We start from the raw sequence: 115,343 nt of genomic DNA, 5'->3' as shown, positions 1-115,343 counted from the left end.
TTAATTGACCAAGCCAAAGAAAAACTGCGTGGTGAAAAAGCGATTGGAACAACAGGTCGGGGCATTGGACCTAGCTATGGCAGTAAGATTGAGCGCAGTGGTCATCGTTTAGGAGAGCTTAGAGATACGACAAAATTGGCAACAGCTTTGGTAGAATTTTATGAAGAAAACAGAGCTCTTTTTGGTGCGTTAGGCATTGTGACTCCAGATTTTAAAACCCTTAAAGAAGAACTTGATGGTTATGCAAGTGTGCTTTTACCTTTTCTAAGTGACACCACACACATGGTCTGGGGTTTACTGGATGCACAGAAAAAAGTGCTTTTAGAGGGTGCTCAAGGCACGATGTTAGACATTGATCATGGAACGTATCCTTTTGTCACCAGTTCCAATACGATTAGTGCGGGTGCGTGTGTGGGATTGGGATTGAATCCTAAAGATATTGGTAAAGTTACGGGGATTGTTAAAGCGTACTGTACTCGTGTGGGCAATGGACCTTTCCCGACAGAAGATTTTGGGAACGATGGGGATAATCTTCGTGAAAAAGGCAAAGAGTTTGGTACTTCTACAGGAAGACCTCGCCGTTGTGGATGGTTTGATGCGGTAGCGTGTCGTTATGCCAGTCGTATCAATGGGTGTGATGATTTAGCGATTATGAAACTTGATGTTTTGGATGGATTTGAAACGATTAAAGTATGTGTTGCCTATGAAATAAATGGCGGGCGTGTGGAAACCTTACCTGAAGATTTGGAAAATATTGTTCCCATTTATGAAGAGTTACCAGGGTGGGGAAGTGTCGTAGGGTGTCGTAAGTTTGAAGAACTTCCTGAAACTGCGAAAGCTTATATTCGACGTATTGAGGTTCTAACAGGAACGAAAGTAGGACTGATTTCAACGAGTCCAGATAGGAACGATACGATTATTTTATAATCTTTACATGTAAAGGTATTTTGATGAAAAGTCAGTTCTCGAAAATCGCAAAGATTCGCAAACAAAAACGTGATACGATTGAGCGAGAGCTGATAAAACATCAACATAAAGAACGACTTATTCGCCATAAAATTAGCTCACTCTACGATGAAATTACACAGACTCAACTCCCGAAAGAAGGATTGGTATCGGCTTTTTTGATGGTGAGTGAACAAAAAAGTATTTTAAATCGTGAAAAAAAGAGGCATGAAGAAGAACTGATAGCCCTTTTACAGGTCATCAAAAAGCTCCAAGTAGAGTATCAAAAAGCTCATGTTGAATATGAAAAAATTAAATATTTAGAAGAGCAAGAACTTCAAGTGATGATGGCAAAAATCAAGAGAGAAGAACAGCTCTATTTAGATGAGATATCCACGATGTTATTTGCAGGTGAAATGAGCCAAAAAGGAAGGGTATGAGAGCATTTTGGATACTTCTAGTAGCGACATTTTTATGGGCTGAAGCCATTGATTGTACGAAGGTTTTTGAAGAGCGTAAAAGTGAGCTTTTAAAAGAGATTGAGAAGATTGATGAAGCCAGACAATCTTTTGAAGCCCTTCAAGCAGCGACCAATGTTCTTTTTGAAAAACAAAAAAGTGTTTTGAAGGAAAAAGAGAGCGCTTTAGCGAAAACCAAAGAGGAAATCGAGGTAAAAGAGAAACGTATCGCTTCAATGCTTGCAGAAAATAAAAAGCTTTTGGAGCAAATTGAAGCGAAGAAAAACGATAAACTTGATGAAACCTATATCAAAATGAAAGATGCTGCAGCTGCAGCGATTATTGAAAAACTTCCTGTGCATGAAGGTGCTGCTATTTTGTTTACTTTACCGCCTAAAAAAGTCTCACAGATTATGGCAAAAATGGATCCGCAAATTGCTTCGGAGATTACACAAAGCCTCAAAAAAGGTCCTCCTTTTGTAGAAAACAATCAAACAAAAGAGTGACAAAATCCCTTCAAACTTTCTCTAAACAGATATTTACCTTAGCTTCGATACAATATGTCAAAATTCAGAAGTAAGGTTTATGGATGAAAATCAGATTGCCTCATGCCCCTTATATAGCCAATAAAATAGCGATCGATATTTTAAATTGCGGATTTGTTACCATGTTCAAGGGCTTGGAGCCTGTTGTCAAAGTTGCAGAAGATTTGATTGTCGAAGATATAAAAAAAGAGACAGCATTGGAAGAACGTGTTATCGAAATTTTGGATCAAAATGAAGATGAGATGGAATTTCAGCGGGTTGACCGAAGAAATATGTTTTGGTTGATTAAGAAAAAACTCGCGCGTGAGTTTGGTGTTATTTTATCGTATGAAGATAGATACAATGAAGTGGCACATAAAATTTTAGAAACATGTTGGAAGCAGGGATTAATTGAATACAATGTTTCTGAAAATCGTATTAAGAATGTCGTATATATGGCTATTGAAGCTTATGTGGAACATTTTCAAGAGATTGAAAATGAAGTAGCAGATAAAATAGCGAATTATAAGCGCAAACTTGTCCCTGGTTCTGAAGAGTATGATTTGATTTTTGAGAAATTGTATGAAGAAGAGTTGAGAAGAAGAGGAATGTTGTCATGATGTTAAAACCTGTATGGATTTACCTTGAAAATGGGGTGTTTTTAGAAGCGAAAAGTTTTGGCTTTGAGGGCTCAAGAACGGGTGAAATTGTTTTTAATACCTCAATGAGCGGGTATCAAGAGATTATGAGTGATCCAAGTTACGCAGGACAATTTGTCGTTTTCACCATGCCTGAAATTGGTATTGTTGGGTGTAATGATGACGATATGGAAAGCCAAAGCATTCATGCCAGTGGTATGTTTGTCAGAAGTTTGAATGAGATACCTTCGAATTTTAGAGCGAGAGAAAACTTACCTTCACTTTTGAAAAAACATGACAGTATGGGTATTTGTGAGATTGATACACGCTACCTTACCAAGATGATTCGAGATGGTGGTCCTCAAATGATGATTGCCTCAACCGAAGTGAGTGATAAAGAGACGCTTAAAACAATGCTCAAAAACAGTCCTCGTATTGAAGAGGTCAATTATATTGAGCAGGTTGGAACTAAAAAATCTTATTTACATGTAAAGGGTGTTTGGAATGCTGAAACACAGTCTTACAATGCTGCTCACAATAATTTAGGCAAAAAAATTGTTGCGGTTGATTTTGGTATTAAGCGCAATATTTTAAATGAGTTATGTGCAACAGGACTTGAGGTTGAAGTGATTCCTCATGATTTTAGTGCCGATGAGATTATTGAGCGTTATAAAAGAGGAGAGATTCACGGACTCTTTTTATCCAACGGGCCGGGAGATCCTCTTATTCTTAAAAAAGAGGTTGCGCAAATTAGCAAATTAATTGAAGCAAAAGTACCTATGTTTGGTATTTGTTTAGGACACCAACTGCTTTCTATTGCGCATGGTCATCCAACTTACAAATTGAAATTTGGTCAACACGGTGGTAACCATCCTGTTAAAAACACGAAAACAAATATTGTTGAGATTACCGCACAAAATCACAATTACAATGTTCCAGAATCCGTCTGTTCCATTGCAAAGGTAACGCATATTAACCTTTTTGACAATACCATTGAGGGGTTGGAGTATAACGATGCACCTATTTTTTCAGTGCAACATCATCCAGAAGCCAGTCCTGGTCCTCATGAAAGTAAATACATTTTTCAAGAGTTTGCTAACAGACTTTAATCTTCTTAGGGGAGCAGTGTCATAAACGCAATTGATATTTCAGCAATTCTTAGTGTTGCTTTTTTAGGAAGTTTAGGGCACTGCATTGGTATGTGTGGGGGATTTGTAATGGCGTACACAAGCGCTAAAATTGATCCCTCTTCTGCTGCTTTACATCAGTTTTTTGCCCATTTGATTTATAATTTTGGACGTATGAGTGCCTATGTTGTTTTAGGTCTTCTTTTTGGTGCCTTAGGCTCACTTTTTACATTTTCAGCTTATGTAAGTGGATATTTCTACTTTGTAGCGGGTATCATCATGGTGTTAATGGGACTTTCCATGATGGGAAAAATAAAATTTTTAACGTCGCTAGAGTCCAATCTCGCTTTTCATCCCTTTGTAAAAAAACTCTTTTCTTACTTAATTCATACGAAAAAAATGGTCAGTTTTTATGGACTGGGTGTTTTAAATGGTTTTTTACCCTGTGGTTTGGTGTACTTCTTTTTAGCGAAAGCGGCTACATCAGGCTCTGCGTTTTATGGGGCTTTGACAATGGCACTCTTTGGGTTAGCCACCATGCCTGTGATGTTAGGACTGGGATATGTGGTTGGATTTTTAAAAGGAAACGTCTTTCGAGATTGGATGATTAAAATTGCTTCTTTGATTATTGTCCTTTATGGTATTTATATGTCCTATCTTGGCTACAGTGCGGTTGTGGGATAGGATGAAGCTAGAGCAGTATCAGCATGCTATTGAAAGCAGTAATATCATCTCAAAGACGGATGTCTATGGCATTATTACGTTTGTTAACGATGAATTTTGTAAAATTTCGGGCTATACGAAAGAAGAATTAATAGGTCAAAATCACAATATTGTCAGACATCCTGATGTTCCAGCCTCGACTTTTAAGCAAATGTGGCAAACGATTCTTCAAAAAAAAACCTATAAATCAACCGTTAAAAATCGTGCTAAAGATGGTTCGACATTTTATGTTAATACCACAGTATTTCCCATTTTAAATGAAGAAGATGAGATTGAAGAATTTATAGCAATTCGTTATGATGTCACAGAGAGTGTGCGATTAAGTGAGGCACTTATCGCTAAAGATGAAGAATTAGAAGATTTAAACGCAACGTTAGAAAAGCGTGTTCAAGAGCAGACAAAAGCCTTGATGGAGTTAAACCAAACCCTAGAAGAGCGTGTCAAAGAAGAGGTTGAAAAAAATCGAGAGAAAGATCGTTTTTTGTTTCAGCAATCCCGTTTAGCTTCCATGGGAGAGATGATTGCTAATATTGCGCACCAATGGAGACAGCCTCTTTCAGAACTGACCATTACGCTTTATCAGATGAAAAAAGTTTATACCAAACAAGGCAATGATAAAGATGAAGCGTTTGAAGAGAGTTATATTCACGCTAAACGTATTATCTCAAAAATGTCTGAAACGATTGAGGATTTTCGTAATTTTTTTAGTCCTGAACGTCAAAGTGATTTTTTTATGCTTAGCAGTGTTGCCCAAGAAGCGATTGATATTATGCGAGGGACACTGGAAAAAAATAAAATTTATATTAAACTTGATGTAAAAAAAGATGTCAAAATCAAGGGATTCTTCAATGAATTTTCGCAAGTTTTGATTAATATAATGAATAATGCCATTGATGCATTTAATGGAATTAATCTTAAAAAAAGATTAATTTATATTGAAATTGACACAACAACGCAAGGAGATGCTATAATGCGTTTATGTGACAATGCTGGTGGTATTGAAGAGGGGATTTTAGACAAAATTTTTGAACCTTATTTTACGACCAAACACGCAAGTTCGGGCACAGGGCTTGGGCTTTATATGAGTAAAATGATTGTCAATAATAGCATGAAAGGCTCCATCGTTGCCCATAATGAAAATAAGGGTGCGTGTTTTACACTAACGATACCTGCCGCAAAAGAGTAAAAGGGAAAGAGATGAGTGGATTATCGAAATTAACAGTTTTATGTGTCGAAGATGAGGAGTATCTACGAGAGGCACTGCAAAAAGCGCTTAGCGATGAGTTTGCTAAATTTATTTTGGCACGCGATGGTGAAGATGGGCTGAAAAAATTTAAAAAATATAAGCCAGATATTGTCATCACAGACATTATGATGCCCATTATGGATGGTTTGAGTATGGCAAAAGAGATTAAGCAGTTCTCAAAACAAACTCCCATTGTTATTTTAAGTGCGTTTAGTGAAAGAGAAAAACTTTTAGAAGCGATTGATGTAGGCATTGATAAGTATTTGATTAAGCCGATTGACCCTGATGAACTCTTGTCGACCTTACGACATATTTCACGAGAACTTTTTGAAGAGAGTGATAGTGTCGATTTGGGTTTTAACTATCAATTTGACAAAAGTAGGCGGGTTCTTGTTAAAGAGGGAAAAACGATTTTTTTAACCAAAAAAGAGTTGCTTTTTATCTCCATTTTAGTCAAAAATCTCGGAGTGTTTGTGTTGCATGATGAGATTAAAAAATACGTTTGGACAAACAAAAAAGTAACAGATTCAGCAATTCGCACCTTTATTAAGCGTGTTCGTGAAAAAACGGACAAAGACTTTATCAAAAACATTCCAGGACTTGGCTACAAAATAAATATGCAAGAACGATAATTTCATTGTTCTTGCTTTCTTCTTAGTTAAACATTTTTTCCATATTTTTCATTTAACACAAATTTAATCTTATTAAGCTTTATTGCAGATTCTCTTCACTATAATTTCTCCATTATGTGATATTTTTGTGACATAAAAAGACAAACAGGAGGAATTGATGCAGGCTAATCATGCATTGAACTATGATTATTCCGTAGCGAAATGTTTTACCTACGCAACGATTCTATTTGGAATCATTGGTATGGTAATAGGTGTTGTTATTGCCTATCAGATGGCGTTTCCAGATTTGAATTATTTAGCGGGTGAATATGGCACGTTTGGTCGTTTAAGACCACTTCACACGTCAGGGGTTATTTTTGGCTTTTTGTTGAGTGGAATTTTTGCTACTTGGTACTACGTTGGGCAACGTGTGCTTAAAGTTTCTATGGCAGAATCTCCATTTTTGATGATTGTCGGACGACTTCATTTTTGGATTTATATGATCACAATTCTTGTGGCAGTTGTGACTTTGTTTATGGGTATTGGTACGTCTAAAGAGTACGCAGAGCTAGAATGGCCACTCGATATCGCTGTGGTTGTGGTATGGGTTATGTGGGGTATTAGTATTTTTGGTTTGATTGGTATCAGACGTGAAAAAACACTTTATATCTCTATGTGGTACTACATCGCAACCTTTTTAGGTGTGGCAATGCTCTATCTTTTCAATAACATGGAAGTTCCAACTTATTTTGTTGCGGGTATGGGTAAATGGTATCACTCTGTTTCCATGTATGCAGGAACCAATGATGCGATGGTTCAATGGTGGTATGGACATAACGCTGTGGCGTTTGTTTTCACCGTGCCTATTATTGCGATGATTTATTACTTCTTGCCAAAAGAATCAGGTCAGCCAGTTTTTTCTTATAAATTATCTCTTCTTTCATTTTGGGGTTTGATGTTTGTTTACCTTTGGGCAGGTGGACACCATTTACTCTACTCAACGGTGCCTGATTGGGTTCAAACAATGGGTTCTATTTTCTCTATTATTTTGATTCTTCCATCATGGGGTAGTGCGATTAATATGCTTTTAACCATGAAAGGACAATGGGGTCAACTCAAAGAGAATCCTTTGATTAAATTTATGATTTTTGCTTCAACCTTTTACATGTTAAGTACACTTGAAGGTCCAATTCAAGCGATTAAATCGGTTAATGCGTTAGCACACTTTACGGATTGGATTCCAGGTCACGTTCATGATGGTACGTTGGGCTGGGTTGGCTTTATGACCATGGCAGCCTTGTATCATATGGCGCCACGTATGTATAAGCGTGAACTTTACAGTAAAAAATTGATGGAATCTCAATTTTGGATTCAAACCACAGGTATCGTGATGTACTTCTCTAGCATGTGGATTGCAGGTATTACACAGGGTATGATGTGGAGAGCAACGGATCAATACGGAAATCTTGCATACTCTTTCATTGATACCGTAACCGTACTCATTCCTTACTATGCGCTTCGTGCGACAGGTGGATTGTTGTATTTAATTGGTTTCTTTATGTTTGCGTATAATTTATATAAAACCATGACTGTAAGTAAAGCGATTGAGCGAGAACCTCAAAATGCTTCACCTATGGCAGCGTAAGGGGAGGGTAGAATTATGTTTCATTGGTTAGAAAAAAACCCATTCTTTTTTGCGGTAGGTGTCTTTTTGGTGATTGCTTATGCGGGTGTTGTGACGATTCTTCCAGACTTTATGGAGAGTGCTCGTCCTGTAACAGGTACAAAACCTTATACGGTTTTGGAACTTGCGGGACGTCAAATCTATATTAAAGATAGCTGTAATGCTTGCCATTCACAGTTGGTTCGTCCTTTTAAATCTGAAACAGACCGTTATGGTATGTACTCTTTAAGCGGTGAATATGCGTATGATCGACCATTCCTTTGGGGAAGTAAACGTACGGGTCCTGACTTGATGCGGGTTGGAAATTATCGAACAACCGATTGGCACGAGTACCATATGTTAGCACCTCAAAGTGTTGTTCCTGGCTCTATCATGCCAGCGTATAAGCATATGTTTAAAAATAATACGGATATTGAGACAGCGTATGCTGAAGCATTAACCGTTAAAAAAGTCTTTAATGTTCCTTATGATCAGCCAGATATGCCTAAACTTGGAACCTATGATGAAGCAAAAAAAGCACTCATGGAAGAGGCAGCTTTGATTGTGGCAGATATGAAAGATTCTGAGGTTAAAGAGGCTTTCAAACGAGGCGAGATTAAAGAGATTGTGGCAATGATTGCCTATCTTAACAGCTTAAAATAAGGTGCATACGGTGAATATGGAAACAATTAGAGAGCTTCAAGCGTATGGTTATATCTTTTTTACGATTTTTTTAGCCGTCATTTTGTACAGCTATTTGTATCATTTGTATAAGGCTGAAAAAAAAGGTACAAGAAACTATGAGCAGTATTCTAATATTGCTCTGCATGATAATCTTGACGATGCTCCAGTTGAATCCCGTACACCGTCGAATAAAGAGAAAGAATAAAGAGGAGCAATAGATGAATTGGCTGAATGACAATGTAAACGTATTGGCATTGCTTGGTGCCGCAGCAATTTTAATTCTCACCATCGGTGTGTCTTGGAAGTACATTCAACAGATGAAAACCGACAAAAGCAGTGGAGAGTTAACAAAAGAGAATTGGGATGGAATTGGTGAGTATAAAAATCCTCTCCCTATTGGATGGTCGCTCTCTTTTTTAGGTACTATGATTTGGGCATTATGGTACTTTTTCGTAGGGTATCCTCTCAATTCATATTCACAAATTGGTGAGTATAATGATGAGGTTAAAGGTCATACGACACAGTTTGAGAGTAAATTCTCCAATCCTGATAAAGCAACACTGATGGCAATGGGTGAGGGCATCTTTCTTGTTCAATGTGCTCCTTGTCATGGTGTTACGGGTGATGGTATTAATGGAAAAGCGGCAAATCTTGAGCAATGGGGCAATGAAGCAGCTGTTGTTCACGCCATTGTGAATGGTGCAAAAGGCTCAGAGTATCCTTTGGGTGAAATGCCAGCAGGATTGTTGGATGAGCAAAGTGCAAAAGCAGTGGCGGCATTTATGATGCAAGAAATTTCGAGCGTCAAAAAAACGAAGAATCCAGCCCTTGTTGAAGAGGGTCGTGCACTTTGGGCAACATGCTCGGCGTGTCATGGTGAAGATGGAAAAGGTATGGCAGGAAGCGCTCCTGATTTAAGTACCTATGGCAGTGCGCAATTTGTAGTGAATGTTTTAGGAACAGGCAAAAAAGGCGCTATTGGAAATATGCCTAAATTTAACGATGGTCGCTTAAGCAATGTTCAAAAAACAGCCGTTGGCACCTATGTTAGCTCATTAGCAAAATAAGGATAAAAGATGGAAAATACCAATCGAAACATTTTTGGTCTCAATGGCATCACAGGGATGTTGATTGCAACTGTTTTACTATTGTCTATTTTAGCTGGGTTGACGATATGGGGCATTAGTGCGCAACAAGTTGTTGCGGATAAACCGTATAAATTGACAGATCCTCAAGCGATTAAAATGCGAGATACACAAAATGCGACGCAAAAAGTGATTGAGACGTCAGGAGGGAGTAAATGATGGCAGACAATATGGATAAAATCATTACAGCAGGGCTTATTATTTTAGCGATTGTAACAGCGTGGGCGGTACTTACTCCCAATCATCTGTTCATTGGTTAAGGAAAATGGCTTTACATGTAAAGGTAAAAAGGGCGTTTTTTAGCGCTCTTTTTGCCTTTGTACCGCTTTTTGCCATGGAGTCTCATTTTGTTCAATCGGATGCGATTTTAGAAGAGAGAACAGCGCAAAAGATAGATGAAATGGGAAAAGAGCTCTTTGAAAAAAGCGGTATTAAAGTGATTTTGGTTGCCAAAGAGAGAGGTGGTGAGTCCATCGTCAATTTTGGTGAAACATTTGCGAAAACACAAGAGACACCTTTTGTGCTTTTAACGCTTTTTTTGGAAGAGAAAAAAGTGGATATTTATCACTCTAAAGGGCTTGAATCGCTTTTTGATAAAGAGGCTATTTTATCTCCTTTGCCGTGGCGTGGGACGATTATTCCGCTTTTAACCACGAAGAAAAATGAGGTGGGTGTGAGTGCGGCTTTGCTCAATGGTTATGCAGATATTGTTGATCAAATCGCAGCGTCTAAGAAAATTGTTTTAGCAAGTTCTATTGGAAGTGCCAATAAAACAACCTTAAGTTTTATCAAACTTGGGATTTATGGGTTTGTTGGGATTTTGGTTTTGATGATGTTCTATCGAAGGATGAAAAAACGTGTCTAAAGTAAAAACAGAGCGAAATTATTACCCACATGCGGTAGTAGGGATGATTATTGGGTGTGTGATAGCGTGTGGTTATACCATTAAGATTGCTTTGGATAATCCTGTTGAAATGGATACGTACTACATGGAAAAATACCAAAATGTCGATGAAAACATTAACGAAATCTTAGAGCTTCAAGAAAAATTCAATGCCAATTTTACACTGGCATACTCTTCTGAGAAGTTTCACAAAGGTCAAAATGAGATCACCCTTCGCTTAACGACGAAACGTGGCGAAGTCGTTGAAAATGCGGATATCACCTTGATGCTTTCACGTCCTGAAACCAATAAAGAGAATCAAACCTTACGCCCCTCTCGTGTGGAGAAAGGTCTTTATACCTTTGGTCCTTTTACGATTGAAAAAGAGGGAAGATGGCAGCTTTTAAGTAAAATTCAGGTGGGTGAATTTAAGGGTTATCATAAAGATGAGGCGTATGCGGTGAAATAAAATCATTTCACCCTGACATAAAAATCTCTCTCACATTTTTCCTTTGTTATAATCTCTCTACTTCACATCAAAGAGCAGAGACTATGATACATGTTTTTCCTACGAGCCGTGCAATACGCTCTTTTTACGATACATTTGTTGAAACCAATACCCTTTTACCCAAAGCGATCAGTATCGCTGAGTTTGAACAAAAAGCGCTTCTTATCCCCCATCGTTCCTTGGTCGATGAGGACATGCGTGTTTTGTTAATGCAAGAGGCCTCACGCTTTACCCGTTTTGAGTTGTTGCATATTGATCGTGATTTTTTTACATTTTTAAAAAACTCCTCCTATCTTTTTCGTTTCTTTGAAGAACTTGCGCATGAAAAAGTCTCTATGGATGCTTTGGTCATAGCTGATACTTATGCGCATTACGCAGAGCATTTGGATGTTTTGCAAACCCTTTTAAAACACTACAAAGCCCTTTTAAATCAACAGGCTCTTTATGATCGCATAACGCTCCTAGAACTTTATACAATCAATGAAGCGTATGTTCGTTCCTTAGGTGCGGTGTGTATTCATCTCGAAGGTTTTTTGAGCCATTTTGAATGGGAGTTACTTGAAAAAATAGCAGCGATAATCCCTTTACATGTAAAAGTTTGTCTTAATGCATACAATCAAAAAATCAAAGCACATTTGCAAACACGTGGGATTGTGACACAAGAGAATCATACGTATGAGATTGATTTTTCACGCAAAGAGATTTTACATGTAAGGGTAAATGAGCCCTTGTCTTTAGGGGGTTCATGTTATGGATTTCGTTCACGTATCTCACAAGTAGCGTATGTTTACAGTACGATTGCGCAGTTTGTCGAGGAGGGCATTGCTCCGCATGAAATTGTTATTGTCTTACCTGATGAGGGATTTGCCCAACATTTATCTTGCTTTGATCGCTGGAACAATTTGAACTTTGCGATGGGTATAAGTGTTAAGCAGAGCGCTTTTTTTCAAACACTCAGTGCGCTGGAAAAAGCGATGCGTCAAGGAGAAATTGAAGATACTTTACGTGTCAAACGCTTAAAGATAGACGAAGAGAAACTCGTTACATGTAAAACAGTATGGCATCAAAAACTTGCTCCTCAAAGTGCGATGGATTTTATTAGAAGTTTATTGAGTGAAAAAGAGGCGCAAAAAGGCGTTTTTAAAGAGGCACTTTTTGCATTTGAACACTTTTTAAACCATGCGCCCTCTTTACGTTTTGAACAGGTCATAAAGCTTTTACTCAATCGCTTGAGTGTTTTAAGCGAAGATGATGTAAGAGGCGGGAAAATAACCGTTATGGGTGTTTTAGAAACCAGAGGGGTGGCATATAAAGGGGTGATTGTTGTTGATTTTAACGATGAGTTTGTCCCCAAACGCTCTTCAAAAGACCTTTTTCTCTCTTCTGATGTACGTGCCCATGCAGGACTTCCAACGAAAAGAGACCGTGAGAATTTACAGCGTTATTTTTACCATCAACTCTTTTCTCGTGCTACAAAAGTTGCCATTGCGTATGTTAAAAATGAGACGGCTATGCCTTCTCGTTTTTTGGATGAGATGGGATTTGATACACAACGTATGGCAGATGAGGGAAATTTTGCTCCTCTTTTATGGAAGATAAACGCTCCACGAACTCTTTATACACAAGCGTTTATTGATGCGCCCTATGATTTAAAGGCTGCTCCATTATCGGCTACTAAGTTGAAAACCCTGCTTTCATGTCAACGCCAATTTTATTTTCGTTACATCGCTAAATTCAAAGAGGCAAAGATGCCTAGTAACACAATAGATGAGCAAAGCCTTGGAATTGTCTTACATAAGGTTTTAGAAGAGGCGATTTTGACGCAAAATCTTTTAGAGGAGAAGCACCTCTTTGCTAAGATAGAAGAGCTTCTAAAAAAAGAGTCGCATAATGATGTTTGGGGTTATTTTGCGGATGTGTGGTTGGAAAAATTGCGTCCGTTTATTTGCAATGAAGTGAAGCGTTTTGAAGATGGCTTTTTGGTCTATAAAAAAGAGTTTTCGCATAGCGTGTTGTATCAAGGATTTGTCTTAGAAGGACAGATTGACCGTATTGATAGGAAAGAAGATAGGCTCTATGTAATTGATTATAAAAGCGGTAAAGTACCAACCACTACGGAAAAGAACCTTGAAAATACGGTTGATTTTCAACTGCTGTTTTATAGCTTGATTGCAGGTGCTTTAGGAGAGGTGCATGGGGCGTATTATTATGATTTAAAAGAGGGTGTTTTGATTGAGGAGCCGTTTTTAGAAGAAAAAAAAGTGCTTTTAGAGGAGAAACTTCGCCTTTTTGCAAAGCCAATGAACGGTTATGCTTTGTGTGATGATATTAAGCATTGTAGGATTTGCCCCTATGTGATGTTGTGTGGAAGAGAGGAGAGTCTATGAATTTTTCACCTTATTTAGCCCTAGAGGCAAGTGCGGGAAGTGGAAAAACTTTTGCGCTGAGTGTGCGTTATCTCTCTTTACTGTTTATGGGAGCCAATGCTCAGAAAATTGTGGCATTGACCTTTACCAACAAATCCGCACACGAGATGAAAACACGTATTTTTGAGACCCTCAAAGATTTGGAAAACAAAGAAGAGCTACACGCTATTGCGGAACAGACAGGAAAAAGCGAAGAGGTTCTGTTGCGTGAAAAAGAGCATGTGTTGCGCCATTTGCTTCAAGCGGATATTAAAATTTCCACACTAGACGCTTTTTTTGCCCTAATTTTACGCCATTTTGCGCTTAATGTAGGGTTGCAACCTGATTTTAGTATTGGAGAGGAAACTTTAGATGAAAAGTTGATAGAACAGTTTATTGCACTGTGCAAATCCAAAAATCTTTATCGTTCTTTAATCGCCTTTACACTTCAAGAAGATAAAAAATTAGGAGATGTTTTTTCTCTGTTGCACTTTTTGTACCAAAAAAAATCTGAACTCAGGCTCGATGCCTTTCCTGAGGCTTCTTACCCTTCTTTACAGCCGTGTTTAGAGATTTTGGAGCGTATAAGGGTTTATTTTGAAGCGTGCGGACTCTCTACAAGAGGTTTGGCAACGTTTCAAGCACAGAGTTTAGGGGAACTTTTAGCGAAGAAATATTTGGAGCGAGAGGATTTTGGATATTGGGATTATAAAAAGTATGCCAATGAAACCGTCAATGCGCTTTTGCATGAGCTCAAAGAGGCGTTACGCATACATTGTGATGCGAAAGAGGCGTACTTTTTAGGGGAACTTGGAAAGCTTTTTGGGGTCTACGATGAAAGCCTTAGGCGTCTGATGAGGGCAAATGGAGAATTAGGATTTGATGATGTCACCAATTTGCTTTATACGCTTTTAAGAGAGGAAATTCATAAGGATTTTCTCTATTTTCGTTTGGATGGGACGGTGGAGCATCTTCTCATTGATGAGTTTCAAGATACGAGCGTAGTGCAGTATGAAATATTGCTTCCCTTAATTGAGGAGATTCGCGCAGGACGTGGGGTTAAGGATTTTAAAACACTCTTTTTTGTGGGGGATGTGAAGCAGTCTATTTATCGCTTTCGTGGTGGAGCAAAGGAGTTGTTTGGGTACGCTAAAGAGAGCCTTCATTTAGCGGTGGACTCTTTGGACACCAATTATCGCAGTAGTCCTGAAGTCGTAGCGTTTGTCAATGAAATTTTTACGGGGAAAATGAAAGGTTATGAGACGCAAAAGGCAGCGAAAAAAGAGGGAGAGGGGTACATTTGCGTACGCATAGATGAGTGTGTTGAGTCTTTGGTTTTAGAGGAGATTGGGCGTGTGCTAGAAAAAGGCATTAAGCCAAAAGATATTGCACTTTTAGTGCATACAAACAAAGATGCTAAAGTTTTCAAAGCGTTGATACAAGAGCATTTTCCCTCTTTACATGTTCGATTGGAAGCCACGTTAAAATTGACGGAAGTTCGTTCGATTAAGGCGATGATTTCGTTGTTAAAATATCTCTATTTTGGAGATGAAATTTATAAAGCATCCTTTTGCACTTTATCTGGGATGTCATGGGGTACACCGCTTTCTATGGTCTCATGTACGATGCATCAGCCTCCTTTGGTAGTGGTTCAAATGCTGATTGAGCACTATGGGTTGTACGATGGAAGTCAAGACTGGTTGCGCTTTTTAGAGGTTGCGAGTCGTTATGAGGAGATAGAGAGTTTTCTCTTTGCGCTAGAGCGCTTAAGCGACGAGGCGAAGAGTGAAGACAGTGAAGGGTTGCGGGTTTTAACGGTGCATAAATCAAAAGGTTTGGAGTTTGAACATGTGATTTTGTGCGATAAATTGGGACGAGATACCACTCAAAGCGACACTCTTTTGTTTTCTTACGATGCGGTGAATTTACAAGAAGTTCACCTGACGATGCGAGGCAGAGAGTCTGTGGATAGCGGGTATGAAAAGGCGAAAGAGCGTGAGCAGAGTTTAAATTTTGAAGACAGGCTCAATGCGCTTTATGTTGCTTTTACTCGGGCAAAACGCTCTTTATGTGTGTGTGCAAAATCAGACAATAGTGTTTTTGAGTCTTTAAACCTTACCCCTTTGGAGCGAGGTATTCTAAGCCAGACAGAGGCTAGTGTGGCTCCTTCGTTGAAGCCACTGCCTCTGTTTTTTCCTAAAGCGTATGGGACACAAAACATCAGTGCAGTCGAAGATGAGCTCAACGAGAGTGTAGAGGTTGGTTCTATGACGTTTGGCATCGCACAGCACTATTTGCTTGAAATGTGGGATGGTTTTGAAAAAGAGAGTTTAGAGAGGGCGTATTTGGCGTTGCGTAACCGTTTTGCTTCTGTGCTTGATGAAGGGGCGTTACAACGTCTTTATCAAAGAGCAGAGCATTTGCTTACATGTAAGGATTTTTTGAGTTTAGTTCAAGGCGCAAACATCTTGAAGGAACAACCGCTGATGTATCAAAAAGAGCGCAAACAAATAGACCTTTTACTAGAGCATCCCGATAAAATTGTGGTGATTGATTATAAAAGTTCTAAAAAAGAGAGTGCAAAACATCATGCGCAAGTTGCTCTTTATCAAGAGGCTCTTTCACAAATCTATACGCTTCCTGTGGAGGGGTATATTTGTTATTTGGGGAATGAGGGTGTGGAGCTGGTTAAAAACTTATAAGATACTTAATTTAAGCGATATATAAGTATAGTTTAACTACACTTGCACTTCGTTAAATAAATACGTCAAAGGTTATGACAAATGAAAGCAACACTTGCGATTAAGCCAAGCGAAGTCAAACGCGACTGGATCGTGGTCGATGCTGCTGGTAAGCGTTTTGGTAAAGTGCTTACAGAAGTAGCGACACTTCTTCGAGGCAAACATAAACCTTATTTTACTCCAAATGTTGATTGTGGTGATTTTGTTATCATCATCAATGCGGAAAAAGTAGAGTTTAGTGGAACAAAATTAGACACAAAATTGTACCATAGACACACAGGATATTTCGGTGGTGTTAAAACTGAAAAATTAGGTGATCTTTTGAACAACAACCCAGCGAAATTGTACAGACTTGCAGTAAGAGGCATGTTACCTAAAACAAATCTTGCTAAAGAGATGATCAAAAAGCTAAAAGTATATGCTGGTAATGAGCATCCACATACAGCGCAAGTTAAAGCAGAGGTAAAGTAATATGGCAAAAGTATATGCAACTGGAAAAAGAAAAACAGCTATCGCTAAAGTATGGGTTGCACCTGGTAAAGGTTCAATTACAGTTAACGGTATTGATTTTGAAGCGTGGTTGGGTGGTCATGAGACTATTAAGAAACGTGTTCGTCAACCCCTTGCTCTTACAAAACAAGAAGCAAGCTTTGATATCGTAGCTAACACTTTGGGTGGTGGTTATTCAGCTCAAGCTGACGCTCTTCGTCATGGTATCTCTAAAGCACTTGCTTCTATGGATGCAGATTTTAGAGCAATCCTTAAACCATTTGGTTTATTAACTCGTGACTCAAGAATTGTAGAGCGTAAAAAATACGGTCGCAAAAAAGCACGTCGTAGTCCACAGTTCTCAAAACGTTAATTGTTCTTTTACAAGAGTCTTTCGAGACTTTTGTGCTTTATGCAAGGGATTTTCCCTTGCATTTTCTCTCTTAAAATCTTCATTCTTTATTTTAATACGCCATCTTTTTTTGTAGGTTTAATACGCGCACTGCTAGCACGCTTATTGTTTTCTTTAGTTGATAAAATCCTAAGAACAGCCATCTCTTTATGAAATAAATCGAATTTTTGTGCAAGTTCTTCATCCAGAAAGTATTCCACGCCATTTTCTGCTCCATATTTTATGGTGCTAAGATCAAGTTTATTTGCGATAATGAAACTTTTAACAATGACAGAAAATGTGAGGGGTGATTTATGATCAATTTGGCACTCTTCCCATTCAATAATTTCATTAGTAAGAGCACATTTAACAGGTCTATTTTTAAAACAATGCTTCTTAAAATCTCTTAAACGATTAGCTATCGTAAAGCGACAAGCACGCGAAAAAAATTTTTCATTTGACAAATCATTGTTGATTGCCAATCTGTAGCCAAATAATGCTTTTTTGCCAGATTGGTATAAAAGAAAAAAACATTGAGTGCCTCTAAAGTCAGGGTGCAAATCTACTGTAACTGATTTTAAATAATCACCTGTTTCTTTTTCGTATGCTTCGATTTCTTCATTTTCAAAATCACGATAGACAAGATTTTTAACACTTGCAAAATCTTGTCTATTTAATTCTTCACCCACTTTGTAGGCATTTAAAATAATTTTATAAAAAGTAAGGGCTTGTGTTTTTGACGTAAATTCTTGATTGCCTATTTTAATTGTAAATCGACTCAAATTCTTTCCTTATTCTTGTAAATTCTATGTTAATATCCTGCCAATTCTTTCATCAATACTTGAACATCATCTTTATCAAAAAAGAGGTTAAACTCTAACTCTTTAGAAAATTCTTTGAGTAGTGCAATTTTTTTTGTTTGACGCTCATCAGAATTTTCGATGCGTGAAAGCTCTGTGTGGAGTCTTTGTCGGTACATTTCACGAATCTCTTCTTGTTTTTGCGGACTTGGTTTTGGCTTGGTGCGCGGTTTGAGCCAGAAATAGCCAAAGACAAAAATGGAGCTTAGCAGGAGAATGTGGGGAAGAAATTCCATGAATTACCTTTACATGTAAAATCGGATTTTGATAAACAGTATATCCAACTCTCCGCGATAAAATTTAGAATACCTTTCATTTCTTAAACCTCTTTTGTGTAAAATCTCTTAAACTAACACAAAGAGGACATCATGCACTTTACAACTCCCCTTAAAAGTAACAGTACGAAAATCATGCTCATTGGCAGTGGTGAGCTGGGCAAAGAAGTCGTTATCGAAGCAACACGTTTGGGCATTGAAACCGTAGCGGTGGATTCGTATCCGCAAGCACCTGCACATTTGGTTGCCAATAAAAGCTATGTCATCAACATGAAAAATAAAGAAGCTCTTTTAGAGGTGATTCGTCTCGAAAAACCGATGTATATCTTGCCTGAAGTGGAAGCACTCAGTATCGAAGCACTTATTGAAGCGGAGAAAGAGGGTTTTTGTGTCATTCCTAATGCGGACGCGGTTAAAAAGACGATGAATCGTAAAAATATTCGTGAGTTTGCCGCTGAAAAATTGGGGCTTAAAACGAGTGGTTATGTTTTTGTTAAGACGCTTGAAGAGCTTCAAGAAGCGACTAAAAAGCTGGGCATTCCTTGCGTGGTTAAGCCTGTGATGAGTTCTTCAGGGCATGGGCAAAGTGTGATTAGAAGCGAAGCGGACATTCAAAAATCGTGGGAGATTGCTAAAGAAGCCAGAGGCGATGCGAGTGAACTCATCGTTGAGGAGTTTGTGCCATTTGATTATGAGATTACGCTTCTTACGGTTCGCAATGGCAAAGAGACTGTTTTTTGTGAGCCAATAGGTCATATACAAGAAAATGGGGATTATGTTTTGAGTTGGCAGCCTGTTCCTATGAAGCCTGAAGTTTTAGCTAAAGCGCAAGTGATGGCAAAAACGGTGACGGATGGTTTAGGGGGTCGTGGTCTATTTGGCGTGGAATTTTTTGTGAAAAATGATGAGGTCTATTTTTCTGAGCTGAGTCCTCGTCCGCATGACACAGGCATGGTCACGATGATAACCCAAAGTCAGAGCGAATTTGCCTTACATGTAAGAGCCGTTCTTGGCTTACCGCTTGATTTTACCTTTTACGGAGCGGGTGCGAGTGGGGCGTTTAAAAGTCTGAAAGAGGAGCATTTGCCAACCCTTGAAATTCCTGAGAGTGCCTTTTCTAAAAACTCCTTTGTGCGTGTTTTTGGGAAACCTGTGAGTCATGTGGGGCGAAGAATGGCGGTGGCATTAGTGCTTGATGAAGTAGAAGCGGCAAAGAAAAAAGCTAAAGAGATTGTCTCTGCCATCATCGGATAATGAAACCAAAAATTTTAATCAGTGCTTGTTTAATGGGCGAAAATGTGAAGTATGATGGTGGTAACAATGCTTTACATGTAAAAAGAGTGGCGCAGTGGCAAGAGGAGGGTGTTCTCGTTGCTTTGTGCCCTGAAGTTTTAGGTGGTTTAAGTATTCCTCGTTTGCCCTCAGAAGTGGTGTATGGCTCTTTTCGTGTGGTTAATTCTGCGGGAGAAGAGGTAACTGACGCATTTGAAAAAGGAGCTTTGGAAGCCTTACGCATTGCGAAAGAAGAGGGGGCTGTTATGGCAATTTTAAAAGCTAGAAGCCCTTCGTGTGGAAAAGGCGTTATCTACGATGGAACGTTTTCGCATACGAAAGTTAATGATTCTGGGGTGGCGTGTAAAGCGTTGCAGAGTGCTGGTATTGCGGTTTTTAGTGAAGAGGAGCTAGAAGAAGCGGAAGCGTTTTGGAAGCGAAAAGTTTTTTAAGTACTGGAAATAAATGCTTTCATTTTCAACGAGAGTCCTTTAAAGACAAGCTCATAAGAATCATCTATCCATCCAAAGATTAAAGAAGACTCAATGCTATCATTGCAGATAATTGTATTCCAATGTTTTTTGTTCATATGATACCCTGCTAAAACGCAGGGGTATATTTCACGTAGTTCTTTGGCATAGTAAGGGTCACATTTGACATTGATACGAGGGGGATGACTCTCTTCGTCAAGGAGAGCAAATATTTTGTTTCCTACTTTAAAAACAGCCGTTGTTTCATCAAAAGGGTACTCTTTTGTTGCGCCTGTGAAATCAAGACAATAATCAGTTAGGGTTGCTAATGTCATGGTTATTCCTAAATAGAAGACTTTTATAGGAGCAGTTTAACCTCAAATTTTAAAAAAGAAGATAAAAAAAGAGAAAATAACTCTTATTAACTTTTTATTTACCAATGATTTAGAGAGCGTTTAAACAACTTCTCTATACTTTCACTACCAAGACAATTACCTCCTTTTTGTGAATAACTTAACTTCTTTATAAAGCTTCCAGATTTTGCCCGATCTGGAAGCTTTTTTTTTGCCCAAAAATCTAATATAATCCCTTTATGAAAACACTTTTATGGATGCTTATTTTTTGTCTATCGTCTGTGAGCGCAAGTACGCTTCATTTGTCCATTGCTGCCAATCCTAGTCGTCTAAATCCTATTCTTTCAACGGATGCGACAAGTTCAGAAGTTTCAAGATGGATTTTTAATGCCCTGCTTCGCTATGACAAAGAGGGAAGGGTTGTTCCTGAATTGGCGAAAAACTACTCTTTTATAGACGATACAACGCTGGTCTTTGAATTAAGAGAGGATGTGACATGGAGTGATGGAACGCCTTTTAGTGCGAAGGATATCCTTTTTACTTATGAGACCATTCTCTCGCCTTCTATCTTTACGCCTTACTCTTCAGGATTTACGCATGTTTTACATGTAAAGATTTTAGACCCGTATAAAATTGAAGTCAAGTATAAATATCCCTATTTTAAAGCCTTAGAAATCTGGATGATGGAAGTGTTGCCTGAGCATATTTTGCGTGATGAAAAAGCGTTGATGACAAGCTCTTTTAACCAATCTCCCATTGGGACAGGCTCTTATACTTTAGAATCATTTGCGATTTCTAAAAACATTGTGCTTCACGCTAATGCGAATTATTTTATCCATAAACCCTATATTGATGAGATTATTTTTCACTATTTACCTGATCGTGCGGCGGAATTTATGATGCTTAAATCGAAAAAACTTGATATAGGCACCTTAACACCTTTGCAATTAGAGCGTCAAATTGATGAGGATTTTCGTCAGTATTATACGATTTATGAAGAGAGCGCTCATTCTTATTCGTATATAGGATTTAATTTAAAAGAGGCGAAGTTTAAAGACCCACGTGTGCGAGAAGCGCTCTCTTTGGCGATTGATAGAGAAGCGTTGGTTGATATTTTGCATTTTGGGCATGGCAAAGTCTGCACAGGTCCTTTTATGTCTGGCACAGGAGCGTTTAATGCACAGATTGAAGCGCCTAAAAGAGATATTGCTAAAGCTAAAGCGCTTTTAAAAGAGGCGGGCTATGATGCAGAAAATCCATTGATATTTGAGCTCTCCACGAGTGCGAGTGGCAGTGGGAGTTATTCGGCACAGGTTTTACAGCATCAACTTAAAGAAGCAGGGGTTGTGATGAAGCTGCGTGTGATGGAGTGGCAAGCTTTTTTAAATACAGTGGTATTGCCCCGTAAGTTTGAGGCGGTTTTAATGGGATGGTCTTTAGGTCTAAAGCCTGATGCGTATAGTATATGGCACAGTGAGTCGCAGCGCAAAGGAGGCTTTAATTTTGTGGGTTATCACAATGAAAAAGTCGATGCGCTGATTAAAGAAGCAGAAAAAACGGTGAATCAAGAAAAATTTGACGCACTGTATCGGGAGATTTTTGCGCATATTGTTGCAGATAATCCTTATCTTTTCTTAGTGATTCCAAATAGCATTACCGCCGTCAATAAGGAGATACATCCCGTCTCCACGTCGCTGATTGGTATTATGCATAATGCTGTTGATTGGATTAAACCAGAACTTTAAACCTCTTTTTGTATGGAGTGTGTTACAATTCGTTTTTAACTTTAAAAAAAGAAAATTTTCCCAAAAGGATGAAATATGAAAAAATCGCTATTTTCATTAGCAGCGTTGGCAACGCTTGCATTGGCTGCTCCAACAGCATACAACTATGAGGTGACACCAACCATTGGTGGTGTTTATCCAGAAGGCAATCTTGACATTCACAGTCAATTGACGTATGGTCTACGATTTGGTATCAATCTTGATAGCAACATTGTAAGTCAAATCGAGTTAGGTTATGACAGAAGTGATGATGTTGATTATGAAAAAAGTACGAAAGATACAAACATTAATCGCTACTATGCAAACGTTGTTAAAGAGTACAAATTAACTCCTGAAACAGCGCTTTATGCTTTGGTAGGTTTGGGTCATGAAGATTTGAGCAACTCTGCAAATGACAATGACGATAGCATGTTTGCACAATACGGTGGTGGTGTCAAATATTGGGTAAGCGATAACTTTGCACTTAAAGCAGAAGTACGTCATGCGGTTAAATTTGACCATGGCGATAATAACCTATTTTATAGCCTAGGTTTTGCTATTCCATTTAGTCCAAAAGCAGCACCTGTGGTAGCAAAAGCTGAGCCAAAACCAGCTCCTGTTGCAGCACCTATTGCACCAAAAGATAGCGATATGGATGGCGTATATGATGACAAAGATAAATGTCCAAATACACCAAAAGGTACCGTTGTTGATGTTGATGGTTGTACCAAAATTATTCGTTTACATGTAAAGTTTGACTTTGACAAATCTGTCGTAAAACCAGCGTTTATGCCTGAAATTCAAAAAGTAGCAGATTTTATGAAACAAAATCCAGGATATAGCGTTGTTTTAGAGGGACACACTGACTCTAAAGGTAGCGATGCGTATAACCAAAAACTTTCTGATAGCCGTGCAAAAGCGGTGGCTAAAGCACTTTCAAATTTAGGTGTTGCGGCTGCGAAAGTAACAACTGAAGCGTATGGTGAGAGCAAACCTGTTGCAACCAACGATACAGAAGCGGGTCGTGCTGAAAACAGAAGAGTAGACGCACTCTTTAAAAAATAAACCTTTTATTCCATCTAGCGTTAGGCTAGATGGAATACCTCTTGTTACTTTCCAAAGACTTGTTGAATAATCGAACTACCACTTGCCAAAGGATTGCTACGCAAGGCTTTTTCTTTCTCCCCAATCATATAAAAAAGTCCATCGAGGGTTTTACGCCCAATATAACTCTCAATATCTTCATCCCCACTCGGAAGTGCATCTCCCATGCCTAAGCCTTTGGCTAAAGAAGAGGCTTGTCCAACCAGAGCATTATTGCCAATGGCTTGGGTTGCGCTACTGCCACCTGCAAAGCCTTTAAGGGCTTGATAAGAGCTCATCACTTGACTTTCACTGATACTCTCTTTGATAATCGGCATAATCGCACTTAAGAGCTTGCTACCTGCTTTGGTTTTAAAATAATCCGTTGCGGCAGTATTGCCACCACTGACAATGGCCTGTGCATCCTCAACGCTCATCGAAGAGATCGTATCACTAAGAATTGAGGCTGTTTTAGGAACGGATTTGGTAGCGGCGGTATTCATCGTTTTAACAAAATCATCGACGTAGCTTTTGCCTCCTAGTTTTTCAGCGGCTGTGGCAATAGGTTTCATGGAAGAGGGCAGAGGAATTTTAACGGCACTGTTATTCAGATAGCCGTTCTCTTTACCCAACAAAGAGACGGCTTGTTTGGCTCCTAAACTGAGTGCTTCCTTGACACCTGATGTCGCCGTACTTTGCGAAGTGGTGGTCGTTTTGGTCGTTGTTTGTGTACTCGATGCGGCATTAACTGCAGTATTTAAAGTATCTTGCCAATTTGCCGCACAGAGCATTAGTGGGGTTAATAGAATAAGTGTTTGTTTAAGCATAATATCTCCTTTTTAATCGTGTTAAAGTTATAATATATCTTTACATGTAAAAGCTCTATTAAGGTAAATGATGAAAACGATTTTATTTGATTTAGATGGAACACTGATTGATTCCACTGACGCCATTGTGGAGAGTTTTGGCGTGGCGTATGAGACATTTGGACGCATAGTTCCTGAAGAAGAGGCAATTAAAAAGCTGATTGGGCATCCTTTGGATGTCATGTTTATGCGTTTGGGTATTGCTAGTATGGAAGCGAATGATTATGTAGCGGCGTATAAAGAGCATTATCGCTTAATTTCACGTCAAAAAACCACTTTGCTTCCTTTGGCTCGTGAGGCGATTGAACAGGCCTCTCGCATCGCAACCCTTGGTATTGTGACCACAAAGACCGCACGTTATTCTGAAGAACTTTTGGAACATATGGGGGTCATGCACTATTTTCAAGTTTTGATTGGTAGAGAATCAGTGACGTATCCAAAACCCCATCCTGAGCCTATTCAAAAGGCATTACAAACGCTTGGTAAAGAGGCTTCTTTGGCGTGGATGATTGGGGATACTCCTATGGATTTAATTGCAGCCAAAGAGGCGGGTGTTGAGGGAATTGGTGTGTTATGTGGGTACAGTACCCATGCTGAGTTGTTGGCGCATACCCGCTATGTGGTACGTGATGCTTTGGATGCCGTGAAATTGGTGGCAAAAATAGGTTGAAATTGTTAAAATTTTATTAAACGATTGAGGCTTAAGTTTCATTTATGAGTTATTAAGAAAATGCTATGTAGAATCAGAATGTCATCAGTTTACACGTAGAAAACAAAATAAATTAAACTAATAAAAAGGGGATTTTAATGGCTAAAGTCATGAAAACAATGGATGGTAACGAAGCTGCTGCGTATGCATCGTATGCTTTTACAGAAGTGGCAGGTATCTATCCAATTACACCTTCTTCACCTATGGCGGATTTTACGGATATTTGGGCTTCACAAGGTAAAAAAAATCTTTTTGGTATGCCTGTTAAAGTGGTTGAAATGCAAAGTGAGGGTGGTGCTGCTGGAACGGTGCATGGATCATTGCAAGCAGGAGCACTCACAACAACGTATACTGCTTCACAGGGCTTGCTACTTAAAATCCCGAATATGTACAAAATGGCAGGTGGCTTACTTCCAAGTGTTATCCATGTCGCTGCTCGTACTCTTGCAACCCATGCGCTTTCTATTTTTGGAGACCATCAAGATGTTTATGCCGCACGTCAAACAGGCTATGCCATGCTCTCAAGCGGTTCTGTACAGCAAGTCATGGATTTAGCAGGTGTGGCACACTTAGCGGCCATTAAAGGGCGTGTTCCTTTTATGCACTTTTTTGATGGTTTTAGAACATCACATGAAATTCAAAAAATTGAAGTGATGGATTATGCGGTTTTTGAGAGATTATTGGACAAAGAAGCAGTTCAGCGTTTTCGTGATGAAGCGTTAAATCCTGAATCACCTAAAACACGTGGTACCGCTCAAAATGACGATATCTACTTCCAAGGTAGAGAAGCACAAAACAAATTTTACGATGCCTTACCTGATATTGTAGCCCACTATATGGCTGAAATCTCTAAAGAGACAGGACGTGAATATAAACCTTTTACTTATTATGGTGCACAAGATGCGGATAGAATCATTGTGGCAATGGGTTCTGTTACGGAGTGTTTAAAAGAGACCATTGATTATTTAATGAGTCAGGGTGAAAAAGTAGGTTTGATTACACCACATCTTTACCGCCCATTTAGTATTAAGTATCTTATGGATGTTATGCCAGAATCGGTTAAAAAAATTGCTGTTTTAGATAGAACCAAAGAGGCAGGCTCTATTGGTGAACCATTGTATCTTGATATGAGAGCAGCATTCTACGGTCACAAAAATGCGCCTATTATTGTGGGTGGACGTTATGGTCTCTCTTCAAAAGACGTTGATCCAGCGCAAATGTTGGCTGTGTTTGAAAACCTCAAATTGGCTGAACCTAAAAATGATTTTACTGTAGGTATCGTGGATGATGTCACCTTTAAATCTCTTGATGTTAAAGAGAAGATGAGTTTGGGTGAACCTGAGACAAAAGAGTGTTTATTTTATGGATTGGGTGCTGATGGTACGGTTGGTGCCAATAAAAGTTCGATTAAAATCATTGGTGATGAGACAGATATGTATGCGCAAGCTTATTTTGCGTATGACTCCAAAAAATCAGGTGGTTTTACCCGTTCACATCTTCGTTTTGGAAAACATCCGATTCGTTCAACCTACCTTGTATCTAACCCACATTTTGTCGCCTGTTCAGTAGCTGCATATCTTGAATTGTATGACGTCATTGATGGTATCAGAGAAAATGGTACCTTCTTGCTTAATTCAATTTGGGATGCGGATGAGACGATTAAGCGAATTCCAAACAAAGTCAAACGTATTTTAGCTATGAAAAAAGTCAAATTTTACATTATTAATGCGACAAAATTAGCACGTGATATTGGTTTAGGAAATCGAAGCAATACCATTATGCAATCTGCTTTTTTCAAGCTTGCCGAAATTATTGATTTTGAAAAAGCGCAAGAGTTTATGAAAAAGCAAGCGTATAAAACGTATCACAAAAAAGGTGAACACATTGTTGAGCTTAACTACAAAGCGATTGATGTGGGAGCCAATGGTTTAGTAAAAGTCGATGTGGATCCATCTTGGGCTCATTTGGTTGATGAGGTCAAAGTTCAGCAAGAAGTCAAATACAAAGGTACCCCATTTGTTGAAGCCATCGCAAAACCAGTCAATGCTGCACGTGGAGATAGCTTACCTGTTTCTGTTTTCAAAGGCTACGAAGATGGTACATTTGAACATGGCACCACAGAGTATGAAAAACGTGGTGTTGGTGTTATGGTTCCAAAATGGATTGAAGAGAATTGTATTCAATGTAATCAATGTGCGTTTGTGTGCCCACACGCTGTTATTCGTCCATTTCTTATTAATGATGCAGAGTTTGCAGCAGCACCTGAGGGTGTTAAAACGCATGCGCTTGATGCAAAAGGTAAAGAGCTAAAAGGCTTAAAGTATAAAATCCAAGTCTCTTCATTAGATTGTACAGGATGTGATCTTTGTGCAGAGGCATGCCCTACGAAAGAGAAATCTTTGGTGATGGTTCCATTGCAAGAGAGTATTGATGCTGGAGAGCAAATTAACGCAGATTACCTCTTCAAAAAAGTGACCTATAAAGATGATATTCTCTCTAAAAATACCGTCAAGGGTGCTTTATTTGCACAACCACTTTTTGAGTTCCACGCAGCATGTCCAGGATGTGGTGAAACACCTTATATCACACTTGCTACACGTCTTTTTGGCGATAGCATGATGATTGCCAATGCAACAGGTTGTTCTTCTATTTATGGTGGTTCAGCGCCTTCAACACCGTACCGTAAAAACGACAAAGGATTTGGTCCTGCATGGGCGAACTCACTGTTTGAAGACAATGCAGAGTTTGGTTTGGGTATGCATGTCGCCAATGAGACAATTCGTCATCGTATTCACACTGTCATGGAAGCTTCTTTAGACAAAGCACCTAATGCCATTGCTGCACTCTATAAAGATTGGATTGAGTTTAGAGATGACAGAGTAAAATCTGCTGAAATTCGTGATCTTTTAGTTCCTCTTTTACAAGCGAATCCAAGTGCTGCAGGTGCGGACATTATTTTAAGCCTCAAACAGTACATTGCGAAAAAATCACAATGGATTTTTGGTGGAGATGGTTGGGCGTATGACATTGGTTATGGCGGATTAGATCATGTTATTGCCAGCGGTGAGGATGTTAACATTTTGGTACTCGATACAGAGGTTTACTCGAACACAGGTGGTCAGAGTTCTAAATCATCTCGTGCAGGTTCTATCGCTCAATTTACAGCAGCGGGTAAACCGAGTCAGAAAAAAGATTTGGGGTATATTGCGATGACGTATGGTAACGTTTTTGTTGCACAGATTAACTCAAATGCCTCTGCAGCGCAAACCATTAAAGCCTTTGAAGCAGCCGAAGCGTATCCTGGAGTCTCACTGATTATTGCTTACTCACCATGTATTGCCCATGGTATTAAAGGGGGATTAAGCAAATCAGGAAATCAAGGAGAACTTGCAACCAAGTGTGGTTACTGGCCAATTTATACCTATGACCCACGTTTGGCAGAAAAAGGTGAAAATCCAGTTAAGATTACAGGAAAAGAGCCTGATTGGTCATTGTATGATGACTTCTTGATGAATGAGGTACGTTACGCATCGCTTAAAAAGTCAAATCCAGAACATGCACAAGAACTGTTTGACCACAATAAAAAAGATGCACAACGCAGATGGAGACAGTTAAATCGTCTTGCAAGTTCAGATTTTTCAAATGAAGTAGAAGAGGCGTAAAAACCTCTTAATTTATCTAAGGAGCAAAAGCCTTTTTTGCTCCTTTCTCTTCTTTTTTCTGACGTTTTTTATTTCATTTTTTACCCTTTTTTTCTCAGCGTATTTTAATTCTTTTCCCTATAAAATCTATTCAGAGTTGTGACATTTTTGTGATAAAATCAACTTTATAAAATCTTCTAGGAGGCGTTATATGTTTCAAAAATCTCTTCTACGTAAGCGTTGGATGGCACTGGTTTTTTCATGGCTTTTTGTTCCTGCATTGATGGCAGCAGATGCGTTTAGCTTAGCGCCTTTACCCTATGGATATGATGCCTTAGAGCCCGTGATTGATAAAGAGACCATGCAGATCCATCATGGTAAACATCATCAAGCGTATGTTTCAAATCTTAATGCGCAAGTCGCAACGTATCCTGAATTGAAAGGGATGAGTGTGGAGCAAATAATGGCATCAATTTCCAAATACAATGCAGCGGTGAGAAATAACGGTGGTGGACACTATAACCATGCACTTTTTTGGAAACTCATGGCGCCTGTGGGAAAAGGCGGTACGCCATCAGCTTCACTTTCTAAAGCGATTGAGCGTGATTTTGGAAGTTTAGAGAAGATGAAAGAGGCGTTTGAAAAAGCAGGAGCGACTCGTTTTGGCTCAGGTTGGGCGTGGGTTATCGTTACCGCAGATAAAAAATTAGCAGTGACATCAACACCCAATCAGGACAATCCTCTCATGGACGTCACAGAAGCGAAGGGAATGCCAATCTTAGCGGCAGATGTCTGGGAACATGCGTATTATCTTAAGTATCAAAATAAACGAGCAGATTATTTGAAAAATTGGTGGAGTGTGGTGAATTGGAATGAGGTCAATGCACGTTTTGATGCGGCAATGAAGTAGTTAAAACGCTTTACATGTAAGGAGTTAATCCTTACATGTAAAAGAGTTATTTTTGAAATTCAGCGGCAACTTGTGCGTTGGATTTGACAACGTCACCACTTCCATGAATAATGTGTGGAATACAGCTCGTACACGTATGAATCTCTTCGCCACCTTTCATCGCTTTGATAAAAACAGCATTACTGTTCTCTTCACTTGTGCGCATACAGACGTTGCAGATTTGAATGTTATTGATTTCCATGAGAACTCCTTGTTAAATTTGGCGTATTATAATGAAAAAAAGCGCCAAAAAGATTGAGTTATATCAAGGATTAGAATTTGTAAAGCCAATCCCCTTTTTGAGAATCAGAAAAAGGAAACTGCCCTTGAAACTCCTCTTGACTAAAGCGAAAGCGAAACTCTTCTGTATAGGTCATCAAAAGGCGATAGGCTTCATGAATCTCTTGAAATTTCTCTCCTGCTTCACCCGAGGCGTCGGGATGGTGCTGTTTACAGAGTTCAAGGTAGCATTCTCGAATCTCTTTTTTACCCATCCCCGAAATAATGCCTAAGGTTTCTAAGGCTTTTTGAAAGGTTTCGTAGTGCATGGTTAGAAGGTTAAGATTTTTTCTGCTTCAATGCTCCACTCGGTGAGCATTCCCATCGTACCTTTGATGTTTTCATCAAAATAGGGTTGGTTTTTATGAATGCCACAGCGTGTCATACAGGTTCCACACACGCCCAAAGCAATCCCATCCATAAAGAGTTCTTTGAGCATAGCAACCAAATCATAATCGTAAAAATCAGGCTTTTGGGTTGCTTCACGTGCCATATCCACGGCATCGCTCATCAAAAAGATTTTTACTTTTTCACCTTTTACATGTAAAGATTTTGCAAGGCGCAGAGCATTGTAGGTTTTATCGCCTCCATCGTAAGGTTGGTTGTTGAAAATAAAAAGTATCATAGAATTCCTTTATGCAAATTATTTTTGAAAATTATAATCTTTATTTTGTAATTCTCGATTAAAACATAAGATTACTTAGAGAAAGAAGACAAGGCTTATCATCGCATCAATCCCAATATCCACAGGCTCTTTGCCAATTTGTTTGGCACTACTTTTTACTTCATCAATCATTTGGGTTAAGAGCACTTCAAAGTTAAAATTTGAGGCATCCAAAAGGCTTTCTCGTTTGGTTCTCAGTGAGGGAAGATTTTGAACTAAATCCCATGAAAGAGGCTCCCCTTTAAGAAGTTTTTGGTGCAATTCGATTTGCCAATTATTTTGCCATGTGGTAAAAAGGTAGTTGCCATTGGTGTCTTTAGCGGTTTTTATTTTCCAACGAATCACTTCAAGATAGTAGTAGAGTTTTTTAAATTCCTCTTCTTTGTAACTCAGCGTCGTGACTTGATGTCCTTCGCCGATTTTGTAACTCTCCCAAAGCAATTTATGCAATCCCAAAATAAGAAAATCATTGCGTTCAGGGATTGTAGGATTTTTATCAAAAGCCAGACGCAAATAATCATCATAAGTTTTGAGCAAAACACCATTGTAATGCATCCGAATCGTGTTTTTAGCGTATTTGATTTCATGAAAAATATAGGGTTGTGAGGCTTTGTTAAAGGCTTTTGGATTGCGAATATCGAGTTTTTCTTTGTAAGTATAGAGGTAGTGGGTGATTTTTTTATAATCATGTGTCAGGTTGGTCGCACCGCGGGATTGGAGTAGTTCACTGACTTTTTCCTGAGGTGGGGTTCCACAACCAACAACAAAAAAGAGAAGGAAGAGCATCAAGCTTTTAATCATGGTGTAAAAAATCCTTTCCCTTTTTAAGCTGTTCTTTAATGATACTCAAGCTCTCCTTAAGCGCTTCGCGTTTGCTGGCATCTCCTTCGTGTTTGAGGGCTTCTTTCAAGGAGAGATAGTGTTGTTCTAGTTTCCCCATCAAGTGTCTAATCTCTTCGTTGGTCTGTTTTTGTTCTTCAGATGCAGGGCTAATACCTAAGAGTTTTTTAAGGGTATAAATAAATTTTTTTTGGCTCACAAACTGCTCCTTTGGTCGTTTTCATGTGCTAACGTCATGGCTTCGTTTTCGTTTAAAATCAGTGCCTCTCGTCTTGCTTTTAACCCTTTTTCTTCATGGACAAAGAGCAGTTGCGCTGCTTTTGTCAGCTCCGTTGCGATGGTATACGCATAGGTGGTATCGTTCATTAAAGAGGTTGCCATGGTGGAGGTAATTTTTTGGGTACGTATGAGTGTATCAAGCGATTTATTGGAGGCTATGTCATATTTTTGTATATCTACCTGCAATTTACTCAATAGTAAAATCGCCACATCCTCTTCCGTCGTGGTAAAGAGTGTTTGTATAGTACGCAAATGGTTGATAAGATTTTTTCGAATGGTGTTGTATTCGTTTTTAATGTCCAGATTGCTCGATTCTAGGTATTTGAGCATATTTTTTTGCATATGTTTAGCGGCTTTAAAGGCTTCTACCATACGCAATGAAGCATTTTTAATCACAATAAAATCCGTTTTATACTCCTCAGAAAATGTGCCTTGTGCGGTGATGGCAAAGGTGATAATTTTGCCATAAAGGGTTTTAATAGTGTGTTCATAGTACGCATCCAAATCAACAGGAATCGCTTTGCTACGCAGGGCAATAATCTCGTCATTATCCATGCCTGAGTTTATATCGTTTTTAGTGATACTCAGTGATTGGGTGATACTTTCTAGAATATTTTGATAGAGGTGTTTACTCTCTTTCATTAAAACGGTGTGTGCACTCAGTGGAAAATCAAGTGCACTTTCATCCAAATAGAGCACATCGTCTTGGGCGGGTGTCGTGCTTTTAGAGGGTTTTAAAAGGGTGTTGAGTAGGAGGACTAAGGGTGAAATCCATGGAAAAAGAAGCACAATTCCTAAGCAGTTAAAGAATGTATGAAATAACGCCAATTTCAAGGCATAATCATCCGCTAAAATCCCTAAAATCGCTGCGGTTTTATCGACGATTGCCATAAAAGGGTGCATCAAAGAAAGGGTTACAAGTGCGGTAAAAAGGTTAAAAAACAGATGGGCAAGGGCAAACTTTTTCCCCTCGATATTTGCCGTAAGTGCGCCTAAAAGAGCGGTAATCGTTGTTCCAACATTTGAGCCAATCGCAAGGGCTAGAGCATTTTCATAACTAATTTGTGCGGCGGAGAGTGCTGTGAGCAGAAGCACTAAAGTTGCATGGGAAGATTGCATAATGACTGTTACAATCACGCCCATAAGGGTAAAGAGCAAAAGTCCACGCCATCCCTCTAGGGTAAAACGTGTCAGATCAATCTCTCCTCTAAACGCTTCAAATCCCTCTTTCATATAGGCAATGCCTAAAAAAAGAAAGCCAATGCCCACAAGGAGATAGCCTAGATATTTGGTCTGCTTTTCGTTGTAAAACATAAGCATCGTACCAAAAACAAGCAAAGGCATCGCATAGATGGCGATATCGACTTTAACGCCTAATCCCGCAATGAGCCATGCCCCTGTGGTTGTTCCTAAATTCGCACCAAAGATAATTCCAATGCCATCTGCTAAAGAGATAAGTCCCGCACTGATGAAGGAGATGGAAAGGATGGAAACCAAAGAGCTTGATTGCATAATACTCGTTGTGAGGATGCCAAAAAAAAGAGCTTTTAAGCGGGTGTTGGTCAGTGTGTGTAAAATGCGCTCTAAAAAGCCTCCCGCAAAATTGCGAAAGCTCTCTTCAAGGCAAAACATTCCAAATAAAAAAAGAGCAATGCCTGAGCTAATAAGGAGCAGTATATCACTTTTGGTAAAGGCATACGCAAGAATAGCCATCATCACAATAAGACCAATGTGCTTCACGCAACTCCTTTACATGTAAGGATGAAGAGGCAAAATATTGTACACTTTTTTTGCTATAATCCGTGAAAAAAAAGGATTGAAAATGCCACTATTAGATAGTTTCTGTGTCGATCACGTCAAAATGCCTGCCCCTGCTGTGCGTCTTGCTAAAACGATGAAAACACCTAAAGGGGATGACATCAGCGTCTTTGATTTGCGTTTTTGCAAACCCAACCAAGAGATTCTTCCTGAAAAAGGAATTCATACCCTAGAGCATCTTTTTGCAGGCTTTATGCGTTCTCATCTCAATGGCGATGGGGTTGAGATTATTGATATTTCACCGATGGGATGTCGTACAGGATTTTATATGAGTCTCATTGGCACACCCGCTCCTCAAAGAGTCGTTGAGGCATGGAGAGCGTCGATGGAAGATATTTTACATGTAAAGAGTGAATCAGATATTCCTGAGCTTAATATTTATCAATGTGGCACGTATCAGATGCACTCGTTAAAAGAAGCCCACGAAATTGCTTCAAATATCTTAGCCAAAGGGATTGGGGTGATGGATAATGAGGCGTTAAAACTAGACCTTAATCGTCTTCACGTTTAGTTTAAGAGGCTCTAAGAACTTTTTAACTACAATCTAATTTTTAAGATTCAATTTGAATAAAGGTGTGAAGAATGGAGCGTTTAGTTTCACGGTATAAGGAGAGCAATTTAATTGTTCTTATTTTGATGGGAATGGTGCTAGGCGTAGTTATAGCGCTTATTTCTCCGAGTGCTGCGATGGCAGTGTCTATTTTGGGTAAATTGTTTGTTGGTGCGCTTAAAGCGGTCGCACCCGTGCTGGTTTTGGTATTGGTTTCAACGGCGATTGCTACGAAAGAGGTGGGTGCGCAAACCAATATTAAACCCATTATCGCTTTGTATGCGATAGGAACGTTTTTGGCAGCGTTAAGCGCTGTTGTAGTGAGTTTTTCCTTTCCTGTCAGTTTGGTCTTGGTCAATCCAGAAGCAGGATTAACGCCACCACAAAGCATTGTAGGCGTTATTAAAGGGTTTGTGGTCAGCATGGTTGATAATCCAATTAATGCATTGCTTAAGGGTAATTATATTGGTGTTTTGACGTGGGCAGTGGCGGGAGGTATTGCGCTGCATCATTCGAGCAAAGAGACGAAAAAAGTTTTAAAAGATGTCAGCGATGCGATGACTAAAATTGTTCAAGGTGTCATTGCTTTAGCCCCTTTTGGTATTTTAGGTTTAGTGGCTGAAACCTTTGCAGAAACGGGTTTTAACGCTTTGTTAGGGTATGGAAAACTCTTAGTGCTTTTAGTGGGCACCATGTTGTTTGTGGCGTTGGTTATCAATCCTTTATTGGTCTTCTTTAAAACCAAGAGCAATCCGTATCCTTTAATTTTTACCTGTTTAAAAGAGAGCGGTGTCACAGCATTTTTTACCAGAAGTTCTGCGGCAAATATTCCTGTTAATATGGCATTGTGTAAGAAATTGGGACTCCATGAAGATACGTACTCTATCTCGATTCCTTTAGGGGCAACTGCCAATATGGCAGGTGCGGCGGTTACCATTACCATTTTAACCCTAGCAACGGTCAATACCTTAGGTATTTCAGTGGATTTACCCACAGCACTTCTTTTAAGTCTGCTTGCGAGTGTTTCTGCTGCTGGTGTTTCAGGCGTTGCGGGTGGCTCACTTCTTTTGATTCCTTTGGCGTGTGGTTTGTTTGGCATTAGCGATGAGGTTGCGATGCAAGTGGTTGCGGTTGGTTTCTTAATTGGTGTCATTCAAGATTCCACCGAAACAGCGCTGAACAGCTCAACAGATGTGGTTTTTACCGCTGCATGTTCCAATGAGCCGATTAAACTCTAAGCGTTACATGTAAATGAGTTTGGCGAGACATTGGGGGCAAAAAACTCCAATTTCTTGCCAAATCCTAAAGTATTGTCCGTAAATTTTAAATACGTTATGTGAATGCTCCAAAGCGTTGGATTGAGCGCTAGGGCATAAGGAAAGCGTTTAAGATAAACTCTTTTTTCTTCCGCAGTGGCTTCTTTAAAAATCCCCGTAAATTGAACTCCTTGAATTTTCCCTATGATGTTTGTTTCTAAAGCGATAACTCCTGCCACGGTTTCGTTTGCTAGGGCTTCTTTGCCATGACGTGTCTTTTGCGTATCGGTGGCAATAATTAATATAGGCTCATTTTCTATAAACGCGTAAAAACACGAAGCGCAATAGGGTTGATTGTTGGCGGATGTGGCTAGGCTTAAGAGATGGTGTTTTTTGATAAAAGTACGGATACGAGAATCGAGCAAGATAGTCCTTTTTACATGTAAAGGTAAAGAGTTAATGTAGGGTTGTAAACTCATTTTCATCCAGCGTAATGCTTTTGCGCCACGCTTCGATTTTGAGGTCATTTTCTAAAATATGCTCCACCAACCACTTTTGAGAGATAAATTTCATCTTCTCTTGCAGGCCTTCCATACTTTTTTCCTCTTTGAGGATGGTATTCATCCCTTCAATAATACTTTGATGCATCTTTTGATGTTTAGGGAAGAGTGGATAATGAAGGCTTTGCATATACGCCTCTTCTTCTTTAAAATGGCTTGCCATATAGTCATAAAATGCTTTAAAAAGTTTAGAGAGTTCTGCTTTGGTGGAGGTTGCAGGGTCAAGTGCATGTACTGCATTGGCGAGTTTGAAAAGCTCTTGATGTTGGGTATCAAGCGTCTCATGGCGTAAAGAGAAACGTTCACTCCACTCTAAAATCATTGGGTATCCCCTTGAAACTATTTTGTGTCTATTTTAGCATGGTTTTCTTGTTTTCCAGCAAGGTTTTGTTAACGAAAATGCAGTAGAATGTCACACATATTTATGAAGGAATGACCATGACTCTACTGCGATTAACACCTCTTTTGTTTCTCCTCCCCTTTTTGTTTGTGGGATGTACACAACAAACAAAACCAACTAAAAAGGCGACTCAGGTGAGTGTGGGTACCTATACCGTAGCAACACAAAGTCTCACACTGGAGCAAGAACTCTCAGGGCGAACCAAAGCCTCTAAAAGTGCGGAAATTCGACCACAAATCAGTGGTATTATTAAAGAGAGACTCTTCAAAGAGGGTGATTTTGTGAAACAAGGTGCGGTGTTGTACGCCATTGATGATGCGAGTTATTATGCTACTTATGAAGAGGCAAAAGCCACACTTGCAAACGCTGAGGCGAGTGTGCAAAGCAGTCGTTTAAAATATGAGCGTTACCAAGAGTTGGTCAAAATAGAAGGTGTCTCCAAACAAGATATGGAAGATGCAAAAACGTCTTACCTTCAAGCAGTTGCAAATGTAGAAGCGAAAAAAGCGGCTTTACAAAGCGCTCGTATTAATTTAGACTATACCAAAATCAAAGCACCCATTAGTGGACGTATTGGTATTTCAAGCGTGACGGAGGGTGCTTTGGTGACGGCAAATCAAACCACGGCACTCGCAACGATTCGAGCACTTGATCCTGTGTTTGTCGATATCACCCAATCCAGCACGCAACTCTTAAAACTGCGTGCTTTATTGGCACAACACGGTGTGAGCAAAGGTAACACGAAGCTCTCTTTAAAACTCGAAGATGGCACGCTCTATGCGCACAAAGGGGTGTTACAGTTTCAAGAAGTATCTGTCGATGAAGGCACAGGCTCTGTGACCCTTCGTGCGATTTTCCCTAATCCTGATGGCATCTTATTGCCAGGGATGTATGTGCGAAGCATCGTGGAAGAGGCGGTGTTAGAAAAGGCTATCTTAGTACCACAACAAGGAATTTCTCGTGATCCTAAAGGCAATGCGACCGCAATGGTTGTAAACGCTGAGAATAAAATCGAAACACGAAAAGTGCAAACGCAAAGAGCGATTGGCGATAAGTGGTTGATTCAATCAGGTTTAAATGTTGGGGATCGTTTGGTTGTCGAGGGAGTCAATAAGGTGCGAACGGGGGCAAGTGTTACCGTGGTAGATGTCACCCAAAGCTTAGGTAAAGCACAATGATCGCTCACTTTTTTATCCATAGACCCATTTTTGCGTGGGTTATTTCCATTGTTATTATGCTCACAGGCGTAGGGTCTATCTTAACGTTGCCTGTGGAACAATACCCTGATATTGCACCTCCTTCTATTCGTATTGATACAACCTATACAGGTGCTTCAGCGCAAACGGTTGAGAATAGCGTGGTGCAGATTATTGAACAGCAACTCACGGGATTGGATGGGCTTTTATACTTCTCTTCTAGCAGTAGTTCTGCGGGTACGGCACGCATTGATGTGACGTTTGAAAAAGGAACGGATGCCGATACAGCGCAAGTTCAAGTGCAAAATAAAGTCGCACAAATCACCACCCGTTTACCCAAAGCGGTTCAAGATGAGGGTGTGCGTGTCACCAAAGCACAGAGTGACTTTTTGATGATTTTTGCTTTATACGATAAGAGTAACACCCGTACATCGGTGGATGTTGCCGATTATCTTTTAAGTACTATGCAAGATCCCATTGCTAGGCTTGAGGGCGTAGGAACAGTACAAGTCTTTGGTGCGCAGTATGCGATGCGTATCTGGTTAGACCCGTATAAATTGGCTTCGTATGGTTTGATGCCTTCTGATATTAGCAGTGCGATTAGCAATCAAAATGTGCAAGTTTCCGCAGGAAGCATTGGGGCACTGCCTAGTGCATCTGATCAGCAACTTAATGCAACTGTGACAGCAAAATCACAGTATCAAACGCCAGAACAGTTTGAAAATATCATTGTTAAAAGTGATAGCAATGGTGCGATTGTGCGATTGCGTGATGTGGCACGGGTTGAATTGGGGAGTGAGAGTTATAAAAATGTGACCCGACTCAATGGCTATCCAGCCGCAGGTCTTGCCGTGATGTTAGCCCCAAGTGCCAATGCACTTTCAACGGCGGATCGTGTCAAATCAACGATTGCTAAAATGAAACCCAATATGCCTGAGGGATACGAAGTTGCCTATCCTCGTGATAGTACACAATTTATTCGTATTTCCATTGAAGAGGTCGTTAAAACCCTTTTTGAGGCGATTCTTTTAGTCGTTGTGGTCATGTTTGTTTTCTTGCAAAACTGGAGAGCAACACTCATTCCTGCGATTGCAGTACCTGTTGTTCTTTTGGGAACGTTTGGGGTGTTAGAGATTTTTGGTTACTCCATTAATACGCTGACCATGTTTGGTATCGTGCTTTCTATTGGACTTTTGGTAGATGATGCGATTGTTGTCGTGGAAAATGTAGAGCGTATTATGCGTGAAGAGAAATGCTCTGCGATGGAAGCCACCGAAAAATCTATGAAAGAGATAACCAGTGCACTGATCGGTATTGCCACGGTTCTCTCAGCCGTTTTTCTTCCAATGGCATTTTTTAGCGGTTCTACGGGAGTTATTTACCGTCAATTTTCGATTACGATTGTCTCTTCGATGGTGCTTTCTGTCATTGTGGCATTGACCTTGACACCAGCGCTGTGTGCCTCGTTACTCAAACCGCATGAAGCAGTACCGCACAAAGGTTTTTTTGGCTGGTTTAACCGTATGTTTGACACTTCTATTGAGCGTTATAAAATGAGCGTGGGAGGAGTTATCGCAAAGCCTATTCGTTGGATGATGGTTTATGGTGTCATTACGGCGGCAATGGCATTTTTAATCTTACGCCTTCCTTCTGGATTTTTACCCGATGAAGATCAAGGGAATATTATGGTTCAGATGAACTTACCTGAGGGTGCTTCCTTTAAACGTACGGATGCTGTCGCGAAAGAAATAGAGCGTTATTTTCTAGGGCAAGAGAGCAATAATACCGAAGCCATTTTTACCATTTCAGGATTTAACTTCAGTGGTAGCGGTCAAAATGCGGGTATGGCATTTGTTGCCTTAAGCGATTGGGATGAAAGAAAAGGCATTGCCAATCGTTCCGATATGATTGCGTCTCGTGCAACCCAAAATTTCTCCAAGATACGTGATGCTCAGGTCTATTCACTCAATCCTCCTTCCATTCGGGGGTTAGGACAGAGTAATGGATTTACCTTTCAGCTTCAAGGCTTAGCAGGGACGGATAGAGAGACTCTTAAAACGCTTAAAGATAGTTTTGTCAATTCGGTACGGGAGGAGAGCCTTTTTACCTCGGTGCGTTTAGGTAGTTTGGGTGAGACACCACAATTACATGTAAAGATTGATGAAGATAAAGCAGTGGCATTAGGGCTTTCCCTCTCTGAGATTGATAATACACTCAGTTTTGCGTGGGCAGGAAAGTATGTCAATGACTTTGTCGATCGGGGTCGGGTGAAGAAAGTGTACGTGCAAGGTGATGCGCCGTTTCGCTCAAAGCCTGAGGATTTGGATCTGTGGTATGTGCAAAATAAAGACAATGTCATGACGCCTTTTTCTGCTTTTGCAACGACGTATTGGAGTTATGGAGCACAAAGTCTTACACGTTATAACGGCTTAGCCTCCTATGAAATTCAAGGTGCCGCAGCGCATGGCATTAGTTCAGGCGTGGCGATGGATAGGATGGAGGAACTTCAAGAAGCCTTACCTTTAGGAACCAGTTTTGCGTGGAGTGGGCTTTCGTATCAAGAGCGATTATCCAGTGGTCAAACGATGAAGCTTTATGCCCTTTCGATATTGGTGGTCTTTTTATGTTTGGCGGCATTGTATGAGAGTTGGTCAGTTCCTTTTTCAGTCCTTTTGGTCATTCCTTTGGGTATTTTTGGTTCTGTTTTAGCAGCGTATGTGCGAGAGTTGAACAACGATGTCTATTTTCAAGTTGCTCTTCTTACAACCATAGGACTCTCTTCTAAAAATGCCATTTTGATTGTGGAGTTTGCGGAGATGGCGTATACCCAAGGTAAAGGATTGGTGGAAGCGGCGATTGAAGGAGCGAAGCTTAGACTTCGACCTATTTTGATGACTTCTTTGGCATTTATCGCAGGGGTCCTGCCTTTGGCACTTTCCAGTGGTGCGGGGGCAAACAGTCGTATTTCCATTGGTACGGGAATTATTGGAGGAACACTTAGTGCGACCTTTTTAGCGATTTTTCTCGTACCTCTTTTCTTTGTGTTGGTACGGGGACTTTTTCCTAAACGTAGCCATCATGCAACCATGATGGGGGAGGTGTGAGATGCAAAAATACAGTATGGTTTTAATCCCACTCCTTTTTGCGGGATGTATGAGTATGGCACCAGAATATATACGTCCCAATGCGCCTATCCCTTCAAGCTTTGATGTGAATACGTCAGTGCAAAAAAGCACGCTTCAGGATTTGGCATGGGAAGCGTTTGTGCGTGAGCCTTCTTTACAAGCGGTGGTTGCACAGGCGTTAGAAAATAGCCGAAATCTCAAAAAAGCAGTCGCCAATATAGAGATGGCACGAGCGACGTACCGTGTCAGTAAAAGTGCGCAGTTTCCAAGCATTGACGCTTCTGCCACAGGTTCAAAAGCTCGTACTATTTCAGGAGAGAGTACAGCGATTTCGGAGAGTTCCTCCGCAACCGTGGGGTTAAGCAGTTATGAGTTGGATTTTTTTGGCAAAGTGAAAAGCCAAAGTGAAGCCTCCTTACAAACCTACAAAGGGGTAGAAGAGGCCGAAAAAACGGTACGCATAGCCCTTATTGCCGAGACGATGAATGCGTGGCTGAATTACGCTGCTGATAAAACGCTCTTAACTTTGGCAGAGCAAACCAAAGAGAGTGCTAAGCGCTCGTTAGACGTGGTGCAAAAACGGGTGGATTTGGGCGTGGATACTAAAGTCTCCCTTTTTAATGCCCAAAGTGTTTACGAACAAGCCAGAGCGGATGTGGCAAACTACACGACTCAGGTGGCACAAGATAGAAGTGCCTTAGAGCTTTTAGTGGGCGCAAAAGTAGCGGATGTTCATTTGCCAAAAGGCTTAGAAGAGGGCGCTCACGCATGGCTTTTGGATGTTCCCGTGGGACTCTCTTCAGGGGTATTGTTGAACCGTCCTGATGTTAAAGAAGCAGAGTATAACCTCAAATCTGCCAATGCCAACATCGGTGTGGCACGAGCGGCGTATTTTCCTTCCATTACATTAACCACCAAAGGGGGTGTGGGAACCAACACTTTAACAGGGCTTTTTGATGGAGGAACGTCTAAAATTTGGTCGTTTGCTCCTACCGTGACGCTTCCGATTTTTGATATGGGAGAGCGGGATGCGAATCTGGAGTATGCCAAAGCCAAAAGAGAGCTTTATCTAGCGAGTTATGAAGCCACCATACAAACGGCGTTTAGTGAGGTGCAAAGCGCACTTTCACGTCGCTCAACCATTTTTGAGCAGTATGAGGCTCAGAAAGCTTTGGTGGAAGCCAATGCAAAGAGTTACGCCATTTATGACGCACGCTATCAACAAGGGGTCGATACGTATCTAAATACGCTTCTTTCTCAGCGTTCGTTTTATAGTTCACAAAAAACGCTTATTAATGTCAGGCTTGAAGAACTTGCCAATCGTGTGACCCTGTATCGTGTTTTAGGCGGTGGAATCGAGCAAAAAAGCGAATAATTCTTTTTACATGTAAAGTCATTGGGCTTTACATGTAAACCTTCTGCACACAAAATCTACATCCTTTTTGTTACGAAGTTGTTATAATGTTTTCATACAATCCTCGTATGAAAAGGAAGCGAGATGTCAGTCAATAAAGTTTATGTGCTCGATACCAACATAATCTTGCACAACACCAATTTTATCAAAGAGCTGTGCGATGGTGGCAACAACATCATTGTTATTCCAGAGACGGTGCTTATCGAGCTGGAGGATTTTAAAAAGAACTTTAGTGAGCTAGGCTATCAAGCCCGAAGTTTTGCGAGAATGCTTGCCTCATGTGCCGTAGAAGAGGTCGATAGCGGGGAGCTTTTCCGTGTGGTCAAGATGCGTTATGATGATGACATCGCCATTCACCTCTTCTCTAAAACCCTCTACACCTCCGACATTGACTCTCAGTTTATCAACGAATCCAACGATAAACGCATTTTAGAGGTTGCTTCAGGAGCACAAACCTACTACCCAGATTACAAAGTCATTTTTCTCTCTTTGGATGTGTATGCCCGTATGTTTGGGCTTTTTTACAATGTCACGGTGGAGTCCTTAAGAGAAGATAGAAGCGATGTGCCTGAGTTTGAGTTTGTCAAACAACTCCCCATGGACTCAGCTCTCTTTAACACCCTGGATAAAAAACTTATCAGCGAATTTGACCCTGAGCATAAGAGTGGTAACTACTGTTATGAGTTTGTCAGTCCTGATGGCAACAGCGCTCATGCGATTATCTCGCCTGCTGGGATTATTTATATGCTGAATGAAGAGCTGGATTTTAGAGGTTTGGAGGTTAAACCTATCAACCTTAAGCAGAAGTTTTTTATGAAGGCACTGCTTTCAAACATGTATGATATTCATGTCATTGACGCAAGGGCTGGAAGTGGAAAAACCTTGATGGCATTTGTGGCGGCGATGCGCTTAGTCAGCAAAGGCAGTTACGAAAAAATTGTCTATGTACGCAACTCCATTGAAAGTGTCGATAAGGGTGCGGATGTAGGGTATCTCTCAGGCAACGATGAGAAGTTTCGTATTTATAACATGGCACTTTATGACACCTTAGAGTTTATTGCCAAAAAGAAGATGAAAAAAAGGGAAAATACCCAAGAACCGCAAGTGGCGATTGAGAAGAAAGTGCAAGAGCTTATGAGCAAATACAACATTGAAAAGCTCTGGCCAGGCGAGGCAAGGGGTCGAACGCTTTCTAATGCCATTGTGATTTTAGATGAGTGGCAAAACAGCTCTAACAACACTACCCAGCTCATTTTATCAAGGCTGGATAACAACTGTAAAGCCATCGTCATTGGCTCAAACCGTCAAATTGACAACATGTACCTAAATCGTTTTAACAATGGTTTGACTTCGCTTTTGAAACAGACGAAAAAAGAGCAGACGCACATTTCTCTCTTTGCGATTGAACTGGACAAATCGGTGCGGGGTAAGTTTTCACACTTTGCCGATGATATTTTTGGGGAGAGTTTGAAAAACGCATGAGTGAGGTAAGCCACGAAGCAGAGGTGCTCTCGTTTCGATCTATTTTTATCTCCGATGTACATTTGGGTACACGCTTTTGCCAAGCCGAAGCGTTGTTGGAGTTTTTAAGACGCAATGAGTGTGAGCACCTCTTTTTAGTGGGGGATATTATTGATGGGTGGGCGATTAAGCGTAAGATGAAATGGGCGCAATCGCACTCCGATGTGATTCAAAAAGTGCTAAGAAAAGCTCGAAAAGGCACCAAAGTCACGTACATTACGGGCAATCACGATGATTTTTTACGCTCCTTTTTGCCTTTAGCACTGGGTGATTCCATTGAAATTAAAGATGAGTGTGCGTATGTGAGTCTTAAGAATGAGCGGTATTACATCACGCATGGGGATTTTTTTGACAGTGTGACCATGACCAAACGCTGGTTAGCCCTTTTGGGAGATGTTGGGTATGACATGCTTTTACATGTAAACCAAGTTTTAACGTGGTGTCGCAAAAAGCTTCGTTACCAAAGTCATTGGTCGCTCTCCAAGTATGTCAAAGACCATGTGAAAAGCTCGGTGTCGTTCATCACCGATTTTGAGTCGATTTTGAGTGAACATGCCAGACGCAACCACTACGATGGGGTGATTTGTGGGCATATTCATAAAGCGGAGATGCGAGAGATTGAGGGAATCAAGTACCTCAACTGTGGCGATTGGGTGGAGTCGTGCAGTGCGATTGTCGAGACCTATGAAGGGGAGTTTAAAATTATTTCATGTCTGGAACACTAAAGATTTCCCTCGCTCTCTCAGGCGGTGCAGCAAGGGGAGCGTTTCATTTAGGGGTCATTGCGGCGTGTGAGCGTCATGGCATTGAGATAGGCGCTATTTCAGGAACGAGCATTGGCGCAGTCATTGCCACAGGTGTGGGCTCAGGCGTGAGTGCGTTTGATATGATACGTCTCTTTAAGAGTGAGGCGTTTCGCAAGGTCATAGGGTTTAACTATTTTCAAAAAGGGCTTTTTCGCATTGACGAAAAAGCTTCTATTTTAAAAGAGATTTGCCCTATCTCTTCTTTGGAGGAGATGCGCATTCCCACGTTCATCAACTGCGTGGATTTGCACACGGGAGAGATTATGCGTTTTCATAAGGGTGATGCCATAAAACTTGCCATTGCCAGTTCTGCGCTCATTCCTCTTTTTCGCCCCATCGCCTATCACAAACACTTGCTGATTGATGGGGGATTTATGGATAATTTACCCATTTCACCGTTGTTAGACTACGCTTATCCCATCGTCAGTGTCAATCTTCACCCTTTACATGTAAAGGAGAAACACACCCTTATATCTATGATCAAACGCTCACTCTTTTTGCTCTTTATGGCATCTTCTTCGCTTCAAATTTCCAAGAGTGACCTTTACATTACTGATCCTAAACTCTCTTCGTTTGGATTGTTTACTTTTAGTGAACTCATGCGCTGTTTTGAGCTAGGATACGCAAGAGGGAGTGAATCTCTTTTGACTTTTATGGCGCAAAAAAGTATAATCTAGGGTTTTTATGAACGAAGGAAAGAGATGACTAGTAGAGATTATTTAACGCAAATGTTTGCGTTGCAACAAAAACTCAACGACGAGACCAATGGAATCGGTTGGGAAAATGGCTATACCAAAAATAACCGCATGATTAACTGGAAGCGATGTATTTACATGGAGTGCGCGGAGCTCATTGATAGTTTTAGTTGGAAACATTGGAAGAGCATTAACAAAGCGACAGACTGGGACAATGTAACGGTTGAGATTGTCGATATTTGGCATTTTGTGATGAGTTTGTTATTGGAAGATTATAAAACCAATGGCAAGGGTGATTTGGAAAAATTGGTGCATGATATTTTAGATGTACAAGGCTTTGAAGCCTTCACCAAAGAGCCACTTTCTCCCGCATCAGCTGATCCGATGGAGCTTATTAATGACATTGAGAGCATTATTCACGATATGACAGGCTTTGAAGTGGACTTTTTTGATGGGCTTTTAAGAGAGTATTTTGCGCTTTCTCGCAAATGTGGCATTAACCTCAAAATTTTGTATAAATTTTACGTGGCGAAAAATGTCCTGAATCAATTTAGACAAGACCACGGTTACAAAGAGGGTTACTATAAAAAAGTGTGGAATGGCAAAGAGGATAATGAAGTAATGCTTTCACTCCTTTCAGGCGAAAATGCACCGAGCATTGAGACACTCTATAAAAAACTTGAGGGTGCTTACGCTAAGGCATAAATAAAAAAGTAGGGGAAAACCCTACTTTTGATTGTAGACGATACTTCTGCTTTTGGGAGTTTCTAAAAACTCCACATGCGATACTTTGACTCCCAAACGACTCATTTTTTTCTGGATGATTTCCAAAAGCCATGTCGAGATATTTTCACTCGTAGGGACAAAATCGACGATAATATACCCTTCATACATTTCGATGAGATGCATCGCTTCATGCGCCACTTTGCTTAAATCAGGCGTTTGATAGCCTGCTTCGTGGCTTAGGAGATTTTGTTTATCCGCAAAGTGCGGTAAAAGCGTTTCAAAGAGTGGGTCATGGATGTCAATGATAAATTTGTGATCGAGCGTTGCGTCTAAAAATTGTTTGAACCAATTAAGATGGTGAAAGTCTGTGACCATACCGTTTTTAAGTTCATTACTCTGTAAATAAACGACAATTTTACCTTGATGTCCGTGCAGATGACGGCACGCTAAACAGCCTGTGAGGGAAAATTCGGAGTCGAGTTGTTGCGACCAGACACGATGTCCGTAACAAAAATCGAACTCTTTACTGATTTGCCATAACATAGATATACCTTAATATGTGATGCTTAAATGATACCTAAAAAGAGATATAAAGAAGATTTTTGACGTGCTTTTTAGTCTAAAAAGACTATGATAATAGGATAAAAAAATAAGAAGAGTGTTATGTTAAAAGTTGTCGAGATGTTTTATTCCATTCAAGGTGAGGGAACGCAAGTGGGGGTTCCTTCTATTTTTATTCGTCTTTATGGGTGCAATTTGAGCTGTTCCTTTTGTGATGAGGAGCTTCATAAGGGTGCGTATGAGGAGCTTTCATTTGATGCGGTGTTAGAGCGCATTAAGGCGTATCCTTCGATGAATGTGATTATCACAGGGGGTGAGCCTAGCATTTATGATCTCAATGGTTTTATTGACTTTTTACAAGCGCATATGTACGCGGTATCGGTGGAAACCAATGGTTATAATTTTTCAAATATCGCCAGTGCCAACTGGATAACGTATAGCCCTAAAGATTGGAATCACATTGCAAAACATGGATATGATGAGGTGAAGTTTATCGTCTCTAAAGATTCAGATGTTTCTAAATTGCTTGATTTTAAAAGTTACAAGCCTCTGTTTATTCAGCCACAAAACAATGCGCACACGCCCAATCAAGAAAATTTAGCCTTTTGCATTGCGTTTGTTAAAGCCAACCCTCGTTTTATTTTGAGTGTGCAACTGCACAAGTTTTTAGGAGTAGAGTAATGAGTAAGGCATTGGTTGTTTTTAGCGGTGGACAAGATAGCACGACCTGTCTGGGATGGGCGAAGAATCGTTTTGAGTATGTGGAGAGCATTACGTTTGATTATGGGCAAAAACATAAAGTAGAAATTGCTCAAGCACAAAAGATTGCTTCGCTTTTACATGTAAAAAACACGCTGTTAAGTTTAGATGCGTTTTCACAGCTTAATGATTCTGCCTTGATTGATAGCACACAAGATATTGGTGCACACCACAGAGTACACACCAATCTTCCAGCTTCTTTCGTGCCCAATCGCAATGCCATTTTTTTTACCCTCGCTCATGCGTTTGCACAAAAGCAGGGGATTGAGCATATTATTATTGGGGTGAATCAGACTGATTACTCAGGTTATCCTGATTGTAGGGAACCGTTTGTGAAAGCCTTAGAACTTGCGCTAAATTTAGGAAGTGAAGCGAACATTACGTTTCATTATCCGCTTATGCACTTAACCAAAGCGGAAACATTTTTACTTTCAAAAGAAGAGGGCGTTTTGGATTTGGTGCTTAATGAGTCGCATACGTGTTATAATGGTGAACATAGTGAGAAACACACGTGGGGATATGGATGTGGCGAGTGCCCCGCATGCGTGTTGCGTAAACAAGGCTGGGAAGCTTACGAAAAGGGCATCTGACTCTCTTACATGTAAAGAAAGGAAGAGCCTTTGGTGCATCCATAAAGGAGTTCTCTTATGAGTGTCAAGTCCTCTTTTTTTATTTTGGCAATGATGACCTTTTTGGTCGCTATTGGCATACAATCTTTCTTATGGGTTCAAGAGCGTGAACATGTCAAAGTGATGGCAGAAGGGTATGCGAAAGAGCTGAGCGAAGGGTTTAAGCAGATTCTAGCGCTCAAGTCTGAACCGATGAAAAAACAGTCTTTAGATTATGCCGTTTGGAATGATTTGGCGTCATTTGCTGAGGAGCCTGATGAAGAGTGGGCGAGGGATAATCTTGAAGGCAGTACGATTCAATTTACGATTGATGGGTTTTATGTCTTAAATGCATCCAAAAAGGTACTCTTTAGTGAGACGAAAAAACCCTTTTTAGATAATCTTCCTACATGGTTAAATCTCCAATTTTTAGATGCCAGTCAAGAGCATGTTTTACACTTTTTTCTCAACCATGAGCATAAAGTTCTTGAGTTTTATATTGCCCCAATTCGAAGACTCGATCAGCGCATCACCTCTTTTGATAGAGCCAAAGGGTTTGTGGTGATTGTCAAGCATTGGGATGAGGCTTTTTTAAAGGATTTAGGCTCGTATGGAATTGCTAAGGTACAGCTGAACCGTTTAGCGCCGTTGCATAATGATTATATGATTGCTGATGAGATTGTGCTACGAGATTATAGAGGCTCAATCGTTGCTACGCTCTATTTGCATATGCATAATCGTATGAGTGAGGTGTTAGATGATTATGGGATGAAAGATATGCAGCTTAATCTTGCGCATACGCTGATTCTGATGCTTGTTTTTATCGCTCTTATCGCTAAATACATTACGTTTCCTCTGCGTGATATCTCCCTCTCTTTAAAACAAAAAAGCAAGGAACCTTTACAAAAGTATGTGCTTCAAAAAAATGAGTATGGAGAGATTGCTCAAGCGTTATGTGATGCGTTTGAAACCAAAGTCGCCATAGAAGAGATGAATCTTCATTTAGAAAAGAGCATTCAAGAGGAAGTTGAAAAAAACCGTTTGAAAGACAGGATGCTCTTTCAACAGTCCAAACTAGCAGCCCTAGGTGAAATGATTAATAATATTGCTCATCAATGGAGGCAACCGCTTAATACCATTAGTGTGATTATTAACCGCATCTTTTTAGAGAGCCAAACCAGAAAATTAACTCCTTTGATTTTGGAAGAGGAGATTAAAAAATTGCGGGGGATTATTGTGCATATGTCCTCAACGATTGATGATTTTAAGGATTTTTTTAAACCCGATAAAGGCAAGATACTCTTTTATTTGCACGCATGTATTGAGGAGAGTTTGAAGATAACAGATGGTGGCATTGCGAACCATGATATCACTTTTGAGATTGAGTGTTCCCCTGATTTGGCACTCTATGGGTTTAAAAAAGAGCTCTCTCATGTCTTTTTAGTTTTGATTAATAATGCCAAAGATGCTATTTCGGAGCGTCGTATTGAAAAAGGGCACATTTGGATACGTGTGTATGAGCAAGAGCATTATGTGATTATTGAGGTATTAGATAATGGGGGTGGTGTGGATAAAGATAAACTTCCTCATCTTTTTGATCCTTTCTTTACGACTAAAGAGGGCACAAAAGGGAGTGGGACAGGTTTGTATATGGCAAAACAGATTATTGAGCAGAGTATGCAAGGTTCTATCGCTGTCAGTAACGAAGCGGGTGGCTTGATGGTGAGCATTGTTTTGCCAAAGGATGATATTGATTAACGGCGTTACATGTAAAGAAGAGAGGCTTTAAAAGCCTCTCTTCTTCTTGGTTATTTTTTGCTCTCAATGCCTAAAGCAAGAAGTTCTTGATGGGTGTAGGGAATGGGTATTTTAGTGCCTTCTTTATCGACATGTACATAGGTGAGTACCGCACTGGTGACATGCAAACAGCGGCGTTCACCAAAGTAGGAGCGCTCCGCATTAACCTCGACTTGAACGGTTAAGGAGGTTGTCCCCACACGCATAATTTTCCCATAGCAACTTATCACATCTCCCACATGAAGCGGTTCTTTAAACTCCATGGAGTGGACGGCTACGGTGACAACACGTCCCACATTTAAATCCCGTGTAGCAAGGGCACCTGCAATATCAATTTGCGACATAATCCACCCGCCAAAGATATTTCCAGCGGGATTTGTATCTTTGGGCATGGCTACCATTTTGATACGGGGTTCTCCCATTGTGTTCATGTAACGCCTTTTTTATGAAAATGCGCACATCATAGTACAGAATGGTTTGAAGGTAATTTAAATGAAAAATCAGAGCCAACGCCTAAGGTACTTTGAATCTCTAGGCTGGTGTTGTGAAGTTTGAGGATGTAATTGACCAGTGCTAAACCAAGTCCCATAGAGTTATCCCATGAGTGTGAGTTAGAACGGTAGAATTTTTTGGTTACTTTGTCGATTTCATCTTCTTTAATGCCCACGCCACTATCTTTTACATGTAAAGCATTTTCTTCTAGGCAAATCGTAATGGTATCGTCTGAATATTTAAGGGCATTGTCAATTAAGTTGGTGATAACCAGCTCCATCATCGTACGATCTGCGTTGATGAGGTAGTGCGGAGGAAGATGGCATTCTATGGTACGTGTTGGGTTTTTTTCTCGAAAACTTTGTGCAATGTCGTGGGTTATTTTGACGATATCAAAACTGCTACTTTGCGTCGTAAAATCCCCATTTTCAAATTTGGTGGTCAGGGCTAAACGATCTATCATCGTAGAAATTTTTTGACCGTTTTGAACAATCTTTCCTAAAAAGCGCTCTTTGATTTGCACACTGGCATTGGGGTCATCCAACAGGGTTTGCGCATATCCCATAATGGAGGCAATGGAATTTTTAAACTCATGGCTAATAGCGGAGATAACATCGCTTCGCTGTTGGGAAATCAGTTTGATTTTTGCGGTGTATTTGCGTTTTTGACGGGCACGTTTTTCTAGTTTTGTCGCAAGTTTTTTAAGGTAATTGGAAATTTCTAAGAACTCTAAACAAAAGTGAGAGGAGAGGGTGATTTTATAATCTTTATCGGCGATTTGTTGCAGATTTGCAATGATTTTATCAATCTCATGACGAATCTTTTTACTGAGATGATAGGCGCCATAAAGACCAAGAAGAAGGCTGAGCGTAAAGATAAGCGCTATCTTGACCCAGAGCTCGTAAAAATTGTGCATGATGGAGCCTATGTTCATTGCCAGACGTAAAAAGAGTATTTGGTTATTATATTCAAAGCGGTGTGCAACGTAGAGAAAATTACTTTTTATCGAATCAGAAAAGCGAATGGCATGTGCAAATTCGATTTTTTGAGCTTTAACTATCTCCTCACGATGGGCGTGGTTGTCCATCGTTTCACTGTCTTTATCGCTATCGACCAAAACGACACCCTCTTCGTTGATTAGGGTAAAACGAATCCCTGAATCTTCTTTAATGAGCGTAGCAAACGATTCAAGTGTGTCAGGAGTGCTGGGAAGTTGGTGTTTGATGATTTTGATATAAGCGATTAATTGACGTTGATAGGTTTCGATATTGTCTGTTTTAATGGTAAAGTAACTCACGATACTTGAGAGAAAAAGCGTGCCCAAAAAGAGTGTCAAAAGCGCACGGGTGATGTGCTGGTGAAGCATTAGCATAAGCTGTATCCTACGCCCCAGACGGATTTGATGTACTCTTTTTCTTTGCTGGGGTCTATTTTTCCTTTGAGACGGTTGATGGCAACATTGACCGTTTTATCTTGAAAAAAGTCATCACTTTTCCAGACATGTTCGAGTAGAAATTCACGGCTTAAAACAGAGCTTTTGTTTTCAATGAGGGTGCGTAAAAGGTCAAATTCGAGTTTGGTCAGTTCAACTTCTTTGGTGTTTACATGTAACGTATGCGCTTCCAAATCAAGGATTAAATCACGATAGGAGAGCGTTTTTTGCTGATAAGGTGCGGTGCGTGCTAAAATGGCTTTAATGCGAAGCAGTAGCTCTCTCATATTGTACGGTTTGGTGAGATAATCATCCCCACCTCGTAAAAATCCCTCTTCGATGTGCGCATCGCTGTCTTTAGCGGTGACAAAAATCACCGCTTGAGAGAAACCCTTTTCCCGAAGGGTTTTCACAAATTCACTGCCTTCCATCCCTGGAAGATTTCTATCGACAATTAAAAGGTCAATGGGCTCTTCTTGCAAACACTTTTCTACGTTTTTGGTGTTTAAAAAGCCTAAGGTTTCATATCCCTCTTTTTGCAAGTTATACTCTAAAAGTTCGAGTAAATCCTCTTCATCTTCGATAATTAAAATGGTCTGCTTCATTTTCCCTCAATAGTGTAAAAAATCATTGGATTTAATAGGTCTTCATCTCTCCACCCACACGGGCGAAAATCATGAGTTGAACGATATTGACACTTCTATCTGCCATGCGCTCAAGTTTTCGCATCGTACTTAAAATCTGAATAAAATCGGCACCTTGGTCAATCAGTTTGGCAATATCGCTTAAAATATTTTTTTCCAAAATGGAGTACAAATCATCGCTCTTGCTCTCTTCCACTTTTACTTTTCGATAGATATCTTCAAGCATCTCTTTATCCACAATATCGATTGTTGAGATAGAAAGGGTGACGGCTTGAATAGATGTTTTACACAAGTGCGCTGAGTATTCGTGTAGGGACGCAAAAGAGATACCGCTTTGTAAATGGAGCGCCATACGTTTACTGAAACTGCGAATATTTTCGGCGATTTTGACCAATTCGTTGGTGATTTTAAGATAAGCAACCATCTTACGCAAATCTTTGGCTTCAGGACCAAAAAGTGCGAGGGTTACCACAATTTCATTATCAATAGCATTGGCTTGGTTTTCTACATTTTTCAAAAGCGTTTTGGCTGAGTCAAAACGACTGATATCTAAACTCTCCATGCCACTGAGTGTTTTTTCACTTGCCATCGTAATCTCAGCGCCGAGGTCTAAAAGCATTTTTTTGATTTCAATGAGTCTCTCTTCATATTTTTGAAGCATCCATCTTCCTTGTAATAGTTTCTCATCATTGTAGTTCGAAATCGTTACAATATGGTAACATAAAAAGCCCCTTAGCGTTACCACATCGTAATGCTCTCCTTTTATAATCTCCCCAAAATCTTTACATGTAAAAGGAGCCAACGATGGTCGATGTTGAAAAAGCTTTGAGCGTCAAATATCCTGCCATGCTTTCGTATCCTTCCATTGTGCGTCACAGTTTTGTCTATGTGTTGAAAAAATTGCTCCATCAAGAGGAGATTAACACGTTTTTAACACATACGGAGGCGTATAGGGGCTTTGATTTTGTGGAAGCAGTATTGGAATATTTTAATTTTGGTTATACCATTTCCAACAAAGATAAAGCCAATATCCCCGCTTCTGGTCGTGTGATTATGATCGCCAATCACCCTTTGGGAGCGTTAGATGCATTGGCGCTCATTGCCTTGGTGAAAGAGATTCGAAGCGATGTTAAAATTCTTGCCAATGATATTTTGATGCAAATTGAGCCATTAAGTGAGCTTTTGATTCCGATTGATAATCTCAATGGCGTGATGGCAAAAGAGTCTATCAAAAAAGTGTATGAGGCATTGCAAAACGATGAAGCACTCATCGTTTTCCCTTCAGGTGAGGTCTCAAGAGCGCATCCTACGGGCATCAAAGACACTAAATGGAAAAAAGGGTTTTTAAAGTTTGCCCAAAAAAGCAATGCCCCTTTGTTACCTGTGTTTATTGATGCAAAAAATTCACCGCTTTTTTACACGCTTTCGATGATTAATAAACAACTCTCTACTTTTTTATTGGCCAGAGAGATGTTTAAAAAACGCTCTAAAATCATTGGTTTTAAAGTGGGAGAGATGATTCCTTTTAAGAGTTTGCAAAAAAGCGAGATGAGTGAGACAACGCTTGTTGGATTGCTGAAAAAGCATCTTTATCGCATTAGTAAAGGTAAAAAAGGTATTTTTGCGACCCAAAAGGCGATTGCCCATCCTGAAGAGCGCAAATCCATTCGTAGTGAGCTGAAAAATTCGACTCTTTTGGGGCAAACCAGTGATGGTAAAAAGATTTATCTTTACGCTTCAGAGGAGAACTCGGCACTGCTTAAAGAGATAGGTAGACTTCGGGAGGTGACTTTTCGTAAAGTGGAAGAGGGTACAGGTGAAAAACGGGATGTTGATTTTTTTGATAAACACTATAAACACATTATTTTATGGGATGAGGAAGAGCTTGAAGTGGTGGGGGCGTATCGTATTGGGGAGGCGAATTTTATCAGTGATTATTTGGGAGCTGAGGGATTTTATTCACACACGCTTTTTGAGTTCATGCCCTCGTTTGAGCCTTATTTGCACAATGCCATTGAGCTAGGGCGCTCCTTCGTTCAGCCTCGTTATTGGGGGAGCAGAGCGCTGGATTATTTGTGGCAAGGCATTGGGGCGTATTTGTTTGCCAATCCGCATATTCGTTACATGTACGGACCAGTGAGTTTAAGTGATGTCTATCCTAAGATGGCAAAGAATCTTATTATTACCTTTTATACGCTCTATTTTAGCCCTTCTTCTGCGTTAGTTAAGGCTCGAAATGGTTACTTTATGAGTCATGCGGAGATGAAAGAGGCGGAGGCATTTTTTACGGGCGATGATTATAAAGCCGATTTTTTAACGCTCAAAGAGCAACTCTCTTTAATGAACTTGTGTGTTCCAACGTTATATAAACAGTACACCGAACTGTGTGATGAGGGAGGCATATGCTTTTTAGATTTCAATATAGATAAAGCCTTTGGAAATTGTGTCGATAGCTTTATTTTGGTGGATATTAGCAAAATTAAAGAGGCGAAAAAAGCACGTTACATTAAAGGAGATTAAGCACCAGCAATGGTGCTTTTTTACGCCTCAAGCATGGTATCTAGCGCTTTGATTTTTTCTAAGGCTTGGTAGGAAGCGTTGTGCGCATTTTGGCTGAGCCCTTCACTAAAATGTAACACATTTTCCAATAAAACCGCAATACCTAAAAAAATAGTTTTGACACAGATGTTGCGTAGATAACTTATCAAAATGGGCGTTGGTAGGTTGTGTGTGGAGTAAACATAGGTTCGCTCATCGCTAAGGTCTAAAAACTCTATCTCTCCTTCTTTGAAACCACTCATGGCATCGACCACGACAATGACATCGGGGGAAAATTCACGCAAAGCGGCAAACTCATTTTCAGGGGTGTCATGTCCAAAAAAGACCTTCCACTCAGGTAATTGTTCCTCAACCAGTCGCCCTACGGCAATGGCGACGCCATCATCGCCTCTTAACTCATTTCCGACACACAAGAGTGCTTTTCTCACGCAAAATCCTTCCGTAAAACCAAATAGCCCTCGTTAAGATGAGATAGAATCTCTTTTAAGGGAGACTCTATCATTTCAGGTAAGAGCTTTTGAGCATGTTCAGGGAAAATTTCAATTTCAAAATATTTACTCAAATTTCCCAGCTTAAATTTCAGGTATTTCCCGCCTCCTGCGAGGATATTTTCATAGGCCTCATTTTCTATCTCTAAGACTTTTTCACTAAAGTCAATCGTTCCAATGCCATGCCCAATGCAGGTTGAAAAGATTTTAATCTGCTCAAGCTTCGCATCACCCGATTTAGCACCATCGAGGTGTCGTTTTCTCAGCTGATAGACTTCTATCATTTCGCACCCCAATGCACACGATGCAGACTGATTTTATCGTCCTCTTCACACGGGATATATTGGGTATAAATGTCATTGTGTAAGATACCCATACACTCCGCATAACGAGGGTCTTCTTCGTTTTGGATAGCGTTGGTTATAGAGATTTTGGTGGCTTTTGGATTTTTAATATCACCACTTTTTACTAAAGCGTCTAAGTATTTATCGTAGAGTTTTCGACCAAAAACATAACTCATCAATCGCTTCGCTTGTACCAATAAATCTCGCTCAAATAAGCTGTTTCCCATAATAGAATCTTCCACCAAAGAGGGCATTTCACCTTCTTCTTCAAAACTGACTTTTTGAAGTCTTTGCTCCATGACACCCAAAGCGGTTGTCAGCCCATAAATAATACTCGCAGGATGGGGAGGACACCCTGGGATATAAACATCCACAGGAATAATTTTATCAATGCCACTTAAGACACTGTACGCATCATAAAAAATGCCACCCGTTGCACCACAGGCTCCAAGGGCTACGACGATTTTTGGATCAGGTGTTGCTTCATAGGCACGAAGCAGTGGATAGTACATTTGACGTGTCACAGGACCTGTACAGAGCAAAATATCCGCATGGCGAGGATTGGCAACGAGTTTAAAGCCAAAGCGCTCAGGATCCCACAAAGGAGTAATGGCGGCAAAAATTTCTATCTCACACCCGTTACAACTGCCACAGTCGATGCGAAATACGCTAAAACTGCGACCAATATGTTTTAAAAGCTCCAGCTTCTCTTCTAAGCTATTTGCCAGTGCAATATCACTGGGTACTTCATAGGTTTTCATTCTATCACCATCTCTTTGCCACTGGTAAAGTTTTTGACCGTAGCTTCTTTTTTACATGTAGGGCACATACTCAAATATGCTTTTGCCTCTTCAAGCCTTTTTTCACTGACATTGGCTTTGCTTAAACACTCAAAGCTATACTTAATGAGCCTTTTCGCACTAAAGGGTTTGTGGCAAGTCGTACAGCACTGCACATCCAGTTCGCCTCGTTGAATCAGTGCGGATTTGTCAAATTTAACAGCAAGTTCAAACTCTTCACTGAGGCGAATCGCACCTGTGGGGCACACTTCATCACATCTGCCACAAAAAATACATCGTCCGCAATCAAACTCCCAGACCAATTTGCTCTTATCTTCATTAAATTGTACGGTAATGGCATTGGATGGGCAGGCAATGCCACATGCCGCACACCCAATACACAAGTCAAAGGTATAAGCAGGTTTTCCCCGAAAATTTTGGGCGACTTTGTAAGGCTCAAAAGGGTATTTGTGGGTGATTTCCCCATATTTTTTACTGATATCAAGAAGTTTCATCATCGTAGATCCTTTAGGGGACTATTGGTTTGCGTTCTGGAAAATTCTTTTAAATCTTTATGGGTTAAGATTTTACTCTTTTTGCTCTTCATATCGACTACGGTGACACGTTCCGTACACGAATAACACGGATCAAGGCTGCACACAATCAGCGCTGCATCGGCGATGGTATTGCCACGGAATTGAAAACGAAGGCTTGGCCAGTTGTTATAGGTCGCTGCGCGGCATCTCCAACGAAATACTTTTTGCGCACTGCCTTGCATAATCCAATGCACATTCTCGCCCCTTGGCGCTTCTACATAGGCTAGGGCGTAATTCTCAGGTTTGACATGAAACTTTGGATCGACAATAATCGCTGTTTGTGGCATGAGTTCAAAACATTGGCGGATGATGGAAACGGAGCTTTTAAGCTCCATATAGCGCACCATCTCTCTTGCATATACGTCACCCCCTTCAACGACCGCTACATCAAATTCAATCTGTTTAAAAAAGTCATAGGGATGGTCGTAGCGGGTATCTCGCTTAATACCACTGCCTCTAATATTGGGTCCCACAGCGGAGAAATCCCGTGCCACTTGTTTATCCAAAATGCCCACGCCCTTCCAACGTTTCATTTGGCGTTGGTCATCCATGATGGCATCCCAGACTTCATCCACTTGAGTTTCAATAATTTTGAGGATTTTAAGGCTCTCTTTAATCTCCACGCCAGTCATATCCCGTCTTAGTCCACCCATGACCACATTGCCATAGGTTTTACGTCCACCCGTAACCAGTTCTGCGAGTTTCATAGAGTATTCACGAATTCTAAAGATATGCATAAAGGCATTGTAGTTACCTGTAACTTCACAGGCAAGTCCAATGTTCAAAAGATGGCTATGTAACCTTTCAATCTCTGAACAAATCACTCGAATCGCTTGGGCACGAGCAGGAATTTCTAAATTAATCGCTTTTTCTGCCGCTTCAATACACGCAATCGAGTGTGCATACCCACAAATACCACAGACCCTCTCCGCCAAATAGCCCATTTGGTCATAGTTCATGCGGTTTTCAGCCAGTTTTTCCATACCTCGGTGTTGGTAAAAAAGACGGTAATCCGCATCAATAATCGTATCACCATCACAAAAAAGTCGAAAGTGTCCAGGCTCATCTGCTGTGATGTGCAAAGGTCCTAGAGGTACATCAATAATGCCTGAACCTTCTGGGCGTAAAAACTCATACTCAGGCTCCATATAATGATCTTTCATGTCAGGACGGTAGCGATAATCCATGGCATCTTTACGAAGCGGAAAAAGTCCCTCTGGCCAGTCATCACTCAGCGCTAAACGTCGTTTATCAGGCAAACCTTCTGCTACCAGTCCAAACATATCGTAAGCTTCTCTTTCATACCAGACACAAGCAGGTACCAAAGGTGTGACGGAAGGATACGTGAGACTCTCAGGAGAGACCAATGCTTTGATAGTCACAAAACATTTTTCATCTTGAGCGATTTCATCCCCTTCAAACATTTTGCCACCTTCCATAGAGAGGGCATAATAAAGAGCGTAATGCTTATTGATGCTTCGCTCATCATTAGGAATCATCGTGGAGAGATAGCCACCCATATCGTAATACAAAAAGCGAACGGCTTCAGGCAAGTCGTTTAACTCGACCAATGCCGTGACTTGATCATCACACTCTCTGGTGACGTCTAAAATGTTAATTTTGCTACGAAGAGCTTCTATAAATTTATCACATTTCATGGGAAATCCTATTGTTTTAAGATGCTTTTAACGCTCTCATTTAAAAGAAACGTTAAGGATTCAAATTGCCATACGCCAAAGGCGACAATTAAAACAGCCAGTGCGATAAGTGGGAGATTTTCGCTGAGTTTCATCTCTCCATGATGTTCCACTTTTCCCTCTACTTTACCAAAAGCAGCCAGAAAGAAGTGTGAAAAATCGGCGATAAAAATAATGGCTAAGGCGAGTGCAAAAATTCCCATTAAAACATACTTCCCATCGATGGCAGCAGCCTTAAAGATTAAAAATTCACTCACAAAAATAGCAAAGCCAGGCACACCCACCAGTGAACAGATAGCAATGCCAAAAAGCACGGCAGTTAAAGGAGCGATGCGTATCATACCTCCCATTTTGGTCATATCTTTGGTGCCATAAATTCTGGCGATATTGCCTGTGGAACAGAAGGCTAAAGCTTTGGTAAAGGAGTGTGCCACACAGTGAAACAAAGCTGCAAAAAGTCCAATCGCACCACCCACACCTAAACCAAACGCAATGACACCCATATGTGCTACGGAGTGATAAGCAAACATCCGTTTGACATTGTGTTGGCGAATAAGGAAAAAGGCTGAGATAAAAAGCGTAAGAGTCGCACTCACTATCATCACAGATTCTACAAAATCAAATCCAACACCATTTGCTACAATGGCATAGTAACGCACAAGCCCCAAAAGCGCACATTTTAAAAGAATACCTGAGAGCAATGCTGAGGTAGGTGCTGGTCCTTCTGCGTGAACATCGGGTAACCATGTATGGGTAGGTGCAAATCCAGCTTTTGTACCAAATCCAATGAGCGCAAGGACAAAGATGAGTTTGAGGGCTTCTTTATCTATTAAATCAGCGTGAGCAAGAAGGTTGGTGTAGAGCATAGCATCCCCTTCTACATTTCCATTGGCAGCAGAAAAGAGTAAAATGGTCGCATAAAGCGCAAACGCAAGTCCAATACTGCATAAAACGATGTATTTGTATCCGCTCTCTGTTGATTTTTTATCGTTTTTGACCGCAACAAGAAAGACGGAAGCAAGGGTAGTCGCTTCAATCGCTGCCCACATAAAAGCGATGTTATTACACAGGACACTTAAACTCATTGTCCATGTAAAAATAAAACTGAGCGCAAAGTAGTTTTTCACTTCTCTGACATTCATATGACCCTCTTCAAGTTCCCACTTCATATAAGTGGTCGCATAAACATTGACCAGAAGTCCTGTAATCGCAATGAGTGATAAAAAGATAGCGCCCATGGCATCAAGAAATAAAAAGTGTTCAAACGCAAAGAGTTCATTGCCTTTTACAACATCACTGATTGCCATCAAAAGGAAAAAAGAGACGATAAAACTTAGAACAATATGAACGCTCTGCAACACTTTAAAACGCTGTGGCATACAAAACATAATGATGCTACATACCATTGGTACGATAAGTATTAATATTAAACTATTCATGTTATCCCTTTAAATTAACCGCTTTAGAGGTATCAAGACTCTCATAGGTTGCATAAAATCGTTTGGCTAAAATACCCATAATGAGGACAGCAAAAATCGCATCGGTTAAGATACCTACTTCTACCAGTTCGTGGGCGTTGTATGCCATGAGTGCTAGGCTTAGGTGTATGCCATTTTCAAAGAGGCAGTAGGCGAGGATTTGCTTGATAAACGAGTTTCTCAAAATAAATCCAAAGATGCCCATCATAAAGATAAAAGGTGCCGCAAACAAAGGCAGGGTATCTTGAATCAGGGAGAAATGGATAAAGACTTTGTAAAACATCATCGCAACGGCGAGTGAAAAACTAAGGGCGATAACAGGTGAGATAAAAAAACCACCTACAGGTTCATCTTCGACCACCACACCTAATTTTTTAACCACTCGTAGTAAAAAGAGTGGTACAAGGATCACTTTCATGACAAAAGCAGTTCCTGCCCAAATAAGCAATTCATGCGCATCATACTTTACATGTAAGAGTAAAAAGACAAGAACTAAAAGCAGTGTTTGCAGGGCATAGGCTTGAATGCTATGACGGTATTGTCGTAAGCTAAAAACCGCAAAACTGGTTCCCATCATCAAAACGGTGAGACTATTGATTAGTGTTTCCATGGTTAAATTCCCATAATATAAAGTGCCAATGAAGTACATGAAACCGCTAGTGCGTAGAGCATAGTGCGTTTCACTCCTTTATTGATGGTAAAGCGTGGTCCAAAGTTATCGATAAAAACACCCATAATATACAAAAATCCTACTTGCGCTAGAAAGATGAGCAAGGATAAAATAGGATGATTGACAAGTCCCCACGGCATAAAAATGACGATAAAAAATCCTAAGACACTCATTTGCTTGAGTAAGATAGCCATGTCAATAATGGCAAAATCTTTACCACAAAATTCTCCCAAAACGCCCTCTTGCAACTCTTGCTCTGCTTCGGCTAAGTCGTATGGTTTACGTCCTGTCTCAACATACATCACCCATAAAAAGGCTGTCGCTGCGATGGAGAACGAGGGAATGTTATAGCCATAAACACCTGATTGAATCATATTGACAATAGAGGCTAAATTGGTACTGCCTGCGCCCATCATCACTACGATTAAACAAATGACCGCAACCTCTTCGGTATAAAAACCCATGGTTCCCTCCCTGCTGGCACTTACGCCTGAGAAAGGATTGGCGCTGTCAATACCTGCTACGATAAACGTAAAGCGAAAAAGAGCCGCCAAATAGAGTAAGATGAAAATATCGCTAAAAGGCATAAGGCTACTCGTAGCGTCTCTTCCATAGGTAATAGGAAGCACACAAAACATGGCTGCCGCACTGATAAACATCATATAAGGTGCGATACGAGAGATATAGCTTACGCTGTGTGATTGGGTTCTGCCACGTTTGAGCAATTTGTAAATATCGTAATAGGTCTGAAAAATATTCGGTCCTATACGGGATTGAAATTTGGCTCTTAGCTTTCGTGACATTCCATCAAACAAAGGAGCGACAATAATGGCTAAAAGCAGTTGCATCAATAGGTAAAAAAAGTCCATAGTCTTCTCTCCTTATAAATAGTAATACCCAAAGATGAGTATTAGACAAAGATAAATCAAAATATACCCTGCATAAAGGTTGGTTCTTCCATTTTGAAAGACACCTATCTTATCCGCCACAACCATAATAAAATCAATAACAGGCGCATAAAGCTTTTCCCAAAAAAGGTCATGTGTTTTATGGGTGTAGGTCGCTTTTGAAAAATAGCCATCTATCTTAATCTCACGTTCGTATCGCAAGAGAAAGCTGAGGGCTTTTTTAATATCACCGGTAAATGCGTTTGAGCCAATTTGCATCGTAGGGTTGTACTTAAAGCCACATGCCCAAGGCTCAGTTTGGCGTGCTACTTTGTGGTTGGCTTTTAAGAGATAGAGAAAGAAAAACGGCAAGAGGGCACATAAGAGCATCACCATGACAAGTAATGGCATAGAGATAAGTCCATGCACACTTTGTGAGGTTTGCGGTATCAGTGTGAAGACCATGCGTGAGAGCATCCCAATGACATCGTTCATAAAAAGACCCAATCCCACACATAAACTTGCCAATAATCCTAAAGGAAGGAGCCTGATAAAAGAGACCTCTTTAATCTCCTCCATTTTTTGAGGCTCACGAGGGAGTCCTAAAAAGATGGAACCATAGACTTTCGCAAATGCCATCAGTGCCATCGCTCCTGTGATAGAGAGTGCAATAATCGCTGTTGCAAAGAAGAAGCGTGAAGCGATTCCTGCATCTACACCTCCCATCACCATCGTTTTATAGATAACCCATTCACTTGCAAATCCATTCAGTGGAGGCAGTGCACACATGGCAACGACTGCCACACAGAAAATAAGCGAAGTGAGTGGCATTTTTTTATGCAAACCCCCTAGGGTGTCCATATTGCGTGTGAGTGTTGCGGTGTAGACATTACCACTGAGCATAAAAAGAAGCGATTTGAAAACGGAGTGGTTTAAAATATGAAAAAACGCCGCAATGAATCCTAAAAGTGCAAGGGTAGGGGAGTTGGCACCCAGTCCGTAAAAAGCACCACCGAGTCCTAAAAAGATAATTCCCACATTCTCACAGGAACTGTACGCAATCGAAGCTTTATAGTCATTGGAAACGAGGGCGTACATAATGCCAAAAACACAGCTTAAAGCACCCATGAAGAGTAAAATGTAGCCAAAATGAACCCATTGAGGAAGCAGCAGTGAAAACTTGATAAAGGCAAAGAGCGCTACTTTGATCATCACTCCACTCATCAACGCTGAGGCGTTGGAGGGACATTCACAGTAAGCCACAGGTAGCCAGACATGAAAAGGAAACATACCCGCCTTAGAACCAAGTCCAACTAGGAGGAGTACAAAAAGGGTGAGACTCGCTCCAAAGCCAATGTTCATCTCATTGAAATGACTAAATTCAAAACTGTCTGCAAAACTTGCCATAATTAAGAGTGCGACCATCAGACAAAACGCACCAATTTGTGCGATGCCCAAATAAATCATTATGTTTTTACTGCTCTCTTTACCATCGTTGATAAGAATAAGAAGCGCAGAGAGAAGGGTCATCACTTCCCATAACAGCATAAATGAAAAGACATTATCACTGGCAACCACAAGTAACATTGAGAGAATAAAAGCATTAAACAAGGAGGCAAAAACAGCAAGATTGGCTTTTTTCTCATAAAATTTAGCGTAATCAAAACTAAAGAGTGAAACTGCAAACGCAATCATGCTGACAAGAAAGCTAAAAAACATCCCTAACGGCTCTAACCTAAAAAGAGGCGCGCTGATAAAACTTCCAGGCAATTTCCATATCAGGGTATCGCTAAGATGGGAAAAGAAAAAAATCGCCGCATAGAGTGAAAGAATACTCGCCAAGCCAAATCCCACTTTTTGTGCCAGAAGAGGCTTCTTATAAAGCAGAAGGGAAAGTAAAGATGCGAGTAAAAAGAGTGTGTAAATGGTTTGCATTAGGACTCCTCTGTGGTGGTTTGGGGTGAAGATGGTGTCTCTTTAGGCTTTTTGAGTACAGGCTCTGGAATGTTGCTAAATGTGACATCAGGTAGAATAGCTTTTAAGAAAGGGGCTAAATCGCCTTTGACTTTTTTACCAAATTTACATTCTGCTGTGATGGGGTCTACAAAGACCAAAGCCCCCGTTGGACACACACTCACGCATGCAGGACCACTTTCAAGACCTTTACACATGTCACATTTAATGGCAATGCTTTTTAGTCCACTGATACAGCCTGCTTCTAAGTGTGTTTCGACTTCGGATTGAATGGATGGAGGAAACTCAGCATCAATGACAATCGCCCCATAAGGACAGGCAATCGTGCAGAGCTTACAGCCAATACAGATCTCCTCACAAAGCTCCACACAGGAGTTTGCGATACGAAGCGCACCTGTTGGGCATACATTGGCACAAGGAGCATCATCGCATTGGCGACATTGGTTGGGCATTTTACCGCTCTCAAGGGAGAGCACATCCAATCTTTTTTTGGAGAGTTTCCCCCGTACGTATGCATTTTTAATGCAGGCTTTTACACATGCATTACAGGCGATACACATTTGCGGATTGGTAATAACGAATTGATGAATTTTTGACATAGACTACCCTTTACGGTATGGTATGGCTCAAAAAGAATACACTTTTTATAAAGACAATGAAATCATACCCTATATTGGTAGCGTGAAAATAGCAAGTTATTAAAATGAGAAATTAATTTCTAAAGTTAAAAGAAATGTTGTAGTGGAATGGGAGGTTCTAAGGCTTTTTACCGAGAGCAAAAAGACCTTAGAGTGTTTTACATGTAAAGAATTAAGCGGTTTTAAAAACTGAAAGTGCGTTGCTAAGATTGGAAGAGAGTTTAGAGAGATGCTCAGCCGCTGCTGCTATTTCTTCAACACTGCGTGCATTGGTAGAGGTGAGTTTGTGGATGGTGTCTACACGTTCTAACATGGCGTTAGCTTCATGGCTTCCTTTTTTGGCTTCTTGTGCCGCTCCTTGAGCAATCATCGCTGTTTCACTCATATTGTGGACAGTTTGAAGCATAAGTCCTTGTGTTTTCTCCGCTCTACTGCCTAAGGCTTGAATGTGTTGGGCATTTTTCTTCATTAAATCGGATGAGGTATTGACCGATTGGGTGATAACAGCAACGGTAGAATTGCTCTCTACCAGACTTTTTTGGGTGCGCTCAGCCAACTTTCGTACTTCATCTGCAACGACGGCAAAGCCTCTTCCATGCTCACCCGCACGGGCAGCTTCAATGGCGGCATTGAGGGCAAGAAGGTTGGTTTGCTCGGCAATATCTGAGATGACAGAGAGGACTTGTTGCACTTGCGCAACCTCTTTATCGAGTTGTTCTAGTCGTGCGGAGAGGTCGGTTTCATTGACAACAACGGTTTGAAGCTCAGAAGAGACGGCTAAAACCTCTTTGGAGGCAACATCAAGTTCTTCGGAGACACTTTGCATAATGTTTCCCGCATTTTGAGCGTTCTCTTCACTGACATGTAAAATCGTCGCAACGTTGCGTGTGGTATGCAGCGTGTGTTCGACCTCTTTGTCACTCTCTTCGGTACGTCTACCAATCTCAAGTGAGGTAGAGGAGAGTTCTTCTGCTACGGCAGCATTTTCCATGGCGGTACGTTTGGCATCATCAATGGCATGGCGCAGTTGTGAGAGAAGGGTATTAACCGTTTGCATCATGATTGATATCTCATCTTCGCCGTTGGTCTGAATGGTATGGGTTAAGTCTTTTGTTTCACCGATGTATTGACACTCTTTGGTGGCATTGGCTAATGATTTTTTGATGTTTGAAGCGACAAACCAAAAGGAGATATTGGTGATAAGAATCACAAAGAGAGCAACAACGATACCTAAAATACGAGCTTTTGATAAAGAGGCTTTCTCTTCTGCTTCAATCGCTTTGGAGAGTTCATCTCCTTTTTTAGAGATAATAATAAATCCATCGCGTCCTTTGTTGGTCAGTTCGGTAAATCTTTTGCCATCAGCTGTGGCTAAAAAATCTTTAGATTCGGTCTCTTTTTTGTATTTGGTTAGGAGGTCAAAACGAGGAAGTGTGGACTCTGCAAAGGCATCCACCCCTGTTTTGATTTCATTAAAGAGTTCAATATCTCTTTTAGAGGTTAGTAAGGGTTGGAGTTCTAAAAGGTGTTTGGCAAGGGTACGTTCTGCTTCGATGGATTTTTCCATGAACATAGGTACAAAGGTGATTTGATAGCCACGAGAGTGCATCAAAAGTTCTGCGGTGTCTCGGGTGATTTTTTCAATAATTTGAACTTTGTGTACAGCAATCTCAGCACGGGTGGTGTTGGAAATAAGCAGATAGCTTAAGCCTCCAATTCCCATTAAAATAATTAGAAAAAGTACAATAAGCTTGGATTGGATGGTTTTTAACATAAAATCTCCCTTAATTTTTAATTTTATATTTAAACATTTTCATCCGCCATTCTAACATAATAGAAAAAGATTTCTCGTGAGATTTAATGTGAGATTTGGCGCTTGTGTGGTGTAATCATCTTGTAACCAATTTTTTTTACAATGACACTGTTACAAAATCTTAAATGGAGTGTATCATGACAATAAAAATGAGCGCTATTGCGCTTTTAAGCGTTGCTGCGTTAAGTGTTGGTGCGAATGCAAGAGATCAGATTAAAATTGTTGGATCTTCTACGGTGTATCCTTTTACAAGCTATGTGGCAGAAGAGTTTAAAGCGACAACTGGCAACCCAACTCCTGTTGTTGAATCAACTGGAACAGGTGGGGGAATGAAGATTTTTTGTTCAGGTAATGGACTTGATACTCCTGATTTTACCAATGCATCACGTCCTATGAAAGCTTCTGAATTTAAAATCTGTGCTGAAAATGGCGTTACGGATATTACAGGGATGATGGTTGGTTTTGATGGTATTGCTGTTGCACAATCTAAAACTAATGGTGCTATCTCTTTAACCAAAGAGCATCTTTTCTTAGCCCTTGCAGAAGAAGTTCCAAGCAAAGATGGCAAAAGTTTGATTAAAAACCCATATAAAACATGGAATGAAATCGACGCAAAACTTCCAAATCGCAAAATTACCGTTTATGGACCACCTGCTACTTCAGGTACGAGAGACTCTTTTGATGAGATGGTCATGGAAGCTGCTTCTAAAAAGCTTGATGCATACGGTGATAAAAAAGGTAAATACAAAGCGATTCGTCAAGATGGCGTATTTGTTCCAGCAGGTGAAAACGACAACTTAATCGTTCAAAAGCTCACTAAAGACACAAGTGCATTTGGTATCTTTGGATACAGCTTCCTAGAAGAGAACGGCGATAAAATTAACGGCGCAGATGTCGATGGTGTCGCTCCGACTTCAGAGAATATCTCCAGTGGCAAATACCCGATTTCAAGAAGCCTTTATATCTATGCTAAAAACTCTCATAGAGGGCAAGTTAAAGGGATGGATGAGTTCTTAAAACTCTATGTTGATGCGAAGATGATTGGTCAAAAAGGTGTGTTAAAAACCATTGGTTTAGTTCCTATGACAGAAGATGAACTTAAAAAAGTTCAAGCGGCTGTTTTAGCAAAAACTAAACTTACTGAAGCAATGGTTAACAAACATACAATCCTTCCATAATCTTTACATGTAAAGCAACAAGGGGGCATTTTGCCCCTTTTTTTTTGAGACTTTTTTTAAAGGAATCTGGTGAGTACACAAACACTCTATCTTATCTTTTTTGGTGGGCTTTTCCCATTGATGTTTTTAGGATATATTTTAGGCAGACAAAAGGCGATTGCGATGCGCTCGCAAGGTATTAAAATGCATTCTCAACCTGACCAGTATGGTTGGTTTAGTGCGCTTTACACGGGGCTTCCTATCATCATGGTTGGAGTTTGTGGAGTATTTTTATACCTTTTTGGCTTTCATGCCATTCCTTTTCCTATGCTCATTGCAGCGTCTTTGGGTGTGGGTGCGCTGAGTTTAGTTTTCTTAATCAAAAATGTCAAAGCAACAACAAAAGCCAGAGATTTGGTGGAAGATTTGATTAAAGGGTTGCTGATTACGGCTTCGTTAGTTTCCGTCTTGACGACCTTTGGTATTTTGCTCTCCATTATTTTTGAAGCCTTGCAATTTTTTAAGATGCAGAGCTTTTTTAACTTCTTGTTTGGTTTAGAATGGGCGCCAGATACGGCGTTTTTAGAGGGAGCTGGAAGGGCAGACGCAGGTGCTGCGGAGGCAAAATTTGGCGCTGTGCCTATTTTTGCTGGAACCTTTTACATTACTGTGATTGCGATGATGGTGGCGATTCCTATTGGGTTAATGTCGGCTATTTTTATGTCAGAGTATGCCAGCTCAAAAGTTAGAGCGCAGGTGAAACCTTTTTTAGAGATTTTAGCGGGAATTCCTACCGTTGTGTACGGCTTTTTTGCGGCACTGACGGTTGCGCCTTTTGTCGTGAAAGTGTGTAATTTGGTTGGACTTGAAGCGCAGTATCAAAATGCCCTCTCAAGTGGTATTGTAATGGGAATTATGATTATTCCTTTTATCTCTTCTCTCTCGGATGATGTGATTAGCTCGGTACCTCAAAGTATGCGCAATGGTGCGTATGCGCTAGGAATGAATCAAGCAGAGACGATTCGTTTTGTCGTGCTTCCTTCTGCGATGCCTGGCATTATTGCTTCGATGTTACTTGCTGTTTCACGAGCACTCGGAGAGACGATGATTGTGGTTATGGCAGCAGGTCTTCGCCCAAATCTTACTCTTAATCCTTTGGAAGATATGACTACCGTGACGGTAAAAATTGTGGAAGCACTCACAGGCGATCAAGAGTTTAACAACCCACTGACGCTCTCTGCCTTTGCTTTAGGTTTGGTGCTTTTTGTGGTGACGCTGGTGATTAATATTATTTCGGTGAGTACCATCCGTAGTTTTCATAGAAAATACAAAGTTTCAACACTCTAAAGGGACGTCATGCCAAACGATAAAAACTATTTTTATATTCCTCAGATTAAAAAGCGTAACCAAAAAGCAGCGCTTTTTAAAAGCTTAACGATTTTAGCGATTGTCTTTTCTATCTCTTTTTTAGTCTTCTTTTTGACAGATATCGTACGTGCTGGGTATCCAGCTTTTACGCAGACGTATATTCAGATGGAAGTGGAGATTAATGAAGAAGTGGCTCAAAATCCTTATGGGGCGCTCAAGGGTAAAAACCTTAAAATTGCTAGTCGTGCGTGGCTTAGGGATTTGCCAAATCTCATTAAAGAAAATCCTTCATGGATGAATACGACGCAAATACTATGGGTACTGGCAAATTCAGAGGTTGACCAGTACGTGAAGGGTAAAGAGTCAAGAACAAAAGAGAGCGAACGTGCTTATGTGGATGAACTACGTGCTGAGGGAAAAGTAGAGCGAAAGTTTAACACCATTTTTATGACCACAGGGGATTCGAAGATTCCTGAAAACTCAGGGATTTACGCTTCGATTGTGGGAACGGTTCTAACGGTCATTGTCACGATGGCGATTGCGTTTCCTATTGGCGTGATGACGGCGATTTATCTTGAAGAGTTTGCTCCTGATAACCGTTTTACACAGATTATTGAGGTGAATATTAACAACCTAGCGGCGATTCCTTCGATTTTATTTGGACTTTTAGGTTTGGCGATTTTTATTAACTTTTTTGGGGTGCCTAGAAGTTCTCCATTGGTCGGTGGTATGACTTTGGCGTTGATGTGTTTGCCTGTGATTATTGTGAGTTCCAAAGCGGCTCTTAAGTCTGTTCCTAGCTCTATTCGTCAAGCAGGCTTTGGACTTGGACTGACCAAATGGCAAATTGTGCGTGACCATGTGCTACCTCTTGCGATGCCTGGCATTATGACAGGCTCAATTATCTCCATTGCCCATGCTTTGGGTGAAACCGCACCGTTGATTATTGTGGGCATGATAGCGTTTGTTCCTGATGCCGCAACCAGCATCACCGATGCCTCCACCGTGCTTCCTGCACAGATTTTTACATGGGCTGGAATGCCTGAGAAAGCCTATTTGGAGCGAACGGCGGCTGGTATTATTGTGCTTTTAGTGGTTCTTTTATCGCTCAATGCGGTAGCGGTTTATTTACGAAGAAAATTTGAAAGGAAATGGTAATGACAATGGAAAATGGATTTATTCAGCATGCCCTTCATGCACAAGAGCAAGATAGTACGCAAGAGAGTATTAAGGTGCAAGTGAAAAATCTCAATCTTTTTTATGGCGAAAAACAAGCGCTCAATTCTATTAATATGGATATTTATACCAAAAAAATCACGGCTTTGATTGGACCGAGTGGGTGTGGAAAATCGACCTTTTTACGCTGTATCAACCGTATGAACGACTTAGTGCAGAGTTGTCGGGTTGAGGGGTATATTGGGGTGGATGGACATGATATTTACGATAAAGAGATTGATGTGGTTGCGGTTCGAAAACGTGTAGGCATGGTTTTTCAACAACCCAATCCTTTTCCAAAAAGCATTTATGAAAATATCGCTTATGCACCCATTATGCATGATATTGTCAAAAAAGGCAAAGAGTGTGATGAGTTGGTGGAGCGGGCTTTAAGAGGGGCTAACCTTTGGGATGAAGTCAAAGACAAGCTTAAAGATCCAGGAACGGCACTCTCAGGCGGACAACAACAGCGTTTGTGTATCGCTCGTGCCATTGCGGTTGAGCCTGATGTCATTTTGATGGATGAGCCAACCAGCGCACTTGATCCCATCTCTACGGAGAAAATTGAGAACTTGATGTTGGACTTGAAGAAAAACTATACCATCATTATCGTGACACACAATATGCAACAAGCCGCGCGTATTGCGGATTATACAGCGTTTTTTCACATGGGTAATCTCATCGAATACTCTGATGCAAAAACACTCTTTGTTAATCCAAAAGAGAAGAAGACGGAAGATTATATTACGGGTCGATTTGGATAATGACATCTTTACATGTAAAAGAGGATAAGAATCTTTTGATTATGGTACGTCAAGGCTTTTTGTCACTCTTTTTAATCGTCCTTTTTGCCACGTTCTCTTCCTTGAAGGCGCAAACGGCTTTGGACGTTGGGGCTAGGGATGTGGAACTTGGCATCGCTAAGGTGCGTTTGAACTTAAAAGAGTATGTTTTAGGACACGATGAAAGTTATGCATTGACGCTTGATAAGGAAATTACTCAGCTCTCTTTAGTGCTGAACACTTTGGGTGAGGAACGTGACATAGAGGCTTTACATGCGATTGAAGCCTTAAAAAAAGACCTTAAACATTACGAAGAACTCTCTAAAGAAGTGATGGATTTGGAGCGTCAAAATAACGGTATCGAAGGTGCTATCTTTGCCAAATACACAGCCTTACTTGAAGAAATTCCCCATAAAGTTCTCTTTCAATCCTTTAACGACAATGACCCCATGAGTGGCAATAGCGCAGCCTCTTTGCTCGATAATATTTTAAAATATAAAATTTCTGTCGCTTCGTATGCCCTTCACAATGACTCTTTTTCGCTGATTCGTGCACGAGAACTCAAAGGTGAAGTCGATAAACATGCCAGTAAAATCGAAGTAGTTGTGGACAATAAAGAGAGTTTAAAACGCATTAAGCAGTTTAAAGAAGCCTTTGTTTTGTATGCAGAAGGATTTGAGACGGTGGCGAAAAATAGTGAAGCTCAAAAGAAGGCATTGGCAGTCTGTTTTGATGAGATTGTGCCTCGTATGATGCATAACGCCGCAGAACTCAGTCAACTGACACAAACCCATCTGGATAAAACCACTCGTAACAGTGGAATTTCGTACTTACTTTTGAGCCTTTTTGTAGGACTAAGCTTTTTCATTGGCTTTGGTATCGCTTTTTTTCTGCGTAAAAAATAGGCTTGGTTTTTACATGTAAGAGCACCATCCTTTGATGGTGCTCTTGTAAAAATTAAGATTAGGCGGTTTTAAAGTGTGAGAGCGTGGTATTAAGATTGCCTGATAAACGGGCTAGATGTTCTGCGGCTGAGGCAATTTCTTCTACACTTCTTGCATTGGAGCTTGAGAGGCTGTTGATCGTTTCAATCTTTTTAATGATGACATTTTGAATACGCTCAACATTTTGTTTGGATTTGATGGAGACTCTCTCTGTGGCATTGACGCTTTCGCTTAGAAGGGAGACGGCATCGCTGGTTTGTGTGTTGACGTTGTTTGAAAACGTACTGAGCGTTTCGATACGGTGGGCATTTTGGTTCATTTCACCGCTAATGTCGCCGATGGATTGAACGATAACATTAATCGTTGCATTGGTTTCAACGAGGCTTTTTTGGGTGCGCTCTGCTAGTTTTCGTACTTCATCCGCTACAACAGCAAATCCTCTTCCGTGTTCACCGGCTCGTGCAGCTTCGATGGCGGCATTGAGGGCGAGAAGGTTGGTTTGATCGGCAATGTCACCGATGACATCAAGGACACTTTTAACTTGTTCTGCGTCGTTTGAGAGGTGGTTGAGTTTATCATTGATTTGTGCTTCTATACGAACGGTTTCATCCAAATGCATCAATGTTTCTTGAAGAATGGATTGCGCTTTGAGTAAGCTATTTTGCGCTGAGGTTGTCACCTCTTTAACGGTTTGCACATCGTTGTTGGTTTGGATAATTTCATGAGCAATACCTTGCGCTTCATGCGATGTCTCTTGAACAATACTTGCCTCTTCTTCTGCACGTTTTCCGATTTGTAAGCTGGTGCTTGAAAGTTCTTCCGCAACAGAGGCATTTTCGTGAGCGTTATTTTTGGCTTCTATCATCGCATTTTTAATATCTTCTAAAAGAAGATTTTGCATCTGGGCAATGTCATTCATCTCGTCTTTACTTCCTGTTTCTATCTTTACATGTAAAGCTTTTTCGTGACGAATGGTTTGGATACCCGCTTTTGTTTTTGCGATGGAGGAGTTGATGGAGCGAATAATAAGACCACAGAGTCCAAGTGCAAACAAAGAGGCCAGTACCAAAATAACTTCACCCCAAAATTTGTTGGTATCTAATCGTTCAAAGTTTTTTTCTCTCACCCCTTCTTCTAAGCTCTGAGCATCTTTTAGCATTGTATCAAACAACAGCGCAGACTCTTTGGTTAAACGCATTAATGTCTCATAATCTGCTTTGTGTTCTTGCGCAAAAAGAGGGTCACTGACTTTGATGCCATATTTTTTGAGTAGAGTGGTGCGAGGGCTGTTTAATGCATACCACTGTTGCACATCTGTAGAAAGCTTAGAAAGTGTTTCTTGATTGCTTTGAGAGTTAAGAATGGGTTTTAAAGCCTCTAACGCATCGAGCGTTGTTTTGTAGTGTCTATCAAATCCTTCTAATCTTTGGGGATTAGCCAGAAGTTGAAACCCTCGTAGCTCCATCATACAGCTCGTCAAATGTGTTTCAGCTTTTCCGATGAGTGAGAGCCTTATGGCTGCCATTTTTCCGTCATTGTTTGCTTTGATGATTTGATACCCCAAAATCCCAAAACAGACGATAAGAACCGTAATCAGTAGTAAAAGTTTACTTTTAATGGTTGCGAGCATAGAATTCTCCTCTAGTAGATGTATCGTTTAAAATACCTTACTTTACAATAAAATATAAAAATATTAGCTTTAGTAGTTTTTAAAGAGATAAATTTTTTTAAGTGGCATTTAAAAGGGATGAAATAGCCTTTTAAAAAGATAAAAAAAGCGTAGAGATGTTTAAAACGGAACTAAAAATGCTTATACCCCTTACATGTAAAAGGGGTTTGGATGCGAAGCATTGGAAGTTATGTGAATATAAAGTCTGAAAATTTTTATTTTAACGGGTGTTCAAGTTGTGAGGGGGCGTGTTGCAATGGCGCCAAAGGTTTTGTGGCATCACCACTGATTTTAGAGGATTTTGCGCAGGTTTATACCCATTTTCCCATTTTATTTGGCATTGACAATGAACGCTTGATGGCGTATGTGCTTTTAAACGATGGAAAGGGGCATTGTAGGTATTATGAAAATAATCAATGCAGTATTTATGAGCATCGCACCCCTGCGTGTAAGCTTTACCCCATCACTCCTTATTTTGAGCATATTTTGGTGGATACGGATTGTCCTGCTATTAGCACACACACAGGCAAAAGTGTGTGTTACAACGGGGTTTTACAGAGCGATTTTTACACGAAGCGTTTGGAAAATTTTGCGCAAAAACGAGAAGAGAGTCTTGCGTTTTACGGGGAGCTCTACAAACCTGAACATTTTCAATTTGTGGGGGATGTCTCAGGCTTGAAGCTTTTTATCTACGGCAAACAAAGTGACTCACCGTACATTGAAATGCATTTAGAATCTCTCAAATACTTCTGGGATTATTTTGGTATTAAACCGATTAGAGAAATTCGAGCGGTTTCGTAAATTAGGTATATTTTTGCAAAAGAGCGTTTAGAGCATCCGCAAACGCTCTTTTTTCTTTCTCGCCAATGGCACTAGGTCCTCCAGTGATTTCGCCACCATCACGAAGCTCCTGCATCAGGTTTCGCATGGCAAGTAAGCCTTTGATATTTTCCATCGTGTAAATCGTCCCACGTGGGTCTAGCCCAATCGCTCCTTTGGCAACAATTCTATCGGCTAGGGGAATATCTGCGGTAATGACAATGTCTTTTTCTTTACATGTAAAAGCGATTAAGTGGTCGGCTTCATCCACGCCTTGTGGGGCAATTTCCATGGAAATAAACGCAACATCAGGGATAGTAATCTTTTTATTGGCGATAAAACGTGTGCAAATGCCTCGCTTTAAGACAAAGCGAAGCAGAATCTCTTTGAGCACATTAGGAAAAGCATCGGCATCGACAAAGATGGTCATCGCTTTTTTTCTCTTCTTTTTTCAACGTATTCACGAGGTGCATGCTCTCTTCGTTTTGGTTGCCCCTGAGGTTTAGCGCCTCTTCCTTGTTGGATGGGTTCTGCTTTAATCGTTGGGTCTGGCTCAAAGCCTTCCACGACTTCACGCTCTAGTGTTTTTTTAATTAGTTTTTCAATGCCCTTTAAGTAGTCAAATTCATCCACGCAGACTAAGGAAATCGCTTCACCCTCATTTCCAGCCCGTCCTGTTCGTCCAATGCGGTGCACGTAATCTTCGGCAATGTTAGGCAACTCTAGGTTAATGACATGCGGCAGTTGGTCAATGTCCAGTCCCCGTGCGGCAATGTCCGTGGCAACCAACACTTTAATGCTACCACTTTTAAAATCAGCCAAGGCTTTCGTACGAGCGCTTTGGCTTTTGTTCCCATGAATCGCTGATGCGCTAATGCCTATTTTACTGAGATATTCAGAGACTTTATTGGCATGGTGTTTGGTGCGGGTAAAGACGAGAACTTGCTTCCATTTGTGCTCCGAAATGAGTTTGCCCAAAAGAGCCGTTTTACGTTTACAATCAACGATAATCACACGCTGATTGACCAGTTCACTTGAGGTGTTACGGCGAGCGACTTCTACCACCGCAGGATTTTTTAAGATAGAAGCACAGAGTGTTTTTATCTCATCGGAATAGGTGGCGGAGAAGAGAAGATTTTGACGTTTGGAAGGAAGCAGGGCAATGACTTTGCGAATGTCTTTGATAAATCCCATATCCAGCATTCTATCGGCTTCATCGAGTACAAAGGTATCAATCTCTTTGAGATTAATCGTTCCTTGTGAGACGTGGTCGAGCAAACGCCCAGGGGTTGCCACTAAAATATCAATGCCATTTTTCAGCGTTTGAATTTGAGGATGTATGCCCACCCCTCCAAAAATAACCGCACTTTTAAAGGGTAAATATTTGCCATAGGTTCTCACACTCTCTCCCACTTGTGCGGCGAGTTCTCGTGTAGGGGTTAAGATAAGCACACGAAGAGAAGGTTTGGCTTTGTTGCGTGGTTTTTTTAAGAGGAGTTCTAAAAGAGGAAGTGTAAAACCAGCGGTTTTGCCTGTACCCGTTTGTGCGCCCGCTAGCATGTCACGTCCTTCTAAAATAAAAGGAATGGCTTTTTCTTGTACAGGCGTAGGATGGGTATAGCCTTCTTCTTGAACGGCTTTTAAAATAGAGGCATTAAGGTTTAAATCTGAAAATAACATAAAATAAGGGTTTCCTTTAAGGGTAGTGTGTCACAGAAAAAGTACAAAAGTGTTTTACATGTAAAAACAGTTTGAGTTAAAACTGGAGGGTAAAAATAAGGCTTAGCTCTAGGCTAAGCCTTAAAAACTAGAGTAACATACCTCGAATCATAAAGTAGAAAATGGCAGAAAGCAAAGCCGAAGCAGGAACGGTAATAAGCCATGCTGCTAAAATCATCTTTAAAGCGGAGCGTTTAACCAGTTCATGTTTACGCACCGCTTTAATCGCTTTTTTCTCAATTTTACTGAGTTCCAAATCCCCTTCGTAGATATTTTTAATGATAGCTTTTTCCTCATTAATTTTACTCATCAAGGTTTTAACCAAAATAGGGTCAACCTTTTTGAGTTTTCCAAGAGATTCTAGGGAGTGTTTGTACTCTTCTAGTCTTGACATCTCTTCATCGAGTTTTCGCTGTTTAAAATCCTCTTCGGTCTCTTTAACACGGTTACGCATCAGGTATTCACGCAAGAAGCCTACGCCAAAGACCGCACCGACTGCAATATGGGTGGAACTAACAGGCAGACCCATTTGTGACGCAATGATAACCGTAAGTGCTGCTGACATCGCAACACAAAAGGCACGAATCTGGTCAAGCTCGGTAATTTCACTGCCCACGGTTTTAATCAGTTTAGGGCCATACAAACCAAGTCCTACGACAATACCAACCGCACCTAGAAGCATCACCCAAAGAGGGATACCCGCTTTAGCGGAGATACCGCCTGTGGTCAGAGCATCGTAAATACCCGCCAAGGGTCCAACGGCATTGGCAACATCATTGGCTCCGTGTGCAAAGCTCAGAAGAGCGGCTGAGAAGATTAGTGGAATGTTGAAAAATTTATTGACTGAGTCACGGGTACAGTCGGTTGTATCTGTTTTATTGATAGATGCTTTAACCGCAAAGTAGGTGATGAGCGCTAGAACAAAACTAATCGCCGAAGCCGTCATAAAATCGACTTTAATCAGTTGTTTTGCCCCTTTTAAGATAATGTACGTACCAAAAGACCACGTCATAATAGCAATCATCCATGGAACAACTTTTTTAGCGGCAGCTTGCATGTCGTCTTGATAAATAACACTTTGCTTAATAAAATACAAACAACCCGCCGCAACAAGACCGCCTAAAAAGGGTGAAAGTACCCAGCTAAAGACAATCTCAGCCATTGTATCCCAACTGACCACATCAAAACCTGCAGCGGCAATACCCGCTCCTGCAACACCGCCCACGATAGCATGAGTGGTGGAAACAGGTGCGCCAAAAGCGGTGGCAAGGTTGAGCCAAATAGCACCTGCGAGCAAGGCTGCCATCATCAGCCAAATGAAGGTATTGGTGTCTTGAATCATGTTCGGGTCAATAATGCCGTTTTTAATCGTACCCACAACATCGCCACCCGCAATTAAAGAACCCGCTGCCTCAAAAATAGCGGCAATAATAATGGCACCAAAAATGTTCAGTGCTTGAGAGCCCACCGCAGGACCGACATTGTTGGCGACATCGTTTGCCCCGATGTTAATCGCCATATAACCACCAAAAATGGCTGCAACAATTAAGATATTTTTATTGGGGAGTTCATTTGAGAGGGTTGACACATACCAAATCACAAGGAGGATAAACACTATCGCTCCAACCAGTTTCATGAGGTCTTGTATTCCAAAGCCCTCAGCATTTTTAACGTCTTTGATGGATTGCAGCTCCATACAGTTCCTTTGATGTAATAATCATGTAATCTTTTTATTGTAGGGAGAAAATGTAGTATAAGTTCACTTTAAATCTACTAAATGAGATGTTTTAGCTCTTGTTTTAGTTGAAGTAAAAGTGTGTTCTGTTGCAAGGCGATGTAATGCCTTAGTTTAGATTTCATAAAAACATTGGGTTGTAAAGAGAGCACAATGGACTCATTGACGATGTTAAAAATAGTCACTTTGGCGCTAATAGGTGTTAAAAATCCTTTGGTAGTTGGCAACTGAAAGGCAATCTCAAAAGCGTGTTCACTCCATCCTTTTTGAACTATTTTCTCAATGTCATTTATCTTTACATGTAAGACCAGTGAACTCTCTGAGAGATTGCTGATGATTCCATCGCAACACTTGATTTTTTGATGAGAAAGTGTGGCATGAATGGTTTTAGTCGGTGCAATACGAATATCCAAACGATCTAAAGCGGAGTGCTCTAGGAGTTCAATATGGTTTAAGACGAGCAAAGATTTGATAGGGTCAACTTTGATGATTTTTGCTTTGAGGATATGCGGAATTTTATCGTGTTGTAAAAATGTAAAGGATTCATTGATATAAAAAGAAATTTTAGGCGACGCCACTTTGAGCTGTATCACGCCTTCTTCAAATTTTGCCACCACGGCTTCTTCTTGAATGGGAATACCGTTGTAAAGATTGTTCAGGGTGATTTTATTCTCTCTTTTAAAGATGGCACCTAAGAGAAGATTTGGGTTGATGGTTTCGTACAAATCAAAATCAGCCGTGCCAAAAAAGATTTTTTTGCGTCTGCTTAGTTTTGAAAGCACGTAGTATTTTTCCAGACGCTCAAAAAGGGTTTTGTAGCTCTCTTGTGGGTCAAAAAGGGTGAGTCCTATACTTTTAATTTCTCGTTTAAACTCTATTTTTATGATATGTTCAAGGTTTTTAAGGCGTTTTTTTGCATCGTGGAGCTTGACATTGCGGAAAAGAATGAGAAAAGTGTCGTTACCATGATGGATAATGGGAAGAAATTCCAGATGCGTTTGCATGAAAAAAATAAGATTTTTAAAGAAAAAACCATCTTCCAAATCGACCTCAAAACCAAATTTTGCGATACAAAACGGGAGTTGCTTCTCTTTGGCATCCGCAAGATAGGCTTCGATAGTGCCTTTGTTTAGATAAGTGTTAATGGCTTCATAACGACTATTTTGCATGGTATGACTCTTTAAAAAAAAATGGTTGACGTTTAAGGCTTAGTCTAGGGACTAAAGGCATGCTTGATATAAAAGCAGATAAAATTATACTTAAAAAACGAATGGAATGAATCATGAAGAAAGCCTTTGAAGATGATTTAAAACGACTCTACTCTCTTTTAGAAGAGCGCCAAAAAGCGTTGGGGGAGTACTTTAGCATTGTGGAATCAAAAAGTTATGATACAAAAATTGAAGCGTTTATTGATGCGTTTTTGGAGGAAATTGAGCTTTCGTTGATCAAAGAAAACCGTGTGGCGATTTTGACACGACTGATTAGTCTACGAGATGAGCAGATGGTACAAGCCTTAGAAAAAGAGGGCAAAGATGCGCTGTTTATCACTGAAGCAAAAGAGAAAGCCTACCTTTGGGTAAGTGAGTTTTACCTCAAAGAGCATGAGCGTTTGTTGTCGCAAATCGAAGCAGAGCAACTGCTAAGTCCCTTTTATCGCCGAATACTAGGAGGCGTACATGAGGTGGGTGTGGCGTTAAGTGTTTGGCAGAGTGCATGGACGGAGCATATCATCAACACTATTAACCCGCTTTTGGAGTTAGAGTACGACCACGATGAATCCAAAATCATGGCGATGTTGCAGGACAAAGGGCTTTTAGATGTAGAGCCCTCCGGCAAAGTGGGGGATCGCTCGTACTCGGTTTTAGAGAAGGTACAAGGTGGTTACGAAGCCAAAGCCTATGCCTTAGCTTTCCCCTCACACGTTTTACATGTAAAGAATGCGCTAGAGGCGTTGGTGGCGGATTTGAGTTATTTAGAAGATGAGAATTTTGGGCAAAAAGAGGCGTACATTGCCTACTTTAATGCGATTAAAGAAGCGTTTGTGGAAGAAGATAGGGCTAAACTCATTGGCAAATGGGCGCAGGTCGATAGAACATGGATGGCAATTACCTCACCTATTCAAGTGGGACATCCTTTAGAATATTACGAAGACCACTACAAAAAAGCAGTTGCCTTAGAGTGGGATGTACGCTTAAGTAATCCTTTGATGAAAAGTGCTGAGCAAACTTTAGAGCGCATTGAAAAGATGTTTAAGGCAGTCTTTGAAAAGAGTGCTCACACATCTTTACATGTAAAAGAGAATGTGCTCTTAAATCTTAAGCGTGTTCAGCTCTACATCGGGCGTCCTGCACTCTTTTACGCGGCTGAGTTTAACGGGCTTTTCTCCGCACAAGTCGTTCCCAACGATGAAACGGTGACGAAAGAGTGTGGCAAGAAAATTTTTGCCTTTGCCGATAACATTTTAGACTCCTTGCGTGCCAAACCCTTTTTAAAAATTCACCACGATGTTTTTGGCAAAGCCTTTATGGACGCAGAGCGAGAAGTGGTGTTTCACCAGCCCTCTTTGTGGCATCAGGTCTATGAGGTGAGTACCATTGGGCATGAGTTTGGGCACATTTTATGGATGGATAGTGACACGGAGAGCGTGATGAATCAAAGCGGCGTTTTTAAAAACATTGAGGAGTTTAAAGCGACCACAGGTGGTTTGGTTGCCTTTTTTATGGAGGAAGAAGAAGCACTGAAAGAGCCATTGTTGCGAGATACCATCAAGCGTGCGGTGGGCTTAATTGGGTGGATGAAAACGGGTGAAGTGGAGCCTTATTATTGCGAAGGCTTAATCCATCTCAGTGGGCTTTTTGAAAGTGGTGTGTTGCGTTTTGATGGCAAAAAACTTGAGATTCACTTAGAAGCCTATGAGGCGCTAAAAGCGTGGTACCTTCAAACCTACAGTGCTTTGGCGGAGCATTATTTGGCTAAAAAAGATGCCAAACTCTTCTTGGAGCGCTTTACATGTAAAAAAGAGGGCGTTTATGTTCCCCACGATGCAACAGTCGCTTCGTTTGTGAATTATTATTGGGCGTTGCATCAGCGTATGGGACGAGAAATTGATGAGAGTGTGAAAAGAGAGGATTGGATGTCAGGTGCGTAATCAACTTTTTGTATAAGCAGAGGTAATTTTATCTTTTAGTGTTATAATTTGTGCCTATTTTTTGAGGTGGAGAGACACATATGCAGGTAAAGAAGATTACCAAAGTTCTGATTGCAAATCGTGGTGAGATTGCACTGAGAATTATTCGTTCTTGTAAAGAGTTGGACATCAAAAGTGTCTCTATTTTTTCGACTATTGACGCGAGGGGCGTTTGGGTACGAAAAGCTGATGAGAGTGTTTTATTAGAGGGTGATCCGATTCGGGTTTATCTTGACTATAAAAACATTGTTGAAATTGCCAAAAAAGTAGGTGCGGATGCTATTCATCCTGGGTATGGATTTTTATCGGAAAATCCAGATTTCGCACAACACTGTATTGACAATGGCATTATTTTCATTGGACCAAAACCTGAGCATATTGCTCTTTTTGGGGACAAAATGGCATCTAAAGTTGCTATGAAAGCTGTTGGTGTTCCTGTAATTGAAGGAACAGATACCCCTATTACCGATATCAATGAAGCGATAAAAATCGCAAAAGAGATAGGCTTTCCTGTGATTATCAAAGCAGCCTTTGGCGGTGGCGGTAAGGGAATGCGTATCGTTAAAAAAGAAGAAGAGTTTGTGGCGATGTTTGAAGCGGCTACAAAAGAAGCAGAACGCTTTTTTGGAAGAGGAGATGCGTTTATTGAAAAATACCTCTCCAACCCTCGTCACATTGAAGTGCAAATTGTTGCGGATAAGTATGGCAACGTCATTCACTTAGGTGAGCGTGATTGTTCGATTCAGAGAAAACATCAAAAAGTTGTTGAAATTGCGCCGAGTCCTCGTTTAAATGATACGGTTCGAAAAGAGTTACTTCGAACGTCTAAAAAAGCGATGATTAAGCTAGGGTATGAGAGCGTGGGAACGGTTGAGTATTTGGTCGATGAAGAAGATAATTTTTACTTTATTGAGATGAATACCCGTGTTCAAGTCGAGCATACGATTACAGAAGCGATTTCGGGCGTTGATATTATTTACCGTATGATTCGTATCGCAGAAGGCAATAAATTGCCGTTTATGCAAGAAGATATTAAATTTAGAGGCTATGCGATAGAGTTTCGTATCAATGCAGAAGACCCAAAAAATGGATTTATTCCTTCATCAGGGCGCATTACAACCTATCTTTCACCCGGTGGGCCAGGGGTGAGAATGGACTCTATTGGGTTTAAAGATTATGTGGTGCCAACCAATTATGACTCAATGATTGGAAAAATGATTGTTTCAGGGTTGGATTGGGATAGCGTGGTTCGAAAATCACGACGGGCATTGGATGAATTTATTGTAGCAGGGATCCCTACCAATATTCCTTTACATCGTGAAATTGTTCGTGATGAGGATTTTAAAGAGGGAATTTTCAATACAACCTATTTGGATAAAAAACTACCTACCTTTACAATGGAGGCGATTTCTCATCTTGAAGAAGATGAAGAAAAATATGCCAAAGTTGCCGCCATCGCCGCTGCTATTAAAATGAATCAAAAATAGATATAAACGTATGAGAGGGTGTCTTGAGGATACTCTCTCAAAATGTTCATAAGGAACATCTTATGCAAACCATTGCACTTATCAATCTTCTTTATATGCTACTTCCTCTAAGCGTTGTTGCTTTTTTTTACTATCGGTGGGTGGGGAAGAAGAGCGAAATTTTACTAGCAACAGTGCGGATGAGTGTTCAACTCATTGCTATAGGGTATGTACTTACTTCTCTTTTTACCACCCAATCCACTTTTTTTTTAGTGTTGGTTGTAGTGGTCATGGTGGTCAGTGCTTCGTTGATTGCAAGACGCAATATTCGCCATAAAGACATTAAAACGTATCTGGTTATTTTAGCGTGTATTACATTTTCTGGAACACTCAACTTAGGATGGGTTTTGGTGATGGTGTTAGAGCGTGAAACGCTTTTGGAAGCTCGTTTTGTTATTCCTCTAGCAGGGATGATTTATGCTAATGCGATGAATGCCATCTCTTTGTGCGCTGAGCGTTATGAAAAAGAGCGTGAACAGTGCGAAATGGAAAAAGCACGTGGCATTGCTTTTAAAGCTTCGATGATGCCTCAAATCAACACTTTTTTAGCCGTGGGTTTTGTCTCTTTGCCGGGGATGATGACAGGGCAAATTCTCTCAGGTATTGATCCGCTTATTGCGGTGCGTTACCAAATTGTTGTTATGGCGATGATGCTAAGCAGTGGCGCTATGTGTAATCTTTTGTATTTGTATTTTGTGACCAAAAGAGGGGATAAGTAAGCTTTTTTGCATCTCCTACCTTTTTTGAGTTTTGCATAAGTCTGGTTGTGTTATAGTTGATAAAGTCAATTAACTTTTGTTTTTAAGTTTTCGTTACCATAAGCCTTTTTAGAGAAAACCAAAAAAGAGTGTGTAAGGACGTAAAATGCATTTAAGAGTTTTAATGGCGTTATGTTTATGTTTTGGACTCTACAGTACAAGTTTCGCAGCTCCTACCATCGCTGTTTACGCAAGTCCCAATCCCCCTTTTAATCTACGAGAAAAAGGCTTGGTTCAAGGTCTGGCTTTTGACCTTTTAGAAGCGAGTTTAGCAACGATTCGACCACGTTTTTCACAAGAGGAGATACACCTCGCCCCGTGGAAAGAGGTGTACGATGAAGCGTTGAAACATCCTACATCATTTTTGATTAGTGCTTCACGACTTAAAGAGAGGGAATCTTTTTTTCAATGGGTTGGACCTATTGCCACAGTTCGTTTGGGTGTGATTACCAAACGAGGGATGGAGATACCTAAGGGAAAGAATAGTTTGGAGATTCTACAAAATCTAAAAATAGCGACGATTAAAGAGACATCCGCAGAGAAAGTTCTTTTTAAAGAGATTGGAGAGAACAATTCTTTAAATATTACCCGTGTTTCAACACCGCTTCAAGGGTACAAGATGCTTGAATATGGACGGGTGGATGCTTTGGTTTATACTGATCTTCCCTTTGTCTATCATTTGGTCAATGAAAATCAAGATGTCACTCAATACAAAATGGCACATGTGCTCTTAAATACTGATTATTATATTGCTGCAGGAAAAGAGATTCCTAAAGAGCAAATTACCATTATGCAAAGTCAACTCAACCGTTTAAAAGAGCCAGATGCACAAGGTTCTAGTATGTATGAACGTATTATGGCTCGCTACTTTAAAGGCGCAGTCCTTAATCCTTAGGATGTATAAGTACATTTTTTTAAATTAAAAAATTTATGAGGATATAAAATGCATTTAAGAGTATTGATAGGATTTTTTGTGTTATTGGAGTTAGCAACGACTCTTGTGGCACAGACATTTGTTTATACAGAACCTAATCCTCCTTTTAACTTTCGTGAGAAAGGGGTTGTTAAAGGAATTAGTTTAGATGTTTTAGAAGCGAGTTTAGCAACGATTCGACCACGTTTTTCACAAGAGGAGATACACCTCGCCCCGTGGAAAGAGGTGTACGATGAAGCGTTGAAACATCCTACATCATTTTTGATTAGTGCTTCACGACTTAAAGAGAGGGAATCTTTTTTTCAATGGGTTGGACCTATTGCCACAGTTCGTTTGGGTGTGATTACCAAACGAGGGATGGAGATACCTAAGGGAAAGAATAGTTTGGAGATTCTACAAAATCTAAAAATAGCGACGATTAAAGAGACATCCGCAGAGAAAGTTCTTTTTAAAGAGATTGGAGAGAACAATTCTTTAAATATTACCCGTGTTTCAACACCGCTTCAAGGGTACAAGATGCTTGAATATGGACGGGTGGATGCTTTGGTTTATACTGATCTTCCCTTTGTCTATCATTTGGTCAATGAAAATCAAGATGTCACTCAATACAAAATGGCACATGTGCTCTTAAATACTGATTATTATATTGCTGCAGGAAAAGAGATTCCTAAAGAGCAAATTACCATTATGCAAAGTCAACTCAACCGTTTAAAAGAGCCAGATGCACAAGGTTCTAGTATGTATGAACGTATTATGGCTCGCTACTTTAAAGGCGCAGTCCTTAATCCTTAGGACGTGATTCCACGAGAACTTCACGATTTTAAGTTATACTTTTTTAAATATGCGTAAGTGAGGATATATGCTACGAATTTTAGGGATAGGATTGGTGCTCTTTTTTGTGGGATGTGGACCTCGTTATGTGATTCAAAATGAGTATATCGCTAGTTCTCAACCCTCTTTCAAATCGTGTGTGGAAAGATGCAAAAGCGAACAAGATATCTGTCAAAGTGCGTGTGATAGAAGCTATCAGGCATGTTTGGATAGTGCTTATGCCAAAGCAAAAGCCATTGAGATTGAAGAGCAAAGAGCGTATGAGCGAGAATATGGGTATTACAGTAGAGATTTTGCTGATTTTCAGCATGAGATGTACCAGTGGCGCAGAGAATATGATGCGTTAAGCTACGATTTAAACTATTTTCAACGTCGTTGCGATAAAGAAAAAGAGGCGTATGCGTGTCGTAAAAGAGAAGAGATACGCCATTATTTGCACCGATTGGCACGGGAGCGACCTCGTGAACCACGTATGCCCACACCGCCTCGTTTTGAGTCCATTTTAGTCAATCAGCAGAGTTTTTGTAGCACACAATGTGGCTGTGAACAAGGGTATGATAGCTGTTTTGTAGGGTGCGGTGGACGGGTGATTCCTCATAAAATTTGTGTGGAAAATTGTGATTGATTGTTTTACATGTAATGATTTGGTAATGGCTTAGCGATATCATTTCTTCACATAAATGTGAAGGAATGATACAAACAATGTTTAATGAACGATGGCAAACTTTGGTTGATGTTGTGGATTTTGCTTTTCAACCCATTGTCAATATTTACACAGGTAAATTGTATGCAGTAGAGGCGTTAATCCGCAATTATGAGAGTGCTGGTTTTGTAACGATAGATGCTATTTTTGATACGGCTTTTAGTGAAAAGATTCTTTATACCCTTGATGTTAAACTGCGAGAAAAAGCCATTCATAAATTTTCTCTTTTCCCCTTCTCGAAGCATATTAAACTTTTTTATAACCTCGATAATCGCATTACGATGATGCCTGATTTTAAATCGGGTTATACGTGTGAGCTTTTAAGCAGTTACGAGATGGACACGTCTAATATCTGTTTTGAGCTCTCCGAAAAACATCAGGTAGGCATGTATGCGGGGGTCGATAAACTGGTATTGAACCTCTATAAACAGCAAGGCTACAAAATGGCGATTGATGATTTTGGTGTGGGATTTTCAGGGCTACAAATGCTTTTCAATGCCGATCCAAATTTTATCAAGATTGACCGTTTTTTTATCAGTGAAATTCATCTGAGTAAGAAAAAGAGGCTTTTTGTAAGCTCCATTGTTCAGATTGCTCAGGTCATGGGTATTTTTACGATTGCGGAGGGGGTTGAGTGCGAAGAGGAGTATTTGGAGTGTAAAAAGCTAGGATGTGACATGGTGCAAGGCTTTTTTGTTCAAAAACCAACACGTAATGTCTGTGAAATCGTTTCTTCGTATGAACATTTGAAGTTTGTTGCTCAAAATGAAAAACGCAAAAGTACGCAAAGCTCAGATATTGCACGCTACCTTCAAAAAAACCATCCTGTGTTTATTGATTCGAGTATCAATGATGTGTATGAGATGTTAAGAGCCGATAAATCTGTGCATTTTGTGCCTGTGTTAGAGCGTGATTTTACGCCTATTGGGGTGATTAAAGATACGGATATTAAGACTTATATTTATTCTAATTATGGCAAAGCGTTGTTGTACAACATTACGCAAGGAAGTCTCAAAAAGATTGTCTCTTCATGCGGAAGAGCCGATATTAATGACCCGATTGAGAAAATTTTAAAGATTTATGGTTTTGATGATGAAAATGACGCTATTTTGATTACGGAAAATGAAAAATACGTGGGTTATTTAAGTTCTAAAGTGCTTTTGGAGATGATTAATGAGAAAAATATCGTCGATGCAAAAGACCAAAATCCCCTAACAGGACTCTCTGGCAATCGTATCATCAATGAATTTGTCTCAACGGCGATGGAATCACACGAAAAAGTGATGATGGCGTATTTTGATTTTGACAATTTTAAGCCTTTCAACGACTATTATGGTTTTCGCAAGGGGGATCGTGCTATTACCTTGTTTGCGGATATTTTAAGAAGTGCTGTGGGGATAGAAGAGTGCTTGATAGGCCATGTGGGAGGGGATGATTTTTTTTTGGGATGGAACTTGAAAGAGGAGCATACCTTTGAAAAAATTTATGACATTGTGCATGAAATTGTCGTGAAATTTGCGGAAGATATTCAAAGTTTTTACTGTGAAGAGGGGCGTAGTTCAGGATATATTTTGGCAAAAAATCGTGATGGAATGCTCCAATCATTTCCTTTGATGACCGTGAGTGCAGCGGTAATTTGTCATGGCTTTGGGCATCAGCATGATTTAGACGATAACGAACTCAATGAAATTTTTGGACGTTTAAAAAAGAGTGCAAAATTTTCACCGGCACATATCGCTTGTGTGGATTTAGGGGTGATTAAACCAGCGTAATATTATTTCTATGATAGAATAGAACTCTTGCAAAATTCATTTTGCAAAAGAAGAAAAGCACCAAGGGTGCGTGGGCACTCTGCCGAAGAGAACCCTGTGTTAACGTAGTCGTGGGAGCTTTGCTTCAAAGACGTGTTAAACGTTCTTGTAGTTTTACAAGAACATTCATAGTCTTTTCGCAGAAAGGAGTGCCTGATGCAAGAAGAAAAAAACTATCATATTTTGAGTCTAAAACTTGAAGAAAGCCTCAAATCTTCCCTCTTTGACCAAGATTTTGCCATAGAAATGGTTGCTAAGCATTTGGTTGAAATGCCTTTTTTTCACTCAAAAATCAGAGCGTTGTTTACCTTTATGGGTGTGCCAAATTGCGGTAAGCGTTATATGGCAGAGTTACTTTTGAAGGCAGATGCTAGACTGGAGTCTTTCCAAGCGTTTCAGATGGATCAGTACAATGATGTCTTAAGTTCTGAAGAGCCTTTGTCATTGAGTCTTGAAAACGATGTCGTAGCGTTTGTAGAGGCTCATCCTAAAGCGCTGCTCTTTTTTGAGGATATTGACAAAGCGGATATTCAGGCACAATTAGCACTTTATATGCTTTTTTCAGACGTGAAGAAAGCTCCTGTGGATTTTTCAGAGGTCGTTGTGGTTATGAGCACCACCCGTTTAAGTGGTTTGCTTAAACGAGCCGATTTACAGACGCTCTTTCGTCATGACCCCTTACAAGCGCATACTTTTTTAATGGAGCGTTTCGCCCAAGAAGAGATAATCCTTAATGGCAATAAAGAACGGGTTTTTAACGCTAAGCTTCTCTCTTTACTCAACGAAGGTACTTTAATTCCTTTTAATCCTTTGAGTTTAACCGCTTTGATTAAAATTGGCGCACACAGTTTGCATACACTCTCCTATCAGTTTAACCAACAAAGTGGCGTGCAAATGGAGTATAAAAATATTGATACCTTTATCTCCTTGCTCACCCTCTCTTTAGCACCTTATTTAAATGCACGTTATATTCAAACGAAGCTTCCCGAGACGCTTTTTAACGGGGTTTATGCACTTTTAAAACAACACCCAAAGGTGACGCACATAACGTATAATGTCTCGTTAAAGGCTAAAGCATTTGTGCGGGATGCCCTACGCAATCAGCCCCTTTTACTTAAAAAAATTGGTAAACAGCAGTGGCGCATTAGCCTTGAGTGGTCTTTACATGTAAAAGGAGACAAAGCAAACTATACGCTTAAACATGCCTTTTACACCAAGGAGCAGTTACATGTAAACACGCAAGACGCTTTATGTATCTCAGAGGTGACGTTTCAAGACATTGCGGGGCAAGAGCGGGTCAAAGAGGCGTTGCGTGAGGTGCTCACCCTTTTTAAAGAGCCAGAACGCTTAAAACACTTCTCGATGCTTCCACCCAAAGGGATGATTTTATACGGACCTGCTGGAATGGGTAAAAAACTCTTAGCCCGTGCCTTTGCGCATGAGGCTGATATGCCTTACATCGTCCTTCGGGATGCGGATTTGTTTGATGGCGCTAAAATTCGAAAAGCGTATGCCCAAGCGTACAGTTCTGCTCCTGCCATTGTGATTTTAGAGGATATTGATGTGCAAGGAATTACTAGCGGGGTGATTTCGACGATGAATGTTGCCCCTGTGATTGAAGAAATCGATGCTATCACGCAAAGTTTTGAGACGCCGTTATTTACCATTGTGACCATCGCTCAAAAAGATGATATTCCTGATGCCTTAATTAAAACAGGGCGTTTAGATATTTGCATTGAAGTGCCAAAACTCGATATGCAAGCCAGACGCTTTTTCATTGAGGAGATTTTAAAAATGCCACACGATGCGACGATTGACGTTGATAGAGTGGTGCGCTACATTTCAGGCATGGGTGGCGATGCACTTAAACGCATTGGACAAGAGGCTGCGCTTTTTGCGGCACGTAAAGGTTTTAAAGAGATTAGCGAAGAGATGCTCTTAGAGCAGATCAATGTCATTAAATATGGCGCAAAATTGGAGAATAAACAGATTCGTGATATTGAGATGTCTATGACAAAAACAGCCTACCATGAAGCAGGGCATGCCGTCCTTTCCTATGTTCTTACGCCCATGATTAAAATTGAGCAAGTCACGGTTGCGCCTCGCAGTGATGCTTTAGGGTTTGTCTCCTTTCACCACGATGATTATATTGATGCGATTTCTAAAAAAGAGCTCTTTTCCAATATCTGTATTTTGCTCGCTGGACGTATTGCCAAAATGGAGCGCTTTGGGCAAGGAGGGATGGAAAGTGGAGCAATGAATGACCTTGAAGTAGCAACCATGCAAGCATATGCTGCTATCGCACTCTTTGGCATGGATGATGAGTTGGGATACATTAATGTCAGTGGCATTGAATCCGAGTACGATAAAGAGTTGCTTTCAAAAAAGATTGAAGAGCGCCTTTTGGTCTGGATGAAAAACGCACAAACGCAAACCGAAAAAGAGGTCAAACGTTTATGGCCCGCCATTGAAGCGGTGGCTTTGGCTTTACTGCAAAAAGAGATGATTGATGGAATGGAGCTTAAAAATATTATTGAGGCAAAACTCACAGATGAAATGAAAAAGAGGGAAAAATAAATAAGAAGTTTGGTGGTGGCTGGAGACGGAATCGAACCGCCGACACGGAGATTTTCAGTCTCCTGCTCTACCGACTGAGCTATCCAGCCACGCTTTGAAGAGTTGAAATTATAGCTTAAAAACTTTAAGAGTAGCTTAGGCTCAAGAAAGAGCCAAAGCCTTAAATAAATCACCTCGGTGAGCATACGATTTGAATTGATCCAAACTCGCAGCAGCAGGAGAGAGAAGGGCAACGCTTTTGGTGGTGTGGAGGGCATGAATCTGCTTCATGGCTTCTTCAAGTACAAAGCATTTAGAAAGCCACAGCCCCTCTTTTTGCGCAAAGGTAGCCAGTCGTTCGGTGTTCGAGCCAATGGCAAATATCTTTACATGTAAAGGTTTCATAAAGTCAAAAAGCTCTTGCAAATCGACCCCTTTATCATCACCGCCTAAAACGAGTAAAATTTCTTCATCTTTATAGCGTTTAAGCGCTTCAATGGTCGCATCCACATTGGTTCCCTTGGAGTCATCGACCCAGAGACGTCCTTGTTTATCGTGGAACTCTTCAATTTTATAATGGTCGATTTTAAAGGTATTAATGCGCTCGTAATCAATGGTATCAAAAAGAACTTTTTGTGCACTCATCGCAAGCACAGCGTCGAGTAAAAAGGGTGTTTTAAAGTTTATTTTTGAAAGTTCTATGCCTAATTGTTGGGCTAAATCTTCCTCATTCTCATACGCAATCACATGGGCTAGGGTTTTCACGTTGGCGTGTGCTTTTGGCAAGATAGCCACACTCCCTTCTTTCATGCGTGCCAAAGGAGAGAGTTTTGCGTCTATGTAAGCTTCCATACTTCCATGCCATGTCAGATGGTCAGGCTTAATGGGTAAAAGCAGATACATATCGGGTGCGGTGACTTTGGTGTAGTGAAAGGTAAACGAGCTGGTTTCTAAGACCCAAATCGGCGCTTTTTCATCCAATTCTGCTAGAGGTGTCCCAATATTTCCACCTGCAACGGCACCTTGTTTTTCTAAGAGAAATTGGCACATTTGGGTGGTAGTGGTTTTGCCATTGGTGCCACTAATCCAGATGCTAAAAGGCATCGCCTCTTTAAAAAAGTCATATTCGCTGGTGACATGTAAGGCTTTTTGAATCAGTAGATGCTCTGTTGGAAAGCCTGGACTTGGAATCTCTACACTGCTTTTTTCTGGCTCAAAAAAAGAGGGTGGAAGTAGGAGGTTTCCGTATTCATCTTCACCTTTACATGTAAAGGCATCATCAAAAATTTGGCAGTTTCCTGCATAGCGTTTTGCAATTGCTTTGGTTGTTTTTCCGTGTCCAAAAAGTGTTATCATCGTATTTTCAATGCCGTAAGTGCTAAAAGATTTGACATGAGCGCAATAATCCAAAATCTCACGATAATCTTGTTTTCTGGCCAACCTTTCACCTCAAAATGGTGATGAATTGGCGCCATAAGGAAGATACGTTTTTTACGTGTTTTGTAACTTCCTACCTGTAAAATAACCGAAACTGTCTCTAAAACAAATACAAATCCAATCACAATGAGCAAAATTTCATTTTTTGAAATAATCGCCATATACCCAATAAACGCACCCACACTAAGACTCCCACTATCGCCCATAAAAACTTCTGCGGGGTAGCAGTTAAACCATAAAAATCCGACCAATGAGCCCATAACCGCTGTGGCGACAATGACCACTTCACCACTACCTCCGACTTTTGGAAGGAGTAAGTAACTGCTTAAAAAGGCATTGCCACCGACATAAACAAAGACGGCAAGGGAGAGAATAGAGAGAATGGAAGGGACGGTTGCTAATCCATCAAGTCCATCGGTGAGATTGACCGCATTACTGGCTGAAACCATAACCAATACCCAAAAACCTAAGGCTAAGAGGTGCATATCAAACAGAGGGTATTTGTAAAAAGGGATAAAAAAGGTGGTGTCTAAATCAATACTGTAATACAAAATAAATGAAACAATGGACGCAGCAATAACTTGAAAAAGCAATTTTGCTCTTGGCGTGAGTCCTGCGGTATTGCTTTTGCCTAAAATTTTGGAAAGGTCATCTTTCATACCAATCAGTCCAAAGAGCAGAAGACAAGTTAGTGAAGAGATAACAAAAAGGTTGTTCATTCGTGCGCACATAAGTACCGCTAGTGTTGCCGCACATAAAAAGACAATGCCTCCCATCGTAGGTGTTTTGCCTTTTTTTTGGTGTGTTTGAGGAGCAAGAGAATAAATTGGCTGATTGGCGTTGCGAGCTTTTGCCCATTGAATGAACTTTGGCATCAAATAAACGGTCAAAATAAACGCCAAAAAGAAGGCAATACCTGCACGAACCGTAATGTACTGAAAAAGGTTAATCGATGTGAGTTTGTAAAGAGCATATAGCATAAAGGGGACTTCCATATATTTTTATAAAAGCAACATTTTAGTAATATATTGCTTATAAGCTGATAACAAAGGGTACGATTTGAAACCAGAAATTCAAAAAACCTTACTGATTATTACCGATGGTATTGGTCACAATGAAAGTGAGGTGGCAAATGCGTTTGCAAAAGCCCATAAACCAACGTACGATAGATTATTTAAGAGTGTTCCTTATACCTTTATTCAAACCTCTGGTTTGAGTGTTGGACTTCCAGAGGGACAAATGGGCAATAGCGAAGTCGGGCATATGTGCATCGGCAGTGGGCGTATTTTGTACCAAAATTTGGTCAAAATTTCACTCGCAGCCAAGGATGGCTCTTTAGCGAACAATAAAGCACTTCAAGAACTCTTACATGTAAAAGGGTCTATTCATATTATTGGGTTAGTGAGTGATGGGGGTGTGCATTCGCATATTGAGCATATCATGGCATTAGCACGTATCGCAGAAGCGAGTGGAAAAAACGTTTTTTTACATATTATTACTGATGGAAGAGATGTCTCTCCTACGTCTGGTATGGGATTTGTCGAGCAGTTAGAGGGGCTGTGCAATGAGAACATTCACATTGCTTCTATTTCAGGACGCTTCTTTAGTATGGATAGGGATAATCGCTGGGAGAGGGTTGAGCAAGGGTACCGTGTGATGGTCGATGCAGAGCCTGAAACATCTTTACATGTAAAGGCGTATATGCAAAGTATGTATGATAAAGGTGTGAGCGATGAGTTTATTGAACCTGTCGCATTTGAAGCGTATGGTGGGATGAAAAGTGACGACGGGGTGATTTTCGCCAATTTTAGAAATGATCGTATGCGTGAACTCTCTCGTGCCATTGGTTTTGAAGCGTTTAGCGAATTTCCTCGCACCCTCAATGGCGTTGCTTGCATTACCATGACAGAATACGATAGTAGTTATCCTTTTCCTATTATGTTTGAATCTGACACTCCTCAACATACACTCAGCGATGTGATTGCTGATGCGGGGCTTTCACAGTTTCATACGGCTGAGACGGAAAAATATGCGCATGTGACTTTCTTTTTTAATGGCGGAATTGAAGAGCCAAAAGTAGGCGAGACAAGGCTTTTAGTGCCTAGTCCAAAAGTCAAAACCTATGATTTACAGCCTGAAATGAGTGCCCACGCCGTAGGCGATGCCGTTTTAAAAGCAATGGATGAGGCGTATGATTTTATTGTCGTGAATTTTGCCAATGGCGATATGGTTGGACACACGGGAAGTTTAGAAGCGGGTATTAAAGCCGTAGAAGCGGTGGATGCTGAGCTTGGACGCTTGTTAGAGAAGGCTCAAAAGGCAAATTACTCTGTTGTGTTGACAAGCGATCATGGAAATTGCGAACAGATGTTTGATGAAGAAAATCATACGCTTACCAACCATACAACCTTTGATGTGTATGGTTTTGTGATAGATAAACGAGTTAACCGTGTCAAAAAAGGTGGGCTTAACAATATAGCTCCAACGGTTTTAAAGCTCATGGGGTTACCCATCCCTCAAGAGATGGATGCGCCATTAGTCGAATTTTAAAAGAATCAATTTATACGTAGAAGGAAAACAATGAAATTTAGTGGAAAAAATGTTTTAGTCACAGGTGCGGCAAGCGGTATTGGTAAAGAGATAGCATTGACATTAGCCAGTTATGGGCTTAAAGTGTGGGTGAATTATCGTTCTCGTCCAGAACAAGCCGATGCGATTAAGGCAGAAATTGAAGCCAATGGTGGTGTAGCTGCGGTGATTGGGTTTGATGTTGCCGATGAAGAAGCGTTCGTTGAGGGCATTAAAACGATTGTGGATAGCGATGGTGAGCTCTCCTATTTGGTCAATAATGCAGGTATTACCAATGATAAATTAGCGATTCGTATGAAAAAAGAGGATTTTACTTCGGTGATTGATATCAATTTAACCTCCGCATTTGTGGGATGCCGTGAAGCGTTAAAAGTGATGAGTAAAAAACGTTTTGGCAGTGTAGTAAATATCGCCTCTATCGTAGGTGAAACAGGTAATGCAGGTCAGGTCAATTACAGCGCAAGTAAAGGTGGTTTAATTGCTATGACCAAAAGTTTTGCACTTGAGGGGAGTGCAAGAGATGTTCGTTTTAACAGTGTTACACCAGGTTTCATTGCAACAGAAATGACCGATAAACTCAGTGCAGAAATTAAAGAGAGCTATACCTCTAAGATTCCACTGAAGCGTTTTGGAACTCCTAAAGATATCGCAGAAGCGGTGGCTTTTTTACTCAGTGATAGCTCAATGTATATCACAGGAGAAGTGCTTAAGGTGAACGGTGGAATGTACATGTAAAGGGAGTTTTGGCGTACAAAATTCAAATTAAAGGTTTTTTTGATAAAATGGTGAAAATTTTTTAAAGGAGCTATTAAATGGCACTATTTGATGATGTAAAAGCAGTTGTTGTTGAACAATTGAATGTTAATCCTGACGAGGTAAAAGAGGAGTCAAAATTTGTAGAAGATTTGGGCGCTGACTCACTTGACGTTGTTGAACTCGTTATGGCTCTTGAAGAGAAATTTGACATTGAGATTCCAGATACTGACGCTGAAAAAATCGTCACTGTTAAAGACGCAATGTCTTACATTGAAGCACACAAATAATTTTATATCGCATAATACAACCCGCTTTGGCGGGTTCTCCCTATTCCCACTAAGATTACAAAAGAGGATGAAAATTTGAAAAGAGTTGTTGTTACTGGCATAGGAATGATTAATTCATTAGGTTTGGATAAAGAGAGTTCTTTTAAAGCTATCGTTGAGGGTCAATGTGGCATTAAAAGCATTAGTTCGTTTGACACAACCGAGCATTCTGTCAAAATTGCTGGTGAAATTACCGATTTTGATCCTAATACAATTATGAATCCCAAAGAAGTTAAAAAAGCCGATCGTTTTATTCAGTTAGGATTGGCTGCTGCAAAAGAAGCAATGGCAGATGCTAAATTTGGAGCTTTTGAGGCTGAGAGTTTTGGTGTTAGCTCTGCTTCTGGTATTGGTGGTTTGGTCGTTATTGAGAAAAACTCTGTGATTGTCAATAGTGTAGGACCTCGTAAAATTTCTCCCTTTTTCATTCCATCGGCTTTGATTAATATGCTAGGTGGTATGGTTTCTATTGAATATGGACTCAAAGGGCCTAATCTCTCTTCCGTCACTGCATGTGCCGCGGGAACACACGCCATTAGTGATGCAACAAAAACCATTTTAACAGGTGGCGCTACAAAAATGCTAGTGGTCGGTGCAGAAGCAGCGATTTGTGCAGCAGGTGTCGGTGGCTTTGCTGCGATGAAAGCTCTTTCTACACGCAATGATGAACCCAAACGTGCATCTCGTCCGTTTGATGTAGAACGTGATGGATTTATTATGGGTGAAGGTGCGGGCGCACTTGTTTTAGAAGTGTATGAAGATGCGTTAGCTCGTGGTGCTCATATTTACGGTGAAATTGTTGGTTTTGGTGAGAGTGGAGATGCCAGTCATATTACTTCTCCTAGTTTGGATGGTCCATTTCGTGCGATGCGAGCAGCCTATAAAATGGCAGGTTATCCAAAGATTGATTATATTAATGCACATGGAACGAGTACACCAGCAAACGATAAAAATGAGACAGCAGCGATTAAAGAGTTGTTTGGAGAAAATGTTCCTCAGATTAGCTCAACCAAGGGTCAAATAGGTCACTGTTTAGGTGCTGCTGGGGCTATTGAAGCGGTTATTTCTTTGATGGCACTACGTGATGAAATTTTACCACCTACGATTAATTATGAAAATGCAGATCCTGATTGTGATTTGGATTATATCCCCAATGTGGCTCGAAAATACAAAGCAGAGTATATTATGAGTAACTCTTTTGGTTTTGGCGGAACCAATGGTTCTGTTATTTTTAAACGGGTATAAGGAAAGATAAGTGGCAACTTATTTGGATTTTGAAAACGGTATTAAACAAATTGATGAAGATATTTCGACTGCCAAAATCAAAGGCGATAGTCATGCCGTTGAAATTTTAGAGAAAAATCTTGAAAAAGAGATTTCTAAAACCTATAAAAACTTAACAGAGTATCAAAAACTACAATTAGCAAGGCATCCTGACCGTCCGTATGCGCTTGATTATATTCGTACACTTTTACGAGATAGCTATGAAATTCATGGCGATAGAAATTTTGCGGATGATGCAGCGATTGTTTGTTATGTGGGGTATCTTGGCGCTCGTAAAGTTGTTGTGATTGGTGAGCAAAAAGGAAGAGGAACCAAAAATAAAATCAAACGTAATTTTGGTATGCCTCATCCAGAAGGGTATCGTAAAGCACTTCGTATTGCTAAGATGGCAGAAAAATTTGATTTGCCTATTTTGTTTTTGATTGACACTCCAGGTGCGTATCCAGGAATTGCAGCTGAAGAGAGAGGGCAAAGTGAAGCGATTGCTAAAAATCTTTTTGAACTCAGCCGTTTAAATACGAAAAGTGTGGCTGTGGTTATTGGAGAAGGTGGAAGTGGAGGCGCACTTGCTATTGGTGTGAGTGATAGAGTGGCCATGATGCGTTACTCTGTTTTTTCTGTTATCTCTCCAGAAGGGTGTGCGGCTATTTTATGGAATGACCCAAGTAAGCAAGAAAATGCAACCAAAGCGATGAAAATTACCGCAGAAGACCTCTATCAACTTAAACTAATTGATGCGATTATTGATGAGCCTTTAGTAGGAGCGCATCGTGATAAGGAGAGTGCGGCTAAAGCTTTAGGAGATTATTTTTTAAAATCTTTAGAAGAACTCGATGCATTAACAGCGCAAGAACGTATGGATAAACGTTATGAGCGTATTACTTCTATCGGAGCGTATGAAGAGCGCTAAATGAACTTTAGCGTTTTTTACCTCTTTTCTTCCCTTCTTTTTTTCTAACAAATCAATTCTTATTCATCTTTACATGTAAATGTTTTTATTTGTCTTGAATCAAAAGTTTTGTAGAAAAAATGTAAGAGATAAGAGTAGATGAGAGAAGAAGCCATTTTACTTCCATAAGAGAAGTAAAATGGCTTTACATGTAAAGAAGTTCCTAGTGAACTTCTCTCCAGATTTTAACTTTCCATAGATACGCTAAGAGTGTAAAGATAATCATAAAGCCAATTAAGCTATAGCCTAAGTCTTCACGTTCTGCTTTTTTACGATCTCCTACTTTTTCCATGTAAGCAATCACTTGTGCTTCAGCCTTTTGGGTCAGTCCTACACGAGGCATAGACGTACCTGGAAGTTGTTTTTGTGGATCGTTAATAAAGGTATGAAGATACTCTTTACTTTTGGCACGAATCATAATAGACAAATCAGGAGGTAAGGTTCCCATATAAGCGCTCAGTGCTGTTTTATCACTTGGGCTTAGGAGTTTGTCATATTTCATATCGTGACATCTCTGACACGCATCAACATAGACTTGTTTATCGTTAATCTCTTTAGGCGCAATACTTTGAAGATACGCCACAATGTCTGCGACTTCTTGATCCAAATCTCCACCTGTACCATAAAACGCAATCATTGGATGAGGACGTGTTTCATCAAATTTATGCTCTACTTTAAGTGCGTTCGTTGGATTTTTAATCAATTCCGCTAAATAGTTTTTATCATAAATAGCACCCGCTGTACTTAAATCAGGTGGTACCACTCCAAAGGAAGCAGAAGCTGAGGCATCATCCATGGGTGCTGGCATACCTGCAACATTGAGTGAGTGACATCCCGTACAGCCTGCACTTAAAAACGTCTCTGCACCTTTGGTCGCATCGCCTATTTTACCTGAAGCGCCTAACTCTTTAAAAGTATAATCCGCGGGGGCAACATGAGGATGCATTTGTGAGTGAGCAAAGGGCTCAACACCCCAATAAACAACAGCGGTAAAGAATACGACAACCGCTAAGATTTTTAATTCTCTCATTTACAACCTCCCTGACATTTTGCTTCCATTTTGGTAATAATTGGTAGGGCAACAAAGAGTAAAATAAAGCTTAATGCCGCAAAGAAACCTACCCATGCATTAGCTCCTGTTGGAGGTAATTTTCCATAAACGGTAAGCACAATCATATCAATGAGTAACAACCAGAACCAAACAAAAAACATGGGACGTTTGTGTGCAGGTGCAACATGGTCTGTATTTCTATCAAGGAATGGAAGAAGCATAAAAATAACATTCGCAAATCCAAATGCTGCTAAACCAATATCCATAGCCGCAATACCACCAATATCAAAGAAGAAGCCACGTAACACTTCATAACTCCACAAGAAGTACCACTCAGGATAGATATGTGCAGGTGTTTTCATGGTATTGGCTGGTTCAAAGTTAATGGGATCCATCGCAAAATCAAAGTGGTAACAGACTAAATAGAAGAAAATAGTAAGGGCAACACCCACAACAAAGAAATCTTTGGAGAGGAATACTGGCCAAAAAGGAACCACTTTAGATTCAGCTTTTTTACCGTCTAAGTATTTTTTAGCTTCCACATCAAAATTAAGCTCTTCTGATTCTTGATTGTTAACGTGAGGAAAACGTAAAGAGTAGAAGTGAATCGCAATGACTAAAATAATGGCTAATGGCAATAAAAGCACGTGCAACATAAAGAAACGTGTCAAGGTCGCATCAGCAACTAAAAAGTCACCTCTAATCCAAATAACCAGTGCTTCACCAATGACTGGAATACCACCAAACAGATTGGTAATAACCTGTGCTGCCCAGTAACTCATCTGTCCCCATGGAAGCATATACCCACTAAAGGCTTCTGCGGAGAAGAGACCAAAAAGTGCCATACCAGTCAGCCAAATCATCTCACGCCCTTTTTTATAAGAGCCATAATAGATACCTGTAAACATATGAATATAAATGACAAGGAAAATAGCAGAGGCTGCTACACCGTGCATATGTCTCCAAAGCCAACCATACTCAACTTCTTGCATAATCGTGTAGTTGACACTATCAAATGCTAGGTTAATGTCAGGTTTGTAGTACATTAAAAGAAAAATACCTGTGACGATAAGAATGGAAAAGAGAACAACCAAAACAACACCCATCGCCCAGAGGAAGTTGATATTTTTGGGAATCCAATACTCTGTCATCATTACACGCATAAACGCTTTAACCGCCAAACGCTGATCGAGCCAATCAACAAACCCATCTGCTTTTCTAATCTCTGCCATGATTGCCTCCTTTATGCTTTTTTAGCGGTTAGTTTTTTATATTCTGGTCCTTCTTCACCGAGAACGAGTTTCTCGCCATCGATTTTAAAAGGAGGAATATCCATAGGACGTGGTGGTGGTCCAAATGTGTTAACACCACTGGCATCAAAGACGCCGCCGTGACAGGCACAGAGAAACTCTTTTTTTGCAGGAACCCATGTTGGAATACATCCTAAGTGCGTACAAAGACCTATAATGACCGTATAGTTTTTATTCCCAGCCACTACATCACGATTTTCATTTTTTTTCATCTCTGCGGTCTTCTTCAAAACGAAGATGGGTTTCCCTCTCCATTGAAGTGTTTTTAACTCTCCCTCTTGCATCGGTGAGAGGTCCACTGTAATAAATCCAGCAGATTGTACGCTGGGAAGTGGATCCCATGTCTTCTTCATGGCTCCTAGCGCCATGACCCCGCCGACAGCCGTGACACCGCCCAATGCCATGCCAATAAAATCGCGTCTGTTTTGTTCAACAGCCATCCCTTATTCCTTTCGTTTAGATTAATTTGTGACAATTTTATCGCATAAATTATTAAGAATCTATGACGTATGTCAATTGTATGAAATTTGCGTCAATTTTGCGTCAAAAGTTATTTTTTTTATTAAAAAATTTGATATATACATGTAAAATATCTAATGCCGCAGGGGTAATACCACTGATTTCGCTGGCGGCAAAAAGGGTTGGTGGGTTAAAGCGTTGCAGCTTTTCCACCACTTCGTTGCTTAGTCCTGAGATGGAGCTAAAATCCATCATGGGGGGAATTTTTACATCCATCATCTCTTTCATAATATCAATTTGTTCTTTTTGTTTTTCAATGTAATTTTTGTATTTGGCTTCGATTAGGATTTGTTCTTTCGCTTCTTCTGTAAAATTTTGGACACACGGTGCTATTTTTTCGAGCTTTTCGATACTAAACTCTGAACGAGCGACAATTTTTTGTAGGGTCACTTTATCGGTAATTTTATCTTCTCCAATGCTCGCTAAAAAGGCATTATTTTCATTGGAAGGGGTTAAGGTTGTGGCTTCCAGATATGCGACGCCTTCGTTAAGCTCTTTGCGTTTTTTGACCATTTTTTGGTGAGTTTGTTCGTCGATGAGACCTAGTTTGTATCCGTATGGCATCAATCTTAAATCCGCATTGTCCTCACGCAACAGCAAACGGTATTCTGCTCGAGAGGTGAACATACGGTAAGGTTCTTTAGTTCCTTTGGTGACCAAATCATCAATCAAAACGCCAATGTACGCTTCGTCTCGTCTAAAGATTAGGGGTTCTTCATCTCTAAGCGCCAAAGAGGCGTTAATGCCTGCCATTAAGCCTTGTGCGGCAGCTTCTTCATAGCCTGTGGTACCATTGATCTGTCCTGCGCAGTAGAGTCCTTCGATTTTTTTCGTTTCCAATGAGTGTTTAAGCTCCGTTGGGTCTACATAATCGTACTCAATCGCATAACCGTATCGAACAATGCGCGCATTTTCCATCCCTTCTACGGAGTGAATCATATTTAACTGGGTATCAGTAGGAAGGGAAGTTGCAAAACCATTGATGTAGTATTCGGTTGCTTCCCTCGTTTGAGGTTCAATGAAAAGATGGTGACGTTCTTTATCTCGAAAGCGGTTAATTTTATCTTCGATACTGGGACAATAACGAGGTCCTATGCCGCTGATTTGTCCTGTAAAAAGGGGTGCTCTGTGAAAGTTACTTTCAATGAGCGTATGCGTATCTTCGTTGGTATAGGTGATGTAACACGGTAGTTGAAAAGGCTTAAACGTTTCACGTGTGGTTCTAAAACTAAAAGGCAGAGGATTTTCATCGCCTGGTTGGAGTTCCATTTTTGAGAAATCAATACTTTTTGCGTCAATTCTTGCACACGTTCCTGTTTTTAAGCGCCCCATCGTAATGCCTAAGGATTTGATGGACTCAGAGAGGGTGCGTGAGGGAAACTCACCTACACGTCCGGCTTCTTGCTGGAATTCACCAATGTGAATCAATCCATTTAAGAAGGTTCCTGTGGTTAAAATAACTTTAGGTGCGTGATAGTGGTTGCCAAATTGGGTGATAACGCCTGTGACTTTACCCTCTTGTGCGACAAGTGTTTCTGCCATCTCTTGTGCGACATAAAGATTTTCAGTGTTTAAAATAATGGTGCGCATATAAATGCGGTATCTGTCCATGTCGATTTGTGCACGGCTTCCACGTACCGCTGGACCTTTGGAAAGATTGAGGGTTCGAAATTGAATACCTGCGTTGTCCGTGGCAAGCGCCATTTGACCACCGAGTGCGTCAATTTCTTTGACCAAATGTCCTTTAGCCAGTCCACCAATGGCAGGATTACAGCTGGCTGCTCCAATTTGCTCTGCTAAAATAGAGATCAGCAAGGTTTTGTTTCCCAGTCTTGCCGCAGCTAAAGAGGCTTCGATGCCTGCGTGTCCACCCCCAATTACAATCACGTCATACTTCATAATTATTATTACCTTCGTTATTAACATAAATTTAGCTCATTATACAATGATTAACGTTTTTAAATCTTTACATGTAAAGAGTAATGGTGAAGTATTAAGCCTAGAGAGCGTTTTGTTTTGTGGTAAGATTCTTTATTCAAACGCATAACTATTGAAGGAAGGATAGCACGATGATTTTATTAAATTGTGACGCTGGAGAGAGTTTTGGTTCATGGAAAATGGGACTGGATGAAGCCATAATGCCTTATGTTGATATGGCAAATTTTGCGTGTGGTTTTCATGCGGGAGACCCTGTGATTATGGAAAAATCCATTCAACTTGCTCTCAAACACGGTGTGATCATTGGCGCACACCCTGCCTATCCTGATTTGGTGGGATTTGGAAGACGCAGTATGGCATGTTCTTTAGAAGAGGTGGAGGCAATGGTGATTTATCAGCTTGGCGCACTGCAAGGTTTTATTACCGCCAATCAAGCGACACTCTCCTATGTGAAACCTCACGGGGGTCTTTACAATGATATGATGAAAGATATACGCATTTTTGAAGCGGTGGCTAAAGCGGTAGCTCGGTTTAATTCGAATTTAAAACTGATGATTCTCTCCAAAAGGGATACCCATAAAGAAGAAGCCATTGCTAAGAGTTTTGGACTTGAACTTTTGTATGAAGTTTTTGCGGATAGGGCATACGATGATGAGGGATTTTTGGTGCCTCGCAGCCAAAAAGGAGCGGTCATCCACGATGTTCAAGCGGTCATTGCACGGTTGAAACTACTGCAAAAAGAGGGTGTTTTAGAGACGATTTCAGGCAAAAAAATTGCGCTTAGAGCAGATACGATGTGTGTGCATGGTGACAATGAAGAAGCGGTAGCTTTGGTAGAAACACTGAGGAAAAGCATGTGAAACCAACGTATCATGTTGCTTCTGAGTCAGCGCTGATACTCTCTTTTGGTTCGACTATTGACCCTAGCGTCTCTTCGTGGGTTCAGCGTGCTTATGGTGCGCTCAAAGAGGCAAGAATTGAGGGCTTTGATGAAATTATCCCTTCGTATGCCTCTTTGATGGTCTGCTATGATGTTTTACGCTTTGATTTTAAAGGGGCGTCTGAGACGATAGAAAGAATCCTTTTGGGAGCTTTGGATAGAGCTGTACAGGCATCTAAAACCATTACGATTCCTGTTTATTATGGGGAAGAGGTTGGGTTGGATTTGGCGCTTTTGGCGGAGGAAAAAGGGTTGAGTGTGGAGGAGATTATTGCGTTACATGTAAAAGAGACGTACCGTGTGTATGCCATTGGTTTTGCGCCTGGATTTGCTTATTTGGGAGAATTGGACGTACGTTTGGCAACTTCACGCTTAGCGAGTCCACGCAAAGTAGTTCCAAAAGGCAGTGTTGCCATTGCGGATAGGCAGTGTGCCGTTTATCCGTCGCAAAGCCCTGGTGGATGGAAGATTTTGGGTCGCACACCCATGGCGATGTTCGATGCTTCTTATGAAGGTTTATCGCTTTTACATGTAGGCGATCGTGTACGTTATGAGCGTATCAGCAAAGAGGAATTTTTACGTTTGGGTGGTGTGCTGTGAAGGGTTTGTTGGTTGAAAATGGAGGCGTTCAAAGCTCGATTCAAGATGCGGGACGTAAAGGCTTTGGGGACATTGGACTCACGCAAAGCGGTGCGATGGATGAACTCGCTTTTGCCTATGCCAATATGCTTGTGGGCAATCCCTTCAACACACCAGCCATTGAAATAGCTCTAGGCGGTTTGGTTGTGAAGGCTCAAGCGACGATGCGTATCGCCATTTGTGGGGCTTCGATGGAACCTATGTGCGGAGGAAAACGATTGGCGTTATGGCAGACACATCTGCTTCAAAAAGGGGATGTGCTACGTTTTGATTTTGCAAGCGATGGGCAATTTGCCTACCTCGCTGTGGAGGGTGGTTTTCAAACGCCTTTTGCGTATGGCAGTTTTTCAACCAGTCTTAAAGAGGGATTAGGGGGCATCGAGGGACGCAAACTAAAAGCAGGAGATTTTTTACATGTAAAAGAGATGTTGTCTCGTAAAGAGGTGCGACGATTGCAATCAGCGTTTATTCCTACCTATCCAGAAGAGATTTGTGTGCGTGTCCTTAAAGGGTATCAAGAGGCGCAGTTTAATGAAGATGCGCAAAAAACTTTTTTCGCTACACCGTATACCTTTAAAGGAGAGGGAGATCGCATGGGATATCGCTTCCGTGGTGAGAAGGTGGTAGCGGATGTGAATGGGATTCTCTCGGAGCCTATCTGTTATGGTGCGGTGCAAGTGCCGAGTCATGGTGAACCGATCGTTTTGTTAAAAGAGCGTCAAACGATTGGGGGGTATCCTAAAATTGGCTCAGTTATTGCGGTGGATTGTTTTAAATTAGCGCAATTAAAAGCAGGAGGAAGGGTGCGTTTTTGTGAAATTTCACTCGAAGAAGCCCATAAAATAACAGCATCATTTTATCGCTTTACGTTACATGTAGGCGAAGTGTAATGCCTACATGTAACGCTTTTTCAGGTTCGAAATGTTCCTAGAACATTGTTGAGTTTTTCAGTGAGGTCATTGAGATGATCCGTCGCTCCACTGACCTCTTCCATGCTGCGTGTATTACTTAGGGTAATGGTGTTGATATCTTCGATTTTGTGAACGATGGTATCGACATTTTTGCCTGTTTTTATATAATCTTGTACCGTATGTTCGCTTGATAAGGTTGCGTTGTCCATAATGAGTGTGGTTTCATTAATGTTTTTTTCCACATCAGAGGCGATGAGTGTGAGGCTCTCCATGCTCTTAGAGTTTTCATTCATATGCTCGCTCGCATCGTTGATGGACTGAATAATGACATTGATGGTCGCATTAATCTCAACCAGACTTTTTTGCGTACGTTCAGCGAGTTTTCTCACTTCATCCGCAACCACGGCAAAGCCACGTCCATGTTCTCCAGCACGTGCGGCTTCAATCGCTGCGTTGAGGGCTAGAAGATTGGTTTGGTCGGCAATATCTGAAATAACAGTCAGAACGCTTTTCACTTGGTCGGCGTCTTGGCTAAGTTGTGAAATCTGGTGTGCGAGTTCAATTTCGGTATGGGCAGCGGATTGAACTTGTTCTGCCATTTTTAAAATATGCGTTTTGGCATTGAGCAATTTTTCATGTGCCATAGCGATTTCACTTTCAGATTCTCGTGCTTTTTGTAAGGAGACGTTGAGTTCTTCTTTCATATTTTGTGACATTTGATGGGTTTCATTGACGATTGATGAGGTCTCTTCTGCTCGTTTCCCTACTTCAAGGGCGGTTGAGCTCAGTTCATTGGCTACCGAAGCATTTTCACTGCTGGAAATTTTTGCAAGGCTCACGGTGGCACGTACTTTGTCTATAAAACGATTAAAAGATTCAGAGGCTTGTCCAATCTCATCACCACTTTTAATTTCCATTTTTTTCGTCAAATCACCATCTCCACTGGAGAGATTTTCCGCACGGGTTTTAAGCTCTTTCACAGGCGTAATAACGGTTTTTTTCAGCGCTACAATGAGCATTGCCATGATAAGTCCTGTGATAATACCCATGATAATAAGCTGTTTTACAAGAACGTACTGTGCTTCTTTCACCATCGCTTGAACGGCTTTTAAATCTTTGGCAATCAGCACTTCTCCAATGCGCTCTCCATTAAAGGCAAGTAGCTCTTTACGGACAACAAAATAAGAATCTGTGATAAAGGGCGAAGAGAGAGTGGTAAGGGAGAGAGATTTGATGTCATCAAAGAGGGTAAGGTTGGTGATCTCTTTTTGTTGTGAGAGTGCTGTATCTTTGGCAAGGAGTGCATCTTTAGCGGTAGCACTGAGGTTTAGGTGCTTTTTATCGGTTAAGAAAATGACACTCGCTCCTAAGTCTTTTTTTGCGTTTTCAACGACGGTATCAAAAGCGTTGATAAACTCAACCGAACCTAGATATTCTCCATCCTTAAGCACAGGTGCCAATCCTCTTAAAGACATACCCGCCACACCCATTTCAATCGCTTTAAGGGGTTGTTTTGTCTCTTTAACTTTAAGGATGGTATGTCTAAAACCAGAGAGGTCATCGCCAAATTTTTTAGGCATCCATTCTCTTAAAAAACTTTTTACATCGTGGGTGTGAATGTGGATTTGTGCTTCTTTATAGTCCGTTTTGGACTGGTAGGTTTGCATCAGCTCTTTAAGCCCTTTGGCGGCGATGGTGCGGTCTTGATGGCTTAGGGCTTCCAACACATAGTAGTTCGATGCAATGTTAATCGCACTGGTGAGGGCAATGTCGTATTGGCTTTCGAGTTGATTGTCAAGGTAAATACTCAGAGACTCTTTTTCATTTTCATACACATCTTTTTCAATCGAGCGAATACTTAGATAAGAAAAGAGAAGAACCAAAATAAAACCGATAAAAATACTGCCAAAAAGTGGGATGTAGATTTTTTGGGAGATAGACCACTGTTGCATGATGGACTCCTTGTTTGGAATATGCAAAAATTATACACTAATAAGGTTAAGTAAAGCTTTTTAAATCGCCTTTTTTAGGCTATTTTCTCTCTTAGGAATTCTCAATTTGAAACACGATATAATGCCTTCTAAATTATAAAGGTTACTTATGTTTACAGGACTGATTCGAGAATTTGCAGACGTGCTCAGTTATACCAATAATATTTTAACCCTTCGTGCAACGTACAAACCAGCCATTGGCGATAGCATTGCGATTAATGGGGCGTGTTTAACGGTGATTGAACTCTTTGAGGGTGGCTTTAGCGTGGAGCTCTCTTTGGAGAGTCGCTCACTTTTGGCATTGGAAAACCTCAAAGGCAAAGTGCATATGGAACCAGCGTTGGCGTTAGGTGATAGACTGGATGGGCATATGGTGCAAGGGCATGTGGATTGTGTGGGAGTGATAGAAAAGCTTAATCAAAGAGAAAATGGTTTGGATATAGAAGTTTCTATTCCCAAAGCTTCGCTTCTTTTTGTGATTCCTAAAGGAAGTGTGAGCATTGATGGGGTGAGCTTAACCGTCAATGAGGTGATGAAAGAGGGCTTTCGTTTGACCATTATTCCGCATACGCTTGAAAAAACATTGATTGCTTCCTATAAAGTAGGACGTAGGGTCAATGTGGAAACCGATATGTTCGCACGCTACCTCTACCATATGTTTCACAAAAAAGAGGCGTTGGATTGGAATGGGGTGGATCGCATTATGGCGACGTATTGATGCGTTATCTTTTTACCAATCGTTTTGGCGGAGTGAGTGAAGGGGCGTTTTTTAGCCTTAATTTAGCGTTACACGTTAATGATAATTCTTTACATGTAAACGCCAATCGAGAGATTTTGCGTGAGAAAATGGACGTGGATGCGGTTGTTTTTATGGAGCAGGTGCATGGCGATAAGATTGTGCGTATTGAAGAAGCGGGGCAAACGCCTACGTGCGATGCGATGATCACGAACCAAAAAGAAATTGCACTCTCTGTCATGGTGGCAGATTGTATCCCCATTTTGTTTTACGATGCGAGGCATGAAGCCATTGGTGTGGCACATGCGGGGCGAGAGGGAAGCAGGCTGGGCATTGGGGTGAAGTGTTTGGACGCGATGGAAGAAGCGTTTGGAACACGTGCTTCTGAAGTGCAGATTTTTATGGGACCTAGTATTGGGGCGTGTTGTTACGAGATAGGAAAAGAGGTGAGTGAAGGCTTTGATGGCTTTTTACATGTAAAGAATAAACGTCTTTTTTTAGACCTTCAAACCTACAATTACAAAGCCTTTTTAGAAAGAGGTGTTTTAGTGGAACATATAGATGCCTCTTCGATTTGTACCTGTTGTGATTCAGACTATTTTTCGTATCGAAGAGAGAAAATAACAGGGCGTTTTGCAGGAGTGATTTGTTTATGAAACCTAAAGGACTCGCCCTTTATCAAGCGGAGCAAAAACGACTTGCGCAGAGTGAAGAAGAACGCTTGCTAGAGATGATTGAGGCGAATGCCAAACGGCATGGGGTTGATTATTGGCAGAATGCAACGTTGCTTCAAGGCATGATGCAAACGTGTGAAGGGTTGATAGAAGCAAAAGATGTACAACGTATACGAGAGACTCTCTTATGGCTTATAAAGACACAAGAGAGTGTGGAGTTGAGTTAGGTTATTTACTGCTACACCCACAGCGTTTTTTGCTCGTTGCTTCTTCAAGGGCGCAAAGTGCTGCTTCGTAGTTTGGCTCTTCGGTGATTTCAGGGCAAATCTCTTTATAAACCACTTTTCCGCTTTTATTGACGATAAAAATTGCACGAGCGCTTAAGCCTTTAAGCGGACCATCTTTAATTAAAACGCCATAAGCTTGTGCAAACGCTTTTTCTCTAAAGTCACTGCCAACGCTTAGATTATCAATGCCCTCCGTGGTGCAAAAACGACCCATAGCAAAAGGCAAGTCCATAGAAACCACGACCACACTTGCATCGGTTATGGAAGCAGCTTTTTTATTGAAGGTGTGTGTTTCTTGCGCACATACGGCTGTATCGAGGGAAGGAACGACCACAATGAGTTGTGCTTTGTCACTTTTACCACCGACTTTGATTTCACTCAAATCTTTTGCGACGACTTTAATGGTGGGAGCGCTGTCTCCTACTTTAATCTCTTCGCCTGTGAGTTTAACAGGTGTTCCTTGGAGCTTGGTTGTTGCCATTGTGTGTCCTTTTAAGAAAAATATAGGTTTAAAGCATTATAACTTAGTTGAATAAACAAACTCTTAACTGTACAAACTAAACAATTTGTACTTGGTTTCGACCATGATGTTTTGCTTTGTAAAGGGCTTCATCGGAGCGTTTGAGCGTATCGAAAATCTCTTCATCTTCAGGATGAAGTGAGCTAAGACCAATACTCACCGTAATAGCAGGAAGCGCTTGATTGTTGATGGATTCACGACTGGCTTCAACCTTATGACGAATCTTCTCTGCTAAAATTTTTGCTCCTTGTAGGGGTGTATTTTGGATGCATACACAAAACTCTTCTCCACCAATGCGTCCAAAGAGATCACTTTGACGAAGGCTGCTTTGTACGTGTTTGCAAAAGGCTTTGAGCACTTCATCTCCCATCGCATGTCCGTAGGTATCATTGACTTTTTTAAGCCAATCAATATCGATGGAGAGGATATGAAGAGGAGTGTTATTGCGTTTGGCTGCATGAAAGTATTGTGTAGCAAGTAGGAAAAAGTAACGTCTATTGGCGATTTTTGTGAGTTCATCTATATTGGCTAAGTCTTTGAGTTTTGCATTTAAAAGGGAGAGCTCGTGGGTGCGTTCATTGACCTCTTGTTCAAGGGTTTCATTAAAGCGTTGGACTTCATGGCTGTAGTGTTGTAATTTGCGATTGAGGAGTTGAATATAGAGGCTAAAAAGAAGGCTTAAGATAAAAGCAATGCCAAGACCTAAGAGTAAAAATTTGTACTTCGCATACACATCCTCAAAGGTAATCGCCTCTTGCTCATAGGGAAAAAGATGAAACTCTTTGAGAATATGATGTATCTTTGAATAATCCAATGTGGTATTGACACGGTACAAAGGTTTAGACGAAGAGGACGCAGATGGTGGTTTTAACAGTGTGCTTAAGAGCTCATTGGAAAGGGTCTCTGGCGTGTTGGGCATTTTAGCTAACATCCATCCAGGGTAGAGGTCTGTACTACTGATGAAAGGAAAGTTGGGATGTGTTTTAGCGCCTAAGACTTTTAAGTCACTTTGCTTGATAAATCCTTCGTGAACCATTTGTTCGATGATATCTGTACGAACGATACCCACATCGACACTTCCATTTAAAACCGCTTTAATCACATTAAAATGGGTTTGAAAAAAAGTAATATTTTTATTGGATGCAATGCCTAACTCTTTGATACCAAGGAGATAACCGCCAAAGGAGTGCTCTGAAACGGCTCCAATTTTTTTACTACGGGCATCTTCATAGCTTTGAATCTGCTTTGCATCCGCACGGGTAAAGATAACCGTACCTAATTCGCTGTAATAGTTTCCTTTGTAAGGGGAACTTAAAGTTGCGATACGCCCTAGACCATAGCGATGTTCAAGTTGAAGCCCTTGCAGAGGATTGGTGATGACAAATTCAATGGTATGGTTTTTAACCCGCTCTTCAAGTGTTTTAAAATCAAGGGGAATTACCACAAAATGGTGCAGAGGGAAGAGTGAAGAGAGGTACTGTGCGTTTTCATCCCATGATTTTGAGAGAGAATTACTCTCATCACGACTGTTTAACACACCGATACGTACCTCTGTTTTTGCGAAAAATAAGGGATCAATAAACCCTTTTAACGAGAGACCATTTTTCATAATCCCTCCCACCCTATAAATATTGCCAATTTCTTCGAATTTGCTAGGTTTGAGTGTACCAAAGAGCCCTTCTTCATCAAAGGCTAACTCCTTGAGAGTTTTTCCTTCATACGTTAAGGCTTCAAGGCTTTTCTTTTGGGTATTGTAGTTTTCATAGATGAGTTGTGCTGTTTCATCAATATGTTCAAATGCCCATTCCCATCCTTTTTTGGTCGCATCGTAAAAGGCTTTGGCTCGTTTGGGATGGAGTAAAAGCTCTTTTTCAGAGGTAAAAAGTACATCTCCATAGAAGTTAAATCCATGGTCTCTTGGACTTAAAACGGTATACGAGATATTTTTTTCTTTGAGGATAAAAGGCTCATTGGAGATATAACATGCCATCGCATCAACTTGTTGGTTGATAAGGGTTTCAAGATTCAAAGAGTGGTTTTTTAAAAAGAGTTCTTCTCGTTTAATGCCATGGCTTAAAAACATCGCCAAAATACCTACGGATCGGAAATCTTCATCGGACATTAAGAGGTATTTGTATTTTAAATCTTTAGGACTTTTGATGGCAGGGTTGGTGCTAACAAGGACGGAAGGGTCGCTTTGAAAAAGTGCCATTAGCGCTACTACGGGTTTTTGAGCGTTTCTATCTAGCAGTAAGGAAGAGCCATTGACGACACCATAAGTGCTACGTCCTTCTAAAACTTCTTGGGTTGGATGGATATTTGAAGCGTATTCTTTAAGGGTGACATCAAGGTTGGCTTCTTCATAAAAGCCTTTCTCTTTTGCGACATAAAACCCAGCAAACTGAAACTGATGAAGCCATGAAAGTTGAAGGGAAATAGTCTCCTTAGACGTGTTGGCAAAAAGTGCTATGGTAAGAATACTTATCCAAAGAAGCACACGCATGGAGAGTCTCCTTCCTATGTCACAGGCATGTACACATTGTAGCACAATCTCTTATAAAAAACGAAAAAACTTCTTTACATGTAAAAAGGTAAAAAGAGCTTGTTAAAGCGCCATATAGACGCTAGGTTTTCCAATATAATACCCTTGCGCATAGTCAACACCTAGCTCCTTCACACAGGCTAAAATATCCGCAGAGTGGACGTATTCTGCAATGGTTTTAATGCCTAAATCTTGTGCAAAACGAACAATGTTTTTGACAATCACTTTGGTGTCATCGTTACGGTCAAGGTTCTTAATAAGACTGCCATCAATTTTAATATAATCCACCCGTAGCTCATTGAGGCGCTCAAAATTGGAGTAGCCTGAGCCAAAGTCATCAATGGCAATTTGCGCTCCATAGGCTTTGACCTCTTCAACAAAGGTTGCGATTGCTTCATAGTTTTCGATGCCATCACTCTCTAAAATTTCAAAGATGACCCACGGTCCGACATTGAACTCTTTGAGTTTTTCTAGGATAAACGTTTTGGTGACAATGTTCGTCATATCCAGATAAGAAAGGTTGATAGAAAAGCTGTTAGAGGAGATTTGAAAGGTCTCAAACGCTTTTTGAATCAGCGCCATAGAGAGTTTTGAGTAGATTTTAGAGTGCTTGGCTATCTCTAGGAAATCGGAGGGAAGGTAGTACTCTTTCTCTTCTTTGTGAATGCGCATTAAGGTTTCAAACTTTTCAATTTCACCGTTATGCAGATTGACAATGGGTTGGAAAAAAGGAACCACACGGTCTTTGGCGAGTGCTTCTTTGAGGGTGTGGTTCATTGTGATATTGTAATGGTACTCTTTTTCTTTGTGAGAATTTTTGTCGTAGATGAGATAGGGAAGACGTTTGTTTTTTGCTTCTTTACAGGCGATGGATGCTAGTTTGAGCAGGTTTTTTGTGCCTTGCGTTGCGCCGATGCTTAATGTGGTATCTATCTCTATTCCTCGACAGATAATGCGCTCTTTGGTGATATGCAATGAGAGTTTTTTGAGATATTTTTGGAGGTTATAGGTGCTAAAAGGAGCGGGGATAAAAATCGCATAAATATCCGCTTCGAATTTATAGAGTGTTGCTTCAATGGGTGGAAGGTTGTTTTTGAGCCAATGCGCAATTGTTTTTAAAAAGGCATCGCCAAAGGCATGACCATAAAAGGTGTTGGTGGTTTGAAAAGAGTCTATGTTAATAAGAATCAAGGTAGATTCATGGCTTTGAGAGAGCTTTTTTGCCTCTTTTAAAAAATGAAGACGGTTGGGCAGTTTGGTATTAAAATCGGTGTAAAGATTGTATTTGAGTCTGCTTTTGAGTTTTTTATGGCTGTAACGCAAGGTGGTCACATAGACAAGACCTGATGAGCCTACAAGCGTAAGCCATAATGTGGAAAAGATCCAGTGTTGATACCATAGGGAAAGATATAACGGAGAAAACACGAGCAAAAAAAGTGTTCCTGTTTTGGCATAGTATTTTCGAATTGGCTCCACCCTCTGCCTTTGGTTCAAAATGCCCACAATTACATGTAGGGGTGGCACTTTAACACAAACGCTTTGAAAAAAAAATTAAGCCATAGAACTCATCAGCTTTATCACAAAAAAGTCACGATATAATCAGCCTTAATGTGTAAAATTTATACGAAAGATACGGAATGAACACAAAACGCTGTGACCATTGTCATTTAGAGTACGATACCTCTTTACTGCTGTGTGACACCCACTTTAATCCACCAAAATTTTTCTGTTGCAAAGGGTGTCAAGGAGTTTATCATCTTTTACACGAAGAGGGGTTAGATACATTTTATGAAAAAATGGGTGAAACAACTCTTGAGCCACCTAGGGAGCATTTAGAGGAGAGTTCAAGATTTGATTTGGAAGGATTTGTTTCAAAATATGTCAAAAAGACCAGCGAGGGACTCAGTGAGATTTCTTTGATTATTGAGGGGATTCATTGCAGTGCGTGTGTGTGGCTCAACGAAAAAGTACTTTCAAGACAAGCGGGGGTCGTGGAAGTGAGCATTAACTACTCCAATCACAAAGCTAAAATCGTCTGGGATGATTCTGTTATCAAGCTCTCACGCATTATTGAGACGATTCGAAGCATTGGTTATAACGCCTATCCGTATGACCCCAAAGGAGGCGAGGAGCGAGCCAATGCTCAGCGTAGGGAGTATTATTCGAAACTTTTAGTGGGTATTTTTGCGACGATGAATGTGATGTGGATCGCCATTGCGCAGTATGCGGGATACTTTACAGGGATGCAGAGCAACATCAAAAATATTCTCAATTTTGCGGAGTTTGTACTGGCAACACCCACTCTCTTTTATACAGGTTCGGTCTATTTTAAAGGGGCGTATTATGGACTGAAAAACCGTTATATCACGATGGATTTTTTAGTGGCAACGGGAGCGACACTGACGTATGTTTTTTCGTTGTATGCGATGTTTACTAAAAATGCGGAGGTCTATTTTGATTCGGTGACGATGATTGTGACTTTTGTGTTTGCGGGGAAATATTTAGAAGTTTTGAGTAAGAAAAAAGCGGTGGATACACTGGATGCGTATGGAAGTTCTCTTCCCACAGAAGTGATGGTGGTGCTAGGCGATGAGAAGATTTTAAAACGGGTTGAAAGTGTGGATGTTGGAGATGTGATTGAGATTAAGGCGGGAGATAAAGTGGTCATTGATGGGGTAATTCTTCATGGTGAGGGCTCCTTTGATATGTCTCGATTGAGCGGTGAATCCGTGCCTGTACTGCTTCGTAAGGGAGATAAGTTACTCAGTGGTTCTTTGTGCTTGGATAGTGTGATACGCTATGAAGCCAAACAAACTTTTTCCTCTTCTATGCTGACGAGAATGGTAACCCTTTTAGAAGATGCCCTGAGTAAAAAACCGTTGATTGAAAAATTTGCCAATCAACTCTCTGGCTATTTTTCCAGTACGATTCTTTTTTTAGCGTTGTGTACATGGGTTTTTTGGTATGTGCAAGAGGGTTCATTTGAAAAGGCGTTGATTGTGGCGATTTCAGTGATTGTCATAGCGTGTCCGTGTGCGCTCTCTTTAGCGACACCTGTGGCAACGCTGGTGGGCTTAGGTTTAGCCGCTAAAAGGGGTGTTTTATTTAAGGAAGCGGGCTTTTTGGAAAGTATGGCAAAATGCGATACTTTGGTGCTGGATAAAACAGGAACCATTACCAAAGGAACACCCGATGTGGTCGAGATGAAAGTGCTCAAAGAGGTGGATTTTTCTTTGATTTATGCTTTGGCAAGTGCTTCGAATCATCCCATGAGTCAAGGCGTTAGGCGTTTTGTGAAAGAGCATGAAACGTCTTTACATGTAAAGAGTTTAGAGCAGGTTAAATCGATTGAAGCAAAGGGATTACAGGCGTTTTGTGAAGGGCATTTCTTGATGGGTGGCAATGCTAAAATGATGCAAGAAGCGGGTATTGAATGCGTGCTAGAGGAGCAGTTTCACGCTTTAAGTCACTACTTCTTTGCGGTCGATGGAGAATTGGTAGCGATTTTTGGTTTGAAGGATAGCTTAAAAGAGAACGCAAAGAGTGCTATTGAGGCGTTAAAAGCGTTGGGATTAGAGATAGTGATGCTAAGTGGGGATCATAAAAGTGTCACACACGTGATTGCCAAAGAGGTAGGGATTGCACATTTTAAAGCAGGATTGCTTCCTGATGAAAAAGCAGACTATATCGAAGCGCTTCATAAAAAAGGGAAAAAAGTGGTGATGGCAGGCGATGGTATCAATGATACCTTAGCGCTTTCAAAGAGTGAAATAGCGATTGCTATGGGGAGTGGCGCTGATATTGCGTTGGATGTGAGCGATGTTATTTTAACCAATGACAGTGTTAAGAGTTTATACGATGCGTTTGTGATTTCACGTATGAGTTTAAAGGTGATTAAGGAAAATTTAGCCTTTTCATTGCTTTATAATATTATCACCATTCCTTTAGCGATGAGTGGGCATATTATTCCTCTTTTCGCAGCACTTTCAATGTCGCTGAGTTCTTTGATAGTTGTGGGAAATTCGATGCGGATTAAAATGGTATTAAAAAGGCTGTAACATGGATGGATGGGTGATTGCGATGATGCTTTTTGCTTCAACGCTTTTGGGTGCGTTTGGGTTGTGGGCATTGCTCTGGGGAATTAGAAGTGGTCAGTTTGATGACCATAAAAAATTTTTAGATGGTGCTCAGTTTGACAGTGAAGAGGCTTTAAATGATGCTGTGAGAATGGAACGTAAAAGAGAAGCTATTTTAAGGGAAAAAGAGAAGCGAGAAAAAGGATACGCTCCACCTGACTAAGAGGTTAGGGAAGCTACAAGAGTGTTGCTCTTGTAGCCTGTTATTTATTTAAATGAAGCGATAGTTTCAGCAACTGCTTTCATATCGTCATCACTTAGACCTGAAACGATAGGTTTCATAACCGCTTTCATTGGTCCACCTTGACCTGCTTTATACCCTTGCAA

At 40.6% G+C, this 115,343-nt stretch carries 110 protein-coding genes, 1 tRNA gene and 1 pseudogene (2 of these 112 running past the window's edge); 67 read left to right on the top strand and 45 right to left on the bottom strand.

The window, feature by feature from the left end; genetic code table 11:
- The 19 genes from SDEL_RS09745 to rpsI form a co-directional block, all read left to right on the top strand.
- A protein-coding gene (locus tag SDEL_RS09745; RefSeq protein WP_012857690.1) for an adenylosuccinate synthase crosses the window boundary here: on the top strand, positions 1-927 show its 3' portion. The gene continues 321 nt to the left of window position 1, outside the view; only the last 927 of its 1,248 coding nucleotides appear in the window; its start codon lies beyond the left edge, outside the window; the stop codon is at positions 925-927.
- A gap of 23 nt (positions 928-950) precedes the next feature.
- A complete protein-coding gene (locus SDEL_RS09740; RefSeq protein WP_012857689.1) occupies positions 951-1,385 on the top strand; it encodes a flagellar export protein FliJ in 435 nt (144 codons plus the stop codon).
- The gene (locus SDEL_RS09735; RefSeq protein WP_012857688.1) at positions 1,382-1,909 is read left to right on the top strand and encodes a MotE family protein; all 528 of its coding nucleotides are present in this window, start codon (positions 1,382-1,384) and stop codon (positions 1,907-1,909) included. The genes SDEL_RS09740 and SDEL_RS09735 overlap by 4 nt, the downstream gene beginning before the upstream one ends.
- An 83-nt stretch (positions 1,910-1,992) precedes the next feature.
- Positions 1,993-2,547 carry a DUF507 family protein gene (locus tag SDEL_RS09730; protein WP_012857687.1) on the top strand — a complete coding sequence of 185 codons (555 nt, stop codon included), beginning with the start codon at positions 1,993-1,995 and terminating at the stop codon, positions 2,545-2,547.
- A complete protein-coding gene (gene carA, locus SDEL_RS09725; protein WP_012857686.1) occupies positions 2,544-3,674 on the top strand; it encodes a glutamine-hydrolyzing carbamoyl-phosphate synthase small subunit in 1,131 nt (376 codons plus the stop codon). Before SDEL_RS09730 ends, carA begins: the two co-directional genes overlap by 4 nt.
- A 21-nt stretch (positions 3,675-3,695) precedes the next feature.
- Positions 3,696-4,376, top strand: coding sequence for a sulfite exporter TauE/SafE family protein (locus SDEL_RS09720; protein ID WP_012857685.1), 681 nt, complete (start codon positions 3,696-3,698; stop codon positions 4,374-4,376).
- Position 4,377: 1 nt separating this feature from the next.
- Positions 4,378-5,601 (top strand): PAS domain-containing sensor histidine kinase, encoded by a 1,224-nt coding sequence (locus tag SDEL_RS09715; RefSeq protein ID WP_012857684.1) that lies wholly within the window; start codon positions 4,378-4,380, stop codon positions 5,599-5,601.
- Positions 5,602-5,612: 11 nt separating this feature from the next.
- Positions 5,613-6,293: a response regulator transcription factor gene (locus tag SDEL_RS09710; RefSeq protein ID WP_012857683.1), complete on the top strand. Its 681-nt coding sequence runs from the start codon at positions 5,613-5,615 to the stop codon at positions 6,291-6,293.
- A gap of 157 nt (positions 6,294-6,450) precedes the next feature.
- Positions 6,451-7,917 carry a cytochrome-c oxidase, cbb3-type subunit I gene (gene ccoN / locus SDEL_RS09705; RefSeq protein WP_012857682.1) on the top strand — a complete coding sequence of 489 codons (1,467 nt, stop codon included), beginning with the start codon at positions 6,451-6,453 and terminating at the stop codon, positions 7,915-7,917.
- 15 nt (positions 7,918-7,932) lie between these two features.
- Positions 7,933-8,598, top strand: coding sequence for a cytochrome-c oxidase, cbb3-type subunit II (gene ccoO, locus SDEL_RS09700; RefSeq protein ID WP_012857681.1), 666 nt, complete (start codon positions 7,933-7,935; stop codon positions 8,596-8,598).
- A 16-nt stretch (positions 8,599-8,614) separates the two neighbouring features.
- Complete coding sequence (locus tag SDEL_RS09695; protein WP_041666612.1) at positions 8,615-8,824, top strand: cytochrome c oxidase, cbb3-type, CcoQ subunit; 210 nt, start codon at positions 8,615-8,617, stop codon at positions 8,822-8,824.
- A gap of 13 nt (positions 8,825-8,837) precedes the next feature.
- Positions 8,838-9,686, top strand: coding sequence for a cbb3-type cytochrome c oxidase N-terminal domain-containing protein (locus SDEL_RS09690; RefSeq protein ID WP_012857679.1), 849 nt, complete (start codon positions 8,838-8,840; stop codon positions 9,684-9,686).
- 9 nt (positions 9,687-9,695) lie between these two features.
- Positions 9,696-9,923 (top strand): DUF4006 family protein, encoded by a 228-nt coding sequence (locus tag SDEL_RS09685; RefSeq protein ID WP_012857678.1) that lies wholly within the window; start codon positions 9,696-9,698, stop codon positions 9,921-9,923.
- A 106-nt stretch (positions 9,924-10,029) separates the two neighbouring features.
- Positions 10,030-10,629, top strand: a complete 600-nt coding sequence (locus tag SDEL_RS09680; protein ID WP_012857676.1) for a TPM domain-containing protein — start codon at positions 10,030-10,032, stop codon at positions 10,627-10,629.
- Positions 10,622-11,116, top strand: coding sequence for a FixH family protein (locus tag SDEL_RS09675; RefSeq protein WP_012857675.1), 495 nt, complete (start codon positions 10,622-10,624; stop codon positions 11,114-11,116). The genes SDEL_RS09680 and SDEL_RS09675 overlap by 8 nt, the downstream gene beginning before the upstream one ends.
- 83 nt (positions 11,117-11,199) lie before the next feature.
- On the top strand, positions 11,200-13,542 hold the full coding sequence (locus SDEL_RS09670; protein ID WP_012857674.1) for a PD-(D/E)XK nuclease family protein: 2,343 nt from the start codon (positions 11,200-11,202) through the stop codon (positions 13,540-13,542).
- Positions 13,539-16,262: a RecB-like helicase gene (locus SDEL_RS09665; protein WP_012857673.1), complete on the top strand. Its 2,724-nt coding sequence runs from the start codon at positions 13,539-13,541 to the stop codon at positions 16,260-16,262. The genes SDEL_RS09670 and SDEL_RS09665 overlap by 4 nt, the downstream gene beginning before the upstream one ends.
- A gap of 81 nt (positions 16,263-16,343) precedes the next feature.
- Positions 16,344-16,772, top strand: a complete 429-nt coding sequence (gene rplM, locus SDEL_RS09660) for a 50S ribosomal protein L13 (RefSeq protein WP_012857672.1) — start codon at positions 16,344-16,346, stop codon at positions 16,770-16,772.
- Position 16,773: 1 nt separating this feature from the next.
- Positions 16,774-17,163 (top strand): 30S ribosomal protein S9, encoded by a 390-nt coding sequence (gene rpsI / locus SDEL_RS09655; RefSeq protein ID WP_012857671.1) that lies wholly within the window; start codon positions 16,774-16,776, stop codon positions 17,161-17,163.
- An 86-nt stretch (positions 17,164-17,249) separates the two neighbouring features.
- Here rpsI and SDEL_RS09650 read toward each other — a convergent pair whose 3' ends face one another.
- Together SDEL_RS09650 and SDEL_RS09645 are read right to left on the bottom strand one after the other, a co-directional pair.
- Positions 17,250-17,963 (bottom strand): DCL family protein, encoded by a 714-nt coding sequence (locus SDEL_RS09650; protein WP_012857670.1) that lies wholly within the window; start codon positions 17,961-17,963, stop codon positions 17,250-17,252.
- A 29-nt stretch (positions 17,964-17,992) separates the two neighbouring features.
- Positions 17,993-18,277 (bottom strand): hypothetical protein, encoded by a 285-nt coding sequence (locus SDEL_RS09645; protein WP_012857669.1) that lies wholly within the window; start codon positions 18,275-18,277, stop codon positions 17,993-17,995.
- Positions 18,278-18,409: 132 nt separating this feature from the next.
- On the opposite strand from SDEL_RS09645, the gene purT reads away from it, so the two are divergent.
- Both purT and SDEL_RS09635 read left to right on the top strand, forming a co-directional pair.
- A complete protein-coding gene (gene purT, locus SDEL_RS09640; RefSeq protein WP_012857668.1) occupies positions 18,410-19,570 on the top strand; it encodes a formate-dependent phosphoribosylglycinamide formyltransferase in 1,161 nt (386 codons plus the stop codon).
- Entirely contained in the window at positions 19,570-20,040 is a 471-nt protein-coding gene (locus SDEL_RS09635) for a 2-thiouracil desulfurase family protein (protein ID WP_012857667.1), read from the top strand. Before purT ends, SDEL_RS09635 begins: the two co-directional genes overlap by 1 nt.
- On the opposite strand, the gene SDEL_RS09630 is transcribed toward SDEL_RS09635, so the two are convergent.
- The gene (locus tag SDEL_RS09630) at positions 20,037-20,393 is read right to left on the bottom strand and encodes an MmcQ/YjbR family DNA-binding protein (protein ID WP_012857666.1); all 357 of its coding nucleotides are present in this window, start codon (positions 20,391-20,393) and stop codon (positions 20,037-20,039) included. The genes SDEL_RS09635 and SDEL_RS09630 overlap by 4 nt on opposite strands.
- 257 nt (positions 20,394-20,650) lie before the next feature.
- Here SDEL_RS09630 and SDEL_RS09625 point away from each other — a divergent pair, with 257 nt between their 5' ends.
- Together SDEL_RS09625 and SDEL_RS09620 are read left to right on the top strand one after the other, a co-directional pair.
- Positions 20,651-22,156, top strand: coding sequence for a peptide-binding protein (locus tag SDEL_RS09625; protein WP_012857665.1), 1,506 nt, complete (start codon positions 20,651-20,653; stop codon positions 22,154-22,156).
- 75 nt (positions 22,157-22,231) lie between these two features.
- Positions 22,232-23,239 carry an OmpA family protein gene (locus tag SDEL_RS09620; RefSeq protein WP_012857664.1) on the top strand — a complete coding sequence of 336 codons (1,008 nt, stop codon included), beginning with the start codon at positions 22,232-22,234 and terminating at the stop codon, positions 23,237-23,239.
- Between the two features lie 44 nt (positions 23,240-23,283).
- On the opposite strand, the gene SDEL_RS09615 is transcribed toward SDEL_RS09620, so the two are convergent.
- Positions 23,284-24,084: a DUF4197 domain-containing protein gene (locus tag SDEL_RS09615; protein WP_012857663.1), complete on the bottom strand. Its 801-nt coding sequence runs from the start codon at positions 24,082-24,084 to the stop codon at positions 23,284-23,286.
- Between the two features lie 70 nt (positions 24,085-24,154).
- Here SDEL_RS09615 and SDEL_RS09610 point away from each other — a divergent pair, with 70 nt between their 5' ends.
- The 3 genes from SDEL_RS09610 (at position 24,155) to SDEL_RS09600 (ending at position 29,383) form a co-directional block, all read left to right on the top strand.
- The gene (locus SDEL_RS09610; protein ID WP_012857662.1) at positions 24,155-24,793 is read left to right on the top strand and encodes an HAD family hydrolase; all 639 of its coding nucleotides are present in this window, start codon (positions 24,155-24,157) and stop codon (positions 24,791-24,793) included.
- 137 nt (positions 24,794-24,930) lie between these two features.
- On the top strand, positions 24,931-28,494 hold the full coding sequence (gene nifJ / locus SDEL_RS09605; RefSeq protein WP_012857661.1) for a pyruvate:ferredoxin (flavodoxin) oxidoreductase: 3,564 nt from the start codon (positions 24,931-24,933) through the stop codon (positions 28,492-28,494).
- 190 nt (positions 28,495-28,684) lie between these two features.
- Positions 28,685-29,383, top strand: a complete 699-nt coding sequence (locus SDEL_RS09600) for a superoxide dismutase (RefSeq protein ID WP_012857660.1) — start codon at positions 28,685-28,687, stop codon at positions 29,381-29,383.
- A gap of 46 nt (positions 29,384-29,429) precedes the next feature.
- Here the strand turns inward: SDEL_RS09600 and SDEL_RS09595 are convergent, their stop codons facing one another.
- The 6 genes from SDEL_RS09595 to SDEL_RS09570 form a co-directional block, all read right to left on the bottom strand.
- Complete coding sequence (locus SDEL_RS09595) at positions 29,430-29,624, bottom strand: hypothetical protein (protein WP_012857659.1); 195 nt, start codon at positions 29,622-29,624, stop codon at positions 29,430-29,432.
- Between the two features lie 70 nt (positions 29,625-29,694).
- Entirely contained in the window at positions 29,695-29,970 is a 276-nt protein-coding gene (locus SDEL_RS09590; protein ID WP_012857658.1) for a J domain-containing protein, read from the bottom strand.
- Between the two features lie 2 nt (positions 29,971-29,972).
- Positions 29,973-30,326, bottom strand: a complete 354-nt coding sequence (locus SDEL_RS09585) for a DsrE/DsrF/TusD sulfur relay family protein (protein WP_012857657.1) — start codon at positions 30,324-30,326, stop codon at positions 29,973-29,975.
- A gap of 75 nt (positions 30,327-30,401) precedes the next feature.
- Entirely contained in the window at positions 30,402-31,166 is a 765-nt protein-coding gene (locus SDEL_RS09580) for a hypothetical protein (RefSeq protein ID WP_012857656.1), read from the bottom strand.
- Positions 31,159-31,404, bottom strand: coding sequence for a hypothetical protein (locus SDEL_RS09575; RefSeq protein WP_012857655.1), 246 nt, complete (start codon positions 31,402-31,404; stop codon positions 31,159-31,161). The genes SDEL_RS09580 and SDEL_RS09575 overlap by 8 nt, the downstream gene beginning before the upstream one ends.
- Entirely contained in the window at positions 31,401-33,224 is a 1,824-nt protein-coding gene (locus SDEL_RS09570; protein WP_012857654.1) for a Na/Pi cotransporter family protein, read from the bottom strand. The genes SDEL_RS09575 and SDEL_RS09570 overlap by 4 nt, the downstream gene beginning before the upstream one ends.
- 82 nt (positions 33,225-33,306) lie before the next feature.
- On the opposite strand from SDEL_RS09570, the gene luxS reads away from it, so the two are divergent.
- Both luxS and sstT read left to right on the top strand, forming a co-directional pair.
- A complete protein-coding gene (gene luxS / locus SDEL_RS09565) occupies positions 33,307-33,813 on the top strand; it encodes an S-ribosylhomocysteine lyase (protein WP_012857653.1) in 507 nt (168 codons plus the stop codon).
- A 71-nt stretch (positions 33,814-33,884) separates the two neighbouring features.
- On the top strand, positions 33,885-35,090 hold the full coding sequence (gene sstT / locus SDEL_RS09560) for a serine/threonine transporter SstT (protein WP_012857652.1): 1,206 nt from the start codon (positions 33,885-33,887) through the stop codon (positions 35,088-35,090).
- Here the strand turns inward: sstT and SDEL_RS09555 are convergent.
- Together SDEL_RS09555 and SDEL_RS09550 are read right to left on the bottom strand one after the other, a co-directional pair.
- Positions 35,087-35,593: a pyridoxamine 5'-phosphate oxidase family protein gene (locus SDEL_RS09555; protein ID WP_223295818.1), complete on the bottom strand. Its 507-nt coding sequence runs from the start codon at positions 35,591-35,593 to the stop codon at positions 35,087-35,089. The genes sstT and SDEL_RS09555 overlap by 4 nt on opposite strands.
- Positions 35,565-35,990, bottom strand: coding sequence for a bacteriohemerythrin (locus SDEL_RS09550; RefSeq protein ID WP_012857650.1), 426 nt, complete (start codon positions 35,988-35,990; stop codon positions 35,565-35,567). The genes SDEL_RS09555 and SDEL_RS09550 overlap by 29 nt, the downstream gene beginning before the upstream one ends.
- 116 nt (positions 35,991-36,106) lie before the next feature.
- Between SDEL_RS09550 and SDEL_RS09545 the strand changes: the two genes are divergently transcribed.
- The 7 genes from SDEL_RS09545 (at position 36,107) to dut (ending at position 45,530) form a co-directional block, all read left to right on the top strand.
- Positions 36,107-37,246: an efflux RND transporter periplasmic adaptor subunit gene (locus SDEL_RS09545; RefSeq protein ID WP_012857649.1), complete on the top strand. Its 1,140-nt coding sequence runs from the start codon at positions 36,107-36,109 to the stop codon at positions 37,244-37,246.
- Complete coding sequence (locus SDEL_RS09540; protein WP_012857648.1) at positions 37,243-40,368, top strand: efflux RND transporter permease subunit; 3,126 nt, start codon at positions 37,243-37,245, stop codon at positions 40,366-40,368. Before SDEL_RS09545 ends, SDEL_RS09540 begins: the two co-directional genes overlap by 4 nt.
- 1 nt (position 40,369) lies before the next feature.
- A complete protein-coding gene (locus SDEL_RS09535) occupies positions 40,370-41,764 on the top strand; it encodes an efflux transporter outer membrane subunit (RefSeq protein WP_012857647.1) in 1,395 nt (464 codons plus the stop codon).
- Between the two features lie 123 nt (positions 41,765-41,887).
- A complete protein-coding gene (locus SDEL_RS09530) occupies positions 41,888-43,285 on the top strand; it encodes a PhoH family protein (protein WP_012857646.1) in 1,398 nt (465 codons plus the stop codon).
- Positions 43,282-44,049 carry a UDP-2,3-diacylglucosamine diphosphatase gene (locus SDEL_RS09525; RefSeq protein WP_012857645.1) on the top strand — a complete coding sequence of 256 codons (768 nt, stop codon included), beginning with the start codon at positions 43,282-43,284 and terminating at the stop codon, positions 44,047-44,049. The genes SDEL_RS09530 and SDEL_RS09525 overlap by 4 nt, the downstream gene beginning before the upstream one ends.
- Positions 44,034-44,807 (top strand): patatin-like phospholipase family protein, encoded by a 774-nt coding sequence (locus SDEL_RS09520; RefSeq protein ID WP_012857644.1) that lies wholly within the window; start codon positions 44,034-44,036, stop codon positions 44,805-44,807. The genes SDEL_RS09525 and SDEL_RS09520 overlap by 16 nt, the downstream gene beginning before the upstream one ends.
- Positions 44,808-44,831: 24 nt before the next feature.
- Positions 44,832-45,530, top strand: a complete 699-nt coding sequence (gene dut, locus SDEL_RS09515; RefSeq protein WP_012857643.1) for a dUTPase — start codon at positions 44,832-44,834, stop codon at positions 45,528-45,530.
- 21 nt (positions 45,531-45,551) lie between these two features.
- Here the strand turns inward: dut and SDEL_RS09510 are convergent, their stop codons facing one another.
- The gene (locus SDEL_RS09510) at positions 45,552-46,094 is read right to left on the bottom strand and encodes a 6-carboxytetrahydropterin synthase (RefSeq protein WP_012857642.1); all 543 of its coding nucleotides are present in this window, start codon (positions 46,092-46,094) and stop codon (positions 45,552-45,554) included.
- A gap of 120 nt (positions 46,095-46,214) precedes the next feature.
- Here SDEL_RS09510 and SDEL_RS09505 point away from each other — a divergent pair, with 120 nt between their 5' ends.
- Genes SDEL_RS09505 through SDEL_RS09495 form a run of 3 tightly spaced genes read left to right on the top strand, consistent with a single transcriptional unit; the run spans position 46,215 to position 49,237 of the window.
- Positions 46,215-46,793 (top strand): 7-carboxy-7-deazaguanine synthase QueE, encoded by a 579-nt coding sequence (locus SDEL_RS09505; protein ID WP_012857641.1) that lies wholly within the window; start codon positions 46,215-46,217, stop codon positions 46,791-46,793.
- A complete protein-coding gene (queC, locus tag SDEL_RS09500) occupies positions 46,793-47,461 on the top strand; it encodes a 7-cyano-7-deazaguanine synthase QueC (RefSeq protein ID WP_012857640.1) in 669 nt (222 codons plus the stop codon). The genes SDEL_RS09505 and queC overlap by 1 nt, the downstream gene beginning before the upstream one ends.
- A 57-nt stretch (positions 47,462-47,518) precedes the next feature.
- On the top strand, positions 47,519-49,237 hold the full coding sequence (locus SDEL_RS09495) for a sensor histidine kinase (RefSeq protein ID WP_012857639.1): 1,719 nt from the start codon (positions 47,519-47,521) through the stop codon (positions 49,235-49,237).
- Positions 49,238-49,287: 50 nt separating this feature from the next.
- On the opposite strand, the gene SDEL_RS09490 is transcribed toward SDEL_RS09495, so the two are convergent.
- The 4 genes from SDEL_RS09490 to SDEL_RS09475 are packed head-to-tail and all read right to left on the bottom strand — an operon-like array spanning position 49,288 to position 52,505.
- A complete protein-coding gene (locus SDEL_RS09490) occupies positions 49,288-49,707 on the bottom strand; it encodes an acyl-CoA thioesterase (protein WP_012857638.1) in 420 nt (139 codons plus the stop codon).
- A 29-nt stretch (positions 49,708-49,736) separates the two neighbouring features.
- Positions 49,737-51,140: a sensor histidine kinase gene (locus tag SDEL_RS09485; RefSeq protein ID WP_012857637.1), complete on the bottom strand. Its 1,404-nt coding sequence runs from the start codon at positions 51,138-51,140 to the stop codon at positions 49,737-49,739.
- Positions 51,134-51,805: a response regulator transcription factor gene (locus tag SDEL_RS09480; RefSeq protein ID WP_012857636.1), complete on the bottom strand. Its 672-nt coding sequence runs from the start codon at positions 51,803-51,805 to the stop codon at positions 51,134-51,136. Before SDEL_RS09480 ends, SDEL_RS09485 begins: the two co-directional genes overlap by 7 nt.
- 31 nt (positions 51,806-51,836) lie before the next feature.
- Positions 51,837-52,505, bottom strand: a complete 669-nt coding sequence (locus tag SDEL_RS09475; RefSeq protein ID WP_012857635.1) for a phosphate signaling complex PhoU family protein — start codon at positions 52,503-52,505, stop codon at positions 51,837-51,839.
- A 143-nt stretch (positions 52,506-52,648) separates the two neighbouring features.
- On the opposite strand from SDEL_RS09475, the gene olsF reads away from it, so the two are divergent.
- On the top strand, positions 52,649-54,364 hold the full coding sequence (gene olsF / locus SDEL_RS09470; RefSeq protein WP_012857634.1) for a bifunctional ornithine lipid synthase OlsF: 1,716 nt from the start codon (positions 52,649-52,651) through the stop codon (positions 54,362-54,364).
- A gap of 20 nt (positions 54,365-54,384) precedes the next feature.
- Here the strand turns inward: olsF and SDEL_RS09465 are convergent, their stop codons facing one another.
- The 11 genes from SDEL_RS09465 to SDEL_RS09415 all read right to left on the bottom strand — a co-directional run bounded on the left by SDEL_RS09465 (position 54,385) and on the right by SDEL_RS09415 (position 65,728).
- Positions 54,385-54,831 (bottom strand): hydrogenase 3 maturation endopeptidase HyCI, encoded by a 447-nt coding sequence (locus tag SDEL_RS09465; protein WP_012857633.1) that lies wholly within the window; start codon positions 54,829-54,831, stop codon positions 54,385-54,387.
- Positions 54,828-55,175: a formate hydrogenlyase maturation HycH family protein gene (locus tag SDEL_RS09460; RefSeq protein ID WP_012857632.1), complete on the bottom strand. Its 348-nt coding sequence runs from the start codon at positions 55,173-55,175 to the stop codon at positions 54,828-54,830. Before SDEL_RS09460 ends, SDEL_RS09465 begins: the two co-directional genes overlap by 4 nt.
- The gene (locus tag SDEL_RS09455) at positions 55,172-55,996 is read right to left on the bottom strand and encodes an NADH-quinone oxidoreductase subunit B family protein (RefSeq protein WP_012857631.1); all 825 of its coding nucleotides are present in this window, start codon (positions 55,994-55,996) and stop codon (positions 55,172-55,174) included. The genes SDEL_RS09460 and SDEL_RS09455 overlap by 4 nt, the downstream gene beginning before the upstream one ends.
- Positions 55,993-56,532 carry a formate hydrogenlyase complex iron-sulfur subunit gene (locus SDEL_RS09450; RefSeq protein WP_012857630.1) on the bottom strand — a complete coding sequence of 180 codons (540 nt, stop codon included), beginning with the start codon at positions 56,530-56,532 and terminating at the stop codon, positions 55,993-55,995. Before SDEL_RS09450 ends, SDEL_RS09455 begins: the two co-directional genes overlap by 4 nt.
- On the bottom strand, positions 56,529-58,268 hold the full coding sequence (locus SDEL_RS09445) for a hydrogenase large subunit (RefSeq protein ID WP_012857629.1): 1,740 nt from the start codon (positions 58,266-58,268) through the stop codon (positions 56,529-56,531). Before SDEL_RS09445 ends, SDEL_RS09450 begins: the two co-directional genes overlap by 4 nt.
- An 8-nt stretch (positions 58,269-58,276) precedes the next feature.
- Entirely contained in the window at positions 58,277-59,746 is a 1,470-nt protein-coding gene (locus tag SDEL_RS09440) for a hydrogenase 4 subunit F (protein WP_012857628.1), read from the bottom strand.
- 1 nt (position 59,747) lies between these two features.
- Positions 59,748-60,395, bottom strand: coding sequence for a hydrogenase 4 membrane subunit (gene hyfE, locus SDEL_RS09435; protein ID WP_012857627.1), 648 nt, complete (start codon positions 60,393-60,395; stop codon positions 59,748-59,750).
- Between the two features lie 2 nt (positions 60,396-60,397).
- A complete protein-coding gene (locus SDEL_RS09430) occupies positions 60,398-61,324 on the bottom strand; it encodes a respiratory chain complex I subunit 1 family protein (RefSeq protein ID WP_012857626.1) in 927 nt (308 codons plus the stop codon).
- A 12-nt stretch (positions 61,325-61,336) separates the two neighbouring features.
- Complete coding sequence (locus tag SDEL_RS09425) at positions 61,337-63,277, bottom strand: proton-conducting transporter transmembrane domain-containing protein (RefSeq protein WP_012857625.1); 1,941 nt, start codon at positions 63,275-63,277, stop codon at positions 61,337-61,339.
- Positions 63,277-63,915, bottom strand: coding sequence for a 4Fe-4S dicluster domain-containing protein (locus tag SDEL_RS09420; RefSeq protein ID WP_012857624.1), 639 nt, complete (start codon positions 63,913-63,915; stop codon positions 63,277-63,279). Before SDEL_RS09420 ends, SDEL_RS09425 begins: the two co-directional genes overlap by 1 nt.
- A gap of 211 nt (positions 63,916-64,126) precedes the next feature.
- Positions 64,127-65,728 carry a methyl-accepting chemotaxis protein gene (locus SDEL_RS09415; RefSeq protein WP_012857623.1) on the bottom strand — a complete coding sequence of 534 codons (1,602 nt, stop codon included), beginning with the start codon at positions 65,726-65,728 and terminating at the stop codon, positions 64,127-64,129.
- Positions 65,729-65,916: 188 nt separating this feature from the next.
- Here SDEL_RS09415 and SDEL_RS09410 point away from each other — a divergent pair, with 188 nt between their 5' ends.
- The 6 genes and pseudogenes from SDEL_RS09410 (at position 65,917) to SDEL_RS09390 (ending at position 71,194) form a co-directional block, all read left to right on the top strand.
- A complete protein-coding gene (locus SDEL_RS09410; RefSeq protein ID WP_425352958.1) occupies positions 65,917-66,945 on the top strand; it encodes a PstS family phosphate ABC transporter substrate-binding protein in 1,029 nt (342 codons plus the stop codon).
- 120 nt (positions 66,946-67,065) lie between these two features.
- Positions 67,066-67,185, top strand: a pseudogene (locus tag SDEL_RS12395) (phosphate ABC transporter permease family protein); the annotation flags it as partial.
- A gap of 117 nt (positions 67,186-67,302) precedes the next feature.
- Complete coding sequence (pstC, locus tag SDEL_RS09405) at positions 67,303-68,271, top strand: phosphate ABC transporter permease subunit PstC (RefSeq protein ID WP_223295866.1); 969 nt, start codon at positions 67,303-67,305, stop codon at positions 68,269-68,271.
- Between the two features lie 9 nt (positions 68,272-68,280).
- A complete protein-coding gene (gene pstA, locus SDEL_RS09400) occupies positions 68,281-69,450 on the top strand; it encodes a phosphate ABC transporter permease PstA (protein ID WP_012857620.1) in 1,170 nt (389 codons plus the stop codon).
- 68 nt (positions 69,451-69,518) lie between these two features.
- Complete coding sequence (gene pstB / locus SDEL_RS09395; protein WP_425352957.1) at positions 69,519-70,271, top strand: phosphate ABC transporter ATP-binding protein PstB; 753 nt, start codon at positions 69,519-69,521, stop codon at positions 70,269-70,271.
- Positions 70,271-71,194 carry a hypothetical protein gene (locus SDEL_RS09390; protein WP_012857618.1) on the top strand — a complete coding sequence of 308 codons (924 nt, stop codon included), beginning with the start codon at positions 70,271-70,273 and terminating at the stop codon, positions 71,192-71,194. Before pstB ends, SDEL_RS09390 begins: the two co-directional genes overlap by 1 nt.
- A gap of 58 nt (positions 71,195-71,252) precedes the next feature.
- Here SDEL_RS09390 and SDEL_RS09385 read toward each other — a convergent pair whose 3' ends face one another.
- Positions 71,253-72,863, bottom strand: a complete 1,611-nt coding sequence (locus tag SDEL_RS09385) for a methyl-accepting chemotaxis protein (RefSeq protein WP_012857617.1) — start codon at positions 72,861-72,863, stop codon at positions 71,253-71,255.
- Between the two features lie 210 nt (positions 72,864-73,073).
- On the opposite strand from SDEL_RS09385, the gene SDEL_RS09380 reads away from it, so the two are divergent.
- Entirely contained in the window at positions 73,074-73,703 is a 630-nt protein-coding gene (locus tag SDEL_RS09380) for a YkgJ family cysteine cluster protein (protein ID WP_012857616.1), read from the top strand.
- Position 73,704: 1 nt separating this feature from the next.
- Here the strand turns inward: SDEL_RS09380 and SDEL_RS09375 are convergent, their stop codons facing one another.
- The 4 genes from SDEL_RS09375 to SDEL_RS09360 form a co-directional block, all read right to left on the bottom strand.
- Positions 73,705-74,151 carry a YaiI/YqxD family protein gene (locus SDEL_RS09375; protein WP_012857615.1) on the bottom strand — a complete coding sequence of 149 codons (447 nt, stop codon included), beginning with the start codon at positions 74,149-74,151 and terminating at the stop codon, positions 73,705-73,707.
- A complete protein-coding gene (locus SDEL_RS09370; protein WP_012857614.1) occupies positions 74,148-75,401 on the bottom strand; it encodes a DEAD/DEAH box helicase in 1,254 nt (417 codons plus the stop codon). The genes SDEL_RS09375 and SDEL_RS09370 overlap by 4 nt, the downstream gene beginning before the upstream one ends.
- 127 nt (positions 75,402-75,528) lie before the next feature.
- The gene (locus SDEL_RS09365; protein WP_012857613.1) at positions 75,529-77,136 is read right to left on the bottom strand and encodes an inorganic phosphate transporter; all 1,608 of its coding nucleotides are present in this window, start codon (positions 77,134-77,136) and stop codon (positions 75,529-75,531) included.
- 77 nt (positions 77,137-77,213) lie between these two features.
- Positions 77,214-78,344 carry a hypothetical protein gene (locus SDEL_RS09360; protein ID WP_012857612.1) on the bottom strand — a complete coding sequence of 377 codons (1,131 nt, stop codon included), beginning with the start codon at positions 78,342-78,344 and terminating at the stop codon, positions 77,214-77,216.
- A 113-nt stretch (positions 78,345-78,457) separates the two neighbouring features.
- Between SDEL_RS09360 and ciaB the strand changes: the two genes are divergently transcribed.
- From ciaB to SDEL_RS09320, 8 genes are all read left to right on the top strand, one after another.
- Entirely contained in the window at positions 78,458-80,323 is a 1,866-nt protein-coding gene (ciaB, locus tag SDEL_RS09355; RefSeq protein WP_012857611.1) for an invasion protein CiaB, read from the top strand.
- A gap of 80 nt (positions 80,324-80,403) precedes the next feature.
- Positions 80,404-81,849, top strand: coding sequence for an acetyl-CoA carboxylase biotin carboxylase subunit (locus tag SDEL_RS09350; protein WP_012857610.1), 1,446 nt, complete (start codon positions 80,404-80,406; stop codon positions 81,847-81,849).
- Positions 81,850-81,911: 62 nt separating this feature from the next.
- Entirely contained in the window at positions 81,912-82,607 is a 696-nt protein-coding gene (locus SDEL_RS09345; RefSeq protein WP_012857609.1) for an ABC transporter permease, read from the top strand.
- 145 nt (positions 82,608-82,752) lie between these two features.
- Complete coding sequence (locus SDEL_RS09340) at positions 82,753-83,541, top strand: substrate-binding periplasmic protein (protein WP_012857608.1); 789 nt, start codon at positions 82,753-82,755, stop codon at positions 83,539-83,541.
- Between the two features lie 48 nt (positions 83,542-83,589).
- The gene (locus tag SDEL_RS09335) at positions 83,590-84,372 is read left to right on the top strand and encodes a substrate-binding periplasmic protein (protein WP_012857607.1); all 783 of its coding nucleotides are present in this window, start codon (positions 83,590-83,592) and stop codon (positions 84,370-84,372) included.
- Positions 84,373-84,439: 67 nt separating this feature from the next.
- Complete coding sequence (locus tag SDEL_RS09330) at positions 84,440-85,036, top strand: hypothetical protein (protein WP_012857606.1); 597 nt, start codon at positions 84,440-84,442, stop codon at positions 85,034-85,036.
- Between the two features lie 77 nt (positions 85,037-85,113).
- Positions 85,114-86,886 carry a GGDEF domain-containing protein gene (locus SDEL_RS09325; RefSeq protein WP_012857605.1) on the top strand — a complete coding sequence of 591 codons (1,773 nt, stop codon included), beginning with the start codon at positions 85,114-85,116 and terminating at the stop codon, positions 86,884-86,886.
- A 195-nt stretch (positions 86,887-87,081) separates the two neighbouring features.
- Entirely contained in the window at positions 87,082-89,502 is a 2,421-nt protein-coding gene (locus tag SDEL_RS09320; protein ID WP_012857604.1) for an AAA family ATPase, read from the top strand.
- A 13-nt stretch (positions 89,503-89,515) separates the two neighbouring features.
- Here SDEL_RS09320 and SDEL_RS09315 read toward each other — a convergent pair.
- From SDEL_RS09315 to mraY, 3 genes are all read right to left on the bottom strand, one after another.
- Positions 89,516-89,591 (bottom strand) — tRNA-Phe (locus SDEL_RS09315).
- 52 nt (positions 89,592-89,643) lie between these two features.
- Complete coding sequence (gene murD / locus SDEL_RS09310; protein WP_012857603.1) at positions 89,644-90,837, bottom strand: UDP-N-acetylmuramoyl-L-alanine--D-glutamate ligase; 1,194 nt, start codon at positions 90,835-90,837, stop codon at positions 89,644-89,646.
- Complete coding sequence (gene mraY / locus SDEL_RS09305; protein WP_012857602.1) at positions 90,834-91,898, bottom strand: phospho-N-acetylmuramoyl-pentapeptide-transferase; 1,065 nt, start codon at positions 91,896-91,898, stop codon at positions 90,834-90,836. Before mraY ends, murD begins: the two co-directional genes overlap by 4 nt.
- Before the next feature lie 79 nt (positions 91,899-91,977).
- On the opposite strand from mraY, the gene gpmI reads away from it, so the two are divergent.
- The 5 genes from gpmI (at position 91,978) to accA (ending at position 96,783) form a co-directional block, all read left to right on the top strand.
- Entirely contained in the window at positions 91,978-93,468 is a 1,491-nt protein-coding gene (gene gpmI / locus SDEL_RS09300) for a 2,3-bisphosphoglycerate-independent phosphoglycerate mutase (protein WP_012857601.1), read from the top strand.
- A 30-nt stretch (positions 93,469-93,498) separates the two neighbouring features.
- Positions 93,499-94,242 carry a 3-oxoacyl-ACP reductase FabG gene (gene fabG / locus SDEL_RS09295; RefSeq protein ID WP_012857600.1) on the top strand — a complete coding sequence of 248 codons (744 nt, stop codon included), beginning with the start codon at positions 93,499-93,501 and terminating at the stop codon, positions 94,240-94,242.
- Positions 94,243-94,319: 77 nt separating this feature from the next.
- The gene (acpP, locus tag SDEL_RS09290) at positions 94,320-94,550 is read left to right on the top strand and encodes an acyl carrier protein (RefSeq protein ID WP_012857599.1); all 231 of its coding nucleotides are present in this window, start codon (positions 94,320-94,322) and stop codon (positions 94,548-94,550) included.
- Between the two features lie 75 nt (positions 94,551-94,625).
- Complete coding sequence (locus tag SDEL_RS09285; protein WP_012857598.1) at positions 94,626-95,834, top strand: beta-ketoacyl-ACP synthase II; 1,209 nt, start codon at positions 94,626-94,628, stop codon at positions 95,832-95,834.
- A 10-nt stretch (positions 95,835-95,844) separates the two neighbouring features.
- Positions 95,845-96,783: an acetyl-CoA carboxylase carboxyl transferase subunit alpha gene (gene accA, locus SDEL_RS09280; protein ID WP_012857597.1), complete on the top strand. Its 939-nt coding sequence runs from the start codon at positions 95,845-95,847 to the stop codon at positions 96,781-96,783.
- Between the two features lie 202 nt (positions 96,784-96,985).
- On the opposite strand, the gene SDEL_RS09275 is transcribed toward accA, so the two are convergent.
- The 4 genes from SDEL_RS09275 to mnmG all read right to left on the bottom strand — a co-directional run bounded on the left by SDEL_RS09275 (position 96,986) and on the right by mnmG (position 101,601).
- Entirely contained in the window at positions 96,986-97,852 is an 867-nt protein-coding gene (locus SDEL_RS09275; protein WP_012856541.1) for a c-type cytochrome, read from the bottom strand.
- A complete protein-coding gene (locus SDEL_RS09270) occupies positions 97,849-99,105 on the bottom strand; it encodes a cytochrome b (protein WP_012856540.1) in 1,257 nt (418 codons plus the stop codon). The genes SDEL_RS09275 and SDEL_RS09270 overlap by 4 nt, the downstream gene beginning before the upstream one ends.
- A gap of 11 nt (positions 99,106-99,116) precedes the next feature.
- Complete coding sequence (petA, locus tag SDEL_RS09265) at positions 99,117-99,623, bottom strand: ubiquinol-cytochrome c reductase iron-sulfur subunit (RefSeq protein WP_012857596.1); 507 nt, start codon at positions 99,621-99,623, stop codon at positions 99,117-99,119.
- A 103-nt stretch (positions 99,624-99,726) separates the two neighbouring features.
- Positions 99,727-101,601 carry a tRNA uridine-5-carboxymethylaminomethyl(34) synthesis enzyme MnmG gene (gene mnmG, locus SDEL_RS09260; RefSeq protein WP_012857595.1) on the bottom strand — a complete coding sequence of 625 codons (1,875 nt, stop codon included), beginning with the start codon at positions 101,599-101,601 and terminating at the stop codon, positions 99,727-99,729.
- 170 nt (positions 101,602-101,771) lie between these two features.
- On the opposite strand from mnmG, the gene SDEL_RS09255 reads away from it, so the two are divergent.
- The 3 genes from SDEL_RS09255 to SDEL_RS09245 are packed head-to-tail and all read left to right on the top strand — an operon-like array spanning position 101,772 to position 104,109.
- Entirely contained in the window at positions 101,772-102,500 is a 729-nt protein-coding gene (locus SDEL_RS09255) for a 5-oxoprolinase subunit PxpA (RefSeq protein ID WP_012857594.1), read from the top strand.
- Complete coding sequence (gene pxpB, locus SDEL_RS09250) at positions 102,497-103,180, top strand: 5-oxoprolinase subunit PxpB (protein WP_012857593.1); 684 nt, start codon at positions 102,497-102,499, stop codon at positions 103,178-103,180. The genes SDEL_RS09255 and pxpB overlap by 4 nt, the downstream gene beginning before the upstream one ends.
- Positions 103,177-104,109, top strand: a complete 933-nt coding sequence (locus tag SDEL_RS09245; protein WP_012857592.1) for a 5-oxoprolinase subunit C family protein — start codon at positions 103,177-103,179, stop codon at positions 104,107-104,109. Before pxpB ends, SDEL_RS09245 begins: the two co-directional genes overlap by 4 nt.
- Before the next feature lie 20 nt (positions 104,110-104,129).
- Here the strand turns inward: SDEL_RS09245 and SDEL_RS09240 are convergent, their stop codons facing one another.
- Positions 104,130-106,082: a methyl-accepting chemotaxis protein gene (locus SDEL_RS09240; RefSeq protein WP_012857591.1), complete on the bottom strand. Its 1,953-nt coding sequence runs from the start codon at positions 106,080-106,082 to the stop codon at positions 104,130-104,132.
- Between the two features lie 148 nt (positions 106,083-106,230).
- Between SDEL_RS09240 and SDEL_RS09235 the strand changes: the two genes are divergently transcribed.
- From SDEL_RS09235 to SDEL_RS09225, 3 genes are read left to right on the top strand one after another with little or no spacing between them, the layout of a single operon-like run.
- Entirely contained in the window at positions 106,231-106,839 is a 609-nt protein-coding gene (locus SDEL_RS09235; protein ID WP_012857590.1) for a riboflavin synthase, read from the top strand.
- Entirely contained in the window at positions 106,803-107,513 is a 711-nt protein-coding gene (gene pgeF, locus SDEL_RS09230) for a peptidoglycan editing factor PgeF (protein ID WP_223295817.1), read from the top strand. Before SDEL_RS09235 ends, pgeF begins: the two co-directional genes overlap by 37 nt.
- Positions 107,510-107,758 carry a hypothetical protein gene (locus SDEL_RS09225; protein ID WP_012857588.1) on the top strand — a complete coding sequence of 83 codons (249 nt, stop codon included), beginning with the start codon at positions 107,510-107,512 and terminating at the stop codon, positions 107,756-107,758. Before pgeF ends, SDEL_RS09225 begins: the two co-directional genes overlap by 4 nt.
- A gap of 1 nt (position 107,759) precedes the next feature.
- Here the strand turns inward: SDEL_RS09225 and tpx are convergent, their stop codons facing one another.
- The 3 genes from tpx to SDEL_RS09210 form a co-directional block, all read right to left on the bottom strand.
- On the bottom strand, positions 107,760-108,299 hold the full coding sequence (gene tpx / locus SDEL_RS09220; protein ID WP_012857587.1) for a thiol peroxidase: 540 nt from the start codon (positions 108,297-108,299) through the stop codon (positions 107,760-107,762).
- Positions 108,300-108,375: 76 nt separating this feature from the next.
- Positions 108,376-110,841, bottom strand: a complete 2,466-nt coding sequence (locus SDEL_RS09215; protein ID WP_012857586.1) for an ABC transporter substrate-binding protein — start codon at positions 110,839-110,841, stop codon at positions 108,376-108,378.
- Positions 110,842-110,943: 102 nt separating this feature from the next.
- Positions 110,944-112,356, bottom strand: coding sequence for an EAL domain-containing protein (locus tag SDEL_RS09210; RefSeq protein WP_012857585.1), 1,413 nt, complete (start codon positions 112,354-112,356; stop codon positions 110,944-110,946).
- A 161-nt stretch (positions 112,357-112,517) separates the two neighbouring features.
- Here SDEL_RS09210 and SDEL_RS09205 point away from each other — a divergent pair, with 161 nt between their 5' ends.
- Complete coding sequence (locus SDEL_RS09205) at positions 112,518-114,938, top strand: heavy metal translocating P-type ATPase (RefSeq protein ID WP_012857584.1); 2,421 nt, start codon at positions 112,518-112,520, stop codon at positions 114,936-114,938.
- Between the two features lies 1 nt (position 114,939).
- Positions 114,940-115,179 (top strand): cbb3-type cytochrome oxidase assembly protein CcoS, encoded by a 240-nt coding sequence (ccoS, locus tag SDEL_RS09200; protein ID WP_012857583.1) that lies wholly within the window; start codon positions 114,940-114,942, stop codon positions 115,177-115,179.
- A gap of 44 nt (positions 115,180-115,223) precedes the next feature.
- Here the strand turns inward: ccoS and SDEL_RS09195 are convergent, their stop codons facing one another.
- Positions 115,224-115,343, bottom strand: the 3' end of a protein-coding gene (locus SDEL_RS09195; RefSeq protein WP_012857582.1) for a c-type cytochrome. 177 nt of this gene lie beyond the right edge of the window; 120 of the gene's 297 nt are visible here — the last part of the coding sequence; its start codon lies beyond the right edge, outside the window; the stop codon is at positions 115,224-115,226.

Source organism: Sulfurospirillum deleyianum DSM 6946 (assembly GCF_000024885.1).
Classification (GTDB): domain Bacteria; phylum Campylobacterota; class Campylobacteria; order Campylobacterales; family Sulfurospirillaceae; genus Sulfurospirillum; species Sulfurospirillum deleyianum.
Note: the sequence above shows the minus strand (reverse complement) of the source record. Positions and strands in the feature narration are given on the sequence as shown.

What these genes read in the sequence shown, in the direction of transcription:
- SDEL_RS09740 (WP_012857689.1), top strand. Translation starts at nt 951, where the DNA reads ATGAAAAGTCAGTTCTCGAAAATCGCAAAGATTCGCAAACAAAAACGT.
- SDEL_RS09735 (WP_012857688.1), top strand. Translation starts at nt 1,382, where the DNA reads ATGAGAGCATTTTGGATACTTCTAGTAGCGACATTTTTATGGGCTGAA.
- SDEL_RS09730 (WP_012857687.1), top strand. Translation starts at nt 1,993, where the DNA reads ATGAAAATCAGATTGCCTCATGCCCCTTATATAGCCAATAAAATAGCG.
- carA (WP_012857686.1), top strand. Translation starts at nt 2,544, where the DNA reads ATGATGTTAAAACCTGTATGGATTTACCTTGAAAATGGGGTGTTTTTA.
- SDEL_RS09715 (WP_012857684.1), top strand. Translation starts at nt 4,378, where the DNA reads ATGAAGCTAGAGCAGTATCAGCATGCTATTGAAAGCAGTAATATCATC.
- SDEL_RS09710 (WP_012857683.1), top strand. Translation starts at nt 5,613, where the DNA reads ATGAGTGGATTATCGAAATTAACAGTTTTATGTGTCGAAGATGAGGAG.
- ccoN (WP_012857682.1), top strand. Translation starts at nt 6,451, where the DNA reads ATGCAGGCTAATCATGCATTGAACTATGATTATTCCGTAGCGAAATGT.
- ccoO (WP_012857681.1), top strand. Translation starts at nt 7,933, where the DNA reads ATGTTTCATTGGTTAGAAAAAAACCCATTCTTTTTTGCGGTAGGTGTC.
- SDEL_RS09695 (WP_041666612.1), top strand. Translation starts at nt 8,615, where the DNA reads ATGGAAACAATTAGAGAGCTTCAAGCGTATGGTTATATCTTTTTTACG.
- SDEL_RS09690 (WP_012857679.1), top strand. Translation starts at nt 8,838, where the DNA reads ATGAATTGGCTGAATGACAATGTAAACGTATTGGCATTGCTTGGTGCC.
- SDEL_RS09685 (WP_012857678.1), top strand. Translation starts at nt 9,696, where the DNA reads ATGGAAAATACCAATCGAAACATTTTTGGTCTCAATGGCATCACAGGG.
- SDEL_RS09680 (WP_012857676.1), top strand. Translation starts at nt 10,030, where the DNA reads ATGGCTTTACATGTAAAGGTAAAAAGGGCGTTTTTTAGCGCTCTTTTT.
- SDEL_RS09670 (WP_012857674.1), top strand. Translation starts at nt 11,200, where the DNA reads ATGATACATGTTTTTCCTACGAGCCGTGCAATACGCTCTTTTTACGAT.
- SDEL_RS09665 (WP_012857673.1), top strand. Translation starts at nt 13,539, where the DNA reads ATGAATTTTTCACCTTATTTAGCCCTAGAGGCAAGTGCGGGAAGTGGA.
- rplM (WP_012857672.1), top strand. Translation starts at nt 16,344, where the DNA reads ATGAAAGCAACACTTGCGATTAAGCCAAGCGAAGTCAAACGCGACTGG.
- rpsI (WP_012857671.1), top strand. Translation starts at nt 16,774, where the DNA reads ATGGCAAAAGTATATGCAACTGGAAAAAGAAAAACAGCTATCGCTAAA.
- SDEL_RS09645 (WP_012857669.1), bottom strand. Translation starts at nt 18,277, where the DNA reads ATGGAATTTCTTCCCCACATTCTCCTGCTAAGCTCCATTTTTGTCTTT.
- purT (WP_012857668.1), top strand. Translation starts at nt 18,410, where the DNA reads ATGCACTTTACAACTCCCCTTAAAAGTAACAGTACGAAAATCATGCTC.
- SDEL_RS09635 (WP_012857667.1), top strand. Translation starts at nt 19,570, where the DNA reads ATGAAACCAAAAATTTTAATCAGTGCTTGTTTAATGGGCGAAAATGTG.
- SDEL_RS09630 (WP_012857666.1), bottom strand. Translation starts at nt 20,393, where the DNA reads ATGACATTAGCAACCCTAACTGATTATTGTCTTGATTTCACAGGCGCA.
- SDEL_RS09625 (WP_012857665.1), top strand. Translation starts at nt 20,651, where the DNA reads ATGAAAACACTTTTATGGATGCTTATTTTTTGTCTATCGTCTGTGAGC.
- SDEL_RS09620 (WP_012857664.1), top strand. Translation starts at nt 22,232, where the DNA reads ATGAAAAAATCGCTATTTTCATTAGCAGCGTTGGCAACGCTTGCATTG.
- SDEL_RS09615 (WP_012857663.1), bottom strand. Translation starts at nt 24,084, where the DNA reads ATGCTTAAACAAACACTTATTCTATTAACCCCACTAATGCTCTGTGCG.
- SDEL_RS09610 (WP_012857662.1), top strand. Translation starts at nt 24,155, where the DNA reads ATGAAAACGATTTTATTTGATTTAGATGGAACACTGATTGATTCCACT.
- nifJ (WP_012857661.1), top strand. Translation starts at nt 24,931, where the DNA reads ATGGCTAAAGTCATGAAAACAATGGATGGTAACGAAGCTGCTGCGTAT.
- SDEL_RS09600 (WP_012857660.1), top strand. Translation starts at nt 28,685, where the DNA reads ATGTTTCAAAAATCTCTTCTACGTAAGCGTTGGATGGCACTGGTTTTT.
- SDEL_RS09595 (WP_012857659.1), bottom strand. Translation starts at nt 29,624, where the DNA reads ATGGAAATCAATAACATTCAAATCTGCAACGTCTGTATGCGCACAAGT.
- SDEL_RS09590 (WP_012857658.1), bottom strand. Translation starts at nt 29,970, where the DNA reads ATGCACTACGAAACCTTTCAAAAAGCCTTAGAAACCTTAGGCATTATT.
- SDEL_RS09585 (WP_012857657.1), bottom strand. Translation starts at nt 30,326, where the DNA reads ATGATACTTTTTATTTTCAACAACCAACCTTACGATGGAGGCGATAAA.
- SDEL_RS09580 (WP_012857656.1), bottom strand. Translation starts at nt 31,166, where the DNA reads ATGATTAAAAGCTTGATGCTCTTCCTTCTCTTTTTTGTTGTTGGTTGT.
- luxS (WP_012857653.1), top strand. Translation starts at nt 33,307, where the DNA reads ATGCCACTATTAGATAGTTTCTGTGTCGATCACGTCAAAATGCCTGCC.
- sstT (WP_012857652.1), top strand. Translation starts at nt 33,885, where the DNA reads ATGGAGCGTTTAGTTTCACGGTATAAGGAGAGCAATTTAATTGTTCTT.
- SDEL_RS09555 (WP_223295818.1), bottom strand. Translation starts at nt 35,593, where the DNA reads ATGAAAATGAGTTTACAACCCTACATTAACTCTTTACCTTTACATGTA.
- SDEL_RS09550 (WP_012857650.1), bottom strand. Translation starts at nt 35,990, where the DNA reads ATGATTTTAGAGTGGAGTGAACGTTTCTCTTTACGCCATGAGACGCTT.
- SDEL_RS09545 (WP_012857649.1), top strand. Translation starts at nt 36,107, where the DNA reads ATGACTCTACTGCGATTAACACCTCTTTTGTTTCTCCTCCCCTTTTTG.
- SDEL_RS09540 (WP_012857648.1), top strand. Translation starts at nt 37,243, where the DNA reads ATGATCGCTCACTTTTTTATCCATAGACCCATTTTTGCGTGGGTTATT.
- SDEL_RS09535 (WP_012857647.1), top strand. Translation starts at nt 40,370, where the DNA reads ATGCAAAAATACAGTATGGTTTTAATCCCACTCCTTTTTGCGGGATGT.
- SDEL_RS09530 (WP_012857646.1), top strand. Translation starts at nt 41,888, where the DNA reads ATGTCAGTCAATAAAGTTTATGTGCTCGATACCAACATAATCTTGCAC.
- SDEL_RS09525 (WP_012857645.1), top strand. Translation starts at nt 43,282, where the DNA reads ATGAGTGAGGTAAGCCACGAAGCAGAGGTGCTCTCGTTTCGATCTATT.
- SDEL_RS09520 (WP_012857644.1), top strand. Translation starts at nt 44,034, where the DNA reads ATGTCTGGAACACTAAAGATTTCCCTCGCTCTCTCAGGCGGTGCAGCA.
- dut (WP_012857643.1), top strand. Translation starts at nt 44,832, where the DNA reads ATGACTAGTAGAGATTATTTAACGCAAATGTTTGCGTTGCAACAAAAA.
- SDEL_RS09510 (WP_012857642.1), bottom strand. Translation starts at nt 46,094, where the DNA reads ATGTTATGGCAAATCAGTAAAGAGTTCGATTTTTGTTACGGACATCGT.
- SDEL_RS09505 (WP_012857641.1), top strand. Translation starts at nt 46,215, where the DNA reads ATGTTAAAAGTTGTCGAGATGTTTTATTCCATTCAAGGTGAGGGAACG.
- queC (WP_012857640.1), top strand. Translation starts at nt 46,793, where the DNA reads ATGAGTAAGGCATTGGTTGTTTTTAGCGGTGGACAAGATAGCACGACC.
- SDEL_RS09495 (WP_012857639.1), top strand. Translation starts at nt 47,519, where the DNA reads ATGAGTGTCAAGTCCTCTTTTTTTATTTTGGCAATGATGACCTTTTTG.
- SDEL_RS09490 (WP_012857638.1), bottom strand. Translation starts at nt 49,707, where the DNA reads ATGAACACAATGGGAGAACCCCGTATCAAAATGGTAGCCATGCCCAAA.
- SDEL_RS09485 (WP_012857637.1), bottom strand. Translation starts at nt 51,140, where the DNA reads ATGCTAATGCTTCACCAGCACATCACCCGTGCGCTTTTGACACTCTTT.
- SDEL_RS09480 (WP_012857636.1), bottom strand. Translation starts at nt 51,805, where the DNA reads ATGAAGCAGACCATTTTAATTATCGAAGATGAAGAGGATTTACTCGAA.
- SDEL_RS09475 (WP_012857635.1), bottom strand. Translation starts at nt 52,505, where the DNA reads ATGCTTCAAAAATATGAAGAGAGACTCATTGAAATCAAAAAAATGCTT.
- olsF (WP_012857634.1), top strand. Translation starts at nt 52,649, where the DNA reads ATGGTCGATGTTGAAAAAGCTTTGAGCGTCAAATATCCTGCCATGCTT.
- SDEL_RS09460 (WP_012857632.1), bottom strand. Translation starts at nt 55,175, where the DNA reads ATGATAGAAGTCTATCAGCTGAGAAAACGACACCTCGATGGTGCTAAA.
- SDEL_RS09455 (WP_012857631.1), bottom strand. Translation starts at nt 55,996, where the DNA reads ATGAAAACCTATGAAGTACCCAGTGATATTGCACTGGCAAATAGCTTA.
- SDEL_RS09450 (WP_012857630.1), bottom strand. Translation starts at nt 56,532, where the DNA reads ATGATGAAACTTCTTGATATCAGTAAAAAATATGGGGAAATCACCCAC.
- SDEL_RS09445 (WP_012857629.1), bottom strand. Translation starts at nt 58,268, where the DNA reads ATGAAATGTGATAAATTTATAGAAGCTCTTCGTAGCAAAATTAACATT.
- SDEL_RS09440 (WP_012857628.1), bottom strand. Translation starts at nt 59,746, where the DNA reads ATGAATAGTTTAATATTAATACTTATCGTACCAATGGTATGTAGCATC.
- hyfE (WP_012857627.1), bottom strand. Translation starts at nt 60,395, where the DNA reads ATGGAAACACTAATCAATAGTCTCACCGTTTTGATGATGGGAACCAGT.
- SDEL_RS09430 (WP_012857626.1), bottom strand. Translation starts at nt 61,324, where the DNA reads ATGGACTTTTTTTACCTATTGATGCAACTGCTTTTAGCCATTATTGTC.
- SDEL_RS09425 (WP_012857625.1), bottom strand. Translation starts at nt 63,277, where the DNA reads ATGCAAACCATTTACACACTCTTTTTACTCGCATCTTTACTTTCCCTT.
- SDEL_RS09420 (WP_012857624.1), bottom strand. Translation starts at nt 63,915, where the DNA reads ATGTCAAAAATTCATCAATTCGTTATTACCAATCCGCAAATGTGTATC.
- SDEL_RS09415 (WP_012857623.1), bottom strand. Translation starts at nt 65,728, where the DNA reads ATGTTAAAAACCATCCAATCCAAGCTTATTGTACTTTTTCTAATTATT.
- SDEL_RS09410 (WP_425352958.1), top strand. Translation starts at nt 65,917, where the DNA reads ATGAGCGCTATTGCGCTTTTAAGCGTTGCTGCGTTAAGTGTTGGTGCG.
- pstA (WP_012857620.1), top strand. Translation starts at nt 68,281, where the DNA reads ATGCCAAACGATAAAAACTATTTTTATATTCCTCAGATTAAAAAGCGT.
- SDEL_RS09390 (WP_012857618.1), top strand. Translation starts at nt 70,271, where the DNA reads ATGACATCTTTACATGTAAAAGAGGATAAGAATCTTTTGATTATGGTA.
- SDEL_RS09385 (WP_012857617.1), bottom strand. Translation starts at nt 72,863, where the DNA reads ATGCTCGCAACCATTAAAAGTAAACTTTTACTACTGATTACGGTTCTT.
- SDEL_RS09380 (WP_012857616.1), top strand. Translation starts at nt 73,074, where the DNA reads ATGCGAAGCATTGGAAGTTATGTGAATATAAAGTCTGAAAATTTTTAT.
- SDEL_RS09375 (WP_012857615.1), bottom strand. Translation starts at nt 74,151, where the DNA reads ATGACCATCTTTGTCGATGCCGATGCTTTTCCTAATGTGCTCAAAGAG.
- SDEL_RS09370 (WP_012857614.1), bottom strand. Translation starts at nt 75,401, where the DNA reads ATGTTATTTTCAGATTTAAACCTTAATGCCTCTATTTTAAAAGCCGTT.
- SDEL_RS09365 (WP_012857613.1), bottom strand. Translation starts at nt 77,136, where the DNA reads ATGGAGCTGCAATCCATCAAAGACGTTAAAAATGCTGAGGGCTTTGGA.
- SDEL_RS09360 (WP_012857612.1), bottom strand. Translation starts at nt 78,344, where the DNA reads ATGCAAAATAGTCGTTATGAAGCCATTAACACTTATCTAAACAAAGGC.
- ciaB (WP_012857611.1), top strand. Translation starts at nt 78,458, where the DNA reads ATGAAGAAAGCCTTTGAAGATGATTTAAAACGACTCTACTCTCTTTTA.
- SDEL_RS09350 (WP_012857610.1), top strand. Translation starts at nt 80,404, where the DNA reads ATGCAGGTAAAGAAGATTACCAAAGTTCTGATTGCAAATCGTGGTGAG.
- SDEL_RS09345 (WP_012857609.1), top strand. Translation starts at nt 81,912, where the DNA reads ATGCAAACCATTGCACTTATCAATCTTCTTTATATGCTACTTCCTCTA.
- SDEL_RS09340 (WP_012857608.1), top strand. Translation starts at nt 82,753, where the DNA reads ATGCATTTAAGAGTTTTAATGGCGTTATGTTTATGTTTTGGACTCTAC.
- SDEL_RS09335 (WP_012857607.1), top strand. Translation starts at nt 83,590, where the DNA reads ATGCATTTAAGAGTATTGATAGGATTTTTTGTGTTATTGGAGTTAGCA.
- SDEL_RS09330 (WP_012857606.1), top strand. Translation starts at nt 84,440, where the DNA reads ATGCTACGAATTTTAGGGATAGGATTGGTGCTCTTTTTTGTGGGATGT.
- SDEL_RS09325 (WP_012857605.1), top strand. Translation starts at nt 85,114, where the DNA reads ATGTTTAATGAACGATGGCAAACTTTGGTTGATGTTGTGGATTTTGCT.
- SDEL_RS09320 (WP_012857604.1), top strand. Translation starts at nt 87,082, where the DNA reads ATGCAAGAAGAAAAAAACTATCATATTTTGAGTCTAAAACTTGAAGAA.
- murD (WP_012857603.1), bottom strand. Translation starts at nt 90,837, where the DNA reads ATGATAACACTTTTTGGACACGGAAAAACAACCAAAGCAATTGCAAAA.
- mraY (WP_012857602.1), bottom strand. Translation starts at nt 91,898, where the DNA reads ATGCTATATGCTCTTTACAAACTCACATCGATTAACCTTTTTCAGTAC.
- fabG (WP_012857600.1), top strand. Translation starts at nt 93,499, where the DNA reads ATGAAATTTAGTGGAAAAAATGTTTTAGTCACAGGTGCGGCAAGCGGT.
- acpP (WP_012857599.1), top strand. Translation starts at nt 94,320, where the DNA reads ATGGCACTATTTGATGATGTAAAAGCAGTTGTTGTTGAACAATTGAAT.
- SDEL_RS09275 (WP_012856541.1), bottom strand. Translation starts at nt 97,852, where the DNA reads ATGAGAGAATTAAAAATCTTAGCGGTTGTCGTATTCTTTACCGCTGTT.
- SDEL_RS09270 (WP_012856540.1), bottom strand. Translation starts at nt 99,105, where the DNA reads ATGGCAGAGATTAGAAAAGCAGATGGGTTTGTTGATTGGCTCGATCAG.
- petA (WP_012857596.1), bottom strand. Translation starts at nt 99,623, where the DNA reads ATGGCTGTTGAACAAAACAGACGCGATTTTATTGGCATGGCATTGGGC.
- mnmG (WP_012857595.1), bottom strand. Translation starts at nt 101,601, where the DNA reads ATGAAGTATGACGTGATTGTAATTGGGGGTGGACACGCAGGCATCGAA.
- SDEL_RS09255 (WP_012857594.1), top strand. Translation starts at nt 101,772, where the DNA reads ATGATTTTATTAAATTGTGACGCTGGAGAGAGTTTTGGTTCATGGAAA.
- SDEL_RS09240 (WP_012857591.1), bottom strand. Translation starts at nt 106,082, where the DNA reads ATGCAACAGTGGTCTATCTCCCAAAAAATCTACATCCCACTTTTTGGC.
- SDEL_RS09235 (WP_012857590.1), top strand. Translation starts at nt 106,231, where the DNA reads ATGTTTACAGGACTGATTCGAGAATTTGCAGACGTGCTCAGTTATACC.
- SDEL_RS09225 (WP_012857588.1), top strand. Translation starts at nt 107,510, where the DNA reads ATGAAACCTAAAGGACTCGCCCTTTATCAAGCGGAGCAAAAACGACTT.
- tpx (WP_012857587.1), bottom strand. Translation starts at nt 108,299, where the DNA reads ATGGCAACAACCAAGCTCCAAGGAACACCTGTTAAACTCACAGGCGAA.
- SDEL_RS09215 (WP_012857586.1), bottom strand. Translation starts at nt 110,841, where the DNA reads ATGCGTGTGCTTCTTTGGATAAGTATTCTTACCATAGCACTTTTTGCC.
- SDEL_RS09205 (WP_012857584.1), top strand. Translation starts at nt 112,518, where the DNA reads ATGAACACAAAACGCTGTGACCATTGTCATTTAGAGTACGATACCTCT.
- ccoS (WP_012857583.1), top strand. Translation starts at nt 114,940, where the DNA reads ATGGATGGATGGGTGATTGCGATGATGCTTTTTGCTTCAACGCTTTTG.